The sequence below is a fragment of the Buttiauxella sp. A111 genome (assembly GCF_014189855.1).
GTDB classification, from domain to species: domain Bacteria; phylum Pseudomonadota; class Gammaproteobacteria; order Enterobacterales; family Enterobacteriaceae; genus Buttiauxella; species Buttiauxella selenatireducens.
The window spans coordinates 169,752-285,094 of record NZ_BJFN01000003.1 but is presented as its reverse complement, the minus strand read 5'-3'; the positions used below and the strand labels follow the sequence as shown (position 1 = coordinate 285,094).

At 50.9% G+C, this 115,343-nt stretch carries 102 protein-coding genes and 6 tRNA genes (2 of these 108 cut by a window edge); 46 read left to right on the top strand and 62 right to left on the bottom strand.

All coding sequences use genetic code 11. The features are described from left to right. The 6 genes from rlpA to BSPA111_RS10645 form a co-directional block, all read right to left on the bottom strand. Nucleotides 1-87, bottom strand: the beginning of a protein-coding gene (gene rlpA / locus BSPA111_RS10670; protein ID WP_183271139.1) for an endolytic peptidoglycan transglycosylase RlpA. Its footprint begins 1,041 nt before the window's first position; only the first 87 of its 1,128 coding nucleotides appear in the window; its start codon is at nucleotides 85-87; its stop codon lies beyond the left edge, outside the window. Between the two features lie 16 nt (nucleotides 88-103). Beyond that, nucleotides 104-1,216, bottom strand: a complete 1,113-nt coding sequence (gene mrdB / locus BSPA111_RS10665; protein ID WP_183271138.1) for a peptidoglycan glycosyltransferase MrdB — start codon at nucleotides 1,214-1,216, stop codon at nucleotides 104-106. Nucleotides 1,217-1,218: 2 nt separating this feature from the next. Beyond that, entirely contained in the window at nucleotides 1,219-3,120 is a 1,902-nt protein-coding gene (mrdA, locus tag BSPA111_RS10660; RefSeq protein ID WP_183271137.1) for a peptidoglycan DD-transpeptidase MrdA, read from the bottom strand. Between the two features lie 27 nt (nucleotides 3,121-3,147). Next, nucleotides 3,148-3,618, bottom strand: coding sequence for a 23S rRNA (pseudouridine(1915)-N(3))-methyltransferase RlmH (gene rlmH / locus BSPA111_RS10655; protein ID WP_034456714.1), 471 nt, complete (start codon nucleotides 3,616-3,618; stop codon nucleotides 3,148-3,150). Between the two features lie 3 nt (nucleotides 3,619-3,621). Further along, nucleotides 3,622-3,939: a ribosome silencing factor gene (gene rsfS / locus BSPA111_RS10650; protein ID WP_183271136.1), complete on the bottom strand. Its 318-nt coding sequence runs from the start codon at nucleotides 3,937-3,939 to the stop codon at nucleotides 3,622-3,624. Nucleotides 3,940-4,192: 253 nt separating this feature from the next. Beyond that, a complete protein-coding gene (locus BSPA111_RS10645) occupies nucleotides 4,193-4,804 on the bottom strand; it encodes an adenosylcobalamin/alpha-ribazole phosphatase (RefSeq protein WP_183271135.1) in 612 nt (203 codons plus the stop codon). Nucleotides 4,805-4,895: 91 nt separating this feature from the next. On the opposite strand from BSPA111_RS10645, the gene cobD reads away from it, so the two are divergent. Beyond that, nucleotides 4,896-5,990, top strand: a complete 1,095-nt coding sequence (cobD, locus tag BSPA111_RS10640) for a threonine-phosphate decarboxylase CobD (RefSeq protein WP_183271134.1) — start codon at nucleotides 4,896-4,898, stop codon at nucleotides 5,988-5,990. Here the strand turns inward: cobD and nadD are convergent. Genes nadD through leuS form a run of 4 tightly spaced genes read right to left on the bottom strand, consistent with a single transcriptional unit; the run spans nucleotide 5,962 to nucleotide 10,850 of the window. After that, a complete protein-coding gene (gene nadD, locus BSPA111_RS10635) occupies nucleotides 5,962-6,615 on the bottom strand; it encodes a nicotinate-nucleotide adenylyltransferase (protein WP_183271133.1) in 654 nt (217 codons plus the stop codon). The two genes, cobD and nadD, sit on opposite strands and share 29 nt — an antisense overlap. After that, complete coding sequence (gene holA, locus BSPA111_RS10630; RefSeq protein ID WP_183271132.1) at nucleotides 6,608-7,639, bottom strand: DNA polymerase III subunit delta; 1,032 nt, start codon at nucleotides 7,637-7,639, stop codon at nucleotides 6,608-6,610. The genes nadD and holA overlap by 8 nt, the downstream gene beginning before the upstream one ends. After that, complete coding sequence (gene lptE / locus BSPA111_RS10625) at nucleotides 7,636-8,253, bottom strand: LPS assembly lipoprotein LptE (protein WP_183271131.1); 618 nt, start codon at nucleotides 8,251-8,253, stop codon at nucleotides 7,636-7,638. Before lptE ends, holA begins: the two co-directional genes overlap by 4 nt. 14 nt (nucleotides 8,254-8,267) lie before the next feature. Further along, nucleotides 8,268-10,850: a leucine--tRNA ligase gene (gene leuS / locus BSPA111_RS10620; RefSeq protein WP_183271130.1), complete on the bottom strand. Its 2,583-nt coding sequence runs from the start codon at nucleotides 10,848-10,850 to the stop codon at nucleotides 8,268-8,270. 254 nt (nucleotides 10,851-11,104) lie between these two features. Between leuS and BSPA111_RS10615 the strand changes: the two genes are divergently transcribed. Then, on the top strand, nucleotides 11,105-11,587 hold the full coding sequence (locus BSPA111_RS10615) for a zinc ribbon-containing protein (protein ID WP_183271129.1): 483 nt from the start codon (nucleotides 11,105-11,107) through the stop codon (nucleotides 11,585-11,587). 37 nt (nucleotides 11,588-11,624) lie between these two features. On the opposite strand, the gene BSPA111_RS10610 is transcribed toward BSPA111_RS10615, so the two are convergent. From BSPA111_RS10610 to miaB, 9 genes are all read right to left on the bottom strand, one after another. Beyond that, nucleotides 11,625-12,350, bottom strand: a complete 726-nt coding sequence (locus tag BSPA111_RS10610) for an amino acid ABC transporter ATP-binding protein (protein WP_183271128.1) — start codon at nucleotides 12,348-12,350, stop codon at nucleotides 11,625-11,627. Continuing rightward, nucleotides 12,350-13,024 (bottom strand): glutamate/aspartate ABC transporter permease GltK, encoded by a 675-nt coding sequence (gene gltK / locus BSPA111_RS10605; RefSeq protein WP_183271434.1) that lies wholly within the window; start codon nucleotides 13,022-13,024, stop codon nucleotides 12,350-12,352. Before gltK ends, BSPA111_RS10610 begins: the two co-directional genes overlap by 1 nt. Next, nucleotides 13,024-13,764 carry an amino acid ABC transporter permease gene (locus tag BSPA111_RS10600; RefSeq protein ID WP_183271127.1) on the bottom strand — a complete coding sequence of 247 codons (741 nt, stop codon included), beginning with the start codon at nucleotides 13,762-13,764 and terminating at the stop codon, nucleotides 13,024-13,026. Before BSPA111_RS10600 ends, gltK begins: the two co-directional genes overlap by 1 nt. Nucleotides 13,765-13,967: 203 nt before the next feature. Next, nucleotides 13,968-14,879 carry an amino acid ABC transporter substrate-binding protein gene (locus tag BSPA111_RS10595; protein ID WP_183271126.1) on the bottom strand — a complete coding sequence of 304 codons (912 nt, stop codon included), beginning with the start codon at nucleotides 14,877-14,879 and terminating at the stop codon, nucleotides 13,968-13,970. 365 nt (nucleotides 14,880-15,244) lie between these two features. After that, a complete protein-coding gene (gene lnt / locus BSPA111_RS10590) occupies nucleotides 15,245-16,786 on the bottom strand; it encodes an apolipoprotein N-acyltransferase (protein ID WP_183271125.1) in 1,542 nt (513 codons plus the stop codon). A gap of 7 nt (nucleotides 16,787-16,793) precedes the next feature. Further along, nucleotides 16,794-17,672, bottom strand: coding sequence for a CNNM family magnesium/cobalt transport protein CorC (gene corC / locus BSPA111_RS10585; RefSeq protein WP_183271124.1), 879 nt, complete (start codon nucleotides 17,670-17,672; stop codon nucleotides 16,794-16,796). Between the two features lie 101 nt (nucleotides 17,673-17,773). Further along, a complete protein-coding gene (ybeY, locus tag BSPA111_RS10580) occupies nucleotides 17,774-18,241 on the bottom strand; it encodes an rRNA maturation RNase YbeY (protein ID WP_183271123.1) in 468 nt (155 codons plus the stop codon). Further along, nucleotides 18,238-19,299, bottom strand: a complete 1,062-nt coding sequence (locus tag BSPA111_RS10575) for a PhoH family protein (protein WP_183271122.1) — start codon at nucleotides 19,297-19,299, stop codon at nucleotides 18,238-18,240. The genes ybeY and BSPA111_RS10575 overlap by 4 nt, the downstream gene beginning before the upstream one ends. A 193-nt stretch (nucleotides 19,300-19,492) precedes the next feature. Then, nucleotides 19,493-20,920 carry a tRNA (N6-isopentenyl adenosine(37)-C2)-methylthiotransferase MiaB gene (gene miaB / locus BSPA111_RS10570; protein ID WP_183271121.1) on the bottom strand — a complete coding sequence of 476 codons (1,428 nt, stop codon included), beginning with the start codon at nucleotides 20,918-20,920 and terminating at the stop codon, nucleotides 19,493-19,495. Nucleotides 20,921-21,055: 135 nt separating this feature from the next. On the opposite strand from miaB, the gene ubiF reads away from it, so the two are divergent. Next, nucleotides 21,056-22,231: a 3-demethoxyubiquinol 3-hydroxylase gene (gene ubiF, locus BSPA111_RS10565; RefSeq protein ID WP_183271120.1), complete on the top strand. Its 1,176-nt coding sequence runs from the start codon at nucleotides 21,056-21,058 to the stop codon at nucleotides 22,229-22,231. Nucleotides 22,232-22,331: 100 nt separating this feature from the next. On the opposite strand, the gene BSPA111_RS10560 is transcribed toward ubiF, so the two are convergent. The 11 genes from BSPA111_RS10560 to nagB form a co-directional block, all read right to left on the bottom strand. After that, nucleotides 22,332-22,406 (bottom strand) — tRNA-Gln (locus BSPA111_RS10560). Nucleotides 22,407-22,412: 6 nt separating this feature from the next. Next, nucleotides 22,413-22,489, bottom strand: a tRNA-Met gene (locus tag BSPA111_RS10555). A 23-nt stretch (nucleotides 22,490-22,512) separates the two neighbouring features. After that, nucleotides 22,513-22,587 (bottom strand) — tRNA-Gln (locus BSPA111_RS10550). A gap of 56 nt (nucleotides 22,588-22,643) precedes the next feature. Next, nucleotides 22,644-22,718 (bottom strand) — tRNA-Gln (locus BSPA111_RS10545). A gap of 22 nt (nucleotides 22,719-22,740) precedes the next feature. Next, a tRNA-Leu gene (locus BSPA111_RS10540) sits at nucleotides 22,741-22,825 on the bottom strand. A gap of 17 nt (nucleotides 22,826-22,842) precedes the next feature. Continuing rightward, nucleotides 22,843-22,919 (bottom strand) — tRNA-Met (locus BSPA111_RS10535). A 251-nt stretch (nucleotides 22,920-23,170) separates the two neighbouring features. After that, nucleotides 23,171-24,835: an asparagine synthase B gene (asnB, locus tag BSPA111_RS10530; RefSeq protein ID WP_183271119.1), complete on the bottom strand. Its 1,665-nt coding sequence runs from the start codon at nucleotides 24,833-24,835 to the stop codon at nucleotides 23,171-23,173. Nucleotides 24,836-25,112: 277 nt separating this feature from the next. After that, nucleotides 25,113-25,865, bottom strand: a complete 753-nt coding sequence (locus tag BSPA111_RS10525) for an HAD-IIA family hydrolase (RefSeq protein ID WP_183271118.1) — start codon at nucleotides 25,863-25,865, stop codon at nucleotides 25,113-25,115. 62 nt (nucleotides 25,866-25,927) lie between these two features. After that, nucleotides 25,928-27,148 (bottom strand): N-acetylglucosamine repressor, encoded by a 1,221-nt coding sequence (locus BSPA111_RS10520; protein WP_183271117.1) that lies wholly within the window; start codon nucleotides 27,146-27,148, stop codon nucleotides 25,928-25,930. Between the two features lie 7 nt (nucleotides 27,149-27,155). Then, nucleotides 27,156-28,304 (bottom strand): N-acetylglucosamine-6-phosphate deacetylase, encoded by a 1,149-nt coding sequence (gene nagA / locus BSPA111_RS10515; RefSeq protein WP_183271116.1) that lies wholly within the window; start codon nucleotides 28,302-28,304, stop codon nucleotides 27,156-27,158. Nucleotides 28,305-28,329: 25 nt separating this feature from the next. Beyond that, entirely contained in the window at nucleotides 28,330-29,130 is an 801-nt protein-coding gene (gene nagB, locus BSPA111_RS10510) for a glucosamine-6-phosphate deaminase (RefSeq protein ID WP_183271433.1), read from the bottom strand. Between the two features lie 334 nt (nucleotides 29,131-29,464). On the opposite strand from nagB, the gene nagE reads away from it, so the two are divergent. The 4 genes from nagE to chiQ all read left to right on the top strand — a co-directional run bounded on the left by nagE (nucleotide 29,465) and on the right by chiQ (nucleotide 35,582). Beyond that, entirely contained in the window at nucleotides 29,465-31,486 is a 2,022-nt protein-coding gene (gene nagE / locus BSPA111_RS10505) for an N-acetylglucosamine-specific PTS transporter subunit IIBC (RefSeq protein ID WP_183271115.1), read from the top strand. Nucleotides 31,487-31,683: 197 nt separating this feature from the next. After that, entirely contained in the window at nucleotides 31,684-33,351 is a 1,668-nt protein-coding gene (gene glnS / locus BSPA111_RS10500) for a glutamine--tRNA ligase (RefSeq protein WP_183271114.1), read from the top strand. A gap of 459 nt (nucleotides 33,352-33,810) precedes the next feature. Further along, a complete protein-coding gene (chiP, locus tag BSPA111_RS10495; protein WP_183271113.1) occupies nucleotides 33,811-35,208 on the top strand; it encodes a chitoporin in 1,398 nt (465 codons plus the stop codon). A gap of 47 nt (nucleotides 35,209-35,255) precedes the next feature. Beyond that, nucleotides 35,256-35,582 (top strand): ChiQ/YbfN family lipoprotein, encoded by a 327-nt coding sequence (gene chiQ, locus BSPA111_RS10490; RefSeq protein WP_183271112.1) that lies wholly within the window; start codon nucleotides 35,256-35,258, stop codon nucleotides 35,580-35,582. A 90-nt stretch (nucleotides 35,583-35,672) separates the two neighbouring features. Here the strand turns inward: chiQ and fur are convergent, their stop codons facing one another. The 4 genes from fur to ybfF all read right to left on the bottom strand — a co-directional run bounded on the left by fur (nucleotide 35,673) and on the right by ybfF (nucleotide 38,283). Then, complete coding sequence (gene fur / locus BSPA111_RS10485; protein WP_034456677.1) at nucleotides 35,673-36,125, bottom strand: ferric iron uptake transcriptional regulator; 453 nt, start codon at nucleotides 36,123-36,125, stop codon at nucleotides 35,673-35,675. A 282-nt stretch (nucleotides 36,126-36,407) separates the two neighbouring features. Continuing rightward, nucleotides 36,408-36,938, bottom strand: a complete 531-nt coding sequence (gene fldA / locus BSPA111_RS10480) for a flavodoxin FldA (RefSeq protein ID WP_183271111.1) — start codon at nucleotides 36,936-36,938, stop codon at nucleotides 36,408-36,410. A 151-nt stretch (nucleotides 36,939-37,089) separates the two neighbouring features. Beyond that, complete coding sequence (ybfE, locus tag BSPA111_RS10475) at nucleotides 37,090-37,371, bottom strand: LexA regulated protein (protein WP_121814107.1); 282 nt, start codon at nucleotides 37,369-37,371, stop codon at nucleotides 37,090-37,092. 135 nt (nucleotides 37,372-37,506) lie between these two features. Further along, nucleotides 37,507-38,283, bottom strand: coding sequence for an esterase (gene ybfF, locus BSPA111_RS10470; RefSeq protein ID WP_183271110.1), 777 nt, complete (start codon nucleotides 38,281-38,283; stop codon nucleotides 37,507-37,509). 184 nt (nucleotides 38,284-38,467) lie between these two features. Between ybfF and seqA the strand changes: the two genes are divergently transcribed. Together seqA and pgm are read left to right on the top strand one after the other, a co-directional pair. Then, on the top strand, nucleotides 38,468-39,013 hold the full coding sequence (gene seqA / locus BSPA111_RS10465; protein WP_183271109.1) for a replication initiation negative regulator SeqA: 546 nt from the start codon (nucleotides 38,468-38,470) through the stop codon (nucleotides 39,011-39,013). 25 nt (nucleotides 39,014-39,038) lie between these two features. Next, nucleotides 39,039-40,682 carry a phosphoglucomutase (alpha-D-glucose-1,6-bisphosphate-dependent) gene (gene pgm / locus BSPA111_RS10460; RefSeq protein ID WP_183271108.1) on the top strand — a complete coding sequence of 548 codons (1,644 nt, stop codon included), beginning with the start codon at nucleotides 39,039-39,041 and terminating at the stop codon, nucleotides 40,680-40,682. A gap of 42 nt (nucleotides 40,683-40,724) precedes the next feature. Here pgm and BSPA111_RS10455 read toward each other — a convergent pair whose 3' ends face one another. The 7 genes from BSPA111_RS10455 to kdpF all read right to left on the bottom strand — a co-directional run bounded on the left by BSPA111_RS10455 (nucleotide 40,725) and on the right by kdpF (nucleotide 49,114). After that, nucleotides 40,725-41,153, bottom strand: a complete 429-nt coding sequence (locus BSPA111_RS10455; protein WP_183271107.1) for an EamA family transporter — start codon at nucleotides 41,151-41,153, stop codon at nucleotides 40,725-40,727. A 36-nt stretch (nucleotides 41,154-41,189) separates the two neighbouring features. After that, nucleotides 41,190-41,867: a two-component system response regulator KdpE gene (gene kdpE, locus BSPA111_RS10450; RefSeq protein ID WP_183271106.1), complete on the bottom strand. Its 678-nt coding sequence runs from the start codon at nucleotides 41,865-41,867 to the stop codon at nucleotides 41,190-41,192. Beyond that, complete coding sequence (gene kdpD, locus BSPA111_RS10445; protein ID WP_183271105.1) at nucleotides 41,864-44,551, bottom strand: two-component system sensor histidine kinase KdpD; 2,688 nt, start codon at nucleotides 44,549-44,551, stop codon at nucleotides 41,864-41,866. Before kdpD ends, kdpE begins: the two co-directional genes overlap by 4 nt. A 128-nt stretch (nucleotides 44,552-44,679) precedes the next feature. Next, nucleotides 44,680-45,264 carry a potassium-transporting ATPase subunit KdpC gene (gene kdpC, locus BSPA111_RS10440; RefSeq protein WP_183271104.1) on the bottom strand — a complete coding sequence of 195 codons (585 nt, stop codon included), beginning with the start codon at nucleotides 45,262-45,264 and terminating at the stop codon, nucleotides 44,680-44,682. Between the two features lie 10 nt (nucleotides 45,265-45,274). Further along, nucleotides 45,275-47,323, bottom strand: coding sequence for a potassium-transporting ATPase subunit KdpB (kdpB, locus tag BSPA111_RS10435; RefSeq protein WP_183271103.1), 2,049 nt, complete (start codon nucleotides 47,321-47,323; stop codon nucleotides 45,275-45,277). A gap of 13 nt (nucleotides 47,324-47,336) precedes the next feature. Further along, nucleotides 47,337-49,025 (bottom strand): potassium-transporting ATPase subunit KdpA, encoded by a 1,689-nt coding sequence (gene kdpA / locus BSPA111_RS10430; RefSeq protein WP_183271102.1) that lies wholly within the window; start codon nucleotides 49,023-49,025, stop codon nucleotides 47,337-47,339. Then, nucleotides 49,025-49,114 (bottom strand): K(+)-transporting ATPase subunit F, encoded by a 90-nt coding sequence (kdpF, locus tag BSPA111_RS10425; RefSeq protein ID WP_183271101.1) that lies wholly within the window; start codon nucleotides 49,112-49,114, stop codon nucleotides 49,025-49,027. Before kdpF ends, kdpA begins: the two co-directional genes overlap by 1 nt. Before the next feature lie 308 nt (nucleotides 49,115-49,422). Between kdpF and BSPA111_RS10420 the strand changes: the two genes are divergently transcribed. From BSPA111_RS10420 to menE, 9 genes are all read left to right on the top strand, one after another. After that, nucleotides 49,423-49,629, top strand: a complete 207-nt coding sequence (locus BSPA111_RS10420; RefSeq protein WP_183271100.1) for a YbfA family protein — start codon at nucleotides 49,423-49,425, stop codon at nucleotides 49,627-49,629. An 87-nt stretch (nucleotides 49,630-49,716) separates the two neighbouring features. After that, nucleotides 49,717-50,166, top strand: a complete 450-nt coding sequence (locus BSPA111_RS10415; protein WP_183271432.1) for a GNAT family N-acetyltransferase — start codon at nucleotides 49,717-49,719, stop codon at nucleotides 50,164-50,166. A gap of 70 nt (nucleotides 50,167-50,236) precedes the next feature. Continuing rightward, a complete protein-coding gene (gene elaB, locus BSPA111_RS10410; protein ID WP_183271099.1) occupies nucleotides 50,237-50,536 on the top strand; it encodes a stress response protein ElaB in 300 nt (99 codons plus the stop codon). Nucleotides 50,537-50,658: 122 nt separating this feature from the next. Continuing rightward, nucleotides 50,659-51,966 carry an isochorismate synthase MenF gene (menF, locus tag BSPA111_RS10405; protein ID WP_183271098.1) on the top strand — a complete coding sequence of 436 codons (1,308 nt, stop codon included), beginning with the start codon at nucleotides 50,659-50,661 and terminating at the stop codon, nucleotides 51,964-51,966. A 140-nt stretch (nucleotides 51,967-52,106) separates the two neighbouring features. Next, nucleotides 52,107-53,777, top strand: coding sequence for a 2-succinyl-5-enolpyruvyl-6-hydroxy-3-cyclohexene-1-carboxylic-acid synthase (gene menD / locus BSPA111_RS10400; RefSeq protein ID WP_183271097.1), 1,671 nt, complete (start codon nucleotides 52,107-52,109; stop codon nucleotides 53,775-53,777). Continuing rightward, nucleotides 53,774-54,556: a 2-succinyl-6-hydroxy-2,4-cyclohexadiene-1-carboxylate synthase gene (gene menH, locus BSPA111_RS10395; RefSeq protein ID WP_183271096.1), complete on the top strand. Its 783-nt coding sequence runs from the start codon at nucleotides 53,774-53,776 to the stop codon at nucleotides 54,554-54,556. Before menD ends, menH begins: the two co-directional genes overlap by 4 nt. After that, nucleotides 54,553-55,410 (top strand): 1,4-dihydroxy-2-naphthoyl-CoA synthase, encoded by an 858-nt coding sequence (menB, locus tag BSPA111_RS10390; RefSeq protein WP_183271095.1) that lies wholly within the window; start codon nucleotides 54,553-54,555, stop codon nucleotides 55,408-55,410. Before menH ends, menB begins: the two co-directional genes overlap by 4 nt. Then, the gene (gene menC / locus BSPA111_RS10385; protein ID WP_183271094.1) at nucleotides 55,410-56,375 is read left to right on the top strand and encodes an o-succinylbenzoate synthase; all 966 of its coding nucleotides are present in this window, start codon (nucleotides 55,410-55,412) and stop codon (nucleotides 56,373-56,375) included. Before menB ends, menC begins: the two co-directional genes overlap by 1 nt. Nucleotides 56,376-56,385: 10 nt before the next feature. Further along, nucleotides 56,386-57,759, top strand: a complete 1,374-nt coding sequence (gene menE / locus BSPA111_RS10380; protein ID WP_183271093.1) for an o-succinylbenzoate--CoA ligase — start codon at nucleotides 56,386-56,388, stop codon at nucleotides 57,757-57,759. A 16-nt stretch (nucleotides 57,760-57,775) separates the two neighbouring features. Here the strand turns inward: menE and BSPA111_RS10375 are convergent, their stop codons facing one another. Genes BSPA111_RS10375 through BSPA111_RS10365 form a run of 3 tightly spaced genes read right to left on the bottom strand, consistent with a single transcriptional unit; the run spans nucleotide 57,776 to nucleotide 60,736 of the window. Beyond that, the gene (locus BSPA111_RS10375; protein WP_183271092.1) at nucleotides 57,776-59,287 is read right to left on the bottom strand and encodes a tripartite tricarboxylate transporter permease; all 1,512 of its coding nucleotides are present in this window, start codon (nucleotides 59,285-59,287) and stop codon (nucleotides 57,776-57,778) included. A gap of 24 nt (nucleotides 59,288-59,311) precedes the next feature. Further along, on the bottom strand, nucleotides 59,312-59,743 hold the full coding sequence (locus BSPA111_RS10370; protein WP_183271091.1) for a tripartite tricarboxylate transporter TctB family protein: 432 nt from the start codon (nucleotides 59,741-59,743) through the stop codon (nucleotides 59,312-59,314). Nucleotides 59,744-59,755: 12 nt separating this feature from the next. Then, complete coding sequence (locus BSPA111_RS10365; protein WP_183271090.1) at nucleotides 59,756-60,736, bottom strand: tripartite tricarboxylate transporter substrate binding protein; 981 nt, start codon at nucleotides 60,734-60,736, stop codon at nucleotides 59,756-59,758. A 121-nt stretch (nucleotides 60,737-60,857) separates the two neighbouring features. Between BSPA111_RS10365 and tctD the strand changes: the two genes are divergently transcribed. Together tctD and BSPA111_RS10355 are read left to right on the top strand one after the other, a co-directional pair. Next, on the top strand, nucleotides 60,858-61,532 hold the full coding sequence (gene tctD, locus BSPA111_RS10360; protein ID WP_183271089.1) for a transcriptional regulator TctD: 675 nt from the start codon (nucleotides 60,858-60,860) through the stop codon (nucleotides 61,530-61,532). Beyond that, entirely contained in the window at nucleotides 61,519-62,925 is a 1,407-nt protein-coding gene (locus BSPA111_RS10355) for a sensor histidine kinase (protein WP_183271088.1), read from the top strand. Before tctD ends, BSPA111_RS10355 begins: the two co-directional genes overlap by 14 nt. 33 nt (nucleotides 62,926-62,958) lie before the next feature. Here BSPA111_RS10355 and katA read toward each other — a convergent pair whose 3' ends face one another. Next, a complete protein-coding gene (gene katA, locus BSPA111_RS10350) occupies nucleotides 62,959-64,398 on the bottom strand; it encodes a catalase KatA (RefSeq protein ID WP_183271087.1) in 1,440 nt (479 codons plus the stop codon). A 248-nt stretch (nucleotides 64,399-64,646) separates the two neighbouring features. Here katA and BSPA111_RS10345 point away from each other — a divergent pair, with 248 nt between their 5' ends. Together BSPA111_RS10345 and BSPA111_RS10340 are read left to right on the top strand one after the other, a co-directional pair. Continuing rightward, nucleotides 64,647-65,189, top strand: coding sequence for a YfaZ family outer membrane protein (locus BSPA111_RS10345; RefSeq protein ID WP_183271086.1), 543 nt, complete (start codon nucleotides 64,647-64,649; stop codon nucleotides 65,187-65,189). Between the two features lie 307 nt (nucleotides 65,190-65,496). Then, nucleotides 65,497-66,693, top strand: a complete 1,197-nt coding sequence (locus BSPA111_RS10340) for a nicotinamide mononucleotide deamidase-related protein YfaY (RefSeq protein ID WP_183271085.1) — start codon at nucleotides 65,497-65,499, stop codon at nucleotides 66,691-66,693. Nucleotides 66,694-66,697: 4 nt separating this feature from the next. On the opposite strand, the gene glpC is transcribed toward BSPA111_RS10340, so the two are convergent. The 3 genes from glpC to glpA are packed head-to-tail and all read right to left on the bottom strand — an operon-like array spanning nucleotide 66,698 to nucleotide 70,781. Further along, nucleotides 66,698-67,897 (bottom strand): anaerobic glycerol-3-phosphate dehydrogenase subunit GlpC, encoded by a 1,200-nt coding sequence (glpC, locus tag BSPA111_RS10335; protein WP_183271084.1) that lies wholly within the window; start codon nucleotides 67,895-67,897, stop codon nucleotides 66,698-66,700. Then, the gene (gene glpB, locus BSPA111_RS10330; RefSeq protein WP_183271083.1) at nucleotides 67,894-69,153 is read right to left on the bottom strand and encodes a glycerol-3-phosphate dehydrogenase subunit GlpB; all 1,260 of its coding nucleotides are present in this window, start codon (nucleotides 69,151-69,153) and stop codon (nucleotides 67,894-67,896) included. The genes glpC and glpB overlap by 4 nt, the downstream gene beginning before the upstream one ends. Next, a complete protein-coding gene (gene glpA / locus BSPA111_RS10325; protein WP_183271082.1) occupies nucleotides 69,150-70,781 on the bottom strand; it encodes an anaerobic glycerol-3-phosphate dehydrogenase subunit A in 1,632 nt (543 codons plus the stop codon). The genes glpB and glpA overlap by 4 nt, the downstream gene beginning before the upstream one ends. A gap of 239 nt (nucleotides 70,782-71,020) precedes the next feature. On the opposite strand from glpA, the gene glpT reads away from it, so the two are divergent. Further along, on the top strand, nucleotides 71,021-72,379 hold the full coding sequence (glpT, locus tag BSPA111_RS10320; protein ID WP_183271081.1) for a glycerol-3-phosphate transporter: 1,359 nt from the start codon (nucleotides 71,021-71,023) through the stop codon (nucleotides 72,377-72,379). Between the two features lie 30 nt (nucleotides 72,380-72,409). Here glpT and yfaE read toward each other — a convergent pair whose 3' ends face one another. From yfaE to ubiG, 4 genes are all read right to left on the bottom strand, one after another. Beyond that, nucleotides 72,410-72,664, bottom strand: a complete 255-nt coding sequence (gene yfaE, locus BSPA111_RS10315) for a class I ribonucleotide reductase maintenance protein YfaE (protein ID WP_183271080.1) — start codon at nucleotides 72,662-72,664, stop codon at nucleotides 72,410-72,412. 3 nt (nucleotides 72,665-72,667) lie between these two features. Beyond that, complete coding sequence (nrdB, locus tag BSPA111_RS10310; protein WP_183271079.1) at nucleotides 72,668-73,798, bottom strand: class Ia ribonucleoside-diphosphate reductase subunit beta; 1,131 nt, start codon at nucleotides 73,796-73,798, stop codon at nucleotides 72,668-72,670. Nucleotides 73,799-73,911: 113 nt separating this feature from the next. Beyond that, the gene (gene nrdA, locus BSPA111_RS10305; RefSeq protein ID WP_183271078.1) at nucleotides 73,912-76,197 is read right to left on the bottom strand and encodes a class 1a ribonucleoside-diphosphate reductase subunit alpha; all 2,286 of its coding nucleotides are present in this window, start codon (nucleotides 76,195-76,197) and stop codon (nucleotides 73,912-73,914) included. A gap of 355 nt (nucleotides 76,198-76,552) precedes the next feature. Continuing rightward, nucleotides 76,553-77,272 (bottom strand): bifunctional 2-polyprenyl-6-hydroxyphenol methylase/3-demethylubiquinol 3-O-methyltransferase UbiG, encoded by a 720-nt coding sequence (gene ubiG, locus BSPA111_RS10300; protein WP_183271077.1) that lies wholly within the window; start codon nucleotides 77,270-77,272, stop codon nucleotides 76,553-76,555. Nucleotides 77,273-77,431: 159 nt separating this feature from the next. On the opposite strand from ubiG, the gene gyrA reads away from it, so the two are divergent. Both gyrA and BSPA111_RS10290 read left to right on the top strand, forming a co-directional pair. Then, nucleotides 77,432-80,080, top strand: coding sequence for a DNA topoisomerase (ATP-hydrolyzing) subunit A (gene gyrA / locus BSPA111_RS10295; RefSeq protein WP_183271076.1), 2,649 nt, complete (start codon nucleotides 77,432-77,434; stop codon nucleotides 80,078-80,080). A gap of 114 nt (nucleotides 80,081-80,194) precedes the next feature. Continuing rightward, nucleotides 80,195-80,581, top strand: coding sequence for an ASCH domain-containing protein (locus BSPA111_RS10290; RefSeq protein ID WP_183271075.1), 387 nt, complete (start codon nucleotides 80,195-80,197; stop codon nucleotides 80,579-80,581). 51 nt (nucleotides 80,582-80,632) lie between these two features. Here the strand turns inward: BSPA111_RS10290 and BSPA111_RS10285 are convergent, their stop codons facing one another. Continuing rightward, on the bottom strand, nucleotides 80,633-81,277 hold the full coding sequence (locus BSPA111_RS10285; RefSeq protein WP_183271074.1) for a helix-turn-helix domain-containing protein: 645 nt from the start codon (nucleotides 81,275-81,277) through the stop codon (nucleotides 80,633-80,635). Nucleotides 81,278-81,351: 74 nt separating this feature from the next. Further along, nucleotides 81,352-82,011, bottom strand: a complete 660-nt coding sequence (locus BSPA111_RS10280) for a winged helix-turn-helix transcriptional regulator (protein WP_183271073.1) — start codon at nucleotides 82,009-82,011, stop codon at nucleotides 81,352-81,354. A 401-nt stretch (nucleotides 82,012-82,412) separates the two neighbouring features. On the opposite strand from BSPA111_RS10280, the gene BSPA111_RS10275 reads away from it, so the two are divergent. The 9 genes from BSPA111_RS10275 to rcsC all read left to right on the top strand — a co-directional run bounded on the left by BSPA111_RS10275 (nucleotide 82,413) and on the right by rcsC (nucleotide 92,892). Beyond that, complete coding sequence (locus tag BSPA111_RS10275) at nucleotides 82,413-82,940, top strand: fimbrial protein (RefSeq protein WP_183271072.1); 528 nt, start codon at nucleotides 82,413-82,415, stop codon at nucleotides 82,938-82,940. 89 nt (nucleotides 82,941-83,029) lie between these two features. Further along, on the top strand, nucleotides 83,030-83,707 hold the full coding sequence (locus BSPA111_RS10270) for a molecular chaperone (RefSeq protein ID WP_183271071.1): 678 nt from the start codon (nucleotides 83,030-83,032) through the stop codon (nucleotides 83,705-83,707). An 87-nt stretch (nucleotides 83,708-83,794) separates the two neighbouring features. Beyond that, nucleotides 83,795-86,368 (top strand): fimbria/pilus outer membrane usher protein, encoded by a 2,574-nt coding sequence (locus BSPA111_RS10265; RefSeq protein ID WP_183271431.1) that lies wholly within the window; start codon nucleotides 83,795-83,797, stop codon nucleotides 86,366-86,368. Nucleotides 86,369-86,438: 70 nt separating this feature from the next. After that, nucleotides 86,439-87,446 (top strand): fimbrial protein, encoded by a 1,008-nt coding sequence (locus BSPA111_RS10260; RefSeq protein ID WP_183271070.1) that lies wholly within the window; start codon nucleotides 86,439-86,441, stop codon nucleotides 87,444-87,446. 70 nt (nucleotides 87,447-87,516) lie between these two features. Continuing rightward, on the top strand, nucleotides 87,517-88,020 hold the full coding sequence (locus BSPA111_RS10255) for a fimbrial protein (protein WP_183271069.1): 504 nt from the start codon (nucleotides 87,517-87,519) through the stop codon (nucleotides 88,018-88,020). Nucleotides 88,021-88,085: 65 nt separating this feature from the next. Continuing rightward, nucleotides 88,086-88,622 carry a fimbrial protein gene (locus BSPA111_RS10250; protein ID WP_183271068.1) on the top strand — a complete coding sequence of 179 codons (537 nt, stop codon included), beginning with the start codon at nucleotides 88,086-88,088 and terminating at the stop codon, nucleotides 88,620-88,622. Between the two features lie 28 nt (nucleotides 88,623-88,650). Continuing rightward, a complete protein-coding gene (locus tag BSPA111_RS10245; protein ID WP_183271067.1) occupies nucleotides 88,651-89,163 on the top strand; it encodes a fimbrial protein in 513 nt (170 codons plus the stop codon). A gap of 99 nt (nucleotides 89,164-89,262) precedes the next feature. Then, nucleotides 89,263-89,859, top strand: a complete 597-nt coding sequence (locus tag BSPA111_RS10240) for a helix-turn-helix transcriptional regulator (RefSeq protein ID WP_183271066.1) — start codon at nucleotides 89,263-89,265, stop codon at nucleotides 89,857-89,859. A gap of 183 nt (nucleotides 89,860-90,042) precedes the next feature. Beyond that, a complete protein-coding gene (rcsC, locus tag BSPA111_RS10235; protein ID WP_183271430.1) occupies nucleotides 90,043-92,892 on the top strand; it encodes a two-component system sensor histidine kinase RcsC in 2,850 nt (949 codons plus the stop codon). 85 nt (nucleotides 92,893-92,977) lie between these two features. Here rcsC and rcsB read toward each other — a convergent pair whose 3' ends face one another. Genes rcsB through BSPA111_RS10220 form a run of 3 tightly spaced genes read right to left on the bottom strand, consistent with a single transcriptional unit; the run spans nucleotide 92,978 to nucleotide 96,463 of the window. After that, a complete protein-coding gene (gene rcsB / locus BSPA111_RS10230) occupies nucleotides 92,978-93,628 on the bottom strand; it encodes a response regulator transcription factor RcsB (RefSeq protein WP_183271065.1) in 651 nt (216 codons plus the stop codon). 16 nt (nucleotides 93,629-93,644) lie between these two features. After that, nucleotides 93,645-96,302, bottom strand: a complete 2,658-nt coding sequence (gene rcsD, locus BSPA111_RS10225; RefSeq protein WP_183271064.1) for a phosphotransferase RcsD — start codon at nucleotides 96,300-96,302, stop codon at nucleotides 93,645-93,647. A 2-nt stretch (nucleotides 96,303-96,304) separates the two neighbouring features. Further along, nucleotides 96,305-96,463 carry a hypothetical protein gene (locus BSPA111_RS10220; protein WP_183271063.1) on the bottom strand — a complete coding sequence of 53 codons (159 nt, stop codon included), beginning with the start codon at nucleotides 96,461-96,463 and terminating at the stop codon, nucleotides 96,305-96,307. Between the two features lie 703 nt (nucleotides 96,464-97,166). Between BSPA111_RS10220 and BSPA111_RS10215 the strand changes: the two genes are divergently transcribed. From BSPA111_RS10215 to modC, 9 genes are all read left to right on the top strand, one after another. Beyond that, entirely contained in the window at nucleotides 97,167-98,258 is a 1,092-nt protein-coding gene (locus BSPA111_RS10215; protein WP_183271062.1) for a porin OmpC, read from the top strand. Nucleotides 98,259-98,397: 139 nt separating this feature from the next. After that, nucleotides 98,398-99,438 carry an FAD:protein FMN transferase ApbE gene (gene apbE / locus BSPA111_RS10210; protein WP_183271061.1) on the top strand — a complete coding sequence of 347 codons (1,041 nt, stop codon included), beginning with the start codon at nucleotides 98,398-98,400 and terminating at the stop codon, nucleotides 99,436-99,438. A gap of 82 nt (nucleotides 99,439-99,520) precedes the next feature. Next, nucleotides 99,521-100,591 (top strand): bifunctional DNA-binding transcriptional regulator/O6-methylguanine-DNA methyltransferase Ada, encoded by a 1,071-nt coding sequence (gene ada / locus BSPA111_RS10205; protein ID WP_183271060.1) that lies wholly within the window; start codon nucleotides 99,521-99,523, stop codon nucleotides 100,589-100,591. Then, nucleotides 100,591-101,232 (top strand): DNA oxidative demethylase AlkB, encoded by a 642-nt coding sequence (alkB, locus tag BSPA111_RS10200; protein ID WP_183271059.1) that lies wholly within the window; start codon nucleotides 100,591-100,593, stop codon nucleotides 101,230-101,232. Before ada ends, alkB begins: the two co-directional genes overlap by 1 nt. 204 nt (nucleotides 101,233-101,436) lie before the next feature. After that, nucleotides 101,437-103,083: a multidrug ABC transporter permease/ATP-binding protein gene (locus tag BSPA111_RS10195; protein ID WP_183271058.1), complete on the top strand. Its 1,647-nt coding sequence runs from the start codon at nucleotides 101,437-101,439 to the stop codon at nucleotides 103,081-103,083. A gap of 97 nt (nucleotides 103,084-103,180) precedes the next feature. Beyond that, entirely contained in the window at nucleotides 103,181-104,608 is a 1,428-nt protein-coding gene (gene mgtE / locus BSPA111_RS10190; protein ID WP_183271057.1) for a magnesium transporter, read from the top strand. Nucleotides 104,609-104,730: 122 nt separating this feature from the next. Next, complete coding sequence (gene modA, locus BSPA111_RS10185) at nucleotides 104,731-105,510, top strand: molybdate ABC transporter substrate-binding protein (RefSeq protein ID WP_183271056.1); 780 nt, start codon at nucleotides 104,731-104,733, stop codon at nucleotides 105,508-105,510. Beyond that, complete coding sequence (gene modB / locus BSPA111_RS10180) at nucleotides 105,510-106,202, top strand: molybdate ABC transporter permease subunit (protein WP_183271055.1); 693 nt, start codon at nucleotides 105,510-105,512, stop codon at nucleotides 106,200-106,202. The genes modA and modB overlap by 1 nt, the downstream gene beginning before the upstream one ends. Further along, nucleotides 106,202-107,260, top strand: coding sequence for a molybdenum ABC transporter ATP-binding protein ModC (gene modC / locus BSPA111_RS10175; RefSeq protein WP_183271054.1), 1,059 nt, complete (start codon nucleotides 106,202-106,204; stop codon nucleotides 107,258-107,260). Before modB ends, modC begins: the two co-directional genes overlap by 1 nt. Nucleotides 107,261-107,335: 75 nt before the next feature. Here modC and BSPA111_RS10170 read toward each other — a convergent pair whose 3' ends face one another. Next, nucleotides 107,336-108,154, bottom strand: a complete 819-nt coding sequence (locus BSPA111_RS10170) for a pyridoxal phosphatase (protein WP_183271053.1) — start codon at nucleotides 108,152-108,154, stop codon at nucleotides 107,336-107,338. Between the two features lie 142 nt (nucleotides 108,155-108,296). On the opposite strand from BSPA111_RS10170, the gene pgl reads away from it, so the two are divergent. Beyond that, nucleotides 108,297-109,295, top strand: coding sequence for a 6-phosphogluconolactonase (pgl, locus tag BSPA111_RS10165; protein ID WP_183271052.1), 999 nt, complete (start codon nucleotides 108,297-108,299; stop codon nucleotides 109,293-109,295). 74 nt (nucleotides 109,296-109,369) lie between these two features. Here the strand turns inward: pgl and BSPA111_RS10160 are convergent, their stop codons facing one another. From BSPA111_RS10160 to bioA, 4 genes are all read right to left on the bottom strand, one after another. After that, nucleotides 109,370-110,662: a putative acyl-CoA thioester hydrolase gene (locus tag BSPA111_RS10160; RefSeq protein WP_183271051.1), complete on the bottom strand. Its 1,293-nt coding sequence runs from the start codon at nucleotides 110,660-110,662 to the stop codon at nucleotides 109,370-109,372. Between the two features lie 111 nt (nucleotides 110,663-110,773). Further along, complete coding sequence (locus BSPA111_RS10155; protein WP_183271050.1) at nucleotides 110,774-111,250, bottom strand: kinase inhibitor; 477 nt, start codon at nucleotides 111,248-111,250, stop codon at nucleotides 110,774-110,776. A gap of 15 nt (nucleotides 111,251-111,265) precedes the next feature. Next, complete coding sequence (locus tag BSPA111_RS10150; protein WP_183271049.1) at nucleotides 111,266-111,946, bottom strand: type 1 glutamine amidotransferase domain-containing protein; 681 nt, start codon at nucleotides 111,944-111,946, stop codon at nucleotides 111,266-111,268. A gap of 68 nt (nucleotides 111,947-112,014) precedes the next feature. Continuing rightward, nucleotides 112,015-113,304, bottom strand: a complete 1,290-nt coding sequence (gene bioA / locus BSPA111_RS10145) for an adenosylmethionine--8-amino-7-oxononanoate transaminase (protein ID WP_183271048.1) — start codon at nucleotides 113,302-113,304, stop codon at nucleotides 112,015-112,017. Between the two features lie 89 nt (nucleotides 113,305-113,393). Here bioA and bioB point away from each other — a divergent pair, with 89 nt between their 5' ends. Both bioB and bioF read left to right on the top strand, forming a co-directional pair. Beyond that, a complete protein-coding gene (bioB, locus tag BSPA111_RS10140) occupies nucleotides 113,394-114,434 on the top strand; it encodes a biotin synthase BioB (protein ID WP_183271047.1) in 1,041 nt (346 codons plus the stop codon). Beyond that, on the top strand, nucleotides 114,431-115,343 hold the 5' portion of the coding sequence (gene bioF / locus BSPA111_RS10135) for an 8-amino-7-oxononanoate synthase (RefSeq protein ID WP_183271046.1). 239 nt of this gene lie beyond the right edge of the window; the window shows 913 of its 1,152 coding nt (coding positions 1-913); it begins with the start codon at nucleotides 114,431-114,433; its stop codon lies off the right edge, out of view. The genes bioB and bioF overlap by 4 nt, the downstream gene beginning before the upstream one ends.

The window sequence follows — 115,343 nt, the reverse complement described above, 5'->3', positions numbered from 1 at the left end:
ATCAACTTGCTGTTGGTCGCCATCATCAGACGAGCAGCCAGCCAGTAATGCAGCTACTACACAGATCCCAAGCCAACGCTTTACCATTACCCACCTCATCCACTTACACGCTTTTTGATAACATTTTTCTGTGGGTATGTATCGACATCACGATACCAAACCCGGCCATCAGAACAATGAGTGCCGAGCCCCCGTAACTCACCAGCGGCAAAGGTACTCCGACCACGGGTAAGATACCACTAACCATGCCAATGTTAACAAACACATATACGAATAAAATCAACATTAGTCCACCGGCCATAACACGGCCAAAGGTGGTTTGAGCGCGAGCCGCAATCACAAGGCCGCGCATAATTAACAGAAGATAGAGCGCCAGTAACACCAAAACACCCACCAGTCCTAACTCTTCGGCCAGTACTGCGAAGATAAAGTCGGTATGACGTTCGGGTAAAAACTCAAGCTGAGACTGGGTTCCGTGCAACCAGCCTTTACCTCGCAAACCACCAGAGCCAATAGCAATCTTAGACTGAATTATGTGATAGCCCGCACCGAGTGGGTCACTTTCTGGGTCAAGGAGCATCATGACGCGAGCACGTTGGTAATCATGCATCAGGAAGAACCACAAAATCGGGATAAATGCGGCGAGAAGAAGGACGGCAACCCCAATCAGTTTCCAGCTCATACCGGATAAGAACAGTACGAACAAACCTGATGCGGCGATAAGAATCGACGTTCCCAGATCGGGCTGAGCAGCAACCAGTAACGTCGGCATGAAAATAAGGATCAGGGCGATACCGGTGTTTTTCAGCGTCGGCGGGCAAACATCACGGTTAATAAAGCGAGCAACCATCAACGGCACCGCGATTTTGGCGATCTCCGAAGGCTGGAAGCGAACGACCCCAAGGTCCAGCCAGCGCTGCGCACCTTTAGATATCGCACCAAACGCATCTACCGCGACCAGCAAGATGATACAGACAATATACAGGTACGGTGCCCAGCCCTCGTAAACACGGGGAGGGATCTGTGCCATCACGATCATCACCACCAGCCCCATCAGGATCTGGCCAATCTTACGCTCCATCATGTCCATATCCTGGCCACTGGCGCTCCAGATAACCAGCGCACTAAAGATAAGCAGCGCCAGAATGGTCACAAGGAAGAGCGGGTCGATATGGATTTTATCCCAGAACGACTTTTTATTTGGATTATCAGTCATGGTCATTGATCCTCTGCACTCGCTACAGCGGGTACTTCAGTAGGCAGAACCGTATTGTTATCGCCGAGCATAATATGGTCGAGGATTTGACGCATGATGGTGCCTACAGCGGGGCCTGCGCCGCCATTTTCCAGAATCATGGTGACGGAAACCTGTGGATTATCGTAAGGAGCAAACGCGGTCATTAATTTATGATCGCGTAAGCGTTCAGCAATTTTATGGGCGTTATAGGTTTCATTGGCTTTCAGACCAAAGACCTGTGCTGTCCCTGATTTAGCCGCGACTTTATACGGCGCGTTAGCGAAGTATTTATGGGCTGTACCGTTAGGACGGTTGGCAACGCCATACATACCATCTTTGGCAATTTCCCAGAATCCAGAATGGATGTCGCCCACCGGCGGCTGTACTGGTTGTTGCCACGGTACTTTTTTGCCGTCCTCGACGGTGCTCATCAAGAAATGCGGAACGCGAACGATGCCATCGTTAATCAGAATCATCATCGCTTTACTCATCTGGATAGGCGTCGCAGTCCAGTACCCCTGACCGATACCCACAGGAATGGTATCGCCCTGGTACCAGGGTTTCTTAAACCGTTTCAGTTTCCATTCACGTGTTGGCATGTTGCCGGAACGCTCTTCAGAAAGGTCGATACCCGTGTAATGCCCATAGCCAAACTTGCGCATCCACTCGCCCATGCGGTCTATACCCATGTCATAGGCGACCTGGTAGAAATAGGTATCTGCAGATTCTTCAAGCGCTTTGGTGACGTTCAGGCGGCCGTGGCCCCATTTTTTCCAGTCCCGATAGCGTTTTTCAGAACCCGGCAACTGCCACCAGCCTGGGTCAAATAGCGAAGTATTACGAGTGATAACCCCGGCGCTTAACGCGGAAACGGCCATATACGGTTTCACCGTAGAAGCTGGAGGGTAAACCCCTTGCGTTGCACGGTTGATAAGCGGTGTATTGGGGTCATTTAGCAAACCGGTATAGTCTTTGCTCGAGATACCATCGACAAACAGGTTCGGGTTGTAACTTGGCATTGAAACCAGCGCCAGAATACCGCCAGTACGAGGGTCAGTGACCACCACTGCGGCACGGCTTCCCGCCAGCAGGGTTTCAATGTAATTCTGTAGTTTAAGGTCAATCGTCAGATAAATATCATGCCCGGCTTGCGGTGGCACTTCTTTGAGCTGGCGAATCACACGACCACGGTTGTTCACTTCAACTTCTTCATAACCCGTTTGGCCGTGAAGAACGTCCTCGTAATAGCGTTCGATTCCCAGTTTACCGATGTCATGCGTTGAGGCGTAGTTTGCCAGCTTGCCGTCTTTATCGAGGCGTTCCACGTCTTTATCGTTGATTTTGGAAACATAGCCGATGACGTGTGTCAGCGCTGAACCATACGGGTAGAAACGGCGTTTATAGCCTTTAACTTCGACACCCGGGAAGCGGTACTGATTAACGGCAAAACGCGCAACCTGCACTTCGGTGAGGTTGGTTTTGACCGGAATAGAGGTGAAACGATGCGAGCGGGATCGCTCTTTTTTAAAGTTGGCAATATCGTCATCGGTTAAATCCACTACCGAGCGAAGTGCTTCAAGCGTCGCCTGCACGTCATCCACTTTCTCCGGCATCATTTCAACCTGATAAATAGTTCGGTTGAGTGCCAGTGGCGTGCCGTTGCGATCGTAGATAATGCCGCGGCTGGGCGGGATTGGAACCAGTTTTATGCGGTTTTCATTGGAGCGAGTTTGGTAGTCGGTGAAACGGACGATTTGCAAATTATAAAGGTTGGCGACAAGCACACCGCTTAGCACCAAAATACCGAGAAACGCGACCAGCGCCCGGCGCACAAATAGCGCAGACTCAGCTGTATAGTCACGAAAAGAATTCTGTAATTTCATCCGAAGCTTAGTTCTACCCGACGATATCTACTCACGGTGATAAGGATGGTTGGTCGTAATGCTCCACGCGCGGTACAGACTTTCAGCCACCAACACCCGCACCAAAGGATGCGGCATTGTCAAATTGGAGAGCGACCAGCTTTGCTCTGCGGCGGCTTTGCACGCAGGGGCCAGACCTTCCGGGCCGCCAATCAGCAAGCTGACATCTCGACCATCCTGTTTCCAGCGTTCAAGTTGCACGGCAAGGTGCGGCGTATCCCATGGTTGCCCTGGGATATCCAACGTGACAATTCGGTTGCCCTTGCCGGCCGCTGCCAACATCATTTCGCCTTCTTTTTCGAGAATGCGTTTGATATCGGCATTTTTACTGCGTTTTCCCGCAGGGATTTCTACCAGTTCAAATGGCATATCCTTTGGGAAACGACGCAGGTACTCGGTAAAGCCGGTTTGTACCCAGTCAGGCATTTTGGTGCCAACTGCGACTAATTGCAGCTTCACGCATTAACCCCAGAGCTTTTCCAGTTCGTACAACTGACGGCTTTCTTCTTGCATGACGTGGACGATAACTTCGCCCAGATCAACAACGACCCAGTCAGTTGCGTTAATGCCTTTCACACCCAGCGCATCAAAACCAGCTTTACGGGATGATTCTACGACGTGTTCTGCGATAGACATTACGTGGCGGTTAGAGGTGCCGGTACAGATAATCATGCAGTCAGTGATGCTTGATTTACCCTGAACATCCAAAGCAACGATGTCCTGGCCTTTGAGGTCGTCAATTTTATCGACGATGAAATTCTGAAATTCTTTACCCTGCAAGTGTTCCCCCTGGGAAAAGTAGAGTGTGTTCGAAATAGCCCGCATTTAACCCAATGGATGGGGCAGTCTTACTGACAAGTCAGCAATGCGGCACTCAAAGCGGGGTATCATCCCACCGAGTAGCCTGGTTTGCATCGCCATTTTTGTAAAACTATTTTGGAAAGTCATGCTTGCGGGCAGGAAATTATGGCAGCGGAGCATAACAGCCTGGACTGTAGTGTCAATGGTTGACGATAACTGTAACGCATTCAACTTATGATACGGGGTGATAAATAGCTCGATTATTAAGGGTTCTAAGCGTGGTGAAGCCATCGTGAATTTCAACGCAGCTCCATGCACCTTGCTCTATCACAAAATGCCACAGCGAGGCTGGAGGCATGTTGAGTAGGGTAGCAATCAGCAAACTCAGTACCCCCTGATGGCTAACAATCAGAAGATTCTCTTTTTTGGGTTGTGAAGAGATCGATGCAGCAAATTCACTGACCCGTTTAGCGAACCGCTGGAAACCTTCGCCATTCTTTGGCACTACGTTCTGCCAGTCTTCGCACCAGGCTGCATAGTTTTTGGCATCCACACGCTGTAAATCGCGGTGGTGACACATTTCCCAGTCGCCAAAATTCATCTCATTAAGGCGCGGTTCGGTAATCACCGGGATACGGCGTTGCTGAAGGATCAGTTGCATTGTGTGCTGCGCGCGCCCCAACTCGCTGCAAAGCACTTTTTCAAATTCAACATGATTTAACAAATTGCCAACGGCTTGCGCCTGGACGATACCCTGTTCGGTGAGCGGAGTTTCGGAAATGCCGCTGTACAGTCCGTCTACATTTGCCTGGGATTGCCCATGGCGAACTAACCATAATTTCATCCGTTCCTCACAAAAACGTTAGCTGTGGCAGGCATTAGCATAAGTGTATCATTGCGCTTCATGTTACGAAGTCTGTTTTGTTGGGGGAAGTATGGCGTTTAGCAGCCAGCACGGTGGCAATATCATTGAAGCGGCAGCGGTGATGGGTGTCGATGCAAGTTCGCTAATCGATTTTAGTGCGAATATAAATCCGCTCGGCATGCCTGATTCATTAAAGCGTGCGATCGTTGAGAACCTGGCACTGGCAGAGCGCTACCCCGACGTTGAATACAGCGCTTTGCACCAGTCGTTGGCCAGTCATCATCAAGTCCCGCAAGAATGGGTGCTTGCAGGCAACGGTGAAACAGAGCTGATATTTAATCTGGTACAGCATCTTGCACCACGTCGGGCTTTGTTATTGACGCCTGGCTTTGCTGAATATCGTCGTGCATTAACGCGAGTCGGCTGTGAAATCACCGATTTTCATCTTTCTGAAGAAAATGACTGGCAACCTGATGAGTCATTTCTTCAGGCATTAACGCCCGATCTTGATTGCCTGTTTTTGTGCACTCCGAACAACCCGACCGGGCTAATGCTGGATAACGGGTTGCTGTTGGCCATTGCCCAACGCTGCTGCGAAAACGGTATTTCCTTAATAGTGGATGAAGCTTTTCTCGACTTTATGCCGGAGGAGGCTGGCTTAATTCCGGATTTATTACGCTTCCCGCAACTCTACGTTTTGCGATCGCTCACCAAGTTTTTTGCTATTGCCGGGCTGCGACTGGGTTATATGGTGAGTGCGGATACGGAAATGGTAAACCGAATTCGGCAGCAGAGAGAGCCCTGGACGATTAATGCGTTCGCTGCCCTGGCCGGAGAGGTTATCCTGAATGACCATAAGTATATTGAGGCAAGCTACCGCTGGCTGAGTGCCGAACAACCTCGCCTGTTTAATGGCTTAAACGCATTGCCTGGGATTAAAGTATGGCGGCCACGGGCCAACTATATTTTCATGCGCTGTGATATTCCCGGTTTCGAGCTGCAACGAGCACTGCTGGAAGAGAATATTTTGATTCGCCATTGCGCCAATTATCCGGGGCTCGATGCGCGGTATTATCGGGTGGCAATCAAAAGCCCGGCGGATAACGACAAATTACTGGATGCGTTGCGGCGAGTGATTAGCAATAAAGGTGGTGCTGGCGTATAAATTCAGCCACGGCAGGGGGGAGCAGGTCATCACAGGGCAGATGCTGCTCTAAGCGCTGGCGAATGTTGGTTGCCGAAATGTCATACATCGGCGTTTGTGCCAGGTAGATTTTACCCGCAGGCTGCGCATGAAGCTGCGCAACGGACGACGTCAGGTGTGCATCAAGCCATTGTTGTTCGGCAGGCGTGTTCATCGTCAAAGAGTAACCTGGGCGCTGGCAAACCAGCAGATGGCATAAGGTCAGCAGCGTTTCCCAGCGATGCCAGCGTTGCAAATTCAGCAAAGAATCCTGGCCAATAATAAATGCCAACGGCTGTGTCGCTCCTATTTCTGCACGCAACTGCTCCAGCGTTTCAACGGTGTACGACGGGGTTTCACGTTGCAGTTCCCGGTCATCGAGATGAAACAGCGGCTTTTCGGCGATAGCGAGTTCAACCATGGCTTTGCGTTGCTGGCTGTTCGCCAATGGCTGCTGGCGGTGCGGGGGGACGTTATTCGGCATGATGGTGACTTGTTGCAATGCCACCTGTTTTGCCAATGCTTCGACCGGTTTTAAATGCCCGTAATGAATGGGATCGAAGGTCCCGCCATACAAGGCCGTTAAACGTGATGCGCTGTTAGCCATGCGTGAAAATTTCCGGCAGGGCTTTATGACACAGCAGCAGAGACAGTCCTTCCAGATCAGCCCACACCGATTGCCCATAATCTTGCTTTAGCGTCAGTTCGATTTGGCTCAGCAAACGAACTGCCTGATAAAGCTGATCGGCAGATAAACGATTAAGCGCCTCAGTCACCAGTGCGCGGCGATTTTGCCACACGCGTTGCTGGTCAAACAAAGTGCGCAGCGGCGTAGTTTCTGACTGGCGTTTGAGGTTTACCAGTTGCAGTAACTCGCGTTGCAGCGTGCGCAGTAAAATTACCGGTTCGCTGGCTTCCAGCCTTAACTGCTGAAGGATATGCAGTGCGCGTTTACTTTTGCCCGCCAAAATCGCATCAACCCAGTGGAAAGGGGTGAAGTGTGCCGCATCGTTTACCGCTTGCTCGACCCTGGGAAGCGTAAGCTTGCCATCAGGCCATATAAGAGATAAACGTTCCAGCGCTTGCGACAGCGCCAACAGGTTACCTTCGTAGCAATAACACAGCAGTTGATTAGCCGCGTCATCAAGCGTCAGGTTCATCTGTTTCGCACGTTGTGATACCCAGCGTGGTAGTTGAGCCTGTTCAGGGGTCTGGCAGGTCACAAGAACGCTACGGTCGGCCAGCTTATCCAGCCATGCGGCATTCTCCTGCGCTTTTGTGAATTTGTTACCGCGCACCAACAGCAGAATATCGTCGTGTAACAGAGACACCAGCGTTTCGAACTGTGCATTAATCGCAGCGTTCGGACCGTTTTCAGGTAACAACAGAAGAAGAGTCTGGCGGCTGGCGAACAGGCTTAGCGCCTGACAAATTGAGAACAGATCTTGCCAGTCAGTGCTGGCGTCAATCTGGACGGTATGATGTTCTTCAAAGCCCTGAGTGCTCGCGATCTGGCGAATGGAATCCTGGCTTTCCTGAAGCAAGAGCGGATCGTTTCCGAGTAGCAGATACGCCGCGCGCAGCCCTTCATTGAGCTGCGCGCGGAGTTGTTCAGGGTACAACCGAATCATTGGCTACCAGACGCAGCCGAAAGCGTGGTCGACGTACGGCTTGTTGATGCGGCTTGAGTTGAAGTCGTGCCAGTCACCGGTTTCTCGGCTTCTTGAGTATCTTTAACTTCAGCAGCATGCACCGTCATCAACTTACGAATAAGTTGTTGGGCGGCAGCCGTGTACATCTCTTTGATCAGTAACTCTTGCTCGGCATCTTTTGCCAATGCCGTCAGAGGGTTATCAAAGAATGATTTATACACTTTGACACTGATCGGGTAGATGTCTTCACCTGGAATCAACACTTGTGCTGAAACCGTCATGACCATTTGATATTCCGCAGTACGCCCATCCTGGAAGATGGATGCGGTATCCTGGCCCATTGCACTACCCAACAAGCGAAGGGACGGAATATCCTTGCGAACACCCGTGCCGGTATCCTCAACAAGCGTGACGCCGTTAAGACGCAACTGTGAGCGAACTTCACGCGCCAATGGGCCGTTTGGATCACCCGAGTTCAGGATCATGGTTTTCATTTGATCCGGAACCTGCGCGGTGCCATGCAGGCGAAAACCACACCCGGCGGTGACAAGCACCGCCAAAGTAACTAACAAGCTGACAAAGGGATGTCGCACGGTTCCTCCTGCGCTTAGCCCACAACCAGGTTGAGCAGTTTGCCCGGCACGTAAATCACTTTACGTACGGTCACACCCTCAAGATATTTCGCAACCAGATGTTCCTGACCTGCGCGTTCTTGCACTTGTTCTTGCGTCGCATCAGCTGGAACAGTGATTTTGCCACGAACTTTACCGTTCACCTGTACCACGACCAGCAGCGAGTCTTCGACCATTGCCGACTCATCAGCCTGTGGCCATGGTGCGTTGTCGATATCGCCTTCACCGCCCAGAGACTGCCACATATCGAAGCAGGCGTGCGGGGTAAACGGATAAAGCATACGTACAACAGCTAACAGCGCTTCGTTCAGCAGAGCGCGGTCTTGATCGCCATCCTGCGGTGCTTTCGCCAGTTTGTTCATCAATTCCATGATGGCTGCGATAGCGGTGTTAAAGGTCTGACGACGACCAATATCATCGGTCACTTTCGCGATGGTTTTATGAACATCACGGCGTAATGATTTTTGATCTTCGTTCAGCGCGGCAACATCCAGCGCTGGTGCTGCACCACGGCTGGTGTGCTCGTAAGCCAGTCGCCAGACACGTTTCAGGAAGCGGTTTGCCCCTTCAACGCCTGATTCCTGCCATTCCAGCGTCATGTCTGCAGGAGAAGCGAACATCATAAACAAGCGAACGGTATCTGCGCCGTAGCGTTCAACCATCACTTGCGGGTCGATGCCGTTGTTTTTCGACTTCGACATTTTGCTCATGCCAGCATAGACCAGTTCATTGCCCTGTGCGTCAGAGGCTTTGATAATACGGCCTTTCTCGTCACGTTCTACAATCGCTTCAGCTGGGGAAACCCAGTTACGCTCACCGTTAACACCGGTGTAATAGAACGCATCTGCCAGAACCATACCCTGACACAGCAGCTGTTTGGCAGGCTCGTTAGACGTCACCATGCCCGCATCGCGCATCAGTTTGTGGAAGAAGCGGAAGTAAAGCAGGTGCATGATGGCGTGTTCGATACCACCAATGTAAATATCAACTGGCAGCCAGTAGTTAGCCGCTTTGGAATCCAGCATTCCTTTGTCGTACTGCGGGCAGGTGTAGCGCGCGTAGTACCAGGAAGATTCCATGAAGGTGTCGAAAGTATCGGTTTCACGCAGCGCAGGCATGCCATCAACGGTGGTTTTTGCCCACTCAGGATCAGCTTTAATTGGGCTGGTGATACCGTCCATAACCACATCTTCTGGCAGGATAACCGGCAGTTGGTCTTCCGGGGTTGGCATCACCGTGCCGTCTTCCAGAGTGACCATCGGAATTGGTGCGCCCCAGTAACGCTGACGGGAAACACCCCAGTCGCGCAGACGGTAGTTAACTTTACGTTCACCCACGCCTTTAGCAGCAAGTTTGTCGGCAATAGCGTTAAAGCCGTTCTGGAAGTCCAGCCCGTCGAACTCGCCGGAGTTAAACAACACGCCTTTTTCTGTCATGGCTGATGCAGACAGGTCTGGCTCGCTGCCATCGGCATTAAGAATGACAGGTTTGATTTGCAGACCGTACTTGGTGGCAAATTCCCAGTCGCGCTGGTCGTGGCCAGGAACAGCCATCACCGCACCGGTGCCATATTCCATCAAGACGAAGTTAGCGACCCAAACTGGAACAGCTTCGCCAGTCAGTGGGTGAATCGCGTTAACGCCTGTAGCAACGCCTTTCTTCTCCATCGTCGCCATTTCAGCTTCGGCAACTTTGGTGTTGCGACATTCATCAACGAAGGCAGCCAGTTCAGGGTTATTCACTGCGGCTTGTTGCGCGATTGGGTGACCTGCGGCAACGGCCAGATAAGTCACACCCATGAAGGTGTCAGGGCGAGTGGTGTAAACCGTCAGTTTCTCGGCGCTGTTTTCAACGTCGAAAGTAATCTCAACGCCTTCAGAGCGGCCAATCCAGTTACGCTGCATGGTTTTGACCTGATCCGGCCAATGATCCAGCGTATCCAGATCGTTTAACAGTTCGTCAGCGTAAGCGGTGATTTTGATAAACCACTGAGGGATCTCTTTACGCTCAACTTTGGAATCACAACGCCAGCAGCAACCGTCGATTACCTGCTCGTTTGCCAGAACAGTCTGGTCGTTCGGGCACCAGTTAACTGCGGAGGTTTTTTTGTAAACCAGGCCTTTGTTATACAGCTGAGTGAAGAATTGCTGTTCCCAACGGTAATATTCCGGGGTACAGGTCGCCAGCTCGCGGCTCCAGTCATAGCCAAAGCCCAGCGTTTTGAGCTGGTTCTTCATGTAGTTGATATTGTCGTAAGTCCACGGTGCCGGGGCGGTGTTATTTTTTACCGCAGCCCCTTCAGCGGGCAGACCGAACGCATCCCAGCCGATTGGCTGAAGAACGTTTTTGCCCAGCATGCGCTGGTAACGCGCGATAACGTCACCAATGGTGTAGTTACGTACGTGGCCCATGTGTAGTCGGCCAGAAGGATAGGGTAGCATCGAGAGGCAGTAATACTTCTCTTTGCCTTCGTCTTCGGTTACTTCAAAAGTACGCTTCTCTTGCCAGTGAAGCTGTACGTTGGATTCTATCTCTTCCGGGCGATATTGCTCTTGCATGGCAGCCAGTGGTCCTGTGATGAAAGACAGCTACAGGTTGTAGCTTTTAACGTATTAGGTTTCAGATCCGCATAGCATAGCCGATAAGAGTGCTGCAAAACAGCCTTTCAACAGCTGCCATGTCCATTTCTCATTTGCAGTTATTTACGCTGCATGTGTGCAAACTAACAAAGTGGTAGCGGATTAAGGTCTACTATTAGAGCAGGTTACATGAGCTAAGAATGCAGGAAACTCTTCATGGAGGCAGGCAGACGATGAACAAGGTTGCTCAATTTTACCGTGAACTGGTGGCCTCACTCACCGAGCGATTACGTAACGGTGAGCGTGATATTGATGAACTGGTCGCCAGTGCGCGCAAAAGCATGAACGAAACCGGGGAGCTGACGCGTACTGAAGTTGATGAAGTGACGCGCGCAGTCCGCCGTGATCTGGAAGAGTTTGCGCGTAGCTACAACGAAAGCCAGAACGAATTTACTGACAGCGTTTTTATGCGTGTCATTAAGGAAAGTCTCTGGCAGGAACTGGCGGATATCACTGACAAAACTCAACTTGAGTGGCGTGAAGTCTTTCAGGACTTGAATCATCACGGCGTGTATCACAGCGGGGAAGTGGTGGGGCTTGGGAATCTGGTCTGTGAGAACTGCCATTTCCACCTGGCGATTTATACCCCAGATGTGCTGCCTGTTTGCCCGAAATGTGGGCATAACCAATTTAGTCGTCGGCCATTTGAGCCTTAGAAAAGATCGAGCCTTCTGAAGAGAAGGCTCGTTATTTTTAATGCAGGATTTTCGCCAGGAAGTCTTTCGCGCGTTCCGATTGCGGATTATTGAAGAAGTCCTCTTTGTTTGAGTCTTCGACAATTTTCCCTTCATCCATAAAGATGACGCGGTTCGCCACTTTGCGAGCAAAGCCCATTTCGTGCGTGACCACCATCATGGTCATCCCTTCATTTGCCAGCTCGACCATAACGTCCAGTACTTCGTTGATCATCTCGGGATCAAGTGCTGAGGTCGGTTCGTCAAACAGCATCGCTACCGGATCCATACACAACGCGCGCGCGATCGCCACACGTTGCTGCTGGCCGCCGGAAAGCTGGGCTGGGAATTTATCGGCATGCGCCGTCAGCCCCACGCGCTCAAGCAATTTAAGCCCTTTTTTACGCGACTCTTCTTTATTGCGTTTGAGCACTTTCACTTGTGCCAGCGTCAGGTTTTCAATAATCGACAGATGCGGGAAAAGCTCAAAGTGTTGGAACACCATACCGACGTGCGAGCGCAATTCAGCCAGATTGGTTTTTTTGCTGTTCACTTGCGTGCCATTAACAACAATTTCGCCTTTTTGCACGGGCTCCAGGCCGTTTACGGTTTTAATCAGCGTCGATTTTCCGGAGCCGGATGGGCCGCATACCACGACCACTTCGCCTTTCTTCACTTCTGTTGAGCAGTCGGCGAGCACCTGAAAGTGACCATACCATTTAGAAACATTTTTCAGGGAAATCATTACACTGTCCTTTTCTTCAAGTATGTGACCAACAGCGAGGCGCTAAGACTGATTACGAAATAAACCAGACCGGCAAACAGAATCATCTCAACCTGGGTTCCATCACGTTCACCAATGGTTGTCGCGGTACGGAAGAAGTCAGCCAGGCTCAAAACATACACCAGCGAAGTATCCTGGAATAATACGATGCCCTGGGTTAACAGCAACGGCACCATGGCGCGGAAGGCTTGCGGCAGGATAATCAGTTTCATTGACTGCCAGTGCGTCATCCCGAGCGCCAGTGCGGCATTGGACTGCCCGCGTGAAATGCTCTGAATACCTGCGCGAATAATCTCGGAATAGTAGGCGGCTTCAAACATTGAGAACGCGACCATCGCTGAAATCAGGCGGATGTCCGTCTGGGGTGAAAGCCCCAACACTTTTTGCAAGAAACCCGGGACTACCAGGTAAAACCACAGCAGCACCATGACCAGCGGAATTGAACGGAAAACGTTGACGTAGGCGCTCGCAAACCAGGCAATCGGCTTGATTGGCGATAGACGCATAACGGCGAGCAAGGTTCCCCACACAATACCGATTATCACAGCAGTAACTGTAATTTTCAGGGTGATAATCAACCCCTGGATCAGATAAGGCATGGCGGGAAGAATCGAAGTCCAGTCAAAATCGTACATCATTTACCTCCCATGTTGCCAGGCAGGCGAATTTTACGTTCGACCACATACATCACCAGCATAATCACGGCGTTAATCAGCACATAAGCGAGCGTGATGGCCGTGAAGGATTCGTAGGCATGAGCAGAATAGTCCAGCAGTTTACCTGCCTGGGCTGCCATATCGACCAGACCAATGGTTGACGCGATGGCTGAGTTCTTCACCAGGTTCATCATCTCAGATGTCATTGGCGGCACAATCACGCGATAGGCGTTTGGCAGCAGGACATAACGATAGGCTTGTGGGAGCGTCAGCCCCATCGCCAGTGCGGCGTTTTTCTGTCCACGTGGTAGCGATTGAATAGCGGCACGAACCTGCTCACAGACTCGCGCGGCGGTAAACAGGCCGAGGCAAATCATCGACGACAGGAAGAACTGTATATTCGGGTCAAGCTCGGATTTAAACCACATGCCGAGGTTTTCAGGCAGTAATTCCGGCACCACTAAATACCAGGTAAAAAACTGCACGATAAGCGGCACATTACGGAATAGTTCGACATATAGCGTGCCAATGCTCGACAGCCATTTATTAGGAACCGTACGCAAAATGCCGAACAATGAGCCGACAAGGAAGGCGATTATCCATGCGCAGATCGACAGGGCGACGGTGACCTGGAAGCCATTCCAAATCCAGCCCAGATAGGTTGTGTTGCCGAACGGGGCGGGCTGTAGAAATATTCCCCAGTTCCAGTCAATAGACATAACGTACTCCCGGAAAAAAAATGAGGGTAGCAGTAGCGCTACCCTCGAAGATTGATGAGAAGCTTGTACCCGGATTTCAGGTCGTTGCCTGAAATTTATGGAGTACTTTCACGCCGGATGGGGAACGGCCATCCAACGCATAGTCTGTCCGAGCTTCAGTTCGTCAATCGGGAGGGCTGGGTCATCCCGGCCCTTGGTTCTAATTAGTTTAGTGCTTTATCATTCGGCTCTTTGAACAGGGCTTTCATGTCGTCAGACAAAGCGAAGTTCATATTGATATTTTTCGGTGGAATTGGGTTCATGAACCACTTATCAAACCACTTAGCGGCAACACCCGACGTTTGCACCTGAGCGATGGTGTCATCCATCAACTTCTTAAAGTCAGGGTCGTCTTTACGCAGCATACAGCCGTACGCTTCACGTGATTGCGGAGTGCCAACGATTTCCCAGTTATCCTGTTTCTTCGCTTTAGCGCGTTCACCGGCCAGCAGAGCATCATCCATCATAAAGGCGACAGCACGACCGCTTTCCAGGGTGCGGAAAGAGTCACCGTGGTCTTTGGCGCTGATAATGCGCATATCCATCTTCTTCTCTTCATTCAGCTTGTTAAGCAGTACTTCAGAAGTGGTGCCAGAGGTCACAACGACCGCTTTACCTTTCAGGTCAGCAAAGTCTTTAATTTCGCCACCTTTCTTAACCAGCAAACGCGTACCCACCACGAAGATGGTGTCGGAGAATGACGCTTGTTTTTGGCGTTCCAGGTTGTTGGTTGTTGAACCACACTCAAAATCGAAAGTGCCGTTTTGCAGCAATGGAATACGGTTCTGAGAGGTAATAGGGATTAATTTAACCTGAAGGTCAGGTTTATTGAGTTTCTTCTTCACTGCTTCAACGATGGCGTTGGAATAAGCCTGTGAATAACCCACAACTTTTTGTTCGTTATCGTAGTAAGAGAATGGGACGGAGGATTCACGGTGACCGACAACAATAACGCCATTAGCGGCAATCTTATCAAGAGTACTTTGCTGAGCCGCAGGTTTTGCATCTTCAGCGTGCGCGATACCCGCACCTAAACCCATAACCAACAAAGCCGAGGCCAGTTTACGTAATTGCATTACCAACTCCTTTTATTAATGCCACAGGGCATTGATACCTGATGTGAGTGTTGTTTTGTTATTGTGTGCAACTGAATAAGCTCAATTCTTCGTCTTTTGTTAACATTTAACCTAGCTTAATGTAAAGATTTTGCTAAGAAGATGTTTATTTTTGCGAACCATGCCGCACCGTTTAAAGGCAAAAAAACCTGTTTGCACTACTTTGGTGCTTGCGGTGTCATTATTTGGTGCAACTCAATGCATCGTGCTGCCCATAGGGATTAGCTTCAGCATTTTGTTTGTTTCTAATGAGTAAATGTTTGCAAAGGTTGTGCCAGAAATAAAAAAGGCCAGCAATCGCTGGCCTTTTTTATGATGGTGCAGAATCAGGGTTTGTGGCGACTACGCAGTGCCAGCAGAACAGACGCGAAACCAAAGACTAGCGTGACAAACCACAGTGGCCAATGACCGAAACGGGCGTAAGGCGTGATGCCACTCGTTGGCGTGACCTTCGCTTCCAGCACCTCGCGAGTAAACTGCGGGATCATCGCATCGACGTCGCCATCAGCATTAATCACGGCAGTAATGCCATTATTGGTGCTACGCAGCAATGGACGCCCTAGCTCAAGCGAACGCATTCGTGCCATCTGGAAGTGCTGCCACGGGCCAATAGACTTACCGAACCACGCATCGTTTGAAATAGTCAGCAAGAAGTCAGTGTCGGGGCGGAAGTTATCGCGAACTTGTTCACCGAGGATAATCTCGTAGCAAATAGCCGGCGTGAGCTTAATGCCGTTGGATGTGAGCTGTGGCTGGATATACGGCCCACGGCTAAATGACGACATGGGTAAATCAAAGAACGGTGCCAGCGGGCGGAGGATGGACTCCAAAGGCACAAACTCACCAAACGGCACCAGGTGATTCTTGTTGTAACGATCGGTGCTGTTGTAGTTGTACTGATTACCTTCACCGAGCGTGATAATGGTGTTGTAGGTATCGTAACGGTTTTGCTTATTTAAACGCGCGTCAACAATACCGGTAATCAGCGAGCTGTGCTTAGAGCGCATCAGATCGTCCATCATCGTCAGGAATTGCTGTTGGTTTATCTCAAGGTCAGGGATCGCGGACTCAGGCCAGATAATGAGCTGGGATTTCCCCATTTGAGGCTGAGTTTTATCAAGATAAATCTTCAGCGTATTCAGCAACTGGTTTTCGTCCCATTTAAGGGATTGCGGGATATCGCCCTGAACCATCGCTACATCAACAACGCGTTTAGGTTCCGCCTGATACCATTGAATTGAGCGTAATGGCCATGGCAGAAGCAGCAATGCGGTGGCAATAAGCGCGGGACGCCAGTTTCGCTCGTGTAGTGCATACACGACGAGTCCGCTGATAATCATCAGCAAGAAGGTGACACTTTCGACGCCGAGGATCGGGGCAATACCTTTGAGTGGACCATCAATCTGGCTATAACCAAACTGCAACCACGGGAAGCCCGTTAATACCCAACCGCGCAAAAACTCAGTGAGTTGCCATAGCATTGGAGCCGCAATAGCCACTCGCCACCAGGTGGTTTTCGGGCATAGCTTGCTGAGGAAGCCACCAAACAAACCGGTATACAAAGACAAATAAGCGGCAAGTAAGACTACCAAAAAGACATTCACCGGGCCTGGCATACCGCCAAACTGCGCGATGCTGACATATACCCAGTTTATGCCTGAGCCAAATAGCCCCAGTCCCCAGAAGAAACCAATCCAGGCGCTCTGAATAGGGCGTCGATTCAGTGTCAGTCCCTGAAGCCCTGCCAATGAAATAATCGCGGCAGGCCAAAAATCGTAGGGGGAGAAAGCCAGCGTTCCGCAGGCACCAAAAAGCAGCGCCAGCAGCAAGCGTACGCGCTGGCGTTGAAGGAGTAGGGCTATAGCCATCTTTGAATTAATCTTCCAGTTTCGGTTGTGGCGAGTCGTCCGGAATTCTGACATGAACCTGAATAACACGGCGGCTATCTGCCATCGCGACTTTAAACTGATAACCAGCAATTTCTATGGTTTCGCCACGGGCAGGTAAGTGGCCAAAGGCCTGCATGACTAATCCACCAATGGTATCCACTTCGTCATCATTGAAATGGGTAGCAAAGGTGTCGTTGAAATCTTCGATTGAGGCCAAAGCACGAACCGTCCAGGTATGGCGGCTTAGCTGGCGGAAATCGCTGTCTTCCTCGTCGTCGTATTCATCTTCAATTTCCCCAACAATCAGTTCGAGAATATCTTCGATGGTGACAAGTCCGGAGACGCCGCCAAACTCATCAATCACAATCGCCATGTGGTAGCGCTGCTGACGAAACTCTTTGAGCATGCGGTCAACACGCTTACTTTCCGGCACAACAACTGCCTGACGTAACACTTTTTCCATGCTAAATGGCTCGGTATCGCTGCGCATAAACGGCAGCAAATCCTTAGCCATCAGAATCCCTTCGATATGATCTTTGTCTTCACTGATCACCGGGAAGCGGGAGTGCGCGGATTCGATGATCACATCGAGGCATTCGTCCAGCGTCTGGTTGTGTTTGAGCGTTACCATTTGAGATCGAGGGATCATGATGTCGCGAACGCGTTGGTCAGCGATATCCATAACGCCTTCGAGCATGTCGCGGGTATCCTGATCGATCAGATCGTTTTGCTCAGAATCACGGATGAGTGTCAGCAGATCATCACGGTTTTTAGGTTCACCGTGGAATAGCTGGTTGAGAATCAGGGAAAAGAATCCCTTCTTACTGGCAGGCGTGTCACTGTTTTGTGAGTTGTCGTCGCTCATGGCGTTTGGTTTTATTACCTCATGTTCGTTACTGATAAACAGGCAGTTTAGTGAAACGCTGCCTGTTGATATTTGCTTTGCAGGGTTAATCCCTACAGAGACTATTCTTTCTCGGCAATGTACGGATCAGCATACCCAAGAGCAAGCATTATCTCTGTTTCCAGGGATTCCATCTCTTCGGCTTCTTCATCCTCAATATGATCATAGCCAAGCAGATGTAGACTGCCGTGGATAACCATATGTGCCCAATGAGCATCTAGCGGTTTTTGCTGTTCTTTTGCTTCTTTCTCCACAACCTGACGACAAATAATCAGGTCCCCTAATAATGGGAGTTCAATGCCTGGAGGGGCTTCAAACGGGAATGAAAGCACATTGGTGGATTTATCTTTCCCACGGTAAGTAAGATTCAGATCGTGGCTCTCAGCGTCGTCCACCAGGCGAATCGTCACTTCTGACTCTTCCTGAAATTGTGGGATGACCGCATCAAGCCAGGTCTGAAATTGTACTTCCGTCGGTAAGCCGCTTGCGTCTTCACATGCGACCTGTAAATCCAGTATAACCTGACTCATTTACTCTCCTGAGCGGCGGCATTAATCGCCATCGCTTCTCGCTTGCGCTCTGCTGCGAGTTCATCTTTACGAACCTGTTCTGCGTTTTCCCACGCTTCATAGGCATTCACAATGCGAGCCACAACCGGGTGGCGTACTACGTCTTCGCTATTAAGGAAGTTAAAGCTGATTTCATCGACCTCTGCCAGCACTTCAATGGCGTGGCGCAGGCCAGATTTTAGATTTTTCGGTAAGTCGATTTGGGTGACGTCGCCGGTAATCACGGCTTTGGAATTGAAGCCAATACGCGTCAGGAACATCTTCATCTGTTCGATGGTGGTGTTCTGGCTTTCATCCAGAATGATGAAAGCATCATTGAGAGTACGGCCACGCATGTACGCGAGCGGAGCGACCTCAATCACGTTACGTTCCATCAGTTTTTCTACGCGCTCAAAGCCGAGCATCTCAAACAACGCGTCATACAATGGGCGTAAATAAGGATCGACTTTTTGGCTTAAATCACCAGGCAGGAAGCCCAGTTTTTCACCGGCTTCCACCGCCGGGCGGGTTAGCAATATGCGGCGAATATCCTGACGTTCCAGCGCATCAACGGCGGCAGCAACCGCAAGATAGGTTTTACCCGTACCCGCAGGGCCAACGCCAAAAGTAATGTCATGGTCGAGAATATTGGCGATATATTGCGCCTGGTTTGGCGTACGCGGTTTGATAACACCACGTTTAGTTTTGATGTTTACCGCTTTGCCGTACTCTGGAACGCTTTCCGCAGACTGCTCCAGTACACGGATCTCTTTTATGGCGAGGTGGATTTGTTCAGGTGAAATATCCTGAGTTTCGCCACGCATCGGCGCGGTATCCACGTACAGATTGCGCAGAATATCTGCAGCGGCATTCACTAAAATCGGGCGGCCCGTGAGCTTGAAGTGATAATCGCGACGGTTGATCTCGATACCCAGCCGACGTTCAAGCTGCTTGATGTTGTCATCAAATGGGCCACACAGGCTTAGCAGACGCGCATTGTCTGCGGGTTCTAGCGTAATTTCACGTGTTTCGATGTTCAAACTTATCCTCGGGGTCACTCTGGGCCAGTTGAAGGAATTGCTGCATTAACGCAGGCCATAAAAAAGATTATTTACGGCGAGGGCAGATGGTGCAAGCCTGGTTTTTGATATTTGGGTGGCTGCTTCGCAATGCAAGTGCAAACAATGAAAATGCCCGAGCAGCTTCAAAATGCAGCTCGGGCATTGGGTGAAATTAAGGCTGATAAATCCCAACGCCGATATCATTCTCTTTACGGCTACGGGCAATGACAGATTCCGGAGACTGTGCAATACGCAGCCCCATCTCATCTTCAGTGCGGACGACCTTACCGCGCAGTGAGTTGTTCGTCGCGACCTCCGTAATTTCGACATCCACAAACTTACCGACCATATCCGGGGTGCCTTCAAAGTTGACCCCACGGTTGTGTTCGGAACGCCCGGTTAGCTCCATTACGTTTCTGCGCGAGGTGCCTTCCACTAAAACGCGTTGAATGGTGCCGACCATCTTGCGGCTGTACTCCATCGCCTGTTGGTTGATGCGGTCTTGCAGAATGTACAGACGCTGCAATTTCTCTGATTCTGGAACATCGTCAACCATATCGGCGGCAGGCGTGCCTGGGCGTGCTGAGAACACAAAGCTGTAACTGACGTCAAAGTTAACATCAGCAATCACTTTCATGGTTTGCTCAAAATCCTGCTGGGTTTCGCCAGGGAAGCCAACGATAAAATCAGAACTGATCTGAATATCAGGGCGTACCGCACGTAGCTTGCGAATAATCGATTTATATTCCAGCGCGGTATGAGTACGACCCATCAGGTTCAGCACTCGGTCGGAACCGCACTGAATCGGCAGATGCAGGAAGCTCACAAGCTCTGGTGTATCACGGTAAACTTCAATGATATCGTCAGTAAATTCAATTGGATGGCTGGTGGTGAAGCGAATGCGGTCAATACCGTCAATCGCTGCAACCAGACGCAGCAATTCAGCAAATGAACAAATACCGCCATCGAAAGAAGGACCACGATAAGCATTGACGTTCTGGCCGAGCAAGTTAACTTCGCGTACACCTTGTGCAGCGAGTTGGGCGATTTCGAATAGCACGTCGTCGGCTGGGCGGTTCACTTCTTCACCACGGGTATAAGGCACCACGCAGTAAGTACAATACTTGTTGCAGCCTTCCATAATAGAAACGAAGGCTGTCGGGCCATCTGCTTTCGGCTCTGGCAGACGGTCAAACTTTTCGATTTCCGGGAAACTGACGTCGACTATCGGGCTGCGATTACCACGAACTTTGTTGATCATTTCGGGCAAGCGGTGCAGCGTCTGCGGCCCGAAAACGATATCAACATAATGCGCTCGGCTACGAATCAACTTTCCTTCCTGGGAAGCCACACAACCGCCGACACCGATAATGATGTCGGGATTTTTTCGCTTTAAGAGTTTCCAACGGCCCAGCAGATGGAAAACTTTTTCCTGGGCTTTTTCACGTATGGAGCAGGTATTAAGCAGCAATACATCCGCTTCTTTTGGATTATCTGTGAGGGTATAGCCATGCGTGCTGTTCAGCAGATCGGCCATCTTCGATGAATCGTATTCGTTCATCTGACAGCCCCAGGTTTTTATATGGAGTTTTTTTGTCATCGACTTGCCATTGCTCAGTTAAAGCCAGGAATTCAGGCCGCGTATTGTAATGCTTTGGCCTTGATGTGACCAGCCTACGAAACCTGCGCAAAAATCCGGTAGAATCAGGATAGACAATTTAAGGACAAAATCATCATGTTGAACCAGACAATAGATGTTGCGGTAGTCGGCGGAGGGATGGTCGGAGCGGCAGCCGCTCTGGGTCTTGCGCAAAATGGTTTTCAGGTGGCGGTGATTGAACATCAGGCTCCTGCCGATTTTGATGCCACAAGCCAACCCGATGTGCGTATCTCGGCCATCAGCAGTGCGTCAGTGGGCCTGCTGAAATCTCTCGGCGTGTGGCAGGCGGTTCGGTCAATGCGCTGCCATGCTTATCGCCAACTTGAAACCTGGGAGTGGGAAAGCGCACACGTTAGCTTTAATGCCCACGAACTCGGATTGCCAGAGCTGGGTTATATGGTTGAAAACCAGGTTTTACAGCTTGCGCTTTGGCAGGCGCTAGAGGCTCATCCAAACGTTACGCTGATGTGCCCCGCGCAATTGACAAGTCTGCACAGTGAAGCAGGGCAGTGGAAATTACAATTTGCTGAACAGCAGAGCTTAACTGTGCCGATGGTGATTGGTGCAGATGGTGCAAATTCGCAGATTCGGCGTTGGGCAGGAATAGGCATTCATGCGTGGCAATATCGCCAGTCCTGCATGTTAATCACAGTGAGGTGTGAGTCTTCACCCGGCGACAGCACCTGGCAGCATTTTACACCTGCTGGCCCGCATGCATTTTTGCCGTTATTCGATAATTGGGCTTCACTGGTCTGGTATGACTCTCCTGCGCGGATTCGCCAGCTACAGAATATGACGATGCCACAGTTACAAAAAGCGCTGGAAGCCAGTTTCCCTGAACGTTTAGGCAAAGTGATGCCCGTTGCCAGCGGTGCATTTCCTCTGACTCGTCGGCATGCGTTGCATTACACGCAGCAAGGTTTAGCGCTGATTGGCGATGCGGCTCATACTATTCATCCGTTAGCGGGGCAGGGCGTGAATCTCGGTTATCGCGATGTGGAAGCGCTGTTGGATGTAATGATTAACGCGCGCAGCTACGGTGAGAACTGGGCAGATGCGAGAGTACTGAAACGCTACCAGACACGGAGACAGGCGGATAATTTCCTGATGCAGAGCGGTATGGACCTGTTCTATGCGGGGTTCAGCAATAACTTAGGGCCGCTGCGAGTGATTCGTAACTTAGGGTTAATGGCGGCTGAGCGCGGTGGCGTGCTTAAACGTCAGGCGCTGAAGTATGCATTAGGTTTATGATTGAGTGAGATATCGAGGAGCGGGTAACCGCTCTTTTTTTTGCCTGATATTTACCAGAAGCAGAAAAGCGAAAAGCTCGCCGAAGCGAGCTTTTCTTTTTTGGCTGGGGTACGAGGATTCGAACCTCGGAATGCTGGTATCAGAAACCAGAGCCTTACCGCTTGGCGATACCCCAAAAATATGGTGGCTACTACGGGAATCGAACCTGTGACCCCATCATTATGAGTGATGTGCTCTAACCAGCTGAGCTAAGTAGCCAAATTGTAAAACTATTTTTCGACTGGCTGGGGTACCTGGATTCGAACCAGGGAATGCCGGTATCAAAAACCGGTGCCTTACCGCTTGGCGATACCCCAACTGAGGGCGCACAAAACTAACGTGCTATGTCGAAAACTGCTATGTCAAAAAAAAGTGGCTGGGGTACCTGGATTCGAACCAGGGAATGCCGGTATCAAAAACCGGTGCCTTACCGCTTGGCGATACCCCATCCGTGCAACGTTATAAGGAAATGGTGCGGGAGGCGAGACTTGAACTCGCACACCTTGCGGCGCCAGAACCTAAATCTGGTGCGTCTACCAATTTCGCCACTCCCGCGCTAAAAAAAAGAATAATGGTGGCTACTACGGGAATCGAACCTGTGACCCCATCATTATGAGTGATGTGCTCTAACCAGCTGAGCTAAGTAGCCTTCTTTTTTTTCACGTCACCTTATCGGCGTTGCGGGGCGCATTATGCGTAGTTGGACTTCTAGCGTCAACAAATTTTTTCCCGAAAAGTGGCTGAAATTGTCTGTTTGACCAGCTTCCGAACAGCTTGGTGCAATATTCGTCAATTATCGGTTATTTCGTAGTTTTATTTAGTGAAAAACCCCGAACAAGGTTGCGGAATAATATAGAAATAAAAACGGGCCCGTAGGCCCGTGTGGTCAAAATTGTTCACTTATTTATAAGCAGACTGGTGCACACCGACGGCACGACCTGATGGATCATTCATAGTTTTGAACGCTTCATCCCATTCAATGGCCTTAGCAGAAGAACAAGCAACGGATGGGCCACCTGGAACACACTGCGCAGCGCTTGGCAGCGGGAACAACTCTTCGAAGATCTCGCGATACAAATAGGCTTCTTTAGAGCCTGGCGTGTTGTAAGGGAAACGATAGCTTGCGGTTTCCAGCTGTTGATCGGTCACCTGGCCCGCTGCCACTTCTTTCAGGGTGTCAATCCAGCTGTAACCTACACCATCAGAGAATTGCTCTTTCTGACGCCATGCAACGCTTGCTGGCAGATAGGATTCAAAACATTCACGCAGAATATGTTTTTCCATCTTACCGTTGCCGCACATTTTGTCTTTCGGGTTAATACGCATCGCCACATCCAGGAATTTTTTGTCCAGGAACGGCACGCGAGCTTCAACGCCCCAGGCAGACATCGCTTTGTTAGCGCGAGCACAGTCAAACATATGCAGCGCTTGCAGCTTACGAACCGTCTCTTCATGCAGCTCTTTGTCGTTTGGCGCTTTATGGAAGTACAGGTAGCCACCAAACACTTCATCAGAACCTTCACCAGACAGCACCATTTTGATGCCCATTGCTTTGATTTTGCGTGACATCAAATACATCGGGGTGGAGGCGCGAATGGTAGTCACATCGTAGGTTTCAATGTGATAGATAACATCGCGAATCGCATCCAGGCCTTCTTGCACCGTGAAATGAATTTCGTGGTGAACCGTACCCAAGTGGTTTGCTACTTCTTGTGCCGCTTTCAGGTCAGGGGAACCGACCAGGCCGACCGCAAAGGAGTGCAGCTGTGGCCACCAGGCTTCAGAACGCTCTTCATCTTCTACACGACGAGCAGCAAATTTCTTGGTGATGGCAGAAATAACGGATGAATCCAGACCACCAGACAGCAACACGCCGTACGGCACGTCAGACATCAGATGGCTTTTCACGGAATCTTCCAGCGCCTGACGCAATTCATTCTTGTCGGTGACGTTATCTTTTACTGCATCGTATTCGAACCAGTCACGCTGATAATAGCTGCGGATTTCACCGTCTTTGCTCCACAGGTAGCTGCCAGCAGGGAACTCTTTAATGGTGCGGCAGACCGGAACCAGGGCTTTCATTTCAGATGCAACATACATGTTGCCGTGCTCGTCATAACCCATATACAACGGGATGATGCCGATATGGTCACGGCCAATCAGGTATGCATCCTGCGTTTCGTCATAAAGAATGAAGGCGAACATGCCCTGCAGATCGTCGAGGAACTCCGGGCCTTTTTCTTCATACAGCGCGAGGATCACTTCACAGTCTGAGCCTGTCTGGAATTCATAACGGTCGCCGTATTCTGCGCGCAGAGCCTGGTGGTTGTAGATTTCACCGTTCACCGCCAGAGCGTGAGTTTTTGCTTTGTTGTATAGCGGCTGAGCGCCTGCATTAACGTCAACAATAGAGAGACGTTCGTGAACAAGTATGGCTTTCTCGTTAGCATAAACGCCTGACCAGTCAGGGCCGCGGTGGCGCATCAGGCGAGATAACTCGAGCGCTTTTTTACGCAATTCGACCGCATCGGTCTTGATATCCAGAACACCAAAAATTGAACACATAGAACTCTCTCCGTAATGCTTCTTTGAGCCATTAAACTGTTATGTTGCGTTGCATGATTATGAAAATGCGCAATCATTGACGGGAATGCAAGTCCTTTAGTCTTTCAGGGGTAAATAGTTCAATGACGATTGTCGATTACTGAAAAATGATGAGGAAATGAGCGTAATAATTAGCGGATCGGTAATTTTTGGTAAAATCACCAGGTTGGCATTCAGTGAGAGGGGAAAAGATTGTTGAATCGGTAAAACGCCCGGCGAAACCCGGGCGAATGACGAATTAAATGATATCGACTTCAGCCACTGACGGGTAAATCCAGGAAGGGCGGAACGGCATGGCATCTATGTCGTTTAAAGTCGAAACCCCTGACAGCACCAGAATCGTTTCTAAACCCGCCTGGAATCCAGCGAGAATATCCGTACGCAGGTTATCGCCAACAATCACAGTGTGTTCGGAATGGGCCTGCATTTTGTTGAGCGCGGCGCGGATAATCCACGGGCTTGGTTTGCCCACGACAAAGGGTTTACGGCCAGAAATTTTTTCGATACCCGCACACAGCGCACCACAGGCGGGATAGTAACCGCGGCCATGAGTGTCCGGATTGGTAGCAATAAAACGCGCACCGTTTGCCACAAAATAGGCGGCCTTATGCATCATTTCCCAGTTATAGGAACGGGTTTCACCGACGATAACAAAATCAGGGTTGATGTCAGTGATGGTGAAGCCTGCTTTATATAGCTCGTGAATCAACGCACCTTCGCCCACCACGTAGGCTTTTTTCCCTTCCTGACGGCGCAGGAAATCGGCGGTTGCCATCGCTGAGGTATAGAAAACGCTGTCAGGCACATTAATTCCGGCAGAGGCAAAGCGGTTGGCCAGGTCCTGGCCGGTTTGCGACGGATAGTTGGTCAGCAGGACCAGTGGCATCCCTTTTTCCATGATGCGTGCTAAAAATTCATTAGCACCTGGTACGGCGGCGTTGTCGTGCATTAGCACGCCGTCAATATCACAAATTACATTCTGAATGGTCATTGACTACTCGGGCTCACCTGAAAAGAAGGCGTAACTATAGCGTAAAAAGGGGGCTTATTGGGCTAACTTTCCAGCAAACGCTGCAGCAGCACGCCATTTAGCATCGAGCGTTTCACCAAAGCAAACGCACCAATGGCTGACCGGTCATCGAGTTTAGAGCGTACAACAGGCAGGTTTTTACGAAACGCTTTCAGTACCTGAGTGTTGATGCAGCCTTCAATAGCAGGCAAAAGCACTTTCTCGGCTTCGATGATTTCCCCGGCAATCACCACTTTTTGCGGGTTAAACAAGTTAATCGCAATAGAAATGGCTTTACCCAAATGACGGCCAACGTGTTCAATCACTTCGCAGGCCAGAGGATCGCCTTTGTTAGCGGCTTTGCATATAGCGGCGATATCGCAATCTTCAAGCGTCAGGCGGCTGTTGTAACCCTGCTCAAGAAGGTGACGCACACGATGTTCGATTGCTGCGTTGGCGGCAATGGTTTCCAGGCAACCGAAGTTTCCGCAGTGGCAGCGTTCACCTAAAGGATCAACTTGAATATGACCAATTTCACCAACGTTCCCGTTGCGGCCGATAAAAATTCGCCCATTCGATAAGATCCCAGCCCCCGTACCGCGGTGAACACGCACCAAAATGGAGTCATCACAGTCGTGCGTTGCACCAAAGTAGTGCTCGGCAAGGGCGAGGCTACGGATGTCATGGCCTACATAACAGGTCACTTTGAAATGTTTTTCAAGGCTATCGACCAGCGACCAGTCATTAACCTGGATATGTGGCATGTAACGAATCACGCCGCTTTCTGGATCGACAAGACCAGGCAGTATCACTGAGATGGCGATCAGCTCACGCATTTTGCGCTGGTTTTGCTCGATAAATTGAGAAATAGCCATGAGCAACGCGTGCTCAAGTGTTTCCTGGGTACGTTCAGGAAGGGCGTAATGCTCTTCGGCAAGCGGTTTTGCGCTTAGGTCAAATAGCGTGATGGTGGCGTCATGGCGACCAAGACGAACACCAATGGCATGGAAATTTCGGGTTTCAGTGATAATTGAGATAGCGCGGCGACCTCCGGTGGAGGCCTGTTGATCAACTTCTTTGATCAAGCCGCGCTCAATTAGCTGGCGAGTAATTTTTGTGACGCTGGCAGGTGCAAGCTGGCTTTGCTCGGCAATCTGAATGCGGGAGATTGGCCCATGTTGGTCAATCAGGCGGTACACTGCCGCGCTATTCAGTTGCTTTACCAGATCGACATTACCAATTTGAGCCTGTCCGCCAGTCGTCATGCCTTAATTACTCAGTTACGACCTCGTTACCATTAACGAATGTCTTGGTGATTTTAAAATCGCGGGTAAAGGCCGTGAGGTTGGCGACTTTGCCTGCTTCGATAGTACCTAATTGCTGCTCAACACCCATCGCACGGGCTGGGTAGAGAGTGGCCATACGCAAGACTTCGTCTAAGGCGATGCCTGCATGCTCGACCAGGTTACGAACCCCTTCAATCATCGTCAGGGCAGAACCGCTCAGCGTGCCATTCTCGTCTACACATAAACCATCACGGTAGTATATTGTTTTTCCTGCGAAAATGAACTCATCGATATTCGCGCCCGCCGGAGCAGTTGCATCGGTGACCAGGCAAAGTTTATCGCCCTTAACCTTTTTCGCCGTACGAATGTTGGCATAGTCCACATGTAAACCATCGGCAATGATACCGCAGTAAACATCTGGCTCATCAAAAATTGCACCTGCAAGCCCCGGTTCACGGCCAGTAATGTATGGCATCGCGTTGAAAAGGTGGGTTGCGAAGGTAATGCCAGCGCGGAAACCAATTTTGGCTTCTTTTGCTGTCGCGTTGGAATGGCCGGCAGAAACGATAATGCCAGCAGCGACCAGTTTGCTGATCACTTCAGGTTCAACCATTTCTGGCGCCAGAGTGACTTTGGTGATCACATCTGCGTTTTGACAAAGGAAATCGACCAGTTCTGCGTCAGGTTTACGCACATACCCTGGGTTATGCGTCCCTTTTTTCACCATGTTTAGCCATGGACCTTCAAGATGCAGACCGAGTGCCTGGTGCTGATACTTCGCCAGATAGTCGCGCATCACTTTCACGCCTTGCTTCATCAGCTCATCGCTGCTGGTGATAAGCGTCGGCAGGTAGCTGGTGCAACCAGAACGTTCATTGGCTTTCTGCATGATTTCCAGCGTTTCAACGGTAACCGCATCGGCGGAATCGTTGAACTGCACACCGCCACAGCCGTTGAGCTGCACATCAATAAAACCGGGGGCGATGATTGCACCGCCCACATCGCGAATCTCAATACCCGCAGGGAGATCTGAGCGCGAGCAAACGCGTTCAATCAGGCCGTTCGCGATAATAACCGCGTGATCATCAAGAATTTCATGGCCGGTATAAATCCGACCGTGAGTTAATGCAAACATAGTTACCCCCGGTGAAAATTAATGCTTAAAGATCTTTGATGTTTTCAGCTTCGAGCTCATTGAAGTACTTCAGCGTCTTCACTTTGAGTTCCATGGTGGACGGCTCATCACAAACCACGACTGCTTTAGGATGCAGTTGCAGACAGCTAATGGTCCACATGTGATTCACGTTACCTTCCACAGCCGCTTGCAGCGCTTGCGCTTTCAAATGGCCGAGCACCAAAATCATCACTTCTTCTGCATCAAGCAGTGTACCCACGCCAACAGTCAGCGCATATTTTGGCACTTGAGACACATCGCCATCAAAGAAACGGGAGTTTGCAACACGGGTGTCATGAGTCAGCGTTTTGATACGAGTACGAGATGCCAGAGAAGAAGCTGGTTCGTTGAATGCGATATGACCATCGTTGCCTACGCCACCCATAAACAGGTGAATTTTACCGTAAGAGCGAATTTTTTCTTCATAACGGCGGCACTCTGCGTCAACATCTTCGGCGTTGCCATTCAGCAGGTTAATATTTTCTGCTGGGATATCAACATGATCAAAGAAATTGCGGTGCATGAAAGTATGATAGCTTTCTGGATGCTCTTTTGGCAGGCCAACGTATTCATCCATATTAAAGGTGACGACGTTTTTAAAGCTAACCTGGCCCGCTTTGTGCATCTCTACCAGCGCTTTGTACGCTTCAAGAGGAGTACCGCCGGTTGGCAGGCCCAGCACAAAAGGGCGATCCGCAGTCGGATTAAACGCATTGATACGCTTAACGATATGGCGTGCTGCCCATTTGCCAACTTGAGCTGGGGTAGCCAGGGGAATCAGTCTCATCATTCACCTCATAAGTTAATAGAAAACAACTTTAGCCAGATTGATTGTCCGACCCCTCTAAGGGTAACCCAGTTTCAAACTGGCCATAACGGGATCAATCTGTCTTGATTTTTCGAATGATAAAATAAGTTTTAGTCGATAGCTAGCAAGAGGGGAGTGCAATAACAATATTTGGTGATTTTAATCACAAAAAAAGGGTGTTTAATTTGCGATACGAATTAATTTTTCACACACTCATAAAGTTGGCGAATCATCGTCATGCTTTCAAGGTTTGTTACACAATAATAAAACTGCTTTGAACGAGCCTTAACGGGGTCTCATAGGGGGAATTAACGTGAGTATTCTAGGTTATATGCAAAAGGTTGGCCGTGCGCTGATGGTGCCGGTAGCCACACTACCAGCCGCAGCCATTTTAATGGGTGTCGGTTACTGGATTGACCCGGTTAGCTGGGGTGGTGATAGCGCATTAGCTGCGTTGTTCATCAAATCTGGTGCTGCAATTATTGATAATATGGGGGTGCTGTTTGCCATTGGTGTGGCTTACGGTATGTCCAAAGATAAAGATGGTGCTGCTGCACTAACCGGCTTTGTCGGTTTCCTGGTTTTGACAACGCTGTGTTCACCAGCGGCTGTTGCCATGATCAAGCACATTCCGGTGGATCAGGTTCCATTCGCGTTCTCTAAAATTCAGAACCAATTCGTGGGTATTCTGGTCGGGATTATCTCCGCAGAGTTGTACAACCGCTTCAGCAGCGTTGAGTTGCCGAAAGCGTTGTCCTTCTTCAGCGGACGTCGCCTGGTACCGATTATCACCTCTTTTGTCATGATCGCTGTTGCATTCATCATGATGTTTATCTGGCCAATCGTTTTCGGCGGCCTGGTGAACTTTGGTGAGCACATTCAGAAGATGGGTTCGATTGGCGCGGGTGTTTACGCGTTCTTCAACCGTCTGTTGATTCCAGTCGGTCTGCATCATGCTCTGAACTCTGTATTCTGGTTTGATGTTGCGGGTATCAACGATATCCCTAAATTCCTCGGCGGCGCGAAATCTATCGCTGAAGGTACAGGTATTGTAGGTATTACTGGTCGTTATCAGGCTGGCTTCTTCCCAATCATGATGTTCGGCCTTCCAGGTGCTGCACTGGCGATTTATCACTGTGCACGTCCTGAAAATAAAGCGAAAGTACTGGGTATTATGATGGCGGGTGCATTTGCTGCCTTCTTTACAGGTATCACCGAACCGTTGGAATTCTCCTTCATGTTCGTGGCTCCAGTGCTTTATGTGATTCACGCAGTGCTGACTGGTATCTCTGTATTTATCGCAGCCAGCATGCATTGGATTGCAGGTTTCGGCTTCAGTGCGGGTCTGGTGGATATGGTGCTTTCTTCCCGTAACCCACTGGCGACTCATTGGTGGATGCTGATCCCACAAGGCCTCGTCTTCTTCGTTATCTACTACGTTGTGTTCCGCTTCACTATCACCAAGTTCAACCTGTTAACTCCAGGACGTGAACTGGCGGTTGCGGGTGATGAAACTGATGGTCAGGACGTGAATGTTAGCGGCAATACCAACCAGGACGTTTCTCAACTGGCTCGTCAGTACGTTGCGGCGGTAGGCGGTTCAGCTAACTTGACCGGTATTGATGCATGTATCACTCGTCTGCGTCTGAACGTGAAAGACTCTTCATTGGTTAATGAAGCGTTGGCAAAACGTCTGGGTGCAACCGGTGTTATCCGTCTGAACAAAACGAGCGTGCAAATTATCGTAGGTTTTGTGGCTGAGAAAATTGCTAACGCAATGAAAACAGTCGGTGATGTCCCTGCTGCGGCACCGGTTAGTGCTGTTGCTCCAGCGGCCGTTGCGACAAAACCACAGGCTGTGCCAAATGCAGTAACTATCGCCGCACTGGTTTCACCAGTAACGGGTGATGTCGTTGCGCTTGAGCAGGTTCCTGATGAAGCCTTTGCAAGCAAAGCGGTAGGTGACGGTGTTGCTATTAAGCCAACAGAGAAAACTGTTGTCGCGCCAGCCGCAGGTACTATCGTAAAAATCTTTAATACCAACCACGCGTTCTGTCTGGAAACCGAAAAAGGCGCCGAGATCGTTGTCCATATGGGCATTGATACCGTAGCACTGAACGGCCAGGGCTTTACCCGTCTGGTAGAAGAGGGTGCTGAAGTGGTTGCAGGCCAGCCGATTCTGGAAATGGATCTTGATTTCCTGAACGCAAATGCTCGCTCCATGATTAGCCCAGTGGTTTGCAGCAACATTGACGACTACAGCGGTCTGGTTATCCAGGCACAAGGTTCAGTGGTTGCGGGGCAGACTCCTCTGTACGAAATTAAAGGCAAATAATCGCTCCTGAGTCTTAGATTGTGCCTTCAGCGGCTGGCGACTTTTTCGTCAGCCGCTTTTTTATTGCCCTTTTCATGACTTACTCAATCACTTCCCGCCAGTCACCCATCCTTATTTATGCAACTAAAGGTTGTTTCCGACGCCTGCTTATTAGATCATATGCCGTTAACGAAAGTTTATGCACTGAGGAACCCGCGATGAGTGAGGCTGAAGCCCGCCCAACTAACTTTATTCGCCAGATCATTGATGAAGATTTGGCTAATGGTAAGCACAACAGCATTTGCACCCGTTTTCCGCCAGAGCCAAACGGCTATCTGCATATCGGTCATGCAAAATCTATCTGCCTGAACTTTGGTATCGCACAAGATTATCAAGGCCAGTGCAACCTGCGTTTCGATGACACAAACCCGGTAAAAGAAGACATCGAATACGTAGAATCAATTAAACAAGATGTTGAATGGCTTGGTTTTCATTGGTCAGGCAATGTGCGCTACTCTTCCGATTATTTCGATCAGCTGTTCAACTACGCAGTTGAGCTGATCAGTAAAGGTCTGGCGTATGTTGATGAACTGACTCCAGAGCAAATCCGTGAATATCGCGGCTCATTGACCTCGCCTGGTAAGAACAGCCCATTCCGCGATCGTACCGTTGAAGAAAACCTCGCGTTGTTCGAGAAAATGCGTAACGGTGAGTTTGCCGAAGGGACTGCGTGCCTGCGTGCGAAAATCGACATGGCCTCGCCGTTTATTGTGATGCGCGATCCGGTTATCTATCGCATTAAGTTCGCCGACCATCACCAGACCGGCAACAAGTGGTGCATCTACCCGATGTACGACTTCACGCACTGTATTTCCGATGCGCTGGAAGGTATTACGCACTCCTTGTGTACGCTGGAATTCCAGGACAACCGTCGTCTGTACGACTGGGTGTTGGATAACATCACGATTCCTGCGCACCCACGTCAGTACGAGTTCTCGCGCCTGAATCTCGAATATTCCATCATGTCCAAGCGTAAGCTGAACCTGCTGGTGACGGAGAAGGTTGTAGAAGGGTGGGATGACCCACGTATGCCGACCATTTCTGGTCTGCGTCGTCGTGGTTACACGGCTGCTTCTATCCGCGAGTTCTGCAAGCGTATTGGTGTGACCAAGCAAGACAACACCGTTGAAATGGCGTCTTTGGAATCTTGTATTCGTGATGACCTGAACGAGAACGCCCCGCGTGCGATGGCCGTGCTCGATCCGGTGAAAGTGATCATTGAAAACTTCCCGCAGGGCGAAGTTGAAATGGTGACCATGCCTAACCATCCGAATAAGCCAGAGATGGGTAGCCGTCAGGTGCCATTCAGCCGTGAGATTTACATTGACCGTGCTGATTTCCGTGAAGAAGCGAATAAGCAATACAAGCGTCTGGTGCTGGGCAAAGAAGTCCGTCTACGTAATGCATATGTGATTAAAGCCGATCGCGTAGAGAAAGATGAATCAGGGAATATCACCGTGCTGCATTGTTCCTATGATCCAGACACTTTGAGCAAAGACCCGGCTGATGGCCGCAAAGTGAAAGGCGTCATTCATTGGGTCAGCGCAGAACACGCTTTACCTGTTGAAATTCGTCTTTATGACCGTCTGTTCAGCGTAGCGAACCCAGGTAGCGCGGAAGATTTCCTTGCAACGATTAACCCTGAGTCTCTGGTTATCAAGCAAGGTTTCGTGGAACCGAGTCTGCAAAACGCAGAAAAAGGCAAAGCGTATCAGTTCGAGCGCGAAGGTTATTTCTGCCTTGATAGCCGTTATGCAACCGCTGAAAAACTGGTATTTAACCGTACCGTTGGGTTGCGTGATACCTGGGCTAAAATAGGCGAATAAAAGAAATCGTCTTATAAAAACGCCGCAATTAGCGGCGTTTTTTTTGCGTTATATTCACCTGTATATCCATTTTTCCATATTCGCGATGCGAATTAATGTTATTTAGACTCCGCCCGTTTTTCTTTCATTTGGTCAATCTGAGAGCATAATAAATTCTTCGTTTGAGTGTGTGAGCGCTCTCATTTCGAGCTTTGTCTGTAAATAGTCTCAATATCCAGCATAAACATCTTGAGTCGTCATTTGTTACAAATACTCATAGATTATGTGCTCTCTGTCATAATATCGGAATGAACTCTTACAAAATCGTTGATAATTCGCGTCGCGAAAAATAGTCTTGTGGTGAGCAGTAATGCGGGAAAATTTTTATAACCGCTTTAGCCGTTAGGCATTTTTACTTTTTTCGCTTAGTGACGTCTTTTAACGTCCGGCGATTATTTATACGTCAAAGAGGAATTTTATATGCGTACGTTTAGTGGCAAACGTAGTGCGCTGGCGCTTGCAATCGCAGGTGTCACGGCTCTTTCAGGACTGGTTGTCATCCCTCAGGCTAGTGCAGCAGGTTTTATTGATGATTCAACTATGACCGGTGGTGTTTATTACTGGCAACGTGAGCGTGACCGTAAAGACGTCACCACAGATAAATACGAAACTAACCTCGCACACGCTACATGGAACGCCAACCTGGACTTCCAGTCTGGTTATGCCGCAGACATGTTTGGTCTGGATCTCGCGGCCTTTACTGCTATCGAAATGGCAGAAAATGGCAACAGCGGCCACCCGAACGAAATCGCATTTTCCTCTTCAAACAAAGCTTACGATGAAGATTACTCCGGCGATAAGAGCGGGGTGAGTCTTTATAAAGCCGCAGCTAAATTCAAATACGGTCCCGTTTGGGCTCGTGCAGGTTACATCCAGCCAACCGGTCAAACACTGTTAGCACCGCACTGGAGCTTCATGCCTGGTACATATCAGGGTGCCGAAGCTGGGGCAAACTTTGACTACGCCGATGCCGGTGCGCTGAGCTTCTCCTACATGTGGACCAACGAGTACAAAGCTCCATGGCACCTGGAAATGGACAAGTTCTATCAAAATGATAAGAACACCAATGTTGATTATCTGCACTCGCTGGGTGCGAAATATGACTTCAAAAATAATCTGATTCTTGAAGCTGCATTCGGCCAGGCCCAGGGGTATGTAGATCAGTACTTCACCAAAGCAAGTTACAAATTTGACGTGGCTGGCAGCCCGTTATCAACCAGCTATCAGTTCTACGGCACGCGTGACAAAGTTTCCGACGGCAGTGTCAACGATCTGTATGACGGTACTGCATGGTTGCAGGCTTTGACTTTCGGGTACAGAGTGGGCCAGGTTGACATGCGTCTTGAAGGTACCATTGTTAAGGCAGACGGCCAGCAGGGTTACTTCCTGCAACGTATGACCCCAACTTATGCCTCCTCTAACGGTCGTCTGGATATCTGGTGGGATAACCGTTCTGACTTCAACGCCAACGGTGAAAAATCATTGTTCGCAGGTGCTATGTATGACCTGAGCAACTGGAACCTGGCGGGTTGGGCTGTGGGGGCTTCTTATGTTTACGCATGGGATGCTAAACCAAGCTCTAAACCAACAACTGACGGTTACTACGATGCTGACAATCGTCTGAAAGAATCTGCGTACAGCCTTGATGCGCTGTACACCATTCAGGATGGCCGTGCGAAAGGCACACTGTTCAAACTTCACTTCACTCAATACGACAACCACTCCGACATCCCAAGCTGGGGCGGTGGTTACGGCAACATCTTCCAGGATGAGCGCGATGTTAAGTTCATCGTCATCGCTCCGTTTACCATTTTCTGATTTGATTCCGGGCGTTAACGCGCCCGGTTTTGTTAAGGATATCGAGCATGAAAAAAATCATTTTGGTTACGGTGATGGCTTTAGGTTTGAGCGCCTGCGCACAGCCTAAAACAGCACCAGAAGATTCAAAGCTGAAACAAGCTTATAGCGCTTGTATCAATACCGCCGAAGGAAATCCTGATAAAATTCAGGCGTGCCAAAGCGTTTTGAATGTGTTGAGTCAAGAGAAGGAACACCAGGAGTTCGCACAGAAAGAGACAGTTCGTACTCTTGATTACCAGAACTGCATCCAGGCAACTCGTACCGGTAATGACCAGGCCGTTAAAGCTAAATGCGATAAAATCTGGCAAGAAATTCGCGCTAACAATAAATAATTGTCGCGTTCAGCCAATAAAAAAACCGGTGAGCTTCCTCACCGGTTTTTTTATATCTGACCACCGGGTTAGCGTGGTCAAATGTGCGGATTATTTTTCGCTGATTTCGTGTGCATTTTCGTCGGTACGGCAATCACCTTCAGCGCAGTGACCATACAGGTACAGGCTGTGGTTAGTCAGACGAATGCCATGGCGTGATGCGATTTCACGCTGACGGGCTTCGATTGAATCATCACTAAATTCAATAACTTTGCCGCAGTCCAGGCAAATCAAATGGTCGTGGTGATGCTGTTGTGTCAGCTCGAATACGGATTTGCCGCCTTCGAAATTATGACGAGTAACAATGCCTGCATCATCAAACTGGTTTAGTACACGATAAACGGTGGCGAGACCAATCTCTTCGCCCATATCAATCAGACGTTTATATAAGTCTTCCGCACTGACGTGGTGGTTCACCGGACCCTGCAACACTTCAAGGATTTTTAATCGTGGAAGCGTGACTTTCAGGCCGGCCTTCTTTAATGCGGTATTATTGTCAGTCATGCGGAAATTGTCCTGTTGCTTAACGGATCGCTCGGACTCAGGGTGAGCGTTAAGATGAATGCGTCTCATTATAGAACTGTCAATTCTAAATGGGAACCGCAAGTATTATGCATAATCAAGCTAAAAAATGGCGGCTGAGTCGCGATTTATTTGCCTTGTTAGCTATTTAGTCAGGAGGTCATTGTACAGGGACAAACTGAAAAGTTAAAAATTTGTAGCGATTATTTTAATCGGAATAATCTATCAATGTGACGCGACCCACTAGCCGCGTCACACCGAGCATCAAGCGTTGAGGATATCAGCCAGGTTCAGTTCTTCAGAAACCTGTTTGACCCATTGTTGAACGCGTTGTGCAGTCAGTTCTGGTTGGCGATCTTCATCAATAGCCAGGCCCACGAAGTGATTGTCGTCAGCAAGACCTTTAGACGCTTCAAAATGGTAACCAGCAGTTGGCCAGTGACCCACGATGGCAGCACCGCGCGGCTCAATAATATCGCGGATAGTACCTAATGCGTCACAGAAGTATTCTGCGTAGTCTTCCTGGTCGCCACAGCCGAAAAGGGCGACCAATTTTCCATTGAAATCAACTTCTTCCAACGTCGGGAAGAAATCATCCCAGTCGCATTGCGCTTCACCGTAATACCACGTTGGAATGCCGAGAAGCAGGATATCGAAGCCTTCCAGGTCTTCTTTGCTGCTCTTAGCAATGTCATGCACCTCAGCAACGTCTTTACCGAGCTGTTTTTGAATCATCTTCGCGATATTTTCGGTGTTACCAGTGTCGCTGCCGAAAAAAATGCCTACGATTGCCATGAGTAAAATAACCTCTTGAAACTTAATGGTATGGTGGCTGCTATTCGGCCACAGATAGGGCAATCATAGCAGAACACAAAGCGCTGCGGAAACTGCTATCACCCTGATGTGCACAGACTGCAACATCGCATTCTGGGCTACAGCATAAAAATTAACTGAGATGCTGCTTCAATTGTGCGAGTAAAATCTCTTCAATCAACTCACTACGACTGATATTGCGCGCTTCAGCCAGATGATTAAGTGCATCTACTGCATCGTTATTGAGCTTTAACTCCACTCGCTTCAGGCCGCGTACTTTATCGCGCTTGAGCTGGTTGCGTTTGTTGATACGCAGCTGCTCATCACGCGTGAGCGGATTAGTTTTTGGTCGCCCGGGGCGACGCTCGTCCGCGAACAGATCTAATGTAGTACGGTCCGTTTGTTCTTTTGCCATGATTAGACTACTGACAGGGAATTCAGGTGGCACGGAGCGGGGTGCTCTGGCGCATTTTAGCGCGCAATCATACATCAGCATGGCTTGCGCGCCAACGCGTTAGCCGCATCTAACGGCCAGTCGGTTTGTTTTTAATCAGTTTGCTGCTGTTCCGTCGATAAAACGATGGATTGCGCGCAAAACAGCATCAGGTTTTTCGGCATGAACCCAGTGACCGGCACCGGCAACTACATGAGCGCGTGCCTGCGGAAACTGTGTAAGCAGTGTTTCGCGGTGCGATTCGTCAACATAAGGAGACGCGCCACCCCGGATAAACAATGCCGGCTCATTCCATGTTGGGATAGTTTGCCAGCCGACAATATTTTCGTATTGTTCCCACAACACCGGCACATTGAATTTCCATTCACCGTCAGCAAAGGACTTCAGCAAAAACTGAATCACGCCTTCTTCATCTATATGTTCGCGCATTACCGCTGCGGCCTGTTGACGAGTTTTCACTCCTGCATCAGTGACGGCATTAATTGCCGCGAAAATTTCATCATGGCGGCGGACGTGATAATCCACAGGCGCGATATCAATCAGCACTAATTTTTCGATGCGCTCAGGGGCAATTGCGGTTAACGCCATCGCCACTTTGCCACCCATGGAATGGCCAATAATAATGGCTTTCTCAAAACCATATTCATCGAGCGTTTCAACCACGTCTTGCGCCATCGCGGCATAGTTCATCTCAGGGCTGCGTGGTGATAATCCGTGATTGCGAAGATCAATTTGCAGCAAGGTGTGCTCTTGTCCAAGGTCGCGGGCCAGCACTCCCAGATTATCAAGGCTACCAAAAAGACCGTGGATCAGGACGATGGGGGAATTACTAGTCGATTGTTGCGCAGTTTGCAGGCGAGCATTCAATTTCATGGCAAAGTTCTTTTTTTTTACTTCGTGAGGTTAGGGTATCATAACGGCATCCTGCCGCTGTGCCGCAAATTTCCAGTTTAGTCTGACTTTGTGGTGTGACAAAAGCTTGGCGCTACCCGAGGTTGGGATTTGCCCCTATAATCCCAACAACTTGTATTCAGAAAAGATATTGCACTGGATTAAGATGAAAACTATTGAAGTTGATGACGAGCTCTATCGCTATATTGCCAGCCATACGCAGCACATTGGTGAAAGCGCGTCCGACATTTTACGGCGCATGTTGAAATTTACCGCCGGCCAAACTCCTGCTACACCAGAAATTACCGGCCAGACAGCCGCTGTTGCTGCTACTCCGGAAGCCAAACCCGTAAATAAATCACGCGATCGTGTTCGTGCGGTACGTGAATTGCTGCTCTCCGATGAATATGCGGAGCAAAAGAAAGCCGTTAATCGTTTTATGATGGTGCTTTCTACTCTGTATACCCTCGACGCACATGCCTTTGGTGAAGCGACCGAATCGCTGCATGGTCGTACGCGGGTCTATTTTGCAGGTAACGAGCAAACGCTGCTGCAAAATGGTAACCAGACAAAACCAAAGCATGTTCCAGGCACACCATACTGGGTGATTACTAACACCAATACGGGCCGTAAATGCAGCATGATCGAACACATCATGCAATCAATGCAGTTCCCGGCGGAATTGATTGAAAAGGTTTGCGGCACAATCTAACACTTCGCGTCAGAAGGAAAGGCTAATGGCTAACCACCCTCGTGCAGGTCAACCGGCACAACAGAGCGATTTGATTAACGTAGCGCAATTGACGGCCCAGTATTATGTGCTGAAGCCGGAACCAGGTAATAGCGAACATGCGGTGAAGTTCGGCACTTCCGGTCACCGTGGTAGTGCGGCACGTCATAGCTTTAACGAACCCCACATTCTGGCCATTGCTCAAGCGATTGCCGAAGATCGTGCAAAAAATGGAATTACCGGGCCGTGCTACGTTGGCAAAGATACCCATGCGCTGTCTGAGCCTGCGTTTATTTCGGTTCTGGAAGTGCTGGCTGCGAACGGTGTGAACGTTATTGTGCAGCAGGCAAACGGCTACACGCCTACGCCGGCAATCTCGCATGCCATTCTGACGCATAACAAAAACGGTGGCGCGCAGGCAGACGGTATCGTTATCACGCCTTCGCACAACCCACCAGACGATGGTGGTATCAAATACAACCCGCCAAACGGTGGCCCGGCTGATACCAACGTCACCAAAGTGGTGGAAGATCGTGCAAATGCGTTGATGGCTGCGGGTTTGAAAGACGTGAAGCGCCTTTCTCTTGATCAGGCATGGGCCAGTGGGCATGTGCAGGAACAAGATCTGGTGCAGCCGTTTATCGAAGGGCTGGTGGATATCGTCGATATGGCCGCTATCCAGAAGGCTGGCCTCAAACTGGGTGTTGATCCGCTCGGTGGTTCCGGTATCGAATACTGGCAGCGTATCGCAAAACACTACAATCTCGATCTGACGATTGTTAACGATCATGTTGATCAAACTTTCCGCTTTATGCATCTGGATAAAGACGGTGCTATCCGTATGGATTGCTCGTCCGAGTGCGCAATGGAAGGTTTGCTGGCTCTGCGTGACAAATTCGACCTGGCATTCGCCAACGACCCAGATTACGACCGCCACGGTATCGTCACGCCAGCAGGCCTGATGAACCCGAACCATTACCTGGCCGTTGCGATTAACTACCTGTTCCAGCATCGCCCGCAGTGGGGCAAAGATGTTGCAGTTGGTAAAACCCTGGTGTCGTCTGCAATGATTGACCGTGTAGTCAACGATTTGGGTCGTAAACTGGTAGAAGTACCGGTGGGCTTCAAATGGTTTGTTGACGGCCTGTTCGATGGCAGCTTCGGTTTTGGTGGCGAAGAAAGTGCTGGGGCATCTTTCCTGCGTTTCGACGGCACACCGTGGTCAACGGATAAAGACGGCATCATCATGTGCTTGCTGGCAGCGGAAATTACCGCCGTTACGGGTAAGAACCCGCAACAGCATTATGACGAACTGGCAGCTCGTTTCGGTGCGCCAAGCTACAACCGTCTGCAAGCTTCCGCGACATCTGCGCAGAAAGCCGCACTGTCCAAACTTTCTCCAGAAATGGTGAGCGCCAGCACATTGGCGGGCGACCCGATTACCGCACGTTTAACGGCCGCTCCAGGCAACGGTGCTTCTATCGGCGGCCTGAAAGTGATGACCGACAACGGCTGGTTTGCTGCTCGTCCTTCCGGTACGGAAGATGCATACAAAATTTACTGTGAAAGTTTCTTAGGCAGCGAACATCGCCTGCAAATTGAGAAAGAAGCGGTAGAGATTGTTAGCGAAGTGCTGAAAAACGCGAAGTAAGAAATTGATTTGAAAAGGGCGCCGCAAGGCGCCTTTTTATCGCTATCCAAGTGCCACCATTAGCGCCCCGCAAGATATCAACGCCACACCAATCCCTGCTACCAGGGAAAGTTTCTCACCGAATAAAATCACCGCAAGTATTACGGCGAACACTACGCTGAGTTTATCGATGGGAGCTACGCGGGAAACATCACCGTTCTTAATCGCCATAAAATAAAACAGCCAGGACAATGCACCTGCAATACCGCTGAGTAATATAAAAAACAGTGCTTTTTTATCCGCCAGCACTGTACCGATAAGATTGAGTTTTCCTTGTACGATCACCACGCCAACCAGAAATGCTGCCATAACAACGGCGCGAATCGCTGTAGCGGTATTTGCGTCTAAATGCTGCAAACCAATTTTGCCGAAAATGGCGACCAAAGCTGCTGTCGCCGCTGAAAGTAATGCGTAAATCAACCAGGCGCTCATAGAACTCTCCCTCTGAATCTACCGGCAAACATGTATTTAAAGCATAAAACGGTAGCCGATTCCGGTTTCGGTAAGCAGATGGCTTGGTCGCGCCGGATCCGTCTCCAGCTTCTGGCGTAAATGCCCCATATAAATGCGTAGATAGTGGCTGTGTTCCACGGCATTTGGCCCCCAAACCTGGCTGAGTAACTGGCGTTGGGTCAGCACTTTTCCGTGGTTATTGATAAGGGTTGCGAGCAGGCGGAACTCAATCGGCGTGAGATGGATTTCTGCGCCATCCCGCGTGATGCGACGGGTGGCAAGGTCAACGGTAATATTTGAAAATTGATAAACCGGATCGGGTTGCGCAAGGCTTGCATGGCGGCGTAAGACGACGCGTAGACGCGCCTGTAGTTCACCAATGCCAAACGGTTTGCTGAGATAGTCGTCGGCACCCGCATCAAGCGCATCTATCTTTACTTGCTCATCGCTACGAGCGGAGAGCACTACAATTGGTGTTTGGCTCCACTGGCGGAAGTCGCGAATAAAATCAATGCCATCACCGTCAGGTAAACCGAGGTCGAGGATCACTAAATCAGGTTTACGCGTGGCCGCTTCCAGCAAGCCCCGTTGCAATGTTTCGGCTTCATGAACGCGCAATGACTCAGCCTCCAGCGCTGTACGCAAGAAGCGGCGGATCTCTTTTTCATCTTCAACAATCAGTACTGATATCACAACGCCTCGTTCATCTCAGCCAGCTCAGGTGATGGTGGTAGAGGTAAAATAACATGAAAACTTGCGCCACCTTCCGGGCGATTCACGGCAAAAATCTTCCCGTCGTGAACTTCGATGATCGCCTGGCAAATTGCCAGACCCAGGCCAACACCCGGAATGGCCGATTCTTTATTGCCCCGGGAAAACTTATCAAAGATGAGCTGCTCTTTGCCAGCCGGAATTCCCGGACCATCGTCCCAGACTTCTAGATCCAGTTTATCAGTCAATGCTTGCGCACGAATGCCAATGTTTGACTGGAACCCTGCATATTTCACGGCATTTTCCAGCAAATTGATCAACACGCGTTCAAACAGCGGGCCATCAACATGAATCAACATCAGTGGGTCGGGCAGCGCCAGCGCAATATGCCGCCCGCCGAGGCTCGGTTCCAGCATCTTCAATGCGCTACCGACCACTTCTTCAAGGGTTAGCCATTCTTTACGCAGATTAAAACCACCGGACTGAATACGCGCCATATCCAGTAAATTGTTCACCAGGCGCGTGGTATTAAGAACATGCTGGCGAATGTCGTTCGCTTGTGGAGCGTGTTTCGACCCTTCAGAAGCCAAATCCAGCGTTAATATTTCTGCCTGGCCAAACAATACGGTCAACGGGGTTCGCAAATCATGAGACAGCGCCGCAAGCAGCGAGTTACGCACTTGCTCGCGTTCGCTGGATAACCGGGCCTGCTCCTCACTTGCGGTCAGCAATAGCCGCTCCAGGGCAGTGGCCGCCAACAACGTGAACGTTTCCAACAAGCGCTGTTGCTCGGGAATCATCAACTGGCGCAAATTACTCGGCTCGACAATCAGCAACCCAAGGGTTTTTTCCGGTGTTTTGAGAGGCAGGATTTGATAGGGCACACCTGGCAGCGTATCGGTGCCTGCACCGGCAGGTTGGCCTTTATCAAAGCTCCAGCGGGCGATGGCTTCATCCCAGTTTTGCGGCTCACCTCGCGCATTGACTCGCTCTAACACACCCTGCGCGTTAGGTAACAATAGCTGGGCGCGGGCATGGAAACTGTTATTAATGAACAGCTCACTGGTGGCCGCGATATCCTGCGGAGTGCGTTCAGCGGCGAGGGCTTTCGACATCTCATACAAGTGGCGAGTGCGCTGCTCGCGATAACGAGCAATCCGCGCCTGATAACGCACGCCAGCGGTGAGATTACCGATAACCAGGCCAACGGTGAGCATCACGGCGAAGGTTAACAAATACTGGATATCAGAGACGGCCAGCGTGCCGTGTGGCGCAATAAAAAACAGATCAAAACTGAGTACGCTTATCACTGTCGCCAGCACCGAAGGCCAGCGACCATAAAACAGCGCCACAATGACGACGCCGAGCAGATAGAGCATCACCAGGTTGGCGGCATCGAAGGCCATTAACCACTGGTTTGCGATAAACGTCGTCAGGGCGCAAAGCGCAATCGCGACAGCGCATCCGCGCATTTGCACGCGCCACTTTTCCGTGAAACTTCGCATGTCGGGCGTCGAAGGAGAAGCAACAGTCGGTTTGTCGTCAAGCGCAACAATCACTAAATCAAGGTCTGGCGCACGGCGGGCAAGTCGGTCAGAAAAAGATTCGCGGCTCCACCAGCGTCGTGTTGTCCGCCGGCCAATAATAATCTTCCCGAGGTTATGTTCCCGGGCGTAACGCAAAACCGCTTTGTCCTCTGCCGGATCGGCAAGGGTGGTCGTTTCAGCTCCCAGCTCTTGAGCCAGGCGTAACGAAGCCAAAATAGCGCGGCGTTGATGTTCGGGTAAACGGTGAAGTTGCGGGGTTTCGACATAAACCGCATGCCACACGCTCCCTAATTTTGCAGCCAGCCTTGCAGCTGTGCGCACCAGTTTTTCATTGCCGGAACTGTGTCCGATACACAGTAAAATGGCGTCGCGTGTATGCCAGACTTTTTCCTGCCCCTGGCTGTCGCGCCAGGCCCGCATTTGGTCGTCAACGCGGTCGGCGGTGCGGCGCAACGCCAGTTCGCGCAGGGCAATCAAATTTCCTTTGCGGAAAAAGTGCTCGATGGCGCGTTCGGCCTGGCCGGAGATATACACTTTGCCTTCATGCAGGCGCTGGCGTAAATCGTCCGGGGGGAGGTCGACCAACACGATTTCATCGGCGGCATCAAAAATAGGGTCGGGCACCGTTTCGCGTACCTGAATACCCGTGACGCCGCCGACGATGTCATTCAGGCTTTCAAGATGCTGCACATTGACGGTGGTAAAGACGTCGATCCCGGCATCCAGCAACTCTTCCACATCCTGCCAGCGCTTGGGGTGGCGCGAACCTGGCGCGTTGCTGTGCGCCAGTTCATCCATCAGGATCAGCGCAGGATTACGCGCAAGTGCCGCGTCGAGATCGAACTCCTGCACCCAGCGTCCACGGTGATGCATACGTTTTGCGGGCTGGATAGCCAGCCCGTCCAGCAGTGCGGCGGTCTCTTTGCGGCCATGAGTTTCCACCACGCCAATCAGGATATCCAGACCTTGCGCTCGCAGTCGCTGCGCTTCTTGCAACATGGCGTAGGTTTTCCCCACGCCAGCACACGCACCGAAGAATATTTTCAGCTTACCGCGCGGGGGGCGACCAACCTGCTCCAGCAGTTTATCTGGATCGGGGCGCAGGGGTTCTTCTGTCATCTCTATTCCTTTATACCCGTCATACTTCAAGTTGTGGGGGTGTTGGCTGCACTCACAAACCCCAGTCACTTACTTTAGTAAGCTCCTGGGGATTTGCTCCCTGGCCGCCTACCCAAAACTCGAATTATTTAGGGTATTGGGTGACTTTGTAAGTCATCCAACGCCCGGTTAACCAGTAACACATTCACCACCGGTTTACCGATGAAACCAACCAGCGGCTGCGTGGTATTTTCCGCCACCAGACGTGTGACTTGTTCTACGGGTAAATGGCGCGCTTTGGCAATTCGTGGAATCTGCCAGGCTGCCGCTTCTGGGGAAATCTGCCCGTCCAGACCGCTGGCCGAAGCCGTTATCAAATCAACGGGAACCGCCGGATTCGCCTGCGGATTCGCCGCACGTAACGCCGCGACACGCTCGGTAATCACTTTGTCGAGCTCGGGGTTACTGCCCGCAAGATTACTACCGCCAGAGGCCATGGGATTATAGGGAGTTTCTGCCGTAGCAGAAGGGCGGCCTTGCAAATACGTTGGCTGGGTAAAATTTTGTCCAATCAAGCTTGAACCACGTACGACGTTAGTATCAAGGATTAACGAGCCGTTGGCTTGCGCCGGGAACCACCACTGCCCTAAAAGTGTGGTCAGCAACGGGTAAAGTCCACCGGTAATCAGGGTGAGCAGAATCAGTAACAGTATAGCGGGACGTAAGGTAGTCATTTTTTTCCCCTTAAACCAGGCCCAAAATGGTCAGTATCAAATCGATAGCTTTGATACCAATAAACGGCACGATTAAACCGCCCAGACCGTAAATCCAGAGATTGCGACGTAACATGGCTGCGGCACTTAGCGGTTTGTAGCTCACACCGCGCAAGGCCAGCGGAATCAAAAAGATGATGATCAACGCGTTAAAAATCACCGCGCTTAAAATCGCGGATGCAGGTGAGTGCAGATGCATCACGTTCAGCGCGTTGAGCTGCGGATAAGTGGCGGCGAACGCGGCGGGAATAATCGCGAAATACTTCGCCACGTCGTTGGCAATACTGAAAGTGGTCAGCGAACCACGGGTCATCAGCATCTGTTTACCGATGTGCACCACTTCAATCAGCTTGGTGGGGTTGGAATCCAGGTCCACCATATTGCCGGCTTCTTTCGCCGCCTGCGTACCGGAGTTCATGGCAACCGCCACATCTGCTTGCGCCAGAGCAGGCGCATCGTTGGTGCCATCGCCAGTCATCGCGACTAAACGACCTTCGGCCTGATACTGGCGAATCAGGGCCAGTTTAGCTTCCGGAGTCGCTTCAGACAGGAAATCATCCACACCCGCTTCCGCAGCAATCGCCGCAGCCGTCAGGCGGTTATCACCCGTGATCATGACGGTTTTAATGCCCATCTGGCGCAGTTGAGCGAAACGTTCCTTGATGCCGCCTTTGACGATATCTTTCAGCGCGATAACGCCCAGCACATTGGCACCTTCAGCAACCACCAGCGGTGTTCCGCCCGTGCGTGCCACACCTTCCACCAGCGTATCAATCTGTGGCGGAAACTGGCCGCCGTTGGCTTCAACGTGGCGACGAATGGCATCAACCGAACCTTTGCGAATCATGCGGTCCTGAATGTTGATACCGCTCATCCGCGTTTGCGCGGTGAACGGCACAAAAGTGGCATGCAAGTTTTGCACATCGCGCTCGCGCAAGTTAAAGCGCTGCTTTGCCAGCACCACGATGCTGCGGCCTTCCGGCGTTTCATCGGCAAGTGATGAAAGCTGCGCTGCGTCGGCCAGGGTTTTTTCTTCAATCCCCGGAGCGGGTAAAAACTCAGAAGCCTGGCGATTACCCAGCGTGATGGTGCCGGTTTTATCCAACAGCAACACATCGACATCACCTGCGGCTTCGACAGCACGTCCGCTGGTGGCAATGACGTTTGCGCCCAGCATACGGCTCATCCCGGCGACACCAATTGCGGAAAGTAGCCCGCCGATGGTGGTTGGAATCAAACAGACCAGCAGTGCAATCAGCACCGTGACGCTGACCGCCACGCCGCCATACTGCGAGAACGGCCAAAGCGTTGCGGTTGCCAGTAAAAAGACAATCGTCAGCGCCACCAGTAAAATCGTCAGCGCGATTTCGTTTGGCGTTTTGCGGCGTTGTGCGCTTTCCACCATGGCAATCATACGGTCGAGGAAGGTTTCGCCAGGGTTCACGCTGCACTGAATCACCAGCCAGTCAGAAAGAATGCGCGTCCCGCCCGTTACCGAGGCAAAGTCGCCGCCGGACTCACGGATAACCGGTGCTGACTCGCCAGTAATCGCACTTTCATCTACCGACGCGCCGCCTTCCAGCACTTCACCATCGCACGGGATAATATCGCCCGCTTCAACCAGCACGATGTCGCCTTTACGCAAGTCAGCGGCAGGGACGTGGTCCATCGGGGCATCGTGTTGTGGCGCGCGCAATTTGCGAGCCCAACTGGTTTTCTTCACCCCTTTCAGACTATTGGCTTGTGCTTTACTGCGGCCTTCCGCCAGTGCTTCGGCAAAGTTGGCAAACAGCACGGTAAACCACAGCCAGACGCCGATCGCGGCAGTAAACGGTGCGTCACCCTGAAGTTTCCCACTGAACATGGCGATCGCCAGAATGGTGGTCATCACGCTGCCAACCCAAACGATAAACATCACCGGGTTACGCCACTGCACTTGTGGCGTCAGTTTTTTAAAGGAATCAATTAGCGCCTGACGAATCAGCGATGGTTCAAATAGCGCCTGTTGCTTGCGACTCATGGAAGCCTCTTAATCACAAATTCACTAAGGAAAGGTGTTCCGCAACCGGGCCTAATGCGAGGGCGGGAATAAAGGTCAGTGCACCCACTAACAACACGGTGCCAATCAGCAAACCGATAAACAGCGGGCCGTGAGTCGGTAAAGTACCGACGCCTGCTGACTGTGATTTTTTGGTGACCAGCGAACCGGCAATAGCCATCACGGGCACAATCACGGCGAAGCGACCAAACCACATGCACACAGCCAGAAGAATGTTCCAGAAAGGTGTATTGGCACTTAACCCAGCAAAGGCGCTACCGTTGTTGTTTGCGGCAGAAGAAACCGCGTAGAGCACTTCGCTAAAACCATGAATGCCAGGATTGAAAATCCCTGCACGACCTGCATCGGTCATCATCGCCAGCGCAGTGCCGAGCAGCACCAGTGTTGGTGTCACCAGAATCGCCATCGCAGTCATTTTCATCTCTGCCACGTCGATTTTTTTACCCAGATATTCCGGCGTGCGGCCAATCATCAATCCGGCGATAAATACCGTCAGCAGAACGAACAACAACATGCCGTACAGCCCAGAGCCGACGCCGCCAAACACCACTTCACCAATCTGCATCAGCCACATTGGGATCATGCCGCCTAGCGCAGTAAAGGAGTCATGCATTGCGTTGACCGCCCCACAAGATGCGGCGGTGGTAATCACCGAGAACAAGCTGGTGGCCAGAATGCCAAAGCGGCTCTCTTTACCTTCCATATTGATGTTGCTGTCAGCGCCGAGTAGGGTGAAATGCGTATTGCCGCGAGTTTCGGCCCACATCACCACCACCACGCAGATAACAAAAATCACCGCCATCGCCCATAAAATAGCGCGGCCCTGGCGTCGGTCCCCGACGGCTTCACCAAAAGCGAAACACAGTGCTGCGGGGATCAGGAAGATCGCCAGCATCTGTACGAAGTTGGTCAGCGCCGTTGGGTTCTCAAACGGGTGTGAAGAGTTAGCATTAAAGAAACCGCCGCCATTGGTGCCCAACATTTTGATCGCTTCTTGCGAGGCGACCGGGCCCATCGGCAACACCTGGTGTACACCTTCCAGTGAGGTGAACGGTTGATACGGAGCGATGTTCTGTAAGGTTCCCTGGCTGATAAAGAACAACGCAATCAGCAACGCAATCGGCATCAAGATGTAGAGAGTGATGCGGGTTAAATCGACCCACGCGTTGCCTAAGGTGTTAGCACTTTGGCGAGAGAAGGCGCGAATCAGTGCAAACACCACCGCAATCCCTGTTGCCGCTGACAGGAAGTTTTGCACCGTCAAACCCACCATTTGGCTGAAGTAACTCAGCGTGGTTTCACCGCTGTAAGACTGCCAATTGGTGTTGGAGACAAAACTAACTGCTGTATTGAGCGCCAGATGCCAGGAGAGGCCGGGTAATTGCTGCGGATTGAGGGGCAAGTTTCCCTGGGTCATTAAGATGACAAAAAGCACCAGCAAACCCAACACGTTAAATAACAGTATGGCTCCCAGATAGTGCTTCCAGTTCATTTCTCTGGTGGAGTCGCTCCCCAATACTTTCCACCACAGTGCATCCATTTTCCCGACAACGGGCACAGATTCGCCTTCAATCAAGCGAGCCAGCACGCTGCCCAACGGTTTTGCCAGGGCGAAAAGCACCAGCAAGAAGCTGGCAATTAATAAAAATCCGGAGGCGGCCATCAGAATGCCTCCGCATTAATCAGGGCATAAATTAAATATCCCAACAGCACAAACACCAGCACCACGCCAGCTATTACGCCTGTACTCACAATCCACCTCGGCAGTTATTAGGAATTGCAGAGAGTGTGAAACTTCGGGTGCAAAGATGTCGTAAAAGTCTGAGGGCGGGGTGTAAAAAAAGTATAAAAATGAGAAAAGCCATTAATTAACTAATGGTTAGTATTTATTTAACATGTTTGTAACTTAATTACAGGTAGGATTGTAAATAAGTGGCAAAAAGTGGCTTTAAGTGGTCGGAGGAGTAGTAAACTTTCAGCCAATGAGATAATATTTTCACCAGATAACAAGTTCTAATTTCCCGGTGTTTGCTACCGGTCACATAAAGAGGGAGAAACCTATGACTTTATATAAAGACTATCCTGTGCATCAGGTTTTCCTGCGTCGCGCATTCGTTGTTTTAGCAGGCGTTCTGACGCTGCCGGTGATGCTGTTCTGGAAAGATCGCGCCCGTTTTTACAGCTACCTGCACCGCGTGTGGTCCAAAACCAGTGAGAAACCGGTGTGGATGGCACAGGCCGAAGCCGCTTCCGGTGATTTTTACTGAGTTCGCTGAAATTGAAAAAAACCGCCACTTGCTGGCGGTTTTTTTATGCGTGAAGATAAGGGCTCAAACCATGAAAAAGGGCAGAACATGTTGATTTGGCAAGATCTACACCATTCAGAACTGAGCGTGACCGATCTCTACACACTTTTGGCACTGCGCAATGAAGTCTTTGTGGTCGAGCAAAACTGCCCGTATCAGGACATCGATGGCGACGATTTGGTGGGTGAAAACCGCCATATTCTTGGCTGGCAGGACGGTAAGCTGGTGGCTTATGCTCGTATCCTGAAAAGCGAAAACGAATTTGAGCCGGTGGTGATTGGCCGTGTCATTATCGACAAAAGTGTCCGTGGCGAAAAACTCGGGTATCAGTTAATGGAACAAGCAATGGCTTCCTGTCAGCAATATTGGCCGGAAAAAGCGGTGTATTTAGGTGCGCAGGCGCATTTGCAGTCGTTTTATGCGCATTTTGGTTTTAAACCTGTTACCGACATCTACGATGAAGACGGTATTGCGCACATTGGTATGGCGAACCGTTAATCACTGAGCGAAAAGTATTAGTATTGTCTATAGTTAGCGGACGAGTATTTTTTAAACACGGAGAACAGTGATGCAACCGTATGAATCTCGTCTTGATGATGATTTATCTTTACTGAGTGATACGCTCGAAGAAGTACTGCGTTCCTCTGGCGACCCTGCTGACCAAAAGTATATTGAGCTGAAAGAGCGCGCCGAACGGGCGCTGAGTGACGTCAAAGCTCGGGTCAGCAGTGCGTCCGACAATTACTACTATCGTGCGAAAAAAGTCGTTTATCGCGCCGATGATTACGTCCATGACAAACCATGGCAAGGCATTGGTGTAGGTGCGGCTGCAGGCTTAGTGTTAGGCCTTTTGTTAGCCAGACGCTAGAGTAGAATCGGTACACAAATTCACCGTGTGCCGATTAAAGAAAATCTTACCCATTGGGTGGGATTTTTTTTTGCCGCCATGACCACGTATAATCAGGGGTTTTCAGGGAAGGTGAGGTAAACGTGAATTCAGTTTCTGTCGCGCTGCAACAGTTACAGCTTGCATTGAACGCAGAATTTGCGGACGCGCCAGGGTTACAGCAAATATCGTTTGCCGTAACTCTGAGTGATGCCTCAGATGCTCTTGCGTGGTTGACCACCCAGCGTCTTTATCCTCAATTCTACTGGCAACAGCGCAATGGTGATGATGAAATCGCCGCACTAGGCCTGGTACGTCAGTTCAATACATTAGAATCGGCGAGATCATTTCTTGATGATTATGCCGACCAGCCGGCGGTTCGTATCACTGGCGTCAATGCGTTCGACCCCAACCGCAGTTTTTTATTTATCCCAAGGCTTGAATGGCGACGGACCGGAGGGGGTGCACAGCTTCATCTGCATCTTTACAGCGAAACGTCCTTAAAGGATGATGCGCGTGCAGCACAAGCCTTCCTTGAGCAACTCCTGCCTGCCAAACAACTACCGCAACAGCACCTGAATTGCGTGGGCGAACAACATATTCCCACGCAGCCTGAATGGCTGACGCTTATTGACCGCGCCATTACAGCGATTGAACAACACGAACTCGACAAAGTGGTTCTCGCGAGGGCCACCGATCTGCAATTTACCGCTGCGGTTTCTGCGGCTGGTTTTATGGCTGCAAGCCGTCGGGTGAATCTGAATTGTTATCATTTTTTAATCGTGTTTGATGCCAACAATGCATTCCTCGGTTCAAGCCCAGAACGCTTGTGGCGGCGCATCGATACCGCATTGCGCACTGAGGCATTAGCCGGAACCGTGGCGAATCACCCTGACGATCACCGCGCCTGGACGCTGGCGCAGTGGCTGCTAAAAGATGATAAAAACCAACGTGAAAATATGCTGGTGGTTGAAGACATCTGCCAACGTTTACATAAAACGGTGGGGGCGATAGACGTGCTGCCACCACAAGTTGTGCGCTTGCGGAAAGTACAGCATTTACGCCGTTGCATTTGGACCGATCTCGCGCAACCTGACGACGCGGCGTGCCTTGCAATGTTGCAGCCCACGGCTGCTGTGGCAGGCTTACCGCGAGAAGTCGCGCGGGAATTTATCGCCAAAAATGAACCCTTCGAGCGTGAATGGTACGCGGGTTCAGCAGGATATTTGTCACAACGCCAGTCTGAGTTTTGCGTCGCGTTACGCTCGGCAAAAATCACCAATAATATTGTCCGTCTGTATGCCGGAGCTGGCATTGTTGCGGGGTCAGACGCGGCAGAAGAATGGCAAGAAATAGAAAATAAAGCGGCGGGGTTGCGAACGTTGTTAACGAAAGATACCCGTCATACTTGAAGTTGTCTCAACGTTGGCCGCACTCTTGGCCTTGATACAACTCCAATTATTTAGGGTATAGATAGATAACTAACCCATATCAAAATAACCGTTCTAACAATATTTATAATGAGTCAGCAAAATTGACTCAGGACTTAATCATGTCGATAAGCTCATTTAACCGCCGTTGGGCTACGGTAATTCTTGAAGCGCTAACCCGTCACGGTGTCCGCCATGTGTGCGTGGCGCCTGGTTCGCGTTCTACTCCGCTTACCCTTGGTGCGGCTGAAAATCGGGCTTTCATCTGTCATACGCATTTTGACGAACGTGGTTTAGGTCATCTTGCACTGGGTCTGGCAAAAGCCAGTCAGGCCCCGGTTGCGATCATCGTGACATCCGGGACGGCCGTCGCCAATCTCTATCCGGCGATTATTGAGGCCGGTTTGACGGGCGAAAAACTGGTGGTATTGACCGCCGACCGCCCACCAGAGCTTATTGATTGCGGTGCCAATCAGGCAATTCGCCAGCCTGGAATTTTCAGTTCCCATCCGACTCAATCGATTAATTTGCCGCGACCAACGCAGGACATTCCTGCGCGCTGGCTGGTTTCGACCATTGATAACGCGCTCGGCCAACTTATGGGTGGCGCCGTTCACATCAATTGCCCCTTTGCCGAGCCGCTTTACGGTGAACAAGATGAAACGGGCATGAGTTGGCAACAGGCGCTTGGCGACTGGTGGCAAAGTGATAAACCCTGGTTGCGAATGGGCAGTGCTCAGGAAGTGATAAAACAACGCGACTGGTTCTTCTGGCGGCAAAAACGCGGCGTAGTTGTTGCCGGGCGTTTGAATGCCGATGAAGGAAAGCAGGTTGCTTCATGGGCGAAAACATTGGGTTGGCCGCTGATTGGTGATGTGTTATCGCAAACCGGGCAGCCGCTGCCCTGTGCGGATTTATGGCTGAGCAACAGCCAGGCCGTCACTGAACTTGCCGAGGCGCAAATCATTATCCAGTTTGGCTGCAGCCTGACTGGAAAACGCGTTTTGCAGTGGCAATCTGCGTGTGAGCCAGAAGAGTACTGGCTCGTGGATAACTTGCCAAACCGGCTTGATCCTGCGAATCACCGTGGCCGCCGTTTAGCCTGCGACATTATTCAATGGCTGGAGCTTCATCCGGCAGAAAAACGCGCCGCATGGGATGAGAAATTAACGACCCTGGCAAAAATCGCGCAGCAGGCGGTGAAGAAGGGCACCGTTGAATTTGGTGAGGCACAAATAGCCGCTCGTTTACCTGAATTGTTGCCGGATGGCGGGCAATTGTTTGTCGGCAACAGCCTGATTGTTCGGCTCGTGGACTCTTTTGCTCAGTTGCCTGCGGGTTATCCGGTTTACAGCAACCGTGGCGCAAGTGGTATTGACGGATTGCTCTCGACTGCTGCGGGTGTGCAACGCGCGACTGCTCGTTCGACGCTTGCGATCGTGGGGGATCTTTCTGCGTTGTACGATCTCAATTCGCTGGCGTTATTACGCCAGGTTTCCGCGCCGTTCGTTTTGCTGATCGTGAATAATAATGGTGGACAGATTTTCTCGTTGTTACCCACCCCGGCCGAGGAACGCGAACGTTTTTATTGCATGCCGCAAAACGTCAATTTTGCCCACGCGGCGGCGATGTTTAACCTGAGTTATCACAACCCGACAAGCTGGGATGAATTGCAGGATGCGGTCAGCAACGCCTGGTTGCGCCCGCAAACCACCATCATCGAGGCGACCGTGGCTGAAACCGACGGCGCGCAAACCTTACAGAATTTACTGGCGCAGGTTAGCCAGGCATGATCCTGCATGCGGTTTATCGCGAAGGGCGTGATGCCCGTTTACCGTGTCTTGTCTGGCTGCATGGTTTCTTAGGAAGCCTGCGTGAGTGGGATGCGGTGAGCGAGAGTTTTATCGACTGGCCGCAACTGCGCATCGATTTACCCGGTCACGGAAAATCAGCCGATATTACGGCGAGCGACTTTCATCAGGTCGATCAACTTCTGCGAAAAACGCTGCTTAGTTACAACATCCTAAAATACTGGTTAATCGGCTACTCCCTTGGCGGGCGCGTCGCGATGTACCATGCTTGTCAGGGGGAAAACTCCGGTCTGTGCGGCCTGGTGGTCGAGGGGAGTCATCCTGGCCTTGCGGATGAAAACGCCCGTCGTGAAAGACAGGCCAGTGACCATCTATGGGGGCAGCGTTTACGTAACGAAGCGCTACAAGATGTGCTCCACGCCTGGTATCAACAACCGGTATTTCAGTCGCTTAATGACCAACAACGCACGGCACTTATCGCTTTGCGGAGTCAAAATAATGCCGCAAGCCTTGCGGCAATGCTTGAGGCGACATCGTTGGGAAACCAACCGGATTTACGGGCGGCGCTTCAGCAAATCCCTCAGCCTTTTTACTATCTTTGTGGTGAGCTGGACGAAAAATTTCGTTCCGTGGCGCACAGCCTGGCTCTTACACCGCATCTTATTACTGCCGCAGGCCACAACGCGCATCGGGACAATCCCGTCGCTTTCAGCGCTTGCCTGCTCAATTTATTGCGAAAACCTATCGAGGATACACCATGATTTACCCAGATGAACAAATGCTCTATGCCCCGATTGAATGGCAGGATTGCTCGGAAGGTTACACTGATATCCGCTATCACAAGTCTGCCGATGGCATCGCTAAAATCACCATCAACCGCCCTGAAGTTCGCAACGCATTCCGCCCGCTGACCGTGAAAGAGATGATCAATGCGCTGGCTGATGCACGTTATGACGACAATATCGGCACCATCATTCTGACTGGCGAAGGTGAAAAAGCCTTCTGCGCAGGCGGCGATCAAAAGGTACGCGGCGATTACGGCGGTTACCAGGACGCAAGCGGTACCCATCATCTGAATGTGCTCGATTTCCAGCGCCAGATCCGTACCTGTCCAAAACCTGTTGTCGCGATGGTTGCCGGGTTCTCTATCGGTGGCGGCCACGTTCTGCATATGATGTGCGACCTGACTATTGCCGCGGAAAATGCGGTATTCGGTCAGACTGGCCCGAAAGTCGGCTCGTTCGACGGTGGTTGGGGCGCATCATACATGGCGCGTATTGTCGGCCAGAAAAAAGCGCGTGAAATCTGGTTCCTGTGCCGTCAGTACGATGCGAAAGAAGCGTTGGATATGGGCCTGGTGAACACCGTGGTACCGAACGCCGATCTGGAAAAAGAGACCGTACGTTGGTGTCGTGAAATGCTACAAAACAGCCCAATGGCGCTGCGTTGCCTGAAAGCTGCGCTGAATGCTGACTGCGACGGTCAGGCGGGTCTGCAAGAACTGGCGGGTAACGCCACTATGCTGTTCTACATGACCGAAGAAGGTCAGGAAGGCCGCAATGCGTTCAACCAAAAACGCCAGCCTGATTTCAGCAAATTCAAACGGAATCCGTAATGCGTCAGGTCGAACTCTGGCGCTTTCAGGTGCCGATGGATGCGGGAGTGGTGCTGCGCAATCAGCGCCTGAAAACGCGCGACGGGCTACTGGTGCGCCTGACGGACGGCGACAAACAAGGCTTTGGCGAAATTTCGCCATTGCCGGGTTTTAGTGCTGAAACTGTCGAGGATGCCAAGGCTGTGGCGCTGGGCTGGTTGCAGGGCTGGCAAGCGGGTGATGGCGGCGAGTTGCCAGACATGCCTTCGGTGGCATTTGGCCTGAGTTGCGCGCTGGCGGAAATCAGCGGTGAATTACCACAAGCGGCGGATTACCGTGCCGCACCGTTGTGTACCGGGGACCCGGATGAACTGTTTGCCATGCTCGATGCCATCCCTGGCGAGAAAATCGCGAAGGTGAAAGTGGGATTGTACGAAGCCGTGCGCGACGGAATGGTGGTGAATTTGTTGTTGGAGGCCATCCCAGATTTACGTTTGCGTCTTGATGCAAACCGTGGATGGACGCCGCTCAAAGCCCAGCAGTTCGCTAAATACGTCAATCCAGATTACCGCCCGCGTATCGCGTTTATCGAAGAGCCGTGCAAAACCCGCGAGCAATCTCGCGAATTTGCCCGTGAAACGGGGATTGCCATCGCGTGGGATGAGAGTTTGCGTGAACCTGGCTTTGAGTTTGCCGCCGAGCCCGGTGTTACGGCGCTGGTTATCAAGCCAACGCTGACGGGCAGTCTGGAAAAAGTCCGACAACAAGTAGAACAGATTCATGCGTTAGGATTGACTGCGGTCATTAGCTCCTCCATCGAATCAAGCCTCGGTTTGACACAGCTGGCGAGGATTGCCGCGTGGTTAACACCGCAAACTCTTCCCGGTTTAGATACTTTGTCATTGATGCAGGCGCAATTGGTGCGTGAATGGCCAAACAGCCCGTTACCTTGCTGGTCGCTGGAATCCCTTGAGCGTGTACTGTGAGTGATCAAGTATGATTTTCCAGGACTTTCCCTGGCAACATTGGGCACAACATCGCGGTCATGAAACCGCGTTAACGTTAGGCAGTAAAACCCTGAACTGGCGTGAGTTATGCCAGCGCGTTGATGCGTTGGCTGACGGTTTCCGGCAACAAGGTGTGCGTGATGGGCAAGGTGTTGCCCTGCGCGCAAAAAATTGCCCGGAAATGGTTTTCTCGTTCCTTGCACTGCTGCAATGTGGTGCACGTGTGTTGCCGCTCAATCCGCAGTTACCCGAGTCGCTGTTAGCACAATTGCTACCTGATTTAACCATTCACCATGGGCTGGTTTTTGGCTCGTCGCTAAGCGTGGCTAACATCAACCCGCTCGCGATGAACGAAGGAACACGCTACCAGGTTGAATGGCAGCCGTCGCGCTATGCGTCGATGACGTTGACCTCCGGTTCGACGGGTTTACCAAAAGCCGTTGTTCATACTGCGGATGCCCATCTTGCCAGTGCTGCCGGGGTGTTGGCGGTGATGGACTATGGTGCGCACGATAGCTGGTTGCTTTCACTGCCGCTGTTCCACGTTTCAGGTCAGGGCATTTTGTGGCGCTGGTTATTGGCGGGTGGGGGTATGAAAGTGTGTGATTTACACCCATTGAGCGAGGCGTTGCAGGGGTGCTCTCACGCTTCGCTGGTGCCGACACAACTCTGGCGTCTGCTGGAACAATCGCCGTCGCTTGCGTTGCGCGAAGTGTTACTGGGCGGTGCCGCTATCCCCGTTGAACTGACGCAAGCCGCTATCGCCAAAGGCATCAACTGCTGGTGTGGTTACGGTATGACGGAGCTGGCTTCGACTGTGTGTGCTAAACGTGCTGATGGGCTTCCCGATGTGGGGACAGCGTTGCCGGGACGTGAAGTTTCAATCGTCGATGAAGAGGTGTGGATCCGTGCGAACAGCATGGCTTCAGGTTACTGGAAAGCGGGTAGCGTGCTGCCGCTGGTGAATGCTGAAGGCTGGTTTGCCACTCGCGATCGCGGCATGTTGAACAATCATCGCCTGACGATAATTGGCCGCCTCGACAACCTGTTTTTCAGCGGCGGGGAAGGGATACAGCCTGAAGAAGTTGAAAGCATTATTGTGCAGCATCCGGCCGTGAAACAGGTATTTGTGGTGCCGATTGATGATGCAGAATTTGGGCAGCGCCCGGTTGCTGTGGTTGAAGCCGATGACGATTTTGCATTGTCGCAGCTCGACGAATGGCTACAGGGCAAAGTGGCGCGTTTTCAGCAGCCGGTACGCTGGTTGCCTCTGCCCGATGACATCAAGCAGGGTGGGATTAAGATTTCACGAAATCAGTTAAAACAGTGGGTTGCTGATTCATTGGCAAAATGCGCGCCGTAAGGCGCGCGTTTAAACCTTACGCGATATCGACAGCCGCTTTACGCGGGCGGCGAATCAAACGCAGAACCGGTGGCACCACAATCACGATAATCGCCATAATCAGCAGACTCTTAGCCACACCGCTTTCCCACAGAATACTCAACCCTCCGTTACTGATAGACAGCGCACGGCGTAGGTTTTGCTCCAGCATTTCACCCAACACGAAGCCGAGAATTAATGGCGACATCGGGAAGTGCATTTTGCGCAAAATGTAACCCAATACGCCCAGGCCAACCATCAACAGCAAATCGAACGTTGTGCTATGTACCGCGTAAACCCCCACGGCTGAAACGGCGGCTATGGCGGGCACCAGGAACCACAGCGGAATGCTCAACATCTTGGTAAAGAATCCGATCAGCGGAATGTTCATCACCAGCAACATCACGTTGGCAATCAGCAGTGACGCAATGAGTCCCCAGACGATATCCGGTTGTTCGGTAAACATCGCAGGGCCTGGCGTAATGTTGTAGAGCGTGAGTGCGCCCATCATCACCGCCGTAGTGCCGGAACCCGGAACGCCAAGCGTTAACATCGGAATAAATGATCCACACGCCGAGGCATTGTTTGCCGCTTCCGGTGCTGCCACGCCACGAATATCCCCTTTACCAAAGGTGTCGCTATTACCGCTTAACTTCTTCTCCGTCATATAGGCAATCGCACTGGCGATGGTGGCACCCGCGCCAGGCAAAATGCCGACGAAGAAACCGATAACCGAAGAACGCAGCGTGGCTCCGGTACAATGCGCGGCTTCCTTCATGTTAAACATCATGCGCCCGGTTTTACGCACCAGCACTTGCCCGCTGCTGGTGCTTTCCAGCATTAACAGAATTTCTGAAACCGAGAACAGGCCGATAACCACGACAATAAATTGCACACCGTCGGAGAGGTGAACGCTATCAAATGTGAAGCGATATACCCCGGTGTTGGCATCCACTCCGACGGTGGCAAGACCCAGACCAATCAACGCTGCAAGGAACGATTTCAGCGGATTTTGCGCCATCATGCTGCCAAGGCAGGCAATAGCAAAGACCATCAAGGCAAAGTATTCAGCGGGGCCGAATGCCAGTGACCACTGTGCCAGCGCCGGTGCAAAAAGGATCATGCCGATGATCGCCAGGAAAGAGCCAACGAACGAACTGACGGCAGAAATCGACAGCGCCACACCGCCCCGGCCTTCCTTCGCCATGGGGTAGCCATCAAGCGCGGTCATAATCGCCGCCGCATCTCCCGGCACGTTAAGCAGGATTGATGAAATACGCCCTCCGTATTCGCAGCCGATGTAGACCGTTGCCAGCAGGATCAGCGCAGACTCCGGTGGTAATTTCAGGGCGAAAGCCAGCGGTAGCAAAATCGCCACGCCGTTGATTGGGCCGAGGCCCGGCAGCAGCCCAACGATGGTGCCAACAAAGCAGCCAATCAGGGCAATCATCAGGTTTTCCGGCGTCAGTGCGACGGCAAACCCTTGAGACAAGTAGAACCAGGTATCCATAACCACACCTTTAAGTTTAAGCCGTTAACTCAACCACACGCCGAGGGGAAGGGTCACATCCAACAGCCGGTCAAATGACCAGAACAGCACTCCGCCCATCACCGCACCGGAAATTAATGCCGCCGGAATGGTGGCGCCAAACAGCAAACCGACACAGGCGGTGAGGAACGTCGTAGCCAGCGGGAAGCCAAGCCATTCAAACGACCAGGCGTAGAGCGCCAGGGCGATGACCATAATCACCAAACGTTGCAGCGTCCGGCGATGCGGCCACTCCACTACGTCGGGATGGCGCAGCAGCAGTAATACCGAACACAGCAGCATCAGGCCGATAATCACCACCGGGAACGGACGTGGCCCAACGGGTTCGTAGCTATATTCGCTCTGAATTTGCCAGCCGATAAACAGACCACCAACACACAGCGCAATCCAGATCCCAGCAAAAATACGATCGCTCATCATCGCCTCCGGTTACTTAGCCAGGCCGAAGGCTTTGGCTTGCTCGCGATAACTCGTGACCTGTTTCTTCACGTAATCGTCCAGTTCCTTACCGCTCATGTTGAACTCGAACAGGCCTCGCAGATCGCGCTGTTTTTTGAAGTCTTCGGTTTGCTGGAGCGCGTTGAAGGTATCCACCCACCACTGGTATTCCGCGTCACTGACTTTCGGGCCAACGTAAAAGCCGCGAATAATTGGCCACACCAGGTCAAAACCTTGCTCTTTGGCTGTCGGGATTTTTGCCAGCTCGCCCGGTAAACGTTGGTCCGAGAACACCGCCAGCACGCGCAGCTTGTCGCCACTCAGGTACGGCACCATTTCGCTCAGATCGCCCGAAACCGCCTGCACATGGTTGCCCATCAGTGCGGTTACCGATTCGCCGCCGCCTTCAAAGGCGACATAACGCATTTTGTGTGGGTCGACATGGGCTTTTTGCGCCAGCAACGCCGTCTTCATCCAGTCCTGGCTGCCGATGGATGCGCCCGCGCCAATCACCACGCTGTTCGGATCTTTTTCCATCGCCGCCAGCAGCGATTTCAAATCTTTCCACGGCGAATCGGCACGCACCGCAATCATGCCGTAGTCAGTGCCCACGCTCGCCAGCCAGCGCACATCATCCACGCCATAGCGGCCAAATTTACCTTGTGAAAGGTTCAGCAAAGAGCCGCCAGAGAAGGCGACCACGGTTCCCGCTTCCGCAGGGCGCTGGGCGACAATTGCGTTATAAGCCACCGCGCCAACGCCGCCGGGCATGTAAGTGACACGCATCGGTTTTTCGATAACGCCAGTTTCTTGCAGGCTGACCTGAATCAGTTTGCAGGTCAGATCAAAACCGCCGCCAGGCTTGGCCGGGGCGATACATTCGGTGCGGGAAGGGACTTCTGCTGCCAGTGTATTAAAAGCGGTTAATAACAAAGCTGAAGCGGTAAAAGCAGAGAGTAGAGTACGTTTCATTTTTATCTTCATCCTCACGTCAAATTATGTGAACCGCCTTGCAGTAGCTCGGTTGCGTGATTGTTAAAGCATTAACCTTTCATTTACCTTTCACGCAGGTTGAAACTTTACAGGATGTGATATGCGTCTCTTACTGGCGGAAGATAACCGTGAGCTGGCTCACTGGCTGGAAAAAGCCCTGATACAAGCGGGCTTTGCGGTGGATTGCGTATTTGACGGCCAGGCTGCCGACCATCTGTTACAAAACGAACGTTACGCGGTCGCGGTAATGGATATCGGCATGCCGAGAATGGATGGGCTTGAAGTGTTGCAGCGCTTGCGTAAACGCGGGCAGACCTTGCCCGTGTTGCTGTTGACGGCGCACAGCACCGTGAGCGACCGGGTGAAAGGGTTGAACACCGGAGCGGATGATTATTTGCCGAAGCCTTTTGATCTTGAAGAACTGGATGCAAGACTACGTGCGCTGGTGCGGCGCAGCGAAGGGCAAATCCATGAGCAGCAACAATTAGGGCAACTCGCTTTTCATGATGACGGCTATTTTCTACTGGAAAATAAACCGCTCGCCTTAACGCCACGTGAACACGCCATTCTGACGATGTTGATGTATCGCCGTACGCGCCCGGTTCCCAAGCAGCAACTGTTCGAGCAGGTTTTTAGTTTGAGTGACGAGGCAAGCCCGGAAAGTATCGAACTGTATATTCACCGGCTGCGTAAAAAACTCATCACCAGTAACGTTCAGATCACCACGCTACGCGGGCTGGGCTACGTGCTGGAGTGCAGAGATGCGGGTCATTAAACCTCAGTCTTTATTCGGGCAACTGCTGCTTTTTCTCGGGCTGCCGTTATTTATTTTGTGGGGATTATCTGCGGTGAGCGGCTACCTGAGTGCCATGAACGCTGCCACTCAAGCCTACGATCGTACCTTATTAGCCTCAACGCGCACCGTTGCCGAACAGTTGGTGGTGCATGACGGAAAACTTGCCGTCGAGGTGCCCTGGGTGGTGCTCGACAGTTTTGAGCGCAACATGAACGACCGGCTTTATTACAAAGTCACCGACACGCACGGCAAGGTGATATCCGGTTATGACGATTTGCCCGATATGCCCAAAAACACGCCCGGCACGGAGCTTTATCCGGCGCTGGCATGGTTTTATGACGCGACTTACCGGGGGCAAACGCTGCGAGTGGCGCGCCTGCTCCAGCCCGTCAATGAAGGCGGGGTGAACGGTATGGCGCAAATTATCGTCGCCGAAACGGTGCAATCGCGGCACTACCTGGCAGTACGTTTGTTAGCCTCGGCGACGCTGACCCAGGGCGGTCTGGTGCTGCTGACGTTAACCCTTGCCTGGTTATTGTTAAGACGAGTACTCAAACCGATGCGCCAGCTTTCGGGGCTGATGGTGCGCCGTGATCCTGGCGATCTCACGCCGTTGCCCGATTTGCTGCCCTGGTCAGAAACGCGCTTATTGATTGTTTCGTTTAACCGGTATATCGACAGGCTACGTGGTTTAGTCGCCAGGCAATCTCGCTTCAGCGCGGATGCTTCTCATCAACTGCGCACGCCGCTCACGGTGCTAAAAACCCAGGCGTCCGTCGCGCTGAGTAGTTCTGACCCGATGCAGTGGCGTGAAAGCCTGGTGGCGATGCAATCCACGTTGGATAACACCATTCATTTAACCGAGCGTTTATTACAGCTTTCGCGGTTGAGCCGCCTTGACCAGACGGAAGGGCAGGCCATGGAGCCGGTTGATTTGGTGAAAATTGCCCAGACGTGCTGTTTCTCAAGCCTTGCGCAGGCGCGGAGTAAAAATATCGATTTAGGCTATGAGGGGTTGCCCGAAGCGTGGATTGCGGGTGAACCGTTATTGCTGGCGGAAATGTGCATCAACTTGCTGGATAACGCACTGAAATATACCCCAGAGAACGGCATGGTCACCATTCGCGTGACCGCGGGTGAATCGCAAATGATTGAGCTGGAAATTGAAGATAACGGTCCAGGTATTGAGAGCGGGCAAGTTCGTCACGCGCTGATGCCGTTCCATCGCTTAGATAATAGCGCCGAGCAAAGTGGGGCAGGGATTGGACTGGCGTTGGTGAATGATATTGCGCGATATCACCGCACACGGCCTGAGTTGTTGCGTTCGGCTTTGGGGGGATTGTTGGTGAGAATTAAATTGTTAGCGGTATAAAAAGGCGGGGATGTAACCCCGCCATGATACACATTATTTCAATGTTTTAAGTGCCGCAGCAACACCCGCGCCATATTCTGGATGCACCTCGCTAAACAGGGCAATCTGGCGCTGCTGAATAAACTCTGGCACCTCTTTCATATCCCCTGCGATGCGGTTAAACATGCGTTGATGCTCTTCCGCACTCAGCAAGTTATACAGTGCGCGTGGCTGGCTGAAATAGTCAGTATCTTCACGCTGATTCCAGTGATCCGCTGCCCCTTCAAGGCTTAACGGTGGCTCGCTGAAATCAGGCTGCTCCTGGAACACATTAAAGCTGTTCGGTTCATACGTCGGGCCATTGCCGCTGTTGCCATCAATGCGCATCGCACCATCACGATGGTAATTGTGGAACGGACATTTCGGTGCATTAACCGGGATTTGATGATGGTTCACGCCCAAACGGTAGCGGTGCGCATCGCCGTAAGAGAACAGGCGGCCTTGCAGCATACGGTCTGGAGAGAAACCGATGCCCGGCACCACGTTTGCCGGAGACATCGCGACTTGCTCAACGTCAGCAAAGTAGTTATCCGGGTTACGGTTCAGCTCCAGTTCGCCGACTTCAATCAGCGGATAGTCGCCGTGCGGCCAAACTTTGGTCAGATCAAACGGGTTGTATGGTGTCTGTGAGGCTTCTGCTTCCGGCATAATTTGCACGTAGAATTTCCAGCGAGGGAAATCTCCTCTTTCAATCGCATCAAACAGATCACGCTGCGAGCTTTCACGGTCATTAGCGATGATAGCCGCCGCTTCATCGTCCATCAGGTTGGCGATTTCTTGCTGGGTTTTCAGGTGGAACTTCACCCAGAAACGCTGGTTATCGCTATTGATAAAGCTGAAGGTGTGGCTACCAAAACCGTGGATATGACGATAAGAACGAGGCAGGCCGCGGTCGCTAAAGTCGATGGTTAACTGGTGCAGAGTTTCCGGTTGATGAGAAAAGAAATCCCATTTGTAAGTGGCGTTACGTAGGTTAGTGCGTGGGTCGCGCTTCACGACGTGGTTTAAGTCAGGGAATTTTAGCGGGTCACGCAGATAGAACACCGGGGTGTTGTTGCCAACTAAATCCCAGTTACCTTCTTCGGTATAAAACTTGATTGAGAAGCCACGAATGTCGCGCTCGGCGTCTGCGGCACCGCGCTCGCCGGCAACGGTTGAGAAGCGCAGGAACAGTTCGGTTTTCTTGCCAATATCGGAGAAAATTTTTGCTCGGGTAAACGGGGTAATATCGTGAGTGACAGTGAAGGTACCGAATGCGCCAGAGCCTTTGGCGTGCATACGGCGCTCAGGAATAACTTCACGATCAAAGTGGGCCAGTTTCTCTAAAAACCAAACGTCTTGTAAAAGCATCGGGCCACGAGGACCAGCGGTTGCAACATTATTATTGTGGGCGACGGGCGCTCCGGAAGCAGTGGTCAATCCTTTCTTGCTCATTGTTGTCTCCATGTATCAATGTTAATAACGGCATAAATCCCTCACATTTATAAGGGAAATGTGGCCAGGGGACAATTTGGTACTTTCTATCGCTGCCATACACTTAGCCTGTCACGGCATGGCCAATTTTTTTCATTTTCTTACAAACGATTAATGAAAAGAGTTTCTAACACGTTGATTACATCATTCGTGGCTGTAGAATCGGCCTCTTTTCAGGGATATCCCTTTTTTTGCTTAGGATCGAAAGCATGAACAAATTATTAATGGTTGGCGTTGCCGGTTTGGCACTCGTTTCTGCATCTGCAAGTGCAATCAGTATCAGTGGTCAGGCGGGTGAAAAATACACCAATATTGCAGTCGGTTTTGGTAACGACACTCCAGGTCTGGCGATGACCGGTAACTATGCGCATAACGATGACGATGGCGATACTGTGGGCCTGGGTTTAGGTCTGAACCTGCCATTAGGCCCGTTGATGGGAACTGTGGGTGGACGTGCGGTTTACCTGAATCCTAATGATGGCGATGAAGGTTATGCGTTGGCAGTCGGCGGCGGTTTGAGCTGGAAGATTTTCGATAGCTTCTCGGTGTTCGGTGATTACTATTACTCCCCAGACTCCCTCTCCAGCGGTGTAGAAAACTACCAGGAAGCGAGCGCGGGTGCACGTTGGACGATTCTGCGCCCTGTTGCTATTGAAGCCGGCTATCGTTACATCGGTATGGAAAATAAAAATGGCGAACGTGACAATGCGATCGCTGATGGGCCATATGTCGGTGTGAGCGCCTCCTTCTAAAATCCTCTTCGTCTTTCATGTTGCAGGGGCGTTGGCTGTGTTCGCTCACCCGAATCACTTAGTAAACTAAGCTCATCGGGATTAATGAGAGACTCCTGTCTCTCACCGAAGGCCAGCCTCTGGCTGGTCAAATTCGTTCCCGACGAATTTGTCGTTCTCTTGCCGCCTTCCTGCAGCACGAAATCCTTTGAGGATTTTTATATTGAATTCATTTCTTAGGCCGCAGTAAATGCGGCCTGTTCATTTCTGGCAATCCCCAAAATGTTTTGAGTTATAGTGAATCGTTATCTTCCCGCGGAGTAAAACGATGATAAAAGTGGAAATGCTGTCTACCGGCGACGAAGTGCTACATGGTCAAATTATTGATACCAATGCAGCCTGGCTTGCAGATTACCTTTTTAACCAGGGTTTACCGATGTCGCGCCGTAATACGGTAGGCGACAGTCTCGACGATTTAATCGCGGTGCTCAAAGAGCGCAGCGAGCAGGCAGATATTCTGATTGTGAATGGTGGCCTGGGGCCCACCAGCGATGATCTTAGCGCACTGGCCGCCGCCACCGCCGCAGGCGTAGAACTGGTGATGCACCAGGAATGGCTTGAGAAAATGGAGCGATTCTTTGCCGAGCGTGGGCGTGAAATGGCGCCGAGCAACCGTAAGCAAGCGTTGATTCCTGCGACCAGTGAAATGGTCGATAACCCCGTTGGTACTGCCTGCGGATTTGCTTTGCAACTTAACCGCTGCCTGATGTTTTTCACCCCAGGCGTCCCTTCCGAATTTAAAGTGATGGTCGACCAACAAATCATGCCGCGTTTGCGCGAGCGATTTGTGTTGCCGGAGCCGCCAGTGTGCCTGCGACTCACCACTTTTGGGCGTTCTGAAAGCGAACTCGCCCAGAGCCTCGACCCATTGACGTTGCCGGAAGGTGCGGTTATGGGCTATCGCTCATCCATGCCCATCATTGAGTTGAAGCTGACCGGTCCTGCAAGCCAGCGTGAGGCGATGGAGCGCGTCTGGCCGCAAGTGCAGCGTGTGGCGGGTGAAAGTGCCATTTTTGAAGGGACGGCAGGGCTACCCGCACAACTCGCGGAACGCCTGAGAGCACAGTCGCTGAATATCGCGGTGAGTGAGCAATTCACCGCGGGATTATTGTGTTTACAACTTTCGAGTGCCCAGGCCCCGTTGGGCAACAGTGAAGTGCTTTCTTCGCGCCCGGAATCGCTGGTACAACTGACCGAACGCGCCAAAACCTTCGCGCTGCAAGCGGGAAGTACCCTGGCGCTGGTGGTGGGGAGCCTGGAAGACGAATGCCTTAACTTCGCCCTCCATACACCAAACGGCACTTATGGTTTACAAGTGAAATTCAGCGTCACCCGCCACACTTTGCGCACCCGTCAGGAAGTCTGCGCGATGATGGCGTTAAACATGTTGCGTCGCTGGCTCAACGGCTGGGATGTCGCCGCCGAGCATGGCTGGGTGAATGTTATTCAGAGTATAGAGCTATAAAAAACTATGCGAGCGCCTGCGCTAACAGCGTAATCGGGTGCTCGCATTTTTTACTGGTGGACATCTCGATCTGCCATTTGCACGTTTCACAATCGGTCACCACCAAATCGACCCCGCTTTCTTCGATTTGCTGAAATAACGGCGCACCGATTTGTTGCGACGTTGAGTAGTTTTCCTTTTTAAATCCATAGGTTCCGGCAATACCGCAGCACTGAGACTCGAGTATAACGAGTTCGACACCGGGCAAGCGGCGCAGCAAATCGAGTGTGTATAACGACCAGCCCATTTTCTCCATATGACAAGGTGTGTGGTAGGCAATACGCAGCGGCATGGCTTTCAGTTTTAACTCGCGTCCTTTTTCCAGTTGCTTCCAGATAAACCGTGTTGCCAGTTCGATATGATCACGCATTGGGCGGGTGTCGACGTCCAGGACATGCGGGTATTCGTCGCGCAATGTAAACGTGCAGGTGGATGAGGTGGCAATCACCGGCAGCCCTTGCTCCAGCACCGCTTTGCTTAAAGACGCCGCGTTAATCGCCGCCTGCTTTTTGGCTTTGTCGATAAAACCGTTGGCAATCAACGGCACGCCACAGCATTTTTCTCGCTCCAGCAATTGCACGCCAAAACCCATGGCATTCATCACGCGCACGACATCTTTGCCGAGCTGGGAGTGGTTGTAATTGACATAACAGCCGTGGAAAAAAGCGACTTGTTCAGCATAGGCTTGTTGATTCTTTGCCTGCTTGCGATACCACTGGCGAAAGGTGCCGGATGAGTATTTTGGCAAAGCTCGATGGCTGTCGATGCCGAGGGTTTTATCGAGCAAGTTTCTGACCGGCTTCAGTGACGTAGCGGTATTGACCAACGGTGCAAACGGGGTAGAGAGCGTGCCCATCAAATCGGTGTGGCTGAGAATCGCATCTCTTAAGTTGAACGATGTTTTACCGTGGCGGGCTTTCGCTCGCTGGATGATATCGCCAATTCTCACATCAGACGGGCAGGCCACTTCGCAGCGTTTGCAGTTGGTACAGTATTTAAGCGCATCGTCGTAAAGTGCGGCATCTTTGAGGCGCAGGCGCTCACCATCAGGGCCAGATTGCTTCGGGCCTGGATAATCGGGATTGACCCGGCTTACCGGGCAAACAGTGGTGCAGACGGTGCATTTAATGCAGTTTTCAAAACGGGTTTCATCGAGCAGACTCATGCGTTGCCCCCATGATTATCAATAATTTGCCGGGCGACATGCAGAGCGCCAGTCATTGAAACGCCCGCGCCGCAACCTTGCTGGATCGGGTCGAATCCGGCGAGTATCGAACCAATGGCGTAAAGGTTTTCGATACGCTGCCCGTTGAGCCGTGGCTGAAAATGTTCATCAACGGTCACGCCTGCCTGCAAATAGGGTTGAGGGATGAAAAAGTCCTCTTTGCACCACGCGTCTCGCTGCTCGGGAGCGCGAATATCCAGACCGAAAATCGGTTCCCGTATTCCGCTAAATTTTGCTTCCAGGCCGTTGCTGAAAAAACTGCCGCTGGCAAGAATCACATTGTTTGATTGCAGCGGGACTTCGGCATGATTGCGCGTGAAAACCGCAGTGACCTTCTGCTGCTCTATTTGCGTTCTCAGCACGGTATCGCCTGGCATCATTATTCCGCCAAGTTGCAGGAAGCGGCGGCGTAATTGGTGGTGCATGCGCATTCCGAGCACCGAAGGAGGCAGAGTCGGTAATAAACGAAGCGGGCAGGGCAACTGGCGGCTGATTGCCTGCCAGGCCTGGGAATCTTCGCTCCCAAGACATGCCGGTAAAAACAGGCCATCCGTGTTAATTGCCAGCGCTTTAAGCTCCTCAATCAACAAGCGTTGTTGCTCAGGCATATCCAGAACACGGGCAATATTGGCGGCGCGGAATTCGCTGGGATTATTTCGCAACGTGTCCAGCGCAGGAAGGGTGAGCTCGGCTGTTCGTACCTCGATATGGTTTTCTGTAAGAGAACCGGCGACCAGTTCCGGCTGAAAATCCAGAAACCCGGCAATGCCAACGACGGTAATTCTCTTCCAGCCAAGTGTTGTGGTGGGTATTTCTTCAGGGCTAAGCCAGGTAGCACGCTGTGTTCCCAGCGGGGTAATGCGCTGATGGTTTTGCTGATAAGACCCTTGCAGATTGAGATGACACCGGGCGAGCAGCGCCTCACTTTCAGCGGCGAAACGGCGGACGTTTTCCGCTCCCATCAAACTGTAGGGGTGTTCTGGTGCCTGTTTATTCAGGACATCCAGTGCGTTTATAGGGGATGTTACAGGGGTTCCGTCGGGGAGTTCCGCCAGCAAATCCAGCGAGCCGGATGAAAAATGCAAAGCACTTTGCCCACGGCTGATGATGGCACAACGCAGGCCATCCTCTGCGAGGCGAATACCGCATACCAACCCGGCTAAACCACCGCCAATAATCAGACTATCGAATCTCATTGTGGTGTTCCCTTTTTCGATCCATTTTTCAGGCCGCACAATCCCTGGTAAACCCAGGCGGTAAATTCGCTTTCCCGCAGCGCATCATCCCAGGCGATTGGGCGAATGCCTTTCCAGCGTTCGTTGAGGAAAAGAGAGAGTTGATCAAGTGATTGTGCCGGTGATGAGGTGCCAAAGCGTTGTAATAACCCCGCCGCACGGCAGGCGCATAACTCTCCCTGGCAAGTGCCCATGCCCACACGAGTACGACGGCGTAAATCGCCAAGATTGCTGACGGACAGATGATTAACCGCGTAATGAACTTCACCTGCCGTCACCGCTTCGCATTCGCACACCAGGCTGTTACTCAGGCGGTCGCCTGCCAGCAGTTTCCCTGCCCGATCGCCGTGACGCCACACGGCGCTTCGCCGGATAGTTGGCGGCAGCGAAATTACTTTGCTGAGCGTTTCTTCCGATGAACTTTCTGAACCCGGAAGAGGAGCGGTTGCGGTAGTGCAGCTTTTGCTATTACCGAGTTTTTCACATACCGCGTTTGTCGCCCATTCTGCCATCAGGCGATAGGTCATTAGTTTTCCGCCAGTGATGGTGATGAAACCTTCCATCCCATCGCGTTTTGCGTGATCGAGCAGCACGATCCCACGGCTGACGTTTCGCCCGGTTGGATCGTCATCACTTGCCACCAGCGGGCGGACTCCAGCATAAGCACGCAAAATGCGGGTTGCGGCAAGCTTGGGTGACAGCTTTGAGCCTTCGCGTATCAGAATATCGACCTCTTGCGGCGTGACGCGCATATTGTCGATTTGGTCATATTCGATAGGCGTTGAGGTGGTGCCAATCAGCGAAATGGTATCGCCGGGCACCAAAATATCGGCATCAGCGGGCTTCCGGCAGCGGTTGATCACCATGTTATTAATACGATGGCCGAGGATCAGCAGCGAACCTTTTGCCGGGAGCATGCGAATGCTTAAATCAGCATATTCAGCAATGTGCTGCCCCCAGATCCCGGCAGCATTCACGACCATGCTTGCGTATAACTCGTGATGTTGTCGGGTCTGGTGGTTGTAAACGCGCACCCCGCATATCCTGTCTCCCTGGCGAATGAGGCCGGTGACCTCCTGGCCAGTTAAAATTTCGGCTCCGTGTTCGCGAGCATCCAGCATATTGGCAGCGGTGAGGCGGAAAGGGTCAACGGTGCCATCCGGTACGCGTACGGCACCAATAAGTTCAGGGTTTGCAGCAGGTTCCAGGCGTAAAGCGTCTTTAGGTTCGAGACGTTCGGCGTCGATTCCTGCATTCTGACAGGCGGTAATAAAGGTTGTTTGTAACGACAAGTCATCTTCAGGAAGGGTGATAAACAACCCGTCTGAGCGTTCAATACAATGGCGAGCAATGCGTTTAAGGATGCGGTTTTCTTCAATACATTCTCTGGCTGATTCGCCATCCGTCATGGCGTAGCGCGCGCCGCTATGAAGTAGGCCGTGATTGCGGCCTGTCGCGCCGGTTGCGATATCATGTCTTTCCAGCAGCACGGTTTGTAAGCCACGCCGAGCGCAATCTCTGGCTATGCCCGCGCCGGTCGCACCTCCGCCAATAATAATCACATCCCACTCTTTGCATCCCGTCGCCATGCTCTTCTCCTGGAAAGATCCTCTTGCGTGCTATTCAGCCACAGTTAACTCTTTTAATGTTTGATATCGAGCAAATTCGAGCATAAATCGAAAGCAAAATGAGAGGTGATGCACTATTTCGATAATTTGTAATAAAAATGTAATATGTTGTGCGATGTTTCACACTAACTAACGCAGATTATCCTTAACATGCGCTCGCAAACGAAAATTGCCTGATAAAAACTGCCACGGAGGCATTCATGCTAAGCATTTTCAAACCTAGCCCGCACCAGTCACGACTGAAAAGCGAGCACATCGATCCGACTTATCGTCGTCTGCGCTGGCAGATATTCATGGGGATTTTCTTCGGTTATGCCGCGTACTATCTGGTGCGTAAAAACTTTACCCTTGCGATGCCGTATTTGGTTGAGCAGGGCTTCTCGCGTGGCGACCTGGGTTTTGCGCTGTCAGGGATCTCCATCGCGTACGGTTTCTCGAAATTTATCATGGGGTCGGTTTCTGACCGCTCCAATCCGCGTGTTTTCTTACCTGCTGGTTTGATTCTGGCTGCGGCCGTCATGCTGTTTATGGGCTTTGTGCCATGGGCGACATCCAGCATTGCCGTGATGTTTGTACTGCTTTTCTTATGCGGTTGGTTCCAGGGAATGGGGTGGCCTCCGTGCGGGCGCACCATGGTGCATTGGTGGTCTCAGAAAGAGCGTGGGGGAATTGTTTCCATCTGGAACTGCGCTCATAACGTCGGTGGTGGGTTACCTCCGCTGCTGTTCCTGTTGGGGATGGCGTGGTTTAACGACTGGCACGCAGCGCTGTATATGCCTGCTTTCGCTGCTATTCTGGTGGCATTAATTGCTTTTGCTTTAATGCGAGATACCCCGCAGTCTTGCGGATTGCCGCCAATCGAAGAGTATAAAAACGATTACCCGGACGACTACAGCGAAAGCGCGGAAGAAGAACTGACCGCCAAACAGATCTTCATGCAGTACGTTTTCCCTAACCGCCTGCTGTGGTATATCGCGATTGCGAACGTTTTCGTTTATTTACTCCGTTACGGCATTCTCGACTGGTCGCCAACCTACCTGAAAGAAGTGAAACACTTCGCGCTGGATAAATCCTCCTGGGCCTACTTCCTTTATGAATATGCAGGGATTCCAGGAACGCTGCTTTGCGGCTGGATGTCGGACAAAGTCTTCAGAGGCAACCGTGGTGCGACCGGCGTGTTCTTTATGATTCTGGTGACTATCGCCACGGTGGTGTACTGGCTAAATCCTCCGGGTAACCCAGGCGTAGATATGGCATGCATGATCATCATCGGCTTCCTGATTTATGGCCCGGTGATGTTAATCGGCCTGCACGCACTCGAGCTGGCACCGAAGAAAGCCGCAGGCACCGCGGCGGGCTTCACCGGATTGTTTGGCTATTTGGGCGGGTCGGTCGCAGCAAGCGCCATTGTGGGTTATACCGTGGACTTCTTCGGTTGGGACGGTGGCTTTATGGTGATGATCGGCGGCAGTATTATGGCCGTGATTCTGCTGCTGGTGGTGATGGTGGGAGAGAACAAACATCACCAACAAATGAAAGCCAGAGAGAGTTTACGTTAATAAATAAAAAACCTCCCGCGGGAGGTTTTTTTACATCTCGATTTCAATATCGCCCTGTGCTTTACAGCAGCAGGGCAGTATTTCGCCGGGTTGAATAAACGCTAACGGCTCGGTGAGCCACTTCACTTCCCCGGCAATTAAACGAGTACGGCAGGAGCCGCAATAACCTTCACGGCACTGATACTCAACGGTGACCTGATGAGATTCAAGCGTCGCCAGCAGGGAAGGGTGTTCTTCCCCGCATAACAGTTGTGCGCCGGATTTGCGTAATGTAATGCGGCTCATGGCTTAAAGCTGGAAATTGCTCAGGTCGTCAGCATCGACATTCGAGTCAATCTGGCCAACAAGATAAGAACTCACTTCCACTTCTTGTGGCGCAACCTGTACGTTGTCAGACACCAGCCAGGCATTGATCCATGGGATTGGGTTTGAACGCGTTTTGAATGGTAGATCCAGACCGACAGCCTGCATGCGGATATTCGTAATGTAATCAACATACTGGCAGAGAATATCTTTGTTCAGACCGATCATTGAGCCGTCGCGGAACAGATAGCTGGCCCACTCTTTTTCTTGCTCAGCGGCCAACACGAACAGGTCATAGCATTCCTGGCGGCATTCTTGTGCGATTTCGGCCATTTCAGGATCGTCTTCACCGGAACGCATCAGGTTCAGCATGTGCTGAGTGCCAGTCAGGTGCAACGCTTCGTCGCGGGCAATCAGTTTGATGATTTTGGCGTTGCCTTCCATCAGTTCGCGCTCGGCGAAAGCGAAAGAACAGGCGAAGCTCACGTAGAAGCGAATCGCCTCCAGCGCGTTCACGCTCATCAGGCAGATATAAAGCTGTTTCTTCAGCGCGCGCAGATTTACGGTCACGGTTTTGCCGTTGACATTGTGCGTGCCTTCACCCAGCAAATGCCAGTAGCTGGTCATCTCAATCAGCGTGTCGTAGTAACCGGAGATATCTTTCGCGCGCTTTAAGATTTCTTCGTTGGTCACGATATCGTCAAACACAATCGCCGGATCGTTAACGATGTTGCGGATGATGTGGGTGTAAGAGCGTGAGTGGATGGTTTCGGAGAACGCCCACGTTTCAACCCAGGTTTCCAGCTCAGGAATAGAGATAAGCGGCAGCAAAGCGACGTTCGGGCTGCGGCCCTGAATGGAGTCCAGCAGCGTCTGATATTTCAGGTTGCTGATGAAAATGTGCTTCTCGTGATCGGGCAGAGCCTGATAGTCAATGCGGTCACGGGAGACGTCCACTTCTTCCGGGCGCCAGAAGAAGGAAAGTTGCTTTTCAATCAGCTTTTCGAAGATGTCATATTTTTGCTGATCGTAGCGTGCAACGTTAACCGACTGGCCAAAGAACATCGGTTCCGCGAGCTGATCGTTTTTCGTCTGTGAAAAAGTGGTGTAAGCCATGAATTTGAGTCCTGTGGTATCGATTTCCCCTCACCCCGGCCCTCTCCCTGAGAGAGAGGGGGGAAAGAGAGTTCCCTCTCCTGGGGGAGAGGGTTAGGGTGAGGGGGCTAAGATTAGATCTTACATGCGCCGCTTTCGCAGCCGTCGTCCTGGATAGAAGGCGCCAGGTCGTCTTGCGCATCTTCCGCGCCGTCACGGGTGTTCTGATAGTAAAGCGTTTTGACACCGAATTTATAGGCGGTGAGCAAATCTTTGAGCAACTGTTGCATCGGCACTTTACCTGACGGGAAGCGCGATGGGTCGTAGTTGGTATTTGCAGAGATCGACTGGTCGATAAATTTCTGCATCAAACCGACTAATTGCAGGTAACCGTCATTGTTTGGCAGTTCCCACAGCAGCTCATAGTTGTCTTTCAGCGTTTCGTAATCTGGCACAACCTGGCGCAGGATACCGTCTTTCGACGCTTTAATGCTGATATGGCCGCGCGGTGGCTCGATACCGTTGGTCGCGTTGGAAATTTGCGACGAGGTTTCAGACGGCATCAACGCAGAAAGCGTGGAGTTACGCAGGCCGTGAGTTTTAATTGATTCACGAAGCGCTTCCCAGTCCAGATGCAGCGGTTCGTTGCTGATGACATCCAGGTCTTTCTTGTAGGTGTCGATAGGCAGAATGCCTTTAGCGTAAGTGGTTTCGTTGAACCACAGGCAAGGGCCTTGCTCTTTCGCCAGCTCGTTCGACGCTTTCAGCAGGTAATACTGAATCGCTTCGAAGGTTTTGTGCGTCAGGTTGTTCGCGCTGCCATCGGAGTAACGAACGCCATGTTTCGCCAGGTAGTAAGCGAAGTTGATGACGCCCACACCCAGAGTACGGCGGCCCATTGCACCACGTTTCGCGGCAATGATTGGGTAATCCTGGTAGTCCAACAGCGCATCCAACGCACGCACCGCCAGAATAGCCAGCTCTTCCAGCTCATCCAGACTTTCGATCGCGCCAAGGTTAAATGCAGACAACGTACACAGTGCGATTTCACCGTCTTCGTCGTTGATGTCATTCATTGGTTTGGTCGGCAGCGCGATTTCCAGACACAGGTTGGACTGGCGAACAGGTGCGATAGCCGGATCAAACGGGCTGTGGGTGTTGCAGTGGTCAACGTTCTGGATATAGATACGGCCAGTAGAGGCACGTTCCTGCATCATCAGCGAGAACAGCTCAACGGCTTTCACACGTTGTTTACGGATGCTGTCGTCTTTTTCGTATTTAGTGTACAGCTGCTCAAACTTTTCCTGATCGGCAAAGAAGGCGTCATACAGGCCAGGGACGTCAGACGGGCTGAACAGGGTGATGTCTTCGCCTTTCAGCAAACGGGTGTACATCAGTTTGTTGATTTGTACGCCGTAATCCATGTGACGAACGCGGTTGCCTTCAACGCCACGGTTGTTTTTCAGCACCAGCAGGCTTTCAACTTCCAGATGCCACATCGGGTAGAACAATGTCGCAGCACCGCCACGTACGCCGCCCTGAGAGCAGGATTTCACTGCGGTCTGGAAGTGTTTGTAGAACGGAATACAACCGGTATGGAACGCTTCACCGCCGCGAATTGGGCTACCCAGCGCACGAATACGACCGGCGTTAATGCCGATACCCGCACGTTGGGATACGTATTTCACAATCGCGCTGGATGTGGCGTTGATGGAGTCCAGGCTGTCGCCACACTCAATCAGAACGCAAGAGCTGAACTGACGAGTTGGGGTGCGCACGCCAGACATAATCGGCGTAGGCAGAGAAATTTTGAAGGTGGAAACGGCGTCGTAAAAACGCTTCACGTAGCTCAGGCGAGTTTCACGCGGGTAGCCGGAGAACAGGCACGCGGCAACCAGGATATAGAGGAACTGCGCGCTCTCGTAGATTTCACCCGTGACGCGGTTTTGAACCAGGTACTTGCCTTCAAGCTGTTTAACCGCGGCGTAGGAGAAGCTCATATCGCGATCATGGTCGAGATAATCGTCCATCTGCTTGAACTCTTCTTCCGTGTAGTCTTCCAGCAGATGTTGATCGTATTTGCCCATCTCAACCATTTTCACGACATGGTTGTAAAGTTTAGGCGGCTCGAACTCGCCGTACGCTTTTTTACGCAGATGGAAAACAGCCAGACGCGCGGCCAGGTACTGATAATCCGGCGCTTCACGAGAAATCAAATCTGCCGCAGCTTTGATGATCGTTTCATGAATGTCAGAGGTTTTGATGCCGTCATAAAACTGGATGTGCGAGCGCAGTTCAACTTGCGATACGGATACGTTATTCAGACCTTCAGCGGCCCAATCCAGAACTCGGTGGATTTTATCCAGATCGATGCGCTCAGTGCGACCGTCACGTTTTGTAACCAGCAGACTCTGATTCATGTGAGTTTGTACCTGTCCGTGAAATGAAAAATGCCCCGTTTATCCACAGCTGGCCTCTTGTGGCTAACCTTGTGGATAAATACTATATGTAGGGGGTTATGGATTACTTGATCACTATATGGTGAGTATTCTAGTAACTAATCGGTTGAGAACAAGTATTGATTTAACCGAAAAATTGGTGTTGTGACAGGCGAGATTTCGCTAAGTCCACGTCACGTAAGGCTTGTGACAATTGTCAATGGGATGCAAAAAAAATGATATTTTTGATCGGGTGCTGATTTCTTAAACGTGATCCATAACTGCGCGGTTTGATACCGCGCAATTTTTATCGTTTTAACTTATTGCTGAACTTGATTTAACCCTGGGTGTGCAACATGTAGTTAACGTCAACACCTGGTGCAAGTTTGAACGTGTTCGTCAGGGGATTAAAGTGCAACCCGGTCATGTGACGTTCACGTAGCTGAGTTTCATCGACCCACGCCAGCAATTCAGCCGGTTTGATGAATTTTTTAACATCATGCGTGCCTTTTGGCACCATGCGCAGAATGTACTCCGCACCGACTACGGCCATCAACCAGGATTTGCCATTACGGTTAAGCGTGGAGAAAAAGACATGACCGCCAGGCTTCACTAATTTTGCGCAGGCACTCACGACCGATTTTGGATCGGGCACATGCTCCAGCATTTCCATACAGGTGACAACGTCATATTTACCGGCAAATTTATCTGCGTGTTGTTCAACGGTTTCCTGAACGTAATCCACCTGAATGCCGCTTTCTAACGCATGAAGTTTAGCGACCTGAAGCGGCTCGAAGCCCATATCGAGCCCGGTTACTGTTGCGCCTTCACGAGCCATGCTTTCTGCCAAAATACCGCCACCGCAGCCGACATCAAGCACCGTTTTGCCGAACAATCCGCCAGAACGTTGGTTGATATAGCCCAAACGCAGCGGGTTAATGCGGTGCAGTGGTTTAAATTCGCCTTCTAAATCCCACCAGCGCGAGGCAACGGCTTCGAATTTTGCGATTTCATCATGGTCGACGTTGTGGATGACGGGTTGGTCTTCGGCATTCATAGGGCTACTCACTCCTTACTCGTTTCGTGGCGGGAGTATATCAGCCAACGTCTGTGAATAAAGCATTCTGCAAATGTGTTCTGGTTTCCCCACTGAGCGCCGCTTGTGTTATAATTTGCGACCTTTGAATCCGGGACACAGTAGAGGGATAGCGGATACATGAGCGACCTTGCCAGAGAAATTACACCGGTCAACATTGAGGAAGAGCTTAAGAGCTCCTATCTGGATTACGCGATGTCGGTTATTGTCGGCCGCGCACTGCCAGATGTCCGCGATGGACTCAAGCCGGTACACCGTCGCGTACTTTACGCCATGAACGTATTGGGCAATGACTGGAATAAAGCCTATAAAAAATCTGCCCGTGTTGTTGGTGACGTAATCGGTAAATACCACCCTCATGGTGATACGGCTGTTTATGACACCATCGTACGTATGGCGCAGCCATTCTCTTTGCGTTACATGCTGGTCGACGGCCAGGGTAACTTCGGTTCAGTAGACGGCGACTCCGCCGCAGCGATGCGTTATACGGAAATCCGTATGTCGAAAATCGCCCACGAACTCATGGCCGATCTGGAAAAAGATACGGTCGATTTTGTCGATAACTACGACGGTACCGAACGTATTCCTGATGTGATGCCGACCAAGATCCCTAACCTGTTGGTTAACGGTTCTTCCGGTATTGCAGTAGGTATGGCGACGAATATTCCGCCACACAACATCACTGAAGTTATCAACGGCTGCCTCGCTTTTATCGAAGACGAAGACATCTCCGTTGAAGGGCTGATGGAACACATCCCAGGTCCGGATTTCCCGACTGCCGCTATCATCAATGGTCGCCGTGGTATCGAAGAAGCGTACCGCACAGGTCGTGGCAAGATTTACATCCGCGCACGCGCGGAAGTCGAAGCGGACGCCAAAACCGGCCGTGAGACTATCATCGTTCATGAAATTCCATACCAGGTGAACAAAGCTCGCCTGATTGAGAAAATCGCTGAGCTGGTGAAAGACAAACGCGTTGAGGGCATCAGTGCTCTGCGTGATGAGTCTGATAAAGACGGGATGCGCATTGTTATCGAAATCAAACGCGATGCAGTGGGCGAAGTGGTTCTGAACAACCTCTATTCCCAGACTCAGCTTCAGACTTCCTTCGGTATCAACATGGTTGCGCTGCATCAGGGCCAGCCGAAGATCATGAACCTGAAAGACATTCTTTCTGCGTTCGTGCGCCACCGTCGTGAAGTTGTAACGCGTCGTACTATTTTCGAACTGCGAAAAGCGCGTGACCGTGCACACATCCTTGAAGGGTTGGCGATTGCGCTGGCTAACATCGACCCGATCATCGAGTTGATTCGTCACTCTCCAAATGCGGCAGAAGCGAAAGCTGGCCTGATCGCGCGTTCATGGGATCTGGGCAACGTTGCCGCGATGCTTGAGCGTGCCGGTGATGACGCTGCGCGTCCTGAGTGGCTGGAGCCAGAGTTCGGTATTCGTGATGGTCAATATTTCCTGACCGAGCAACAAGCTCAGGCAATTCTGGATCTGCGTTTGCAGAAACTGACCGGCCTTGAGCACGAAAAACTGCTCGACGAATACAAAGAGCTGCTGGAGCAGATCGCTGAGTTGCTGCACATTTTGGGCAGCGCTGAACGTTTGATGGAAGTGATCACCGAAGAGCTGGTTGCTATGCGCGATCAGTTTGGCGATAAGCGCCGGACTGAAATTACTGCGAACACCTCTGATATCAACATTGAAGATTTGATCAACCGCGAAGATGTGGTTGTGACGCTGTCCCATCAGGGCTATGTGAAGTATCAGCCGCTTACCGACTACGAAGCACAACGTCGTGGTGGTAAAGGTAAGTCCGCAGCACGCATTAAAGAAGAAGATTTCATCGATCGCCTGTTGGTTGCCAATACGCACGATACCATTCTGCTGTTCTCCAGCCGTGGTCGTTTGTACTGGATGAAGGTTTATCAGTTGCCGGAAGCGAGCCGTGGTGCGCGTGGCCGTCCAATTGTGAACCTGTTGCCGCTGGAACCAAACGAACGTATCACTGCTATCTTGCCAGTACGTGAGTATGCCGAAGGCGTTAACGTGTTTATGGCGACCGCGAGCGGCACCGTGAAGAAAACTGCGTTGACCGACTTCAGCCGTCCACGTTCTGCGGGCATCATCGCCGTTAACCTGAACGAAGGTGACGAACTGATTGGTGTTGATCTGACTGACGGTAGCAATGAAGCGATGTTGTTCTCGGCTGCGGGTAAAGTGGTGCGCTTCAAAGAAGACGCCGTTCGTACCATGGGCCGTACGGCAACAGGTGTACGCGGTATCAAGCTTGCAGGCGAAGACAAAGTCGTTTCCCTAATCATTCCACGCGGTGAAGGTTCTATCCTGACTGTGACGCAGAATGGTTACGGTAAGCGTACTGCTGCTGATGAGTATCCGACCAAGTCACGTGCGACTCAGGGCGTTATCTCCATCAAAGTGACCGAGCGTAACGGCAGTGTCGTTGGCGCGGTACAGGTTGAAGATACCGACCAGATTATGATGATTACCGATGCCGGTACTCTGGTTCGTACTCGCGTTTCAGAAGTCAGTGTCGTTGGCCGTAACACCCAGGGCGTTATCCTTATCCGTACTGCGGATGATGAAAACGTAGTGGGTCTGCAACGTGTTGCAGAACCGGTCGACGAAGAAGAGCTGGACGCAATCGACGGCACCGTTGCTGAAGGTGATGACGACATCGCACCAGAAGCAGAAAGTGAAGACGCAGCAGACGATAATACCGACGACGAAGCGGACGAATAATCTGAATTTTGTTGGTTGAACTGTGATGTCTCTTAAACGCCTGGTGCAAGAAATTGCATCGGGCGTTTTATATTTTATTATCAGTTGATGGTTCGAATAAAAGGTACGGTAACAATGTCTATTCCTGAAAAGTATGAAGATGTAGAACGCTGGGCATTCGGTGACACCGAGCGTCAGGCGGATGAACTGGCCAAACTGGTGCTCGATGGCGTGAAAACAGCCACCTGCGCTAACCTGGATGGTGAGGGTATCGCGCAGCCTGGTGATATTTTTGTGGTCGTGGATGGCAAGAATAAGCCGGTTTGCGCGATAGAACTGACCACCACGGAAATGACCACTTTTGATCAGGTGGGCGAAGCCCATGCTCTGGCTGAAGGGGAAGGTGATAAAACCCTGGCTTACTGGCGCAACGAGCATAAACGCTTTTTTGAAGAGTACGATCTGTTCTCACCGGATATGACACTGGTGTTAATGCACTTTAAGGTTATCGAAAAGTTCTGACTGTGGTGACAGGCGGGGAGAGGGCGAACCTGTCCCTTATTCGACCGTGGGTTAGTACTTATGTGGTAGCTTATTGATGTGGATAAGCCGACCCTCGTCCATCACTATAAACTCTCCTTTTTTCAGCTCGGCGAGAATTTTCATCACCGAACTTCGGGATAACCGGGTTCGTTGCAAAATATAATTCGCCGCAGTGATGTCATTCCTGATATCTGAATCTTCATCCATCAGTGCCAACAGCTGAAAGCGGATCATTTCGTATGCCGTTGGCGGTGTCATGATGATGCTATACACCAGAACATTATTGGCAACCTTCGTTATATGGGCAGAGAGCAACTGCCAGAGATCGAATTGCCCAATCAATTTCAGGACCTGCTCAGAAGTCAGTGACGCAATAGAACACTCGCTGACCGTTTCGATATAGAGCCCCGCATTTTTGGGTATTAATGAACCGACCCCCATGATATTGGGGATCGGTACTGAAGCTATCACGATCTCATCAATGTCACGGCGTACCCTGATCTTCCCGGATCGTACAACCGTACACATAGGGATATCATCGATGATGTAAGGGAATTTGCTTTGGGGCGGCACGATTTCAAACTTAAGATGTGGGCTGAGTTTTTCGACTAAATCAAGAGTCGCCTGCACCTGTATCATCGAAGGAGAAGGGCCGGAAAGTAGCTCTTTGCTCATTATTCATGTCATCGTCATAGGTTATTGTTTTTAGTCTAGCATATGACTGGATCGACAATGACCCATCCTGACCATCAATATTTCAAAGGGATATGATTAATGTATACCAGCATTCCTTTGTCCGTAACAATGTAATCCCCCTTCTTAAGTTCGGCCAATATTTTCATGATGCTGCTGCGGGAGAGGAACGTCCGATCTTGCACGTATTTGGCGATCGTCACAGAGCGACGAACGCTCTCCGTTTCACTCATGAGCTCATAAATCTGGTAGCGAATCACATCATACGAAGTGAGAGCCGATATTTTAGTGCAGTGATCGTAAACCCGTGTTGCGGTGTAAATCAGCAGGTATGCCAAATTTTTCCACAGATTGTGTTCTTCAATAATTTCATTTGCCCGGTCAATGGATAGCATACTGATCTCAGCGGCATCATGGACACGGATGTAAAGGTAGTCGGCATGCGTTAGCTGTGTGCTCATGCCGAAAACATACGGGGCTGACTCGGTATTTAGCACCATGCCATCCACCATTCGATAAAGTGAAACGCTGCCTTTATGTAATAGAAAACATTGACGTACCTTATTTGTGTTGTAGTTAATAATTTGGTCGTTATATGTTTTAATATTGTTAAGTTCGGGATTTAAATGCATCATTAACCGTTCAATATCAGCGGTAGGTTTCATACTTTCCAGTTCAGGATTTGCGGTAAAAAATGGTTTTATATATTTAGTCATTACTTATGGCCTGAGGCATTTATATTTCGTGAAGCTTGGGTTCAGGTGTGGATGCAGGAATTATGGTGAATATTCCTGGAAGTGTGAACGAATGTTACGGTGTAAAAGTACACCCAGAAAATTCTTGAACTGATATTAATTTTTGAGGAAACTTACCGCAGCAAAAGGGTGATGAACATCTCAGGAAGATAATAAGTATTAAGAAAACTTTTTACGTATTTATTTTACGTGAAAGTTGTTTTGTTTTTACTTAATGAAATGCCTGGGTATAAAAATTATTGCGCTAATGCTCTATATTATCAACCAAGTATATTCCGTCAATGGACTCTTTCTTTTAATTAAGATGAGGGCGCGTGTATTTAATGCTGACGGAATTCAATAAAACATTTAAGGACTTAAATATGAAAAAAAATATTATTGCTTCTGCTTTCGCTGTTGCTGCTGTGCTGTCTGCTTCTTCAGCTTTTGCCGCAGGTGGCCAGGTTAATTTCAAGGGTGAAATCATCGATGCGGGTTGTGAAGTTGTAAACACGCCTTCAGCCCCACTGGACGTGACTTTGGGCCAGGTTATGAAAACTGAATTTACTGGTGCAGGCTCTACTGCTGCAGCAACTGACTTCACTCTGGTTCTGAAAAACTGCCCGGATACCGTTCACAACGCAATGGTTAAATTTGACGGCACCAATGTTACCGGTGACACCAGCGTTCTGGCTCTGACCCCAGAAAGCGGCGTTGCTACTGGCGTAGGCATTCAGCTGGCTGACGATGCTAACACCGTACTGCCGCTGTTTACTGCTTCTAAAGCATACCCGCTGTCCAGCACTGCTGATAATGAACTGAAATTCGTGGCTCGTTATATCGCGACTTCTGACACTGTTTCTGTCGGCCCTGCGAACTCCACGGCTAACTTCTCTGTAACTTACAACTAAGTCATTTATGGCTAATTAGTAAGCCAGTACTTAATGAAGGCCGGGTCAATATGATCGGCCTTTCTTCATATTTTCTTTTGAGGTTATTAATGAAAATTGTTTCTGGTGCTCTTTTTCTTTCTTTATTGCTCGCAACGGCATCCACTTATGCAGGTGTGGTCGTCGGCGGTACGCGCGTTATTTATGATGGTGGCAAGAAGGAGTCTTCACTCAGCGTCAACAACCCCGACAACGTCTCTTATTTAATCCAGTCGTGGATTGATACCGGCGAGAATGGCGCTGAGAAAGCCCCTTTCATGGTGACGCCTCCGCTGTTTCGTCTTGATGGAAGCAAAAGCAACGTATTACGTATTGTCCGTGCTGGTGGAAATTTGGCTACCGATCGTGAATCCCTTTATTGGATGAACATTAAGGCCATACCTTCTGTTGAGCAGGACAGCTCAAAGAACACTCTGCAAATAGCCGTTAAGACACGTATCAAATTGATATATCGTCCGCAGGGGCTGAAAGGGGTTCCTGAAGAAAGTGCAGAGAAATTAGTCTGGAAACGTAACGGTAATAGTCTGAGTGTGAATAATCCCACCCCGTTTTATATGAATTTCCAGGAAGTGAAAGTCGGCGGTAAAGAAGTCGCGGATGTCACTTATGTTGCACCACAAAGCAGCGCGACCTTTAAGTTGCCATCCGGCGTAACAGCAGGAACGCTCACCTGGAAAATCATCAGTGACTTCGGTGGTATTGGTGAAGAGCACCGTGCCGCTCTGTGATCCGACGTTGCTCGAAGTCAGTCTCGATAAAAATAATTTTAAAAGAGTCAGGAAAATTTATTGTCTCGTTGGCAATGGAGCTTAATGATGTATAGCCATGAAAAACAGATCAATACCAGGGATAGATTACGAGTCAGTAGACTGGCGTGGTTAATTGCCAGCCAACTGGCGATTTGCGGTTTTTCACCTGTTACCTATGCCCGTGAATATTTCAACCCTGCGTTACTGGAATTAGATAATCCAGGCCAGGGGAGCTCAGACCTGTCTGTTTTTGAGGAAGGGGCGGGCCAGGCGCCGGGAACTTATCACGTCGATATCTATGTCAATGATCAGGAATATGACACGCGTGATATAGAGTTTAAGATGCTGAAAGATGGTGCAGGCAAAGAGAGTCTGCAACCTTGCCTCAGCGTTGGCCAATTGCAGGATATGGGCATTAAAACCGTGCTTTTCCCTGAGTTAGGGGATGAAAGTGTGGAGTGTGCCCGACTCAGCGCCATTCCTCAGGCCAGCGCGGAGTTTCGCTTCTCTCAGCAACAGCTTCTGCTAAGCATCCCGCAGGCAGCCATTGAGCAGAAAGCTCGCGGATACGTTCCGGAAAAATTGTGGGATAACGGTATTCCGGCTTTTCTTCTCAATTACAGCCTGAGTGCATCAAACAACTATTCGCGTAGTAACACCGGGGAGGATGGTAATAGCCAATATGCCAACCTGCGTCCGGGGATTAATATCGGGCCGTGGCGTTTACGCAATTATTCGACCTGGAACCGCGACAGTAATGGGCAAGACAAGTGGGATTCTGTTTACACCTACGCACAGCGCAGTATCAATGCTCTGAAAAGTCAGCTGACATTGGGTGACAGTTCTTCTCCATCAGACGTGTTTGACAGCGTGCCGTTTCGCGGGGCGCAGCTGGCCTCCGATGATGAGATGATGCCGGACAGCCTCAAAGGCTACGCACCCGTGGTCCGCGGGATCGCTCGCACGAACGCGCAGGTGATTATCCGCCAGAACGGTTACATCATTTATCAAAGCTATGTTTCACCGGGTGCTTTTGAAATCAATGATATGTACCCGACGGGCAGCTCAGGCGATCTTTACGTCACTATTAAAGAAGCGGATGGCAGCGAGCAGGTGCTGGTAGTACCTTTCGCCTCGCTCCCGGTTTTACAGCGTGAAGGGCGGTTAAAGTTTGCGGTCACCGGTGGTCAGTATCGTTCTTATGACAATCAGGTTGATGACACGCCTTTCGCACAAGGTACGGCGATTTACGGTCTGCCTCATGGGTTCACGCTGTATGGCGGCGGCCAGGGATCGGATAAATATCGCTCCGTAGCGCTTGGCCTGGGTAAAAACCTGGGGGATTTCGGCGCGCTGTCGACCGATGTGACGCAGGCCTGGTCTTCGATGAAGGATATGCCGGAAGACTCCGGCCAGTCGTGGCGGGTGCGTTACAGTAAAAATATTGTCCAGACCGGCACCAACTTCGCCATTGCAGGTTATCGCTATTCGACTGACGGCTACTACAGCCTGCAGGAAGTGATGGATACCTGGCGGTCTGACAGCCTGAACACGCTGGTAGATCGACGCCGTAACCGCAGCGAAATGACGATCAGCCAGAATCTCTGGGAGAATGCCGGATCGCTGTCACTGAGCTGGGTCTCAGAAGACTACTGGAGCAGCGACCGAACTATGCGCTCGATAGGCGGTGGCTACAACAATGCCTGGAACGGCATCAGTTACGGTCTCAACTACAGCTACAACGAAAACTCGCGTGGCAGCGGTGACGGCAGCAATTCGGGGAAAGTCTACGATCGCGATCAGATATTCAGTCTGAATATCAGTATCCCGCTTGACCACTTTTTGCCGCGTACTTACGCCAGCTATAACCTGAACACCAGCAAGAGCGGCAACACCACTCAGACCGTGGGTCTGAATGGCACTACGCTCGCCGATAACAACCTAAGCTGGAGCGTACAGGAAGGTTACGGCAGCCAGGGCGCAGGGAATACCGGTAACCTGAATGCAGATTATCGCGGCACCTACGCGGAATTGACTGCGGGCTATGCCTACGATCAAAACACTCAGCGCGTGAACTATGGCGTGCAGGGCGGAGTCCTGGTACATGAGGACGGCGTGACTTTTGGGCAGCCACTGGGCGAAACCGTGGCCCTGGTGAAGGCTCCGGGAGCCAGCGGCGTCGGCATCAGTAACCAGACGGGCGTGAAAACTGACTGGCGCGGTTATGCCATCGTGCCATACACCAGCCCATACCGCAGGAATCAGGTTCAGCTGAACACCGAAACCCTGCCAGAAAACGTGGATCTGGAACTGACCAACCAGAACGTGGTGCCAACGCGCGGGGCCGTCGTGCGTGCCAGCTTTGTCGCCAATGTTGGTCAACGCGCAATGATGACGCTGCTGCGCATGAACGGCACACCGGTTCCATTCGGGGCCATAGTGACAAATATGTCCGAGCAAAATGCGCAAAGTTTCATTGTTGGTGATAACGGACAAGTCTATTTAACCGGTTTGGCCGATCAAGGTACGCTGCTGGCGAAATGGGGGAGCACTCCGGATCAACAGTGCCAAATACAATATGTATTGCCAGAAAAAGCGTCTGAAGATGGCATTGTTATTTCTACCGGGAAGTGCCGCTAATTTTTCATTGGCGATATGCTCGGAATAATCGACACCAGACAGAACTGCACCATTTATCAGGTATTAAACAATGAAAATACAATCTCGTTTTCATGCATGCTGCATTTTTTTATTTAAGAATATAAAAAAAGCGATCTTTATTATTGGGGTGTCATTATTATTTTCAAATCAGGCTTTAGCTCTGCGCTGCCAGTCTGCCGATAATGGTTCATTCTCTTTTACCGAAAATATCGGTTCTATTGCGGTACCTCAATCTGTGCCCGATGGCACCGTCATCTGGCGTTCTGAAAACAGAACTATGAATGTGACATGCTGGAAAGACAGAGGGGGTGCGGCTGAAAACGTTTATTTATACCCTAATCCAGACCGTGTGCCATTAGGTGCGGGGATCGAATATGGCATTGTCCTCAATGGTTCAGACATCAATATGTCTGCCATGCAGGTGCCGTTGCCGATTGTAGTTCCGGTCTGTAACTATACCGAGGATGTTTGCAAAAATTCGTATCCGACAAACTTTGCCTTTAGTTATAACGTATATATTAAGAAGAAAGGCACCATGAGTGGGAATTATAACGGCTGGAATTATTTCAGTGCCTTCCAGCTTGATGGTGTAAGCGGGCTAAATATTGTAGAAAACTTTCGTTATAACAACACTGGCCTGACCGGAATTCGATTCCTGCCCTGTTCGGCGAATCTTTCGGTGACGCCAAACAGCATTACTTTCGATACCGTAAACTCGTTTAATGCCGTCGTGGGGCAACCCGCTTCTGCAGATAAAACGTTTACCGCATCGGTGACGAAAGATTGTGCCGCGCCGTTTAAACTGACGGCACAGTACACCTCACCGAGCCCACTGGCAGATAGCACAGGTTTAAATCTGGGAAATGGGCTGAAGCTGGGTTTGGTGAACAATAGCACCGGGCAACCCGTTGATTTTAGTAACGTGACGGCTTTTGCTGATATGACGTCTGCCATGTCAGCATCGATTCCGTTTACAACCAAGTTAACGTATTTAAATGCCACGCCGACAGTCGGTAATTATTCGACGTCAATTACGATTACTGTTTATTACAACTGATCTTTTTCACTATTTATAAAACAACCTCCTGAGTGGAGGGTTACTTAGCGCTACCTGCTGGAGATGACTTATGAAAAAAACAACAATATTACTTTGTGGACTAATGCTGAATATCTCAACGGTATTTGCGGATTCATCACGGGTTGATTTTAACGGAACGGTACAGGCTATTCCTTGTGTTGTCGACGGGGCTGCCTCGGTTGACGTAGACCTTGGAAATATTCAGGCGACCACCCTGGATAATTTTTATGCATCCCCGCTTGTTGGTTTCCAAATAAAATTAAAAAATTGCCCGCCAATTACCCGGGCGACGGCCAATTTCACTGGGGCATTTGATCCTGCATATCCAAGTCTCTATAAAAATAGCGGGACAGCAACGCGTACCGCAATACAAATTGGTAATACTGAAGATAGTCAAATTATTAGCTCCTCACAACCATCAGTAACAAAATCCGTAGCTGCCGATCACACTGTGGTATTTAATCTTGCCGCGCGAGCATATAACCTCACGGCCCAGCCATCCATACCCGGTACGATCAGTGCCGTATTACAGGTTGATTTTACGTACCAATAAATTAGACCACGAATATTTTTATTACCCATCAAGATTTATTACCACTATTAAATAAAGGAACCATCATGAATAAAATGACTATGCTCGCTCTGGCTAATACTATTTTACTGGCTGGCAGCATCCACGCTTCTATTGCGGCTCCGGTTCAGGTCAATATTACGGGTAACGTGATTGCGTCACCTTGTACTGTTGATACCGCAAACTCCAATCTCAATGTCACCCTGGGTGATATTCCGGCCACGGAACTTGCCACTGCAGGCTCCTATGGCGGCACGGCGCAGACTTTCACGATTGCCCTGAAAGATTGCCCAGCCAGTACGACTAAAACAGTGGCGACCATTTCTGGCACTCCTTACGCCAGTGATACCAACCTGTTTGCAAACACCGGTACGGCCGCAGGCGTAGGGGTAAAAATTAAACCTAATGCCGCTGCGTGGACCGATACGTCTGTGAATCCAAAGCAGGCAACCTGGATTCAGAATGTGAATTCAACTACCCATGCGGTCAGCTATGTCTTTGACGCACGCTCCTTTACCAGCGTTGGCAGCATTAACCCAGGTACCATTGTCAGCGCAATGCAGGTCGCATTTACTTATCAGTAATGCCTTATAGCCTGAAAAAGGATATTGCATGAAATGGAACAGGGTTATCCCGATGCTGGCGCTCATTGTCGTCATTCCCTTTACGACGAATAGTGCCGACCTGAATATCTATGGAAATGTGGTGGTCAGTCCTTGTGTTGTGGATTCCGGGTCGGTTAACCAGGACGTTGATTTTGGTCAACTATTGGGAACTCATCTCAGAACCACTGGCGCGTCTTCGGAATGGGTGCCTTTTCAGGTAAAACTGACAGGTTGCCCTGTCATGACGACAAAAGTGATTGTCACCTTTGATGGCACGCCATACTCCGACGATCTTTCTTTATATAAAAATGAAGGGTCTGCGCAAAATATTGCTATTGAACTGGCAGATGCCAATAGCCTCAGCAGTATTAAAGGTAAGGGGAGCAGTATGACGGTGAATGTAGATTCATCTACTCATAATGCGATTGTGCCTTTGGCCGCACACGTCGTGGCGCAAAATAGTGGTGCTGTGGCCGGTCAGATCAGAAGTACAGTGCTGCTGTCATTTACCTGGCAATAATCGAGTTATTAGGTCCAGATTAAGAGATAGCCTGACAAACCCATAACAAGCTGAAGGGAATGTCAGGCTAATTTTAATTACAGTGCTACAGGTCTGTTGATGCTAAAGATTGTCATTGAAGATAATAATATTTTATTCCGCGCAGGTATGGAGCTATACCTACGCGATTTTTTTGTTTCTCACAAACAAATGCAGGTTGAGTTTTACGACTTCACTGAGGAGAGTGTTTCGCAAGCAGATATTATCATAAAAAGCTTCGTTGCTGGGGAGACAGCCTTTTGCCAACCCACGTTAAACTATCGAAAGAAAAACAGTTTTATTCTGGGAGTGCATACCGATGCCAACAGTCTAAAACAATCAATTCTCCCTTTATGCATTAAGGATATTGCGTATATCAATCGCAGTGATTCGCTTTGCAAAATAGGAGATATCCTCTTTAAAGGTTTTAACCGTATAAAACAGGAGGTGCCCTTAAGGAATTGTTGTAATTGCAAGTGCGTGAGATTAACCCAAAAGCAGTCAGATCTTATCTCTATGATCGTGGCTGGGGCGAGCACTCATCGAATAGCTATTAAATTAGAAATCAGCGAAAAAACTGTTTATGCGCATAAAGCGAATCTGATGGCAAGGCTTGGCATCAGATCAGAATGTCAGTTAGTAAGACTTTTGAATACGTTAAATAAGCAACACTATTAAAAGAAGGGCTGTGATGATCTTACTTCTGGTATCCGGCCACGATCCGTAAGGTCATTGACGCATAAGCGGCTTACCGCCAGCGAAAAGCTTGTGCTGGATGATGCTTCGCCCGTTGCGGGCTGCGATTTTTGCGGCTACCTTAACGGCATCCAAAGTTTTGCAATTTCCCGGACCTGGCTCAATTTGAAATATCTTGTCTCCTTTCGCACCACACTAAAAGTCTCCCGCTACCTGTTCCGGGCTCTGGCTTTATTGCTTTGGCTGTTGATTGCACTCTTTTCCGTGTTCTATATCGTGAATGCGTTACACGACAAAGAGTCAGAAATTCGTCAGGAATTTAATATCAGCTTCGACCAGGCGCAGCGTTACATTCAGCGTACGTCTGATGTGGTGAAAGAGCTCAAGTACATTGCAGAAAATCGTCTTACCGCGACCAATGGCGTATTGCCGGTTATGGATAATGACGACAACAAAATTGACCCACCTAGCTTTATGCCTTTGTTCCCGGATTCTGACTGCTCCGCCGTCAGCGCTTCGTGGCGCTCCTCGCTGCAATCTCTTGCGTGGTTCTTACGTTACTGGCGGGATAATTTCTCGGCAGCTTACGACCTCAACCGCGTCTTTTTGATTGGTGGCGATAACCTGTGCATGGCGGATTTCGGTCTGCGTGAAATGCCTCTTGAGCGCGAAAAAGCGCTGAAAAACTTGCATGAACGCATCATGAAGTATCGCACCGCACCGCAGGATGAACACAGCAACAGCATCTACTGGATTGGCCCAGGCACCCGCCCGGGTGTCGGATACTTCTATACGCTGACGCCTGTTTACCTGGCTAACCGCCTGCAGGCACTGCTGGGTGTTGAGCAAACCATCCGCATGGAAAACTTCCTTTCACCAGGTTCCATGCCGATTGGCGTCACTATTCTTGATGAAAATAGTCGCCCGCTTATCACACTTAACGGCCCGGAAATGCGTATTCAGCCTGAAGAAAAATGGCTTCAGGAACGCTCATGGTTTGGCTATACATCGGGCTTTAAGCACTTCATTCTCAAGAAAAACTTACCGCCTTCTTCAATGAGCGTGGTGTATTCGGTCCCTGTGGATATGGTGCTTGAGCGCATCCGCATGCTGATCCTGAATGCGGTGTTGCTGAATATTCTTGTTGGGGCTGTGCTGTTTACCCTGGCGCGGATGTATGAAAAACGGGTGTTTATTCCCGCAGAAAATGACGCGCTGCGCCTGGAAGAACACGAGCAGTTCAACCGTAAAATAGTCGCTTCCGCTCCTGTCGGGATCTGCATTCTTCGTACTCAGGACGGGACTAACATCTTGAGTAACGAGCTGGCGCACAATTATCTCAACATGTTGACGCACGAAGACCGGCAGCGGTTAACGCAAATTATTTGTGGTCAGCAGGTAAACTTTGTTGATGTGTTAACCAGCAGCCATACCAACCTGCAGATAAGCTTTGTCCATTCCCGTTATCGTAATGAAAACGTCGCGATTTGTGTGCTGGTAGATGTCAGTGCGCGCGTCAAAATGGAAGAATCGCTACAGGAAATGGCGCAAGCCTCAGAGCAGGCGAGCCAGTCAAAATCAATGTTCCTCGCAACGGTCAGCCATGAATTGCGTACGCCGTTGTACGGCATCATCGGTAACCTGGATTTATTGCAAACCAAAGAGTTGCCGAAAGGTGTCGATCGCCTGGTGACGGCGATGAGCAACTCTTCAAGCCTGTTGCTGAAAATCATCAGCGACATTCTCGACTTTTCAAAAATCGAGTCAGAACAGTTAAAAATAGAGCCGCGTGTTTTCTCACCGCGTGAAGTGATGAGCCATATAACTGCCAACTATTTACCGCTGGTGGTGCGCAAACAGCTGGGACTGTACTGTTTTATCGAACCGGATGTGCCGTTGACGCTGCAAGGTGATCCGATGCGCTTGCAGCAAGTGATTTCCAATTTGCTGAGTAACGCCATTAAATTCACAGATATTGGCTGCATTGTTCTGCATGTCAGCGTGGAAGGGGATTACCTCTCGTTACGCGTGCGCGACACGGGCGTGGGCATTCCGGCCAAAGAAGTCACGAAGTTATTTGATCCCTTCTTCCAGGCAGGTACGGGCGTACAGCACAATTTCCAGGGAACCGGCCTCGGCCTGGCTATCTGTGAAAAGCTTATCAGCATGATGGATGGCGATATTTCTGTTGATACCGAAGTGGGAATGGGGAGCCAGTTTACGATTCGCATTCCTTTATACAGTGCGAGTTACGCTGAGCCGGTGCAGGTTGAAGGGTTGGTGAACAAGCGATGCTGGCTGGCAGTACGGAATGCTTCGCTGAGTAAATTCCTCGAGTCGATACTGATAAGAAACCACTTTGAAGTACGGCAGTATCAGGGCCAAACGCCTGATAGCGACGATATATTAATTACCGATGATGAACTGGAAAATGCCTGGGAAGGGCGAGCCGCGATTATTTTCTGCCGCCGCCATATCGGTATTCCTATTGAAGCCACCCCGGGTTGCTGGCTTCACAGCCTTGCCGCACCTCATGATTTGCTGCTGCTATTGGGGCGGATTTTCAGCGTTACGGTTAACCTGCCGGGTGTTAATACTGATACACCTACGCCTTCGGGTAACAATGAACGTAACGATGACATGATGATCCTCGTCGTCGATGATCATCCTATCAACCGACGTTTGCTGGCAGATCAGCTGGGATCATTGGGTTATCAGTGTAAAACGGCGAATGATGGCGTGGATGCGCTCAATGTACTGAGTAAAAATCACATTGATATTGTACTCAGCGACGTCAACATGCCGAATATGGATGGTTATCGTCTGACACAGCGTATCCGTCAGCTCGGTTTGACGCTGCCAGTCGTGGGCGTGACAGCCAATGCGCTGGCCGAAGAGAAACAACGTTGTCTTGAGTCTGGAATGGATAGCTGCCTGTCGAAGCCGGTGACGCTGGATATTCTCAAAACGACAGTTGAGCTTTATGCGGCAAGGGTGCGTGAGCATCGAGATTAGAAACCCTACAGCTAAATCATTCGAGTTGCAGGACTAAAACGCCAGGGGCATTTTAGTCCTGCAACTTGAAGTCTGAAGGGGAGAGTTACTCTTTGTCGGCTGGAGACAAGCTGACTGAAGAAAGGTAGTTCAGTAGGGCGATATCATTTTCCACACCCAGTTTCATCATTGCTGATTTTTTCTGGCTACTGATAGTTTTGATGCTGCGATTCAATTTGCGAGCGATTTCGGTCACCAGGAAACCTTCTGCGAACAGACGCAAAACTTCACTCTCTTTCGGAGACAAACGTTTGTCGCCATAACCACCCGCACTGATTTTTTCCAGCAGGCGAGACACGCTTTCTGGCGTGAATTTTTTGCCTTTCTGCAATGCGGCCAGTGCTTTTGGTAAGTCAGTTGGCGCGCCTTGCTTCAGCACAATCCCTTCGATATCAAGTTCTAATACCGCGCTTAAAATAGCAGGGTTGTTGTTCATCGTCAGAACGATGATCGACAGGCTAGGGAAGTGACGCTTGATGTACTTGATAAGCGTGATGCCGTCGCCGTACTTGTCGCCAGGCATTGAGAGATCGGTTATCAAAACATGAGCATCAAGTTTTGGAAGGTTATTGATAAGCGCTGTGGAATCTTCAAACTCACCGACAACATTCACCCACTCGATCTGCTCGAGAGATTTACGAATGCCGAACAGGACAATCGGATGGTCGTCGGCAATAATTACGTTCATACTGTTCATGTAATAGGCTACCTTGCTACAGCAAACTCTTGACGTAAGCGTCAATATCGCTGGTGTATTTTTGTATGTTGGCAGCATCACTTTCACGAATGTGATGCTCTAACGTTTCACATAACTGCTTGCCGGGTACCAGGTTGAGCATTGCAAACACCCCTTTCAGGCGGTGAGCTGTCTGCGCTAACGCCACGAAATCGTGCGCTGCAGATTCAGTATACAATCTCCTAACATCTTCCGGTACTGTGTCAACAAACAGCGCGTAATAACCGCTGGCATGAAGCTGCGCATTTTCATCGCCGCCTAGCGGTGACTCAGAAATTCCTTCCTGCGCCAATTGTTCTTCTATCAGTTGTAGCACCGCATCCTGCATTGCATTACTGATATTAAAATTAACCCGGAACTGACCTGGGCCGAGTTTACGCATTCCGTTCTCATCATCGCTTAAAAGTAATCCCGAAGATGTAAGATTAGACGGATTATCTGTCAGGAAGATATCAAACTCTTGACTTGCCAGTCTTTCATCCGGGGTGATGCACCGGGCTCCCCAGTTTTCCAGCAGACGCGTGACGATACTTCGCACTTCATTTGAGGTGATATCAATCATCGCCACCACGTCATCAAGCAATTTCTCTTCTTGCTCTTCAGGCTGCGGTTCAGCGGTCATTTTGATATGTAAATTGTAGCGAGTCCCAATGTCCTCACGGGTTTTGATATTCAAATGCCCGCCCATTTTGCGAGACAGTTGATCGCACAAATAGAAGGTTAATCCGTTGGCTCGCCCGTAACGATCTTCATGCGTTTCGTTCAGGAACGGGAAGTGGAGATTATCGACTTCACCGCTACTAATCCCTTCGCCAGTATCCAGAATACGGAATAACAACCGATCAGGGCTGGATTCTTCCTCGCTGATATCGAGGGTGATTTTGCCTATTTGCGTCGTGGCCACGGAATAGTGCAGTAGCAATTGTAGCACTTTACGCAGCGCTTCCCGGTCGCCGTGGCGTTCTTCATCCGCAGCCAGCTGGTTGTTGATAAGCAGTTGTAAGCCTTTGCGCTTGATGATTGGCAGCATTTCCAGCGCGACTTCATCAATCAATGGCTGAATAGCAAATTGCGTCGCATTGGTTTTCCATGTGTCGGACTCAAGCATATTGAGCAACTGAATCTCATCCACCAAACGCACAATCTTTTGCGCTTCATTGGCTATGCCACGCGCTTCTGGAGTATTGAGCGCGCTGACTTGTTCGGCAATGTTCTTCACCGGCAGCTGTAGCGCTTCGCCAATGTGCTGCATGAACGTAATCCGCCCCTGCTGATTTTTCTCATACAGGCGTTGAGCTTGTTTGAGCTTTTTATTGACCAGGATTTCGCGGTCTTGATCGCGAATGACAAAAATCTGCGTGCGCGGGGCAATCTGGCTACGAAACTGGCGTATTTCATACAGTTCGTTATTGATAGTCGCCTGAATAACCCCCTGATGCTGATCGGCCATCGCAATAATGTTTTGCAAGTTCAGGTGCGGGAGCAGGTGGTCGGCAATTTTATTGCTGATAACGGTACGGTTTGAATCCAGGTCATGCACCAACAACCCCAGTGGCAATTGCGCGACTATCTCTTCATTTAATGCGCGTAAGATTTGCAATTCGGCATTGCCACTCGGCACTTCGGCAGGACGTGCCGTATGTTGGCGGAAATTGGTGAAACCGAACAGCGCCAGGGCCAGCAGACCGAGATTGAGCAACAGCGGGAATAAAATGTTCTGCAAGGTGTCCATCAGCAAAGTGCCGAGGGACACTTGCCACACCAGGCGCAGATTCGTGGTGGCAAGAGGGGAGGTGATATCAATTTTTGTACCATTAAAATTAATGGTCACGCTTTCCGGGCCATCTTTCTCTGCGCTGTTAATCTGCTTTTGCGCATCGTTATTTTCCAGTCGGAAACTTTCCAGCGGCATCGTAGGCGGAATCAAATCATTAATTGGTAAATCAAACGCCACGACTGTGGCCAGATGGCCTGGCTGGTTAAAGGTGGTGCGCAGCGTAAAGTAGTGGCCGTTCTGCCAGGCCAGCGTACGCAGCAGAGAAAAACTTTCTCGTTCATCCAGTGCGTTTGCCTGTTGGAGCATTTCAGCGCGGCGGGAATCAACGATGGTGCTGACGCCACTGTCTTTAAGGCTGCTGGAGAGATCTTTTAGTGGCAGCGTTGAGACCAGAATCATGCTGTTATCCTGGCCGTTTAAATAGTACATCGACCACGGGCTGGTTTCGGCACCCCATAACGTATCGAGGTAAGTCGAGATACGTTGGGTGGTATCCAGAGTAGAACTGTCGTGGGAGCCAAAAATCAGGGCTTCAGTTTTACTGCGCGGCTTATCTAAATAGTAAACATCCTGGCGCAGACGGGTTTCTTGTAGCCCATCACTGGCCGGAGAGGTGGAAACAGCAATATTGTCGTAAATTTGCCAGGTCGCGTAACGGTATACATCAACCCTTTTATGTAGGGCATGAGTGATATCGACAATCTGATAACTTTTATCTTTCAGCCAGGTGTTGACGGCGCTTTGTACCATGACACCCATAGCGACCAGTAGCACGAGGATCAATAGCAGGAAGAAGCGCGTGATATTGCCGGGGATTAGCGAAAATTTATTAGGGATCATACTGTCTGACTGACTCATTGTTAGCGCGCAACCCGGCGAGCATTCGCCACTTTAAAATATCCACTGCTCTGCCAGGCCAGCAGGCAGGCGTTGAAAGCGGTTAGCAAGAGAACCAACGCGCCCTTGGTAAGAATACCTGCAACCAGCGTTGGCGTCATCGTCTGTGTGTTAAAACTCAACGAGTATAATTCGAAATTGCCACATTTCCAGGCTGTTGATTATTCGCCAAAATTGCGGCGTTAAAAGGAGGATATTTTAGGCAGAGAGTCGGGTTATTTTTGTACAAGGAAATGCTGGCTGTACAACTGTTTTTTCTGGAATGATTGGGTGTCGGGTTTGTCTTTTTAGGAAAATTCCCGTTTTGGCGGTAGGATTTCATGACAGAAAATTGAGCGTTTTCTTAATAGTCATTACTTTTTTGCGTGGATAGCACAGAATGTTTAAAGTTACGTAAAGAAGCGTAAAAAAAACCGGATGCAAGCATCCGGTCCAAAATAGGGGTAAAACAGACATTCAAAGCTGAATGACGGTAATAAATAAAGTTAATGATGATAGCGAGATATATTTTATATATAAATCAGAGCTATGTTTTAACATTCAGTGCTACAGTTATAAACATTGGTTATTTGATTGATTTATATATAAATTATATTTTTTTTGATTATTAGTGCTTACGTTATGGTCTTTTTGTGCTGAAAAAAGTTCCCTCAAATTTACATTTTGAAACACCTATATGGATAAATGAAACATCTCTATGGTTTTAGTATCATATTCGGGTTGGATTAATCTGTATTTGTTTTGGACAATGGGTTCGCCGACTGATTAGTAATTTAATCAGTAAGCAGTGGCATATAAAAAGGCATATAACAGAGGGTTAATAACATGAAAGTTAAAGCACTGTCCCTCCTGGTTCCAGCATTGCTGGTAGCAGGCACCGCTCATGCGGCCGAAATTTACAACAAAGACGGCAATAAATTAGATCTGTACGGTAAAGTAGATGGCTTACATTACTTTTCTGACGACAAAGGCGCTGACGGTGACCAGTCTTACTTCCGTGTAGGCATCAAAGGCGAAACTCAGATTAATGACCAACTGACCGGTTACGGCCAGTGGGAATACAACGTTCAAGCAAACAACGTTGAAGGTAGCAGCGATCAAGCGTGGACTCGTCTTGCGTTTGCTGGTGTTCGCTTTGCTGATTACGGTTCATTCGATTACGGTCGTAACTACGGCGTAGTTTACGATGTAACTTCATGGACTGACGTTCTGCCAGAATTTGGCGGCGACACCTACGGTTCTGATAACTTCCTGCAATCCCGTGCTAACGGCGTTGCAACTTACCGTAACACCGACTTCTTCGGTCTGGTTGATGGCCTGAACTTTGCTCTGCAATATCAAGGCGAAAACGGCGGTACTCAGGGTGAAGGCGCTACCCAAAACGGTCGTAAACCTCTGAAACAGAATGGTGACGGCTTCGGCGGCTCCGTAACTTATGATCTGGGCGAAGGTTTCAGCCTGGGTTCAGCTATCTCTAGCTCCAAGCGTACTGTTGATCAGAACAACATGGCTGTAGGTGAAGGCGATCGCGCTGAAACTTACACCGGTGGTCTGAAATATGACGCTAACAACGTATACCTGGCAACTCAGTACACCCAGACTTACAACGCAACTCGCGCGGGTGACCTGGGCTTTGCTAACAAAGCACAGAACTTCGAAGTTGTAGCTCAATACCAGTTCGATTTCGGTCTGCGTCCATCCATTGCTTACCTGCAGTCTAAAGGTAAGGACCTGGAAGGTTACGGCGACCAGGATCTGGTTAAATATGTTGATGTTGGCGCGACTTACTACTTCAACAAAAACATGTCCACCTATGTTGATTACAAAATCAACCTGCTGGACGAAAACAACTTCACCCGCAACGCTGGCATCGGTACTGATGACATCGTAGGTGTTGGTCTGGTATACCAGTTCTAATTTCTGCTCTCGCAGTATTAGCAATAAAAGGCGCCTTAGGGCGCCTTTTTTACGTCTGTACTCTCAACAAACATGCACTTTTAACCAAATTCTAAGCCAGTTGGTGTACCCTTTTGCGCTCAAACAGGAGAGAGAAACAATGGATTTACGTTTATTACGCTATGGCCTGTTTGCCATAGTCGTTGGCGCTTTGGCTGGTTGTGATAACCCAACAGCGAAAGGCAATTCCGGCATGGTGCTGGAAGGCAAAACCATGGGCACATACTGGCGTGCAAGCCTCGCGGGTGTAGATAATGCTCGGCAGGCAGAGTTACGGGAAAAAATTCAGGCGCAGTTAGACGGCGACGATCGCCTGATGTCGACATATAAACCGGACTCCGCATTATCACGTTTCAACCAATCCCGCTCGACGGCGCCTTACGCGGTTGATGAAGCGATGAGCGATATCGTGACCATGGCTTTGCGCATTGGCGCAAAAACAGAGGGCGCGATGGACATTACCGTTGGGCCGTTGGTGAACCTGTGGGGATTTGGCCCGGATAAACAGCCCGTCAAAACCCCCACTCAGGCGCAAATTGATGCCGCGAAAGCGTTAACTGGCTTACATCATTTGACGGTGATTAACCAGTCAGGGAAACAATGGCTACAGAAAGATCTCCCTGATTTGTATGTTGATCTTTCTACCGTCGGTGAAGGTTACGCCGCCGATCATCTGGCTCGTTTAATGGAACAAAACGGCATCAGCCGCTATTTAGTTTCCGTTGGCGGAGCCGTTGTGACGCGTGGCACCAATGCCGAAGGCAAAGCCTGGCGTGTGGCGATTCAAAAACCGACCGATCGTGAAAACGCGGTGCAGGCGGTGGTGGATCTCAACGGTCACGGTATCAGCACTTCCGGAAGTTATCGCAATTACTACGAGCTTGATGGCAAACGCCTTTCGCACGTGATCGATCCGCAAACCGGACAACCCATTCAACACAAATTAGTTTCCGCGACCGTGATTGCGACGACCGCTTTGGAAGCCGATGGTTGGGATACGGGCTTGATGGTTCTTGGCACGGAAAAAGCCAAACAGGTCGCGCAGAAAGAGGGGCTGGCGGTCTATCTGATCACCAAAGAAGGCGATAGTTTTACTACGTGGATGTCGCCACAGTTCAAAACTTTTCTGCTAACCGAGTAGAATTAGAAAGCAAGATTGCGGGTTTTTCGCTATGCGTAAGCTGTCAATATTTGGCCATGACAGCAAAATACAGGAGCCAGTCATGAACGCGTTTTTTGACAAAGCCAACGATGAAAGTCGCTGGCAGGCTGTGGAAACCCGCGATAATCGCGCTGATGGGCAGTTTGTGTTTGCGGTGAAAACCACCGGGATCTGCTGCCGCCCATCTTGTCGCGCACGTCATCCCTTGCGCAAAAATGTTCTGTTCTTCGAAAATGTTGCAGCGGCAGTGGGGGCCGGTTTTCGCCCATGCAAACGCTGCCAGCCTGACAAACAAACTGCCGAACAACAGCGTATCGATCGCATCACTCAAGCCTGCCGAATCTTAGAAAGCCGCAGTGAGCCGATGGTTCTTGCAGAACTCGCAGCGCTTGTGGCGATGAGCCCGTTTCATTTTCACCGGCTTTTTAAACAGGTCACAGGGCTAACGCCCCACGCCTGGCAAAAAGCGTTGCGTGAAAAACGGCTGCGTGAACAACTCGCGCAGGGCGAACCCGTCACGCGTGCGGTTTTCGATGCCGGTTATCAATCGGGCAGCAACTATTACCAGCAAGCGGATAAGGTATTAGGGATGACGGCGAAACAATACCGGCAGGGCGGTGAACGCACCGTGATTCAATTTGTGGTGGGGTCTTGTCGGCTGGGTGAATTCCTGGTCGCCCAGAGCGAACGCGGGATATGCGCCATACTATTAGGCAACGACGGTCAGACGCTGGTTAATGAGCTGGAAAGTTTGTTCCCGAATTCTGCATTAGTGGCTGGCGACGAGCTTTTTTCTCAGCGTGTGGCAAGGGTCGTGAGTGTTCTTGAACACCCAAGCCAGCCATTTTCTCTGCCGCTCGATATTCAGGGAACCGCCTTCCAGCAGCAAGTGTGGCAAGCTTTGCGCGAAATCCCTGTCGGGCAAACCGCCAGCTACCGCGATATTGCGCAGCGTATCGGCAAACCGCAGGCTGTTCGTGCCGTCGCCGGGGCTTGTGCCGCAAACAAACTGGCGGTGATTATCCCCTGTCACCGAGTGGTGCGTAACGACGGCGCAATTTCGGGCTACCGTTGGGGCGTTGAACGTAAGCGCCAACTGCTTGAGATTGAAGCCGAACAGCAGGAGGAGTGATGCTCGATTTATTTGCCGATGAAGCGCCCTGGCAGGAGCCACTGGCGGAAGGTGCGGTGATCCTGCGCCGGTTTGCCTGTGCTGACGCGCAGGCATTGATCGCGCAAATATCGGCGCTCGCCGCAATTTCACCTTTCCGTCAGATGGTCACCCCCGGCGGCTATACGATGTCGGTGGCGATGACTAACTGCGGTGAGGTTGGCTGGACTACTGATAAACACGGTTATCTCTACTCGCCGATTGATCCATTAACGTCGCAACCCTGGCCTGCAATGCCGGATCTGTTCAGGGCGTTGTCTGATACCGCATCAGCGGCGGCGGGCTATAACGGGTTTAGCCCCGATGCCTGTCTCATTAACCGATATGCACCAGGCGCGAAATTGTCACTACACCAGGACAAAGACGAGCTCAATCTGCAACAGCCGATTGTCTCTGTATCACTCGGAGTGCCAGCGGTGTTTCAGTTTGGTGGCCTTAAACGCAACGACCCACTGAAAAGAGTCATGCTTGAGCACGGTGATGTGGTTGTGTGGGGCGGGGCGTCGCGCCTGTTTTACCACGGTATTTTGCCCCTCAAACCCGCTGATCATCCTGCCACCGGCGAGTATCGTTTCAACCTTACATTCCGCTGTACACGCTAAATAATTATCCGAAATAATTCACGTTGCATCGAGGCGGCAAGAGAACGAATCCCGATGAGCTTACTAGAGTAAGTGATTCGGGTGAGTAAACGTAGCCAACAAAGAGGCAGCGTGAAGTATGAAGGATAATAATAAGAATTATTCTTGCTGTTGATGGCGAGCCGTTTAAACTGCTCGCTGTTTTCGTTTTACGGGTCTTGAGTGATGGAACTTTTGCGTGTGGTTTACCGGCAGTATCGCTGGCCTTTCTTGATGGTGATGGCACTCAGTCTGCTCAGCGCGGCGTTAGGTATCGGGTTAATCGCCTTTATCAATCTGCGACTGATTGAAACGCCGGATATTTCTCTATCGGTATTACCCGAATTTCTTGGCCTGTTACTGCTGCTCATGGCGGTGACACTCGGCTCACAGTGGGCGCTGACCACACTCGGCCACCACTTTGTCTACCGTCTGCGTAGTGAGTTTATTAAACGCCTGATGGACACGCGTGTGGAGCGAATCGAAAAGCTCGGCAGCGCTGCGCTATTAGCCGGTCTAACCAGCGATGTCCGCAATATTACGATTGCATTTGTGCGCTTACCTGAACTGGTACAAGGCATTATTTTGACCCTGGGTTCAGCGGCTTATCTGGCGTGGCTGTCACCGAAAATGCTCGGCGTGACAGCACTTTGGGTCGCAGTCACCATTTATGGCGGCTACGTGCTGGTGGCGCGAGTATACAAACACCTCGCGCAACTGCGTGAAATTGAAGACCAGTTGTACAACGATTATCAGACCGTCATTGAAGGTCGCAAAGAATTGGCGTTAAACCGCGAACGTGCGGAGCGTGTCTATGAAGATACTTATATTCCCCACGCCAATGACTACCGTCGCCATATTATTCGCGCTGATACCTATCATTTGAGCGCGGTTAACTGGTCGAATATCATGATGCTCGGCGCCATCGGCCTGGTATTCTGGATGGCCAACAGCCTCGGTTGGTCTGATACCAATGTCGCGGCCACCTTTTCCCTGACGCTGCTGTTCCTGCGCACGCCGATGCTGTCCGCGATTGGCGCTCTGCCCACGTTGCTGACAGCGCAAGTGGCATTCAATAAACTGAATAAATTCCATCTTGCGCCATACAAAGCTGAATTCCCGCGAAGCCTTGAACCGGCTCGCTGGCAAACGCTTGAGATGCGTGATGTGGTGTTCCAGTATGCGGATAACACCTTCTCCGTTGGGCCGTTGAATCTCAACATTGAGCGTGGTGAATTGCTGTTCCTGATTGGCGGAAACGGCAGCGGTAAATCGACGCTGGCGATGTTGCTGACCGGGCTTTACCAGCCGGTATCCGGTGCAATCTATCTGGATGGCAAAAAGATTGATGCCAGCAATCAGGATGACTATCGCAAACTGTTTTCTGCGGTGTTTACCGACGTTTGGCTGTTTGATCGCCTGCTGGGACCGCAAGGCGCGCAAGCTAATCCAGAATTAGTGTCGAGTTGGCTTGAACGCCTGAAAATGAGCGAAAAACTTGAACTGGAAAACGGCACAATCCTGAATCTGAAGCTCTCAAAAGGGCAGCGCAAACGAGTGGCGTTGCTGCTGGCGCTGGCTGAAGAGCGCGACATCATTTTGCTTGATGAATGGGCCGCCGACCAGGACCCGCATTTCCGTCGCGAGTTTTATCAGGTGCTGCTACCGCTGATGCAGCAAATGGGCAAAACCATTTTTGCCATCAGCCATGACGATCACTATTTTGTGCATGCCGATCGGTTGCTGGAAATGCGCCAGGGACAGCTGAGTGAATTAACGGGACATGAACGCGAACATGCGTCGCGCGATGCGGTCGCCCGAACGGAAAACTAATCTCCATCATGTAAACCAGCCTTAATCGGCTGGTTTTTTGTTTTCTGTGCCACGAAGCGCTATAACTTAGCGGGTCGCAATTAGGGAAAATGGCCAGATGTCTGTCACTCAAAAGTACAGCACTAAACAGCGTGCGCAAGACCGAGCGCGAATCCTCCAGATTCTTTTAACCAATAAAGCGGTTGCCACCGGTATTCTCGGTAAACTCCCGCAGCCCGATGCCCATACTCCTGAGCAAGATATCGCCGAAATCGTGGCGCTGGTGGCCAGACTGCCCGCGGGCGATCTGGCCGACGTATTAGAAGCACTCCCCTCCGAAGAGCGTCATGCATTGTGGAGCCTGGTCAAAGAGGACCAGCGCGGCAAAGTATTGATTGAAGCCTCGGAAACCGTCTGGGACGACTTGATTGAAGGCATGAGCGATAAAGCTCTGCTTAATATTATTCGCCCGCTGGATATCGACGACCAAATCTACCTTGCACAATATCTGCCTCGCGATTTGATGGGGCGTTTGCTGGCAACCCTGCCGCAAGAAGAGCGCGCTCGCGTCAGGCAAGTGCTGCACTACGAAAAACACAGTGTCGGCGCGATCATGGATTTCGAAGTGATCACGGTGCGAGCCGATGTCACGCTGGCGGTAGTGCAACGTTTTCTGCGCTTACGCGGTAAAGTGCCGCAAAACACCGATAAAGTTTTTGTTACCACGCGCGATAAAACGCTGCTTGGGGAGTTGGGACTCACCACCATTTTGCTGCACGCGCCGCAAACGTTGGTGCTGAATGTGATGGACGATAACCCTACCTGTTTTGCTCCCGAAGACCACGATGAAGCCGCAGCGCGAACATTTGAGCGCGATGACTTAATCAGTGCGGCGGTTATCGACAGTAGCGGCAAACTGATTGGCCGCCTGACCATCGATGAAATCGTCGATGTGGTTTATGAAGAAACCGATAACGATTTGCGCCGTATGGGTGGCTTGAGCGCCGAAGAAGACGTGTTTGCCCCGGTCAGCAAAGCGGTTAAAGCGCGTTGGGCCTGGCTTGCCCTTAATTTGTGCACCGCATTTGTCGCCTCGCGCGTTATCGGCTTGTTTGAACATACGATTTCACAACTGGTGGCTTTAGCTTCGCTAATGCCGATTGTCGCGGGCATCGGCGGTAACACCGGAAACCAAACCATTACCATGATTGTGCGAGCGCTGGCGCTGCAACATATTCAGCCGGGGAACTTCTCTTTCCTGGTGCTGCGCGAACTGGGCGTGGCGTTAATTAACGGCATCATCTGGGGCGGCGTAATGGGGTGCGTCACCTGGTTACTTTACGATGACCTCGCTTTAGGGGGCGTCATGACGCTGGCGATGGTACTCAATTTGCTCGTGGCATCGCTGATGGGCGTGTTGATCCCAATGATCATGACGCGCATGGGCAAAGACCCGGCGGTCGGCTCGAGCGTGATGATCACCGCCATCACGGACACCGGAGGCTTCTTTATATTCCTCGGCCTTGCGACCCTCTTCTTGCTGTAATCACCGCCGCTTGAACGACCTCGGCGGGTAAACTTTCCGTTCGCCTTGCCGATAAGTTCTGTAAATTCCGTCTTAGTACCGTTATATTATGTCGTACATAACGAAACTCAATGGAGTAACACATGGCTAAGCAGTGGGTACGTCTGGCATTCGGCGCGGTATTGAGCGCCACTCTGGTAGGGCAAGCCTTCGCCGATAACAGCAAAATCACGGTATTTGCTGCGGCATCGTTGACCAATGCGATGCAGGATATTGCGACGCAATATCAGAAAGGCAAAACCGTTGAAATCGCCTCTTCATTTGCTTCATCGTCCACGCTTGCGCGTCAAATTGAAGCGGGTGCTCCGGCCGATTTATTCATATCTGCGGACCAGAAATGGATGGATTACGCGGTGAGCAAAGACGCGATTAAAACAGATTCTCGTGAAACACTGCTCGGCAACAGCCTGGTAGTTGTCGCACCGAAATCCAGTAAAATTGGCGATATTGCGATTAACGCTAAAACTGAATGGGCTTCATTGCTGAAAGGCGGCCGTCTGGCGGTGGGTGACCCTGATCACGTTCCGGCAGGTATTTACGCTAAAGAAGCGCTGCAAAAATTAGGCGCGTGGGATACGCTATCGCCAAAACTTGCTCCGGCAGAAGATGTACGTGGCGCGTTGGCGCTGGTGGAACGTGATGAAGCACCGCTTGGTATTGTGTATGGCTCTGATGCGGTCGCAAGCAAAGGCGTGAAAGTTGTCGGGACTTTCCCTGAAGATTCTCATAAGAAAGTGGAATACCCGATTGCCATTGTGAAAGGCCACGACACCCCAACCGTGAGTGCCTTTTACACGTATCTGAAAGGACCGGAAGCGGCAGCTATCTTCCAACGTTACGGATTTACGACAATAACAAAATAATGATATTAACCGATCCCGAATGGCAGGCAGTACTGCTGAGCCTGAAAGTCTCTACCCTTGCGGTGCTGTTTAGCCTTCCTTTTGGGATCTTCTTTGCCTGGGTGCTGGTGCGTTGCCGCTTCCCGGGCAAAGCTTTACTCGACAGTATTATCCATCTTCCGTTAGTGCTCCCACCTGTTGTTGTTGGTTACTTACTGCTGATTGCGATGGGGCGGCGGGGTGTGATTGGAGCCTGGATTTACGACGTCTTCGGTATCACGTTCGCCTTTAGTTGGCGCGGCGCGGTGCTTGCGGCGGCGGTGATGTCCTTCCCGCTGATGGTGCGAGCGATTCGCCTGGCTCTCGAAAGTGTGGATATGAAGCTCGAACAGGCAGCTCGCACGCTCGGCGCGGGACGTTGGCGGGTGTTTTGCACGATTACGTTACCCTTGACGTTGCCGGGCATTATTGCCGGAACCGTGCTGGCATTTGCTCGCTCGCTGGGCGAGTTTGGCGCCACCATCACCTTCGTTTCCAATATCCCCGGTGAAACACGCACCATTCCTTCTGCGATGTACACACTGATTCAAACCCCTAGTGGCGAAAATGCGGCGGCGCGTTTGTGCGTGATTTCAATTGTGCTGGCGCTGGCGTCATTGCTGGTTGCGGAATGGCTTGCACGACAGAGCCGTAAGCGGATAGGGGCAGTCTGATGCTGGAGCTCAATTTCGTTCAGACGCTGGGCGAGCATCGTCTTGAGATAAATGAAACCTTACCGGGGCAGGGAATTACCGCTATTTTTGGCGTTTCAGGCGCGGGTAAAACCTCGTTGATTAACGCGATCAGTGGTCTGACTCATCCACAGCAAGGCCGCATTGTCCTTAATGGCCGCGTGCTGAGTGATGCAGAAAATAAGCGTTTTTTGACACCGGAAAAACGTCGCATTGGTTATGTATTCCAGGATGCGCGCCTGTTCCCACATTACCGTGTGCGTGGAAACCTGAAATATGGCATGCCGAGAAGTGCTGCCGGGCAGTTCGATAAACTGGTGGCATTACTGGGGATTGAACCGCTTCTGGACCGATTCCCGTGGAGTTTGTCCGGTGGCGAAAAACAGCGTGTGGCGATTGGCCGCGCGTTGTTAACCTCGCCTGAATTGCTGCTGCTCGATGAGCCACTGGCCTCGCTGGATATCCCACGTAAACGCGAATTGCTGCCCTATCTGCAACGCCTGGCGCGGGAAATCAATATCCCGATGCTGTATGTCAGCCACTCGCTGGAAGAGATCCTGCATTTGGCGGATAAAGTCCTGGTGCTTGATGCTGGCGCAGTAAAAGCCTTTGGTCATCTTGAAGAGGTGTGGGGCAGCAGCGTGATGCACCCGTGGTTGCCCAAAGAGCAGCAAAGTAGCGTGTTAAAAGTGACTGTGCTGGAACACCATCCGCATTACGCGATGACCGCTCTGGCGCTTGGCGACCAGCATCTGTGGGTCAATAAACTGGATAAACCGTTACAGTCCGCGTTACGCATTCGCATTCAGGCATCGGACGTTTCGTTGGTTCTCCAGCCACCGGTCAATAGCAGTATTCGTAACGTGTTGCGGGCGAAAGTTGCCCAATGTTACGACGATGAAGGGCAGGTGGAAGTCCAGTTGGAGGTGGGTTCAAGGACGTTGTGGGCGCGGATTAGCCCGTGGGCAAGGGACGAGCTAATGATAAAACCGGGTCAGTGGCTGTATGCGCAAATCAAAAGCGTCTCAATTACCGCCTGATATTTTGTCGGATGTCGCTTACGCTAATCCAACCTACGGTCTGTAGGACGGATTAGCCAGGCGACATCTACCGCTTTACAGCAAATGCTTATAAATCGTCTCAGCAATACCGGTTTCCAGGTTGGTTCCAATCACCAAATCGGCACGCGCTTTAATCGCCTCATCGGCGTTCCCCATCGCGACACCCAACCCTGCGCTTTCGAGCATACTCAAGTCATTAAAGTTATCGCCAAAGGCAATGACCTGACTCATTGATAAGCCCTGAGATTCAACCCATTGCGCTAATCGATTACCTTTGCTGTTGCCGCGTTGTGCCACATCGACCTGATCATGCCATGACCACTCGCAAGACAAGCCAAGCTCATGTTCCACCACTTCGGCGAAGTTCTGCAATTTCACCGTATCTTCATCAGTCAGCGCAAATTTCCAGATTGCGTCCACTTCATGCGCGGCTTCGCGCAGAGAAGCCACATGGCGGAACACCGGGCGCTGCGCTTCCGGTAAGGATTTTGCCCAATTTTCTGTACGCAAAACATGACCTGTTGCTTCCTGATACAGCATGGCATCATCGACATACATCAGCCCATGAACGTTGTGGGTATCAAGCAAATCAATCAACTGATTAGCTTGCTGAGGTTGTAATGGATCAGACGAAAGTACCTTTTTTGCATGATAATCATACAAATAGGTCCCATTACAGCAAATTGCAGGTGTATCCAGGTTCAGTGCCTGATAAAAAGGATGGATGGCAACATGATGACGGCCTGTCACAATGACAACTTTCACGCCAGCGTCACGTGCGCGCTGTAATGCTGTCAGTGATTCAGGAAGAATAGTTTTTTGCGGCGTGAGTAGCGTGCCGTCGAGATCAAGGGCGATTACGCGAAAAGTCATTTAGGGTTCCAGTCAAATTCAGAATCATAAGGCCTGTGCCGATGTTACACCGCTTGCAGCGTTGTTCAAAATCCCAACACGAAGCAGCAATTGGCACTACCCTTGTGACTATTACTCAAGACGTTGGTAGGAGAGAGATTCCATGAAACAAACAGTCTATACCGCTAGCCCGGAAAGCCAGCAAATCCACGTTTGGCAACTTAACTCCAGCGGCGAGTTAACTCTGGTGCAGGTGGTGGATGTTGCAGGTCAGGTTCAGCCGATGGTGATCAGCCCCGACAAACGTTATCTGTACGTAGGTGTGCGCCCTGAATTTCGCGTCATTGCTTACCGCATTGCGCCGGACGATGGCATGCTCACCGAAGCGGGTGTAACGGCGATCCCTGGCAGCCCAACGCACATTTCGACCGACCGTCAAGGCCGCTTCCTGTTCAGCGCGTCTTACAATGCGGGCAGCGTTAGTGTGGTGAGCCTGAGCAACGATGGTTTACCAGGTGAAGTGGTTGAAGTGGTGGAAGGTTTAGAAGGTTGCCACTCTGCCAATATTTCCCCGGACAATCGCACCTTGTGGGTTCCGGCGCTGAAACAAGATCGCATCTGCCAGTTTACCCTGTCTGACGACGGTCATCTGGTCGCACAAACTCCGGCGGAAGTGACCACCGTTGAAGGGGCTGGCCCACGCCATATGGTGTTCCACCCGAACCAGCAATACGGTTACTGCGTTAACGAATTGAACGGTTCTGTCGACGTGTGGGAACTGAAAAATGCCTACGGCAAAATTGAATGCGTGCAAACGCTGGATATGATGCCTCCAGGCTTCTCTGACACCCGTTGGGCCGCAGATATTCACATCACACCTGATGGTCGTCACCTGTATACCTGCGACCGTACTGCCAGCATCATCACGGTATTCAGCGTCTCTGAAGATGGCAGTGTCCTGGCCGTCGAAGGCTATCAGCCGACCGAAACGCAGCCACGCGGCTTTAACGTTGATCACTCAGGTAAATATTTGATTGCCGCGGGCCAAAAATCTCACCATATCGCGGTGTATCAAATCACCGGTGAGCAAGGTTTACTGGAAGAGAAAGGCCGTTATGCCGTTGGGCAGGGGCCGATGTGGGTGGTCGTTAACGCACACTAATACCCGTCATACTTAAAGTTGCATAAAAAACCTCGCCGCGGCGAGGTTTTTTGTTTTAAGCAAAGCGCGGATGTTTACTCAGCAACGACCTGGCTACCTACGCCACGGTTGTTAAATTCCCACATGCGGTTTGCGTTAGCATCATTCAAATCGCGCTGGATTGCGTCTTTCTCGCCCTTCGTTCCGGTGTTACCGGTGAATGGACGTTTAGAACTGGCGGCATCACCCCACGGCTTCGCGATATTGAAACCTTCGTTAATCACGCTATCACGGATAACCACCTGGCCGTTTGAAGTCTGGCCTGCGGTATAACCATTTTCAGTCGCTTCAACATCCCAGGCGCGACCCAACTGCGCGTCACCCGCTGCGGTAAAGCGGCTGTTAATCGCAAGGAAACCGTAATAAATATTTGGCAGCGTTGCCGGAGCAAACACAGAACCCTCTTTAGTACGGCTGTTTACCAGACGGAAATCGGTATTCTCAAACACCACCGCACCGCGGCCTGCAACCACATCCACATCACCTTCAATGTAGCTGTTGGTGACTAATGTGCGTGGCTGACGGTCATTCAACAGGCGGTTTTGAACATCGCTGTTGGTCACAAAGAAGGTGTTCTGACGACCTAACAGGTGAACATTGTTCAGCTGGACTTTATCGCCATCGGTACGCAATGCGACGGCCTGATGGTTACCGGCATCAACGCTGTCACCCAGCGTGTTAGCGATGGTCAGGTTTTGCAGCTGTAAGCCATTGTTCTGTGACCACACAGCAGCAGAGCACATAATACCTACGGTCGCGCTACGCTTGCTCTGGCAGCTATCAAACATGTACCACGCAGGTTTACCCGGCATATATTTACCTGCTGGGTTAACCGCACGACGCCAGGTGTTTACGTCGATTTCAGAGTCCAGCGGCATGGTGATTTTTACATCGCTGGCATTGTCGGTCGTGCCATATAGCGTCACGCTGCCAGAGCCTGCCGGAATATAAACAGTGCCGACATATTCGCCAGGCTGAATCGCGATGTACTGGCGGGTATTGCTGTGTTTCATAATGGCGGCATCAACGGCGGCCTGAATAGAGGTGTGCGTCACACCTGCGCCACCCGCTGCACCCACGACAAAATCAGGCTGCTGAGGAATGCGAATAGACGACGGTGCCCATGGCGCTTCATCTTTATTCTTTGATGAGAAGTAGCGCGCCTGAACAAAGTTCTGAGCTTCATCGGAAGATAAAATCGGACGAGATTGAGTGCCTGGCGCCGCTTGAGTAGAAGGGCGCTCATCTGGCGATGTAGAACTACAGGCAGAGAGCGCCACAGCAAAAGCGAGCACGGCTGCCCGGCGAGAAACAGAGAATGTGTTCAAGGGTTGCTCCTTGCAGTGCAAGTTTAAAAGGGGATCTTAAAGCCTGCTTTTTTATACTAAGTTGAGCGAAACGGGAAGCCGATTATGCAAATCGGCTTCGTAAAGATAGGATTAATTGAACATAGCGGTAATAGAGGCGCTGCCTAACGCGTGGAAATGGACGTTAAAACCGACCATTGCGCCAGAAGCGGTGTCGCCGACATCCAACGTTTCAACGTCCAGGGCGTAAACGGTGAAAATGTAGCGGTGTGATTCCCCTTTTGGTGGTGCCGCGCCGCCGTAACCGGGTTTGCCAAAATCGGTCCAGGTTTCTCTTGCAGGTTCAGGTAATTGAGCAAGCCCTGAGCCAGCACCTTGCGGCAAAACACGGGTGTCGGCGGGAAGATTTATCACCACCCAATGCCACCAGCCCGAACCCGTTGGTGCGTCAGGATCGTAACTGGTCACGACAAAACTTTTCGTTCCCGCCGGGACATCGTCCCATGCTAAATGCGGGGAAATATTATCGCCATCGTATCCCATGCCATTAAATACCTGGCGCCAGGGAAGTTTATCCCCTTCTTTGAAATCCTGGCTTATCAGTTTCATAGCCGCTCCTGAGGGTTAGAGATTCAGTAACTTCAACAATTCTTCGGCGGCAATGGCTGATGACGCTGGGTTTTGACCGGTCACCAGATGCCCGTCAACGACCGCATATTCTCCCCAATCATCAGTGCGCTCAAACAACCCACCGGCTTTTTTCAGTTCATCTTCCACCAAAAATGGCACGATTGCCGTCAGGCCAACGCCATCTTCTTCACTGTTGGTAAAACCCGTCACCCGTTTACCTTTAACCAGCGGTGAGCCATCCGGTTTTGTCACATTGCGCAAAACCCCTGGCGCATGGCATACCGCGGCAACGGGTTTCCCTGCGGCCCAAAATTGCTCAATCAGTGTTATCGAGTGTTTATCTTCTGCCAAATCCCACAACGGCCCATGGCCGCCGGGATAAAACACCGCATCAAAATCTTCAGCGCTGACGCTGTCGAGTTTTACGGTATTGGCTAACCGTTGTTGTGCGTCGGAATCATGACGGAAACGACGGGTGTCATCAGTTTGCGCATCTGGCGCATCGCTTTTGGGATCAAGCGGCGGCTGCCCACCTTTTGGTGAGGCGAGGGTGATTTTCAGACCTGCATCGCGAAAGACATAATAGGGCGCGGCAAACTCCTCAAGCCAAAAGCCTGTGGGTTTGCCGGTATTGCCCAGTTGATCGTGCGAGGTTAAAACCATGAGGACCTTCATCTGATTCTCCCTTAAGGGCGTGAAACGATCCTCGAAGTGTAGTGCATCCGCGAGCGGCTTGCTGGTGCTCAGCTTTTGAAAAATGCAGGATTTTCCACCGCATTTGCCACGGATTTAATCAGTTTTGCCAGTTGCTCATGCGCGATGACGTAAGGCGGCATCAGGTAAATCAGACGCCCGAAAGGACGGATCCACACGCCCTGCTCGACAAAGAACGCCTGAAGTGCCGCCATGTCCACCGGATGGTGTGTTTCCACGACGCCAATCGCGCCAAGCACGCGGACATCCGCCACTTGTGCGCAATCCTGCAACGGTTTCAGCCCCGCCAACAACTGCTCTTCTAGTGCATTCACTTGCTGCTGCCACTCGCCTGATTCAAGTATCGCGAGGCTTTCGCTCGCCACCGCACAGGCTAACGGATTGCCCATAAACGTTGGGCCATGCATAAAGCATCCGGCTTCACCATTGCTGATGGTGTCTGCCACCAGGCGCGTGGTCAATGTGGCGGAGAGTGTCATGGTGCCGCCGGTCAGCGCTTTACCAAGACATAAAATATCCGGTGAAATGCCCGCATGCTCGCAGGCAAACAGCTTGCCAGTGCGACCAAAGCCGGTTGCTATCTCGTCGGCAATCAGCAAAATCCCTTCGCGGTCGCACATGCGACGAATGCGCCTGAGCCATTCAGGATGATAAAAACGCATTCCGCCGGCACCCTGAACGATCGGCTCAAGGATGACGGCCGCGATTTCATGACGATGTGCGGCCATTAAACGTGCGAATGGCACAATGTCCATCTCATCCCACTCGTCGTCAAAGCGGCAGTTTGGTGCAGGTGCAAACAGATGCTCAGGGAGATATCCCTGCCACAAGCTGTGCATCGAATTATCGGGATCGCAAACCGACATCGCGCCAAAGGTATCGCCATGATAACCGTGGCGGAAGGTGAGAAACCGCTGGCGGGGCTCGCCTTTGGCATGCCAGTACTGCAATGCCATTTTCATTGCCACTTCAACGGCAACAGAGCCGGAGTCGGCAAGGAAAACGCATTCAAGATTTTCCGGCGTCATGGCGACCAGTTTGCGGCACAGCGCAACGGCGGGCGGGTGTGTGATACCGCCAAACATCACATGCGACATCTGCTCAATCTGATCTTTCATCGCTTGATTCAGGCGCGGGTGATTGTAGCCATGGATCGCCGCCCACCACGATGACATCCCATCAACAAGGGCTTTACCATCAGCAAGTTGCAGTTCGCAGCCCGTTGCCGCCACCACCGGATAAACCGGTAACGGTTGGGTCATGGAAGTGTACGGGTGCCAGATATGTTGTTGGTCGAACGCTAAATCAGCAGGGGTCATAGGGTGACTTGTAAACCATTTAAAAAAGATTTAGGTTTACAAGTATAACGTCAATCAACGGCTAACAACACCCTTTTTGGAGACGCCCAATGGCTCACCACGCACGCTGGTCAATGTCGCAGGTCACTGCTTTATTTGAGAAACCTTTCCTCGAACTGATGTTTGAGGCGCAACAAGTTCACCGTCAGCACTTTGATCCCCGTCATGTTCAGGTCAGCACATTGCTGTCGATTAAAACCGGCGCTTGCCCGGAAGACTGTAAATATTGCCCACAAAGCGCGCGATACAAAACCGGTCTTGCGTCCGAACGTTTGATGGAAGTTGAGCAGGTTCTGGACTCGGCGCGTAAAGCGCTAAACGCCGGTTCTACCCGTTTCTGCATGGGCGCGGCCTGGAAAAACCCTAACGATCGCGATATGCCGTACCTTGAACAAATGGTGCAGGGCGTGCGCGAAATGGGACTGGAAACCTGCATGACGCTTGGCACGCTAACCGATTCCCAGGCGCAGCGCCTCGCCAACGCAGGGCTGGATTACTACAACCATAACCTCGATACCTCGCCAGAATTCTACGGCAATATTATTACCACTCGCACCTACCAGGAGCGTCTCGACACGCTGGATAAAGTGCGCGGTGCCGGGATTAAAGTGTGCTCAGGCGGCATTGTTGGTTTGGGTGAAACGGTGACTGACCGTGCCGGATTGCTGCTGCAACTTGCCAATTTGCCGACGCCGCCAGAAAGCGTGCCGATTAATATGTTGGTAAAAGTGAAAGGCACACCGATGGCGGATAATGAAGACGTCGATGCGTTTGATTTTATTCGTACTATCGCCGTGGCGCGCATCATGATGCCAACGTCATTCGTGCGTCTTTCTGCCGGGCGCGAACAGATGAGTGAGCAAACTCAGGCCATGTGCTTCATGGCGGGTGCCAACTCGATTTTCTACGGCTGCAAACTGCTTACCACGCCAAATCCTGAAGAAGACAAAGACCTGCAATTGTTCCGCAAATTGGGGCTTAACCCGCAACAAACGACGACTCACGCGGGCGATAACGAACAACAGCAGCAACTGACCGATCAATTGCTTTCAGCAGATACGGAGAATTACTACAACGCGGCGGCTGTATGAGTTGGCAGCAACGAATTGATAGCGCCCTTGAACAACGGCGCACGAATGACAGTTTCCGTATTCGTCAGGTGAATGAGCAAGGGAGCGGGCGCTATCTTGTTCAAAATGAAATTCGTTACCTGAATTTTTCCAGCAATGACTACCTGGGAATGAGCCACCATGCGGAGGTCATTCAAGCCTGGCAGCAAGGGGCTGAGATTTACGGTGTCGGCAGTGGCGGCTCGGGGCATGTCACGGGCTATCACCAGGCGCATCAACACTGTGAACAGCAGCTTGCGGATTGGCTCGGCTATCCTCGTGCGCTGCTGTTTATTTCAGGTTTTGCGGCGAATCAGGCGTTGATTGCGGCGCTAACTGAAAAATCAGATCGGATTATTGCCGATAAGCTCAGCCATGCCTCGCTTCTGGAAGCCGCAATGCATAGCCCGGCGCAACTGCGGCGTTTTGCGCATAACGATGTGCAATCACTGCAAACTTTGCTGGCGCAACCCATTGACGGCCAACAACTGGTCATTACCGAAGGGGTGTTCAGCATGGATGGTGATGCTGCACCGTTGGCTGATATCGCCAGGGCCAGCCGTGACGCAGGGGCATTGTTGATGGTTGATGATGCTCATGGCATCGGTGTTGTGGGGAGAGAAGGGCGAGGAAGTTGTGACCAGCAACAAATTAAGCCAGATTTGCTGGTCGTGACCTTCGGAAAAGCATTTGGCATCAGTGGTGCTGCGGTGCTGTGCAGTGAGTCGCTCGCTGATTATCTGCTCCAGTTTGCCCGACATCTCATTTACAGCACAGCAATGCCGCCAGCCCAGGCCTGCGCGTTAACGGCTGCGTTGCAGGTGATACGTCGTGATGATGCAAGACGGAGGCAATTGCAGGCCAATATCGCCCATTTCCGTGCCGGGGCGG

Excerpts from the sequence above, each read along its gene's own strand:
- katA (WP_183271087.1), bottom strand. The coding sequence starts at position 64,398 with ATGAGCAAGAAAGGATTGACCACTGCTTCCGGAGCGCCCGTCGCCCAC.
- ubiF (WP_183271120.1), top strand. The coding sequence starts at position 21,056 with ATGTTGAACCAGACAATAGATGTTGCGGTAGTCGGCGGAGGGATGGTC.
- chiQ (WP_183271112.1), top strand. The coding sequence starts at position 35,256 with ATGAAAAAAATCATTTTGGTTACGGTGATGGCTTTAGGTTTGAGCGCC.
- seqA (WP_183271109.1), top strand. The coding sequence starts at position 38,468 with ATGAAAACTATTGAAGTTGATGACGAGCTCTATCGCTATATTGCCAGC.
- nrdB (WP_183271079.1), bottom strand. The coding sequence starts at position 73,798 with ATGGCTTACACCACTTTTTCACAGACGAAAAACGATCAGCTCGCGGAA.
- BSPA111_RS10525 (WP_183271118.1), bottom strand. The coding sequence starts at position 25,865 with ATGACCATTCAGAATGTAATTTGTGATATTGACGGCGTGCTAATGCAC.
- nagA (WP_183271116.1), bottom strand. The coding sequence starts at position 28,304 with ATGTTTGCATTAACTCACGGTCGGATTTATACCGGCCATGAAATTCTT.
- menE (WP_183271093.1), top strand. The coding sequence starts at position 56,386 with ATGATTTTCCAGGACTTTCCCTGGCAACATTGGGCACAACATCGCGGT.
- BSPA111_RS10455 (WP_183271107.1), bottom strand. The coding sequence starts at position 41,153 with ATGAGCGCCTGGTTGATTTACGCATTACTTTCAGCGGCGACAGCAGCT.
- asnB (WP_183271119.1), bottom strand. The coding sequence starts at position 24,835 with ATGTGTTCAATTTTTGGTGTTCTGGATATCAAGACCGATGCGGTCGAA.
- ybfE (WP_121814107.1), bottom strand. The coding sequence starts at position 37,371 with ATGGCAAAAGAACAAACGGACCGTACTACATTAGATCTGTTCGCGGAC.
- yfaE (WP_183271080.1), bottom strand. The coding sequence starts at position 72,664 with ATGAGCCGCATTACATTACGCAAATCCGGCGCACAACTGTTATGCGGG.
- mrdB (WP_183271138.1), bottom strand. The coding sequence starts at position 1,216 with ATGACTGATAATCCAAATAAAAAGTCGTTCTGGGATAAAATCCATATC.
- kdpC (WP_183271104.1), bottom strand. The coding sequence starts at position 45,264 with ATGACTACCTTACGTCCCGCTATACTGTTACTGATTCTGCTCACCCTG.
- elaB (WP_183271099.1), top strand. The coding sequence starts at position 50,237 with ATGCAACCGTATGAATCTCGTCTTGATGATGATTTATCTTTACTGAGT.
- pgl (WP_183271052.1), top strand. The coding sequence starts at position 108,297 with ATGAAACAAACAGTCTATACCGCTAGCCCGGAAAGCCAGCAAATCCAC.
- bioA (WP_183271048.1), bottom strand. The coding sequence starts at position 113,304 with ATGACCCCTGCTGATTTAGCGTTCGACCAACAACATATCTGGCACCCG.
- ubiG (WP_183271077.1), bottom strand. The coding sequence starts at position 77,272 with ATGAATGCCGAAGACCAACCCGTCATCCACAACGTCGACCATGATGAA.
- rcsD (WP_183271064.1), bottom strand. The coding sequence starts at position 96,302 with ATGAGTCAGTCAGACAGTATGATCCCTAATAAATTTTCGCTAATCCCC.
- glnS (WP_183271114.1), top strand. The coding sequence starts at position 31,684 with ATGAGTGAGGCTGAAGCCCGCCCAACTAACTTTATTCGCCAGATCATT.
- rcsB (WP_183271065.1), bottom strand. The coding sequence starts at position 93,628 with ATGAACAGTATGAACGTAATTATTGCCGACGACCATCCGATTGTCCTG.
- kdpB (WP_183271103.1), bottom strand. The coding sequence starts at position 47,323 with ATGAGTCGCAAGCAACAGGCGCTATTTGAACCATCGCTGATTCGTCAG.
- BSPA111_RS10615 (WP_183271129.1), top strand. The coding sequence starts at position 11,105 with ATGAACAAGGTTGCTCAATTTTACCGTGAACTGGTGGCCTCACTCACC.
- miaB (WP_183271121.1), bottom strand. The coding sequence starts at position 20,920 with ATGACAAAAAAACTCCATATAAAAACCTGGGGCTGTCAGATGAACGAA.
- ada (WP_183271060.1), top strand. The coding sequence starts at position 99,521 with ATGAACGCGTTTTTTGACAAAGCCAACGATGAAAGTCGCTGGCAGGCT.
- alkB (WP_183271059.1), top strand. The coding sequence starts at position 100,591 with ATGCTCGATTTATTTGCCGATGAAGCGCCCTGGCAGGAGCCACTGGCG.
- fldA (WP_183271111.1), bottom strand. The coding sequence starts at position 36,938 with ATGGCAATCGTAGGCATTTTTTTCGGCAGCGACACTGGTAACACCGAA.
- BSPA111_RS10270 (WP_183271071.1), top strand. The coding sequence starts at position 83,030 with ATGAAAATTGTTTCTGGTGCTCTTTTTCTTTCTTTATTGCTCGCAACG.
- BSPA111_RS10260 (WP_183271070.1), top strand. The coding sequence starts at position 86,439 with ATGAAAATACAATCTCGTTTTCATGCATGCTGCATTTTTTTATTTAAG.
- bioB (WP_183271047.1), top strand. The coding sequence starts at position 113,394 with ATGGCTCACCACGCACGCTGGTCAATGTCGCAGGTCACTGCTTTATTT.
- pgm (WP_183271108.1), top strand. The coding sequence starts at position 39,039 with ATGGCTAACCACCCTCGTGCAGGTCAACCGGCACAACAGAGCGATTTG.
- ybfF (WP_183271110.1), bottom strand. The coding sequence starts at position 38,283 with ATGAAATTGAATGCTCGCCTGCAAACTGCGCAACAATCGACTAGTAAT.
- gyrA (WP_183271076.1), top strand. The coding sequence starts at position 77,432 with ATGAGCGACCTTGCCAGAGAAATTACACCGGTCAACATTGAGGAAGAG.
- tctD (WP_183271089.1), top strand. The coding sequence starts at position 60,858 with ATGCGTCTCTTACTGGCGGAAGATAACCGTGAGCTGGCTCACTGGCTG.
- BSPA111_RS10215 (WP_183271062.1), top strand. The coding sequence starts at position 97,167 with ATGAAAGTTAAAGCACTGTCCCTCCTGGTTCCAGCATTGCTGGTAGCA.
- BSPA111_RS10285 (WP_183271074.1), bottom strand. The coding sequence starts at position 81,277 with ATGAGCAAAGAGCTACTTTCCGGCCCTTCTCCTTCGATGATACAGGTG.
- menC (WP_183271094.1), top strand. The coding sequence starts at position 55,410 with ATGCGTCAGGTCGAACTCTGGCGCTTTCAGGTGCCGATGGATGCGGGA.
- BSPA111_RS10365 (WP_183271090.1), bottom strand. The coding sequence starts at position 60,736 with ATGAAACGTACTCTACTCTCTGCTTTTACCGCTTCAGCTTTGTTATTA.
- BSPA111_RS10420 (WP_183271100.1), top strand. The coding sequence starts at position 49,423 with ATGACTTTATATAAAGACTATCCTGTGCATCAGGTTTTCCTGCGTCGC.
- nadD (WP_183271133.1), bottom strand. The coding sequence starts at position 6,615 with ATGGCTAACAGCGCATCACGTTTAACGGCCTTGTATGGCGGGACCTTC.
- BSPA111_RS10340 (WP_183271085.1), top strand. The coding sequence starts at position 65,497 with ATGATAAAAGTGGAAATGCTGTCTACCGGCGACGAAGTGCTACATGGT.
- modA (WP_183271056.1), top strand. The coding sequence starts at position 104,731 with ATGGCTAAGCAGTGGGTACGTCTGGCATTCGGCGCGGTATTGAGCGCC.
- cobD (WP_183271134.1), top strand. The coding sequence starts at position 4,896 with ATGGCGTTTAGCAGCCAGCACGGTGGCAATATCATTGAAGCGGCAGCG.
- kdpA (WP_183271102.1), bottom strand. The coding sequence starts at position 49,025 with ATGGCCGCCTCCGGATTTTTATTAATTGCCAGCTTCTTGCTGGTGCTT.
- BSPA111_RS10610 (WP_183271128.1), bottom strand. The coding sequence starts at position 12,350 with ATGATTTCCCTGAAAAATGTTTCTAAATGGTATGGTCACTTTCAGGTG.
- BSPA111_RS10170 (WP_183271053.1), bottom strand. The coding sequence starts at position 108,154 with ATGACTTTTCGCGTAATCGCCCTTGATCTCGACGGCACGCTACTCACG.
- menB (WP_183271095.1), top strand. The coding sequence starts at position 54,553 with ATGATTTACCCAGATGAACAAATGCTCTATGCCCCGATTGAATGGCAG.
- BSPA111_RS10245 (WP_183271067.1), top strand. The coding sequence starts at position 88,651 with ATGAAATGGAACAGGGTTATCCCGATGCTGGCGCTCATTGTCGTCATT.
- BSPA111_RS10275 (WP_183271072.1), top strand. The coding sequence starts at position 82,413 with ATGAAAAAAAATATTATTGCTTCTGCTTTCGCTGTTGCTGCTGTGCTG.
- BSPA111_RS10240 (WP_183271066.1), top strand. The coding sequence starts at position 89,263 with ATGCTAAAGATTGTCATTGAAGATAATAATATTTTATTCCGCGCAGGT.
- BSPA111_RS10290 (WP_183271075.1), top strand. The coding sequence starts at position 80,195 with ATGTCTATTCCTGAAAAGTATGAAGATGTAGAACGCTGGGCATTCGGT.
- BSPA111_RS10195 (WP_183271058.1), top strand. The coding sequence starts at position 101,437 with ATGGAACTTTTGCGTGTGGTTTACCGGCAGTATCGCTGGCCTTTCTTG.
- ybeY (WP_183271123.1), bottom strand. The coding sequence starts at position 18,241 with ATGAGTCAGGTTATACTGGATTTACAGGTCGCATGTGAAGACGCAAGC.
- apbE (WP_183271061.1), top strand. The coding sequence starts at position 98,398 with ATGGATTTACGTTTATTACGCTATGGCCTGTTTGCCATAGTCGTTGGC.
- BSPA111_RS10255 (WP_183271069.1), top strand. The coding sequence starts at position 87,517 with ATGAAAAAAACAACAATATTACTTTGTGGACTAATGCTGAATATCTCA.
- kdpD (WP_183271105.1), bottom strand. The coding sequence starts at position 44,551 with ATGACAGAAGAACCCCTGCGCCCCGATCCAGATAAACTGCTGGAGCAG.
- glpA (WP_183271082.1), bottom strand. The coding sequence starts at position 70,781 with ATGGCGACGGGATGCAAAGAGTGGGATGTGATTATTATTGGCGGAGGT.
- lnt (WP_183271125.1), bottom strand. The coding sequence starts at position 16,786 with ATGGCTATAGCCCTACTCCTTCAACGCCAGCGCGTACGCTTGCTGCTG.
- BSPA111_RS10345 (WP_183271086.1), top strand. The coding sequence starts at position 64,647 with ATGAACAAATTATTAATGGTTGGCGTTGCCGGTTTGGCACTCGTTTCT.
- gltK (WP_183271434.1), bottom strand. The coding sequence starts at position 13,024 with ATGTACGATTTTGACTGGACTTCGATTCTTCCCGCCATGCCTTATCTG.
- chiP (WP_183271113.1), top strand. The coding sequence starts at position 33,811 with ATGCGTACGTTTAGTGGCAAACGTAGTGCGCTGGCGCTTGCAATCGCA.
- mrdA (WP_183271137.1), bottom strand. The coding sequence starts at position 3,120 with ATGAAATTACAGAATTCTTTTCGTGACTATACAGCTGAGTCTGCGCTA.
- BSPA111_RS10280 (WP_183271073.1), bottom strand. The coding sequence starts at position 82,011 with ATGACTAAATATATAAAACCATTTTTTACCGCAAATCCTGAACTGGAA.
- modC (WP_183271054.1), top strand. The coding sequence starts at position 106,202 with ATGCTGGAGCTCAATTTCGTTCAGACGCTGGGCGAGCATCGTCTTGAG.
- nrdA (WP_183271078.1), bottom strand. The coding sequence starts at position 76,197 with ATGAATCAGAGTCTGCTGGTTACAAAACGTGACGGTCGCACTGAGCGC.
- BSPA111_RS10415 (WP_183271432.1), top strand. The coding sequence starts at position 49,717 with ATGTTGATTTGGCAAGATCTACACCATTCAGAACTGAGCGTGACCGAT.
- BSPA111_RS10355 (WP_183271088.1), top strand. The coding sequence starts at position 61,519 with ATGCGGGTCATTAAACCTCAGTCTTTATTCGGGCAACTGCTGCTTTTT.
- holA (WP_183271132.1), bottom strand. The coding sequence starts at position 7,639 with ATGATTCGGTTGTACCCTGAACAACTCCGCGCGCAGCTCAATGAAGGG.
- BSPA111_RS10595 (WP_183271126.1), bottom strand. The coding sequence starts at position 14,879 with ATGCAATTACGTAAACTGGCCTCGGCTTTGTTGGTTATGGGTTTAGGT.
- BSPA111_RS10645 (WP_183271135.1), bottom strand. The coding sequence starts at position 4,804 with ATGAAATTATGGTTAGTTCGCCATGGGCAATCCCAGGCAAATGTAGAC.
- glpB (WP_183271083.1), bottom strand. The coding sequence starts at position 69,153 with ATGAGATTCGATAGTCTGATTATTGGCGGTGGTTTAGCCGGGTTGGTA.
- corC (WP_183271124.1), bottom strand. The coding sequence starts at position 17,672 with ATGAGCGACGACAACTCACAAAACAGTGACACGCCTGCCAGTAAGAAG.
- BSPA111_RS10150 (WP_183271049.1), bottom strand. The coding sequence starts at position 111,946 with ATGAAGGTCCTCATGGTTTTAACCTCGCACGATCAACTGGGCAATACC.
- menH (WP_183271096.1), top strand. The coding sequence starts at position 53,774 with ATGATCCTGCATGCGGTTTATCGCGAAGGGCGTGATGCCCGTTTACCG.
- modB (WP_183271055.1), top strand. The coding sequence starts at position 105,510 with ATGATATTAACCGATCCCGAATGGCAGGCAGTACTGCTGAGCCTGAAA.
- BSPA111_RS10600 (WP_183271127.1), bottom strand. The coding sequence starts at position 13,764 with ATGTCTATTGACTGGAACTGGGGAATATTTCTACAGCCCGCCCCGTTC.
- BSPA111_RS10370 (WP_183271091.1), bottom strand. The coding sequence starts at position 59,743 with ATGAGCGATCGTATTTTTGCTGGGATCTGGATTGCGCTGTGTGTTGGT.
- fur (WP_034456677.1), bottom strand. The coding sequence starts at position 36,125 with ATGACTGACAATAATACCGCATTAAAGAAGGCCGGCCTGAAAGTCACG.
- BSPA111_RS10520 (WP_183271117.1), bottom strand. The coding sequence starts at position 27,148 with ATGACGACTGGCGGACAGGCTCAAATTGGTAATGTCGATCTGGTAAAG.
- leuS (WP_183271130.1), bottom strand. The coding sequence starts at position 10,850 with ATGCAAGAGCAATATCGCCCGGAAGAGATAGAATCCAACGTACAGCTT.
- glpT (WP_183271081.1), top strand. The coding sequence starts at position 71,021 with ATGCTAAGCATTTTCAAACCTAGCCCGCACCAGTCACGACTGAAAAGC.
- BSPA111_RS10155 (WP_183271050.1), bottom strand. The coding sequence starts at position 111,250 with ATGAAACTGATAAGCCAGGATTTCAAAGAAGGGGATAAACTTCCCTGG.
- BSPA111_RS10250 (WP_183271068.1), top strand. The coding sequence starts at position 88,086 with ATGAATAAAATGACTATGCTCGCTCTGGCTAATACTATTTTACTGGCT.
- BSPA111_RS10265 (WP_183271431.1), top strand. The coding sequence starts at position 83,795 with ATGTATAGCCATGAAAAACAGATCAATACCAGGGATAGATTACGAGTC.
- BSPA111_RS10375 (WP_183271092.1), bottom strand. The coding sequence starts at position 59,287 with ATGGATACCTGGTTCTACTTGTCTCAAGGGTTTGCCGTCGCACTGACG.
- mgtE (WP_183271057.1), top strand. The coding sequence starts at position 103,181 with ATGTCTGTCACTCAAAAGTACAGCACTAAACAGCGTGCGCAAGACCGA.
- menD (WP_183271097.1), top strand. The coding sequence starts at position 52,107 with ATGTCGATAAGCTCATTTAACCGCCGTTGGGCTACGGTAATTCTTGAA.
- nagB (WP_183271433.1), bottom strand. The coding sequence starts at position 29,130 with ATGAGACTGATTCCCCTGGCTACCCCAGCTCAAGTTGGCAAATGGGCA.
- glpC (WP_183271084.1), bottom strand. The coding sequence starts at position 67,897 with ATGAGTCTGCTCGATGAAACCCGTTTTGAAAACTGCATTAAATGCACC.